General features: G+C 34.4%; 108 protein-coding genes (2 of these 108 only partly in view). 67 read left to right on the top strand and 41 right to left on the bottom strand.

What is annotated here, in order from left to right; genetic code table 11:
- The 19 genes from DFQ05_RS04340 to hisIE form a co-directional block, all read left to right on the top strand.
- A protein-coding gene (locus DFQ05_RS04340) for a bifunctional UDP-3-O-[3-hydroxymyristoyl] N-acetylglucosamine deacetylase/3-hydroxyacyl-ACP dehydratase (RefSeq protein WP_132703920.1) crosses the window boundary here: on the top strand, window positions 1–377 show its final stretch. Its footprint begins 1,030 nt before the window's first position; only the last 377 of its 1,407 coding nucleotides appear in the window; the start codon falls outside the window, past its left edge; the stop codon is at window positions 375–377.
- A gap of 88 nt (window positions 378–465) precedes the next feature.
- The gene (gene lpxA / locus DFQ05_RS04335) at window positions 466–1,251 is read left to right on the top strand and encodes an acyl-ACP--UDP-N-acetylglucosamine O-acyltransferase (RefSeq protein ID WP_132703918.1); all 786 of its coding nucleotides are present in this window, start codon (window positions 466–468) and stop codon (window positions 1,249–1,251) included.
- A 60-nt stretch (window positions 1,252–1,311) separates the two neighbouring features.
- Complete coding sequence (gene efp, locus DFQ05_RS04330; RefSeq protein WP_132703916.1) at window positions 1,312–1,878, top strand: elongation factor P; 567 nt, start codon at window positions 1,312–1,314, stop codon at window positions 1,876–1,878.
- A 101-nt stretch (window positions 1,879–1,979) separates the two neighbouring features.
- Window positions 1,980–2,582, top strand: coding sequence for a hypothetical protein (locus DFQ05_RS04325; protein ID WP_132703914.1), 603 nt, complete (start codon window positions 1,980–1,982; stop codon window positions 2,580–2,582).
- Between the two features lie 3 nt (window positions 2,583–2,585).
- Window positions 2,586–3,527, top strand: coding sequence for a UDP-3-O-(3-hydroxymyristoyl)glucosamine N-acyltransferase (locus DFQ05_RS04320; RefSeq protein WP_132703912.1), 942 nt, complete (start codon window positions 2,586–2,588; stop codon window positions 3,525–3,527).
- Between the two features lie 2 nt (window positions 3,528–3,529).
- On the top strand, window positions 3,530–3,913 hold the full coding sequence (locus DFQ05_RS04315; protein ID WP_132703910.1) for a nuclear transport factor 2 family protein: 384 nt from the start codon (window positions 3,530–3,532) through the stop codon (window positions 3,911–3,913).
- An 86-nt stretch (window positions 3,914–3,999) separates the two neighbouring features.
- Window positions 4,000–4,872, top strand: a complete 873-nt coding sequence (gene sucD, locus DFQ05_RS04310) for a succinate--CoA ligase subunit alpha (RefSeq protein ID WP_132703908.1) — start codon at window positions 4,000–4,002, stop codon at window positions 4,870–4,872.
- 153 nt (window positions 4,873–5,025) lie between these two features.
- Complete coding sequence (gene fabG, locus DFQ05_RS04305) at window positions 5,026–5,772, top strand: 3-oxoacyl-[acyl-carrier-protein] reductase (RefSeq protein WP_132703906.1); 747 nt, start codon at window positions 5,026–5,028, stop codon at window positions 5,770–5,772.
- 12 nt (window positions 5,773–5,784) lie between these two features.
- Window positions 5,785–6,381, top strand: coding sequence for a hypothetical protein (locus DFQ05_RS04300; protein WP_073086708.1), 597 nt, complete (start codon window positions 5,785–5,787; stop codon window positions 6,379–6,381).
- Between the two features lie 32 nt (window positions 6,382–6,413).
- Window positions 6,414–8,414 carry a VWA domain-containing protein gene (locus DFQ05_RS04295; protein WP_241974205.1) on the top strand — a complete coding sequence of 667 codons (2,001 nt, stop codon included), beginning with the start codon at window positions 6,414–6,416 and terminating at the stop codon, window positions 8,412–8,414.
- 10 nt (window positions 8,415–8,424) lie between these two features.
- Window positions 8,425–9,240, top strand: coding sequence for a prohibitin family protein (locus DFQ05_RS04290; protein ID WP_132703902.1), 816 nt, complete (start codon window positions 8,425–8,427; stop codon window positions 9,238–9,240).
- 314 nt (window positions 9,241–9,554) lie between these two features.
- Window positions 9,555–10,412 (top strand): ATP phosphoribosyltransferase, encoded by an 858-nt coding sequence (hisG, locus tag DFQ05_RS04285; RefSeq protein WP_132703900.1) that lies wholly within the window; start codon window positions 9,555–9,557, stop codon window positions 10,410–10,412.
- Window positions 10,412–11,695 (top strand): histidinol dehydrogenase, encoded by a 1,284-nt coding sequence (hisD, locus tag DFQ05_RS04280; RefSeq protein ID WP_132703898.1) that lies wholly within the window; start codon window positions 10,412–10,414, stop codon window positions 11,693–11,695. Before hisG ends, hisD begins: the two co-directional genes overlap by 1 nt.
- Window positions 11,695–12,732: a histidinol-phosphate transaminase gene (hisC, locus tag DFQ05_RS04275; protein ID WP_132703896.1), complete on the top strand. Its 1,038-nt coding sequence runs from the start codon at window positions 11,695–11,697 to the stop codon at window positions 12,730–12,732. The genes hisD and hisC overlap by 1 nt, the downstream gene beginning before the upstream one ends.
- On the top strand, window positions 12,729–13,862 hold the full coding sequence (gene hisB / locus DFQ05_RS04270; protein ID WP_132703894.1) for a bifunctional histidinol-phosphatase/imidazoleglycerol-phosphate dehydratase HisB: 1,134 nt from the start codon (window positions 12,729–12,731) through the stop codon (window positions 13,860–13,862). Before hisC ends, hisB begins: the two co-directional genes overlap by 4 nt.
- A complete protein-coding gene (gene hisH, locus DFQ05_RS04265; RefSeq protein ID WP_132703892.1) occupies window positions 13,862–14,443 on the top strand; it encodes an imidazole glycerol phosphate synthase subunit HisH in 582 nt (193 codons plus the stop codon). Before hisB ends, hisH begins: the two co-directional genes overlap by 1 nt.
- Window positions 14,444–14,551: 108 nt before the next feature.
- Window positions 14,552–15,286 (top strand): 1-(5-phosphoribosyl)-5-[(5-phosphoribosylamino)methylideneamino]imidazole-4-carboxamide isomerase, encoded by a 735-nt coding sequence (gene hisA / locus DFQ05_RS04260; protein WP_132703890.1) that lies wholly within the window; start codon window positions 14,552–14,554, stop codon window positions 15,284–15,286.
- 1 nt (window position 15,287) lies between these two features.
- On the top strand, window positions 15,288–16,043 hold the full coding sequence (hisF, locus tag DFQ05_RS04255) for an imidazole glycerol phosphate synthase subunit HisF (RefSeq protein ID WP_132703888.1): 756 nt from the start codon (window positions 15,288–15,290) through the stop codon (window positions 16,041–16,043).
- Window positions 16,040–16,639, top strand: coding sequence for a bifunctional phosphoribosyl-AMP cyclohydrolase/phosphoribosyl-ATP diphosphatase HisIE (hisIE, locus tag DFQ05_RS04250; RefSeq protein ID WP_132703886.1), 600 nt, complete (start codon window positions 16,040–16,042; stop codon window positions 16,637–16,639). Before hisF ends, hisIE begins: the two co-directional genes overlap by 4 nt.
- Here the strand turns inward: hisIE and DFQ05_RS04245 are convergent, their stop codons facing one another.
- From DFQ05_RS04245 to DFQ05_RS04230, 4 genes are all read right to left on the bottom strand, one after another.
- Entirely contained in the window at window positions 16,640–17,074 is a 435-nt protein-coding gene (locus DFQ05_RS04245; protein WP_132703884.1) for a toxin-antitoxin system YwqK family antitoxin, read from the bottom strand.
- Window positions 17,075–17,207: 133 nt separating this feature from the next.
- Window positions 17,208–18,410, bottom strand: coding sequence for a S41 family peptidase (locus DFQ05_RS04240; RefSeq protein WP_132703882.1), 1,203 nt, complete (start codon window positions 18,408–18,410; stop codon window positions 17,208–17,210).
- A 111-nt stretch (window positions 18,411–18,521) separates the two neighbouring features.
- Window positions 18,522–19,301: a LytTR family DNA-binding domain-containing protein gene (locus tag DFQ05_RS04235; RefSeq protein ID WP_132703880.1), complete on the bottom strand. Its 780-nt coding sequence runs from the start codon at window positions 19,299–19,301 to the stop codon at window positions 18,522–18,524.
- A 75-nt stretch (window positions 19,302–19,376) separates the two neighbouring features.
- Window positions 19,377–19,796, bottom strand: coding sequence for a hypothetical protein (locus tag DFQ05_RS04230; RefSeq protein WP_132703878.1), 420 nt, complete (start codon window positions 19,794–19,796; stop codon window positions 19,377–19,379).
- Window positions 19,797–19,883: 87 nt separating this feature from the next.
- On the opposite strand from DFQ05_RS04230, the gene DFQ05_RS04225 reads away from it, so the two are divergent.
- Window positions 19,884–20,669, top strand: coding sequence for a tRNA pseudouridine synthase A (locus DFQ05_RS04225; protein ID WP_132704164.1), 786 nt, complete (start codon window positions 19,884–19,886; stop codon window positions 20,667–20,669).
- 26 nt (window positions 20,670–20,695) lie between these two features.
- On the opposite strand, the gene DFQ05_RS04220 is transcribed toward DFQ05_RS04225, so the two are convergent.
- Together DFQ05_RS04220 and DFQ05_RS04215 are read right to left on the bottom strand one after the other, a co-directional pair.
- Window positions 20,696–21,133, bottom strand: coding sequence for a hypothetical protein (locus DFQ05_RS04220; protein ID WP_132703876.1), 438 nt, complete (start codon window positions 21,131–21,133; stop codon window positions 20,696–20,698).
- 111 nt (window positions 21,134–21,244) lie between these two features.
- The gene (locus DFQ05_RS04215) at window positions 21,245–21,466 is read right to left on the bottom strand and encodes a hypothetical protein (RefSeq protein WP_132703874.1); all 222 of its coding nucleotides are present in this window, start codon (window positions 21,464–21,466) and stop codon (window positions 21,245–21,247) included.
- 245 nt (window positions 21,467–21,711) lie between these two features.
- Here DFQ05_RS04215 and DFQ05_RS04210 point away from each other — a divergent pair, with 245 nt between their 5' ends.
- From DFQ05_RS04210 to DFQ05_RS04190, 6 genes are all read left to right on the top strand, one after another.
- Window positions 21,712–22,209 carry a Dps family protein gene (locus DFQ05_RS04210; RefSeq protein ID WP_132703872.1) on the top strand — a complete coding sequence of 166 codons (498 nt, stop codon included), beginning with the start codon at window positions 21,712–21,714 and terminating at the stop codon, window positions 22,207–22,209.
- Window positions 22,210–22,262: 53 nt separating this feature from the next.
- On the top strand, window positions 22,263–23,165 hold the full coding sequence (locus DFQ05_RS04205) for a mechanosensitive ion channel family protein (RefSeq protein ID WP_132703870.1): 903 nt from the start codon (window positions 22,263–22,265) through the stop codon (window positions 23,163–23,165).
- Window positions 23,166–23,226: 61 nt separating this feature from the next.
- Entirely contained in the window at window positions 23,227–23,388 is a 162-nt protein-coding gene (locus tag DFQ05_RS04200) for a DUF1328 domain-containing protein (RefSeq protein ID WP_132703868.1), read from the top strand.
- A 23-nt stretch (window positions 23,389–23,411) separates the two neighbouring features.
- Window positions 23,412–23,579, top strand: coding sequence for a hypothetical protein (locus DFQ05_RS13655; RefSeq protein ID WP_199221956.1), 168 nt, complete (start codon window positions 23,412–23,414; stop codon window positions 23,577–23,579).
- Between the two features lie 38 nt (window positions 23,580–23,617).
- A complete protein-coding gene (locus tag DFQ05_RS04195; RefSeq protein WP_132703866.1) occupies window positions 23,618–24,157 on the top strand; it encodes a hypothetical protein in 540 nt (179 codons plus the stop codon).
- A gap of 71 nt (window positions 24,158–24,228) precedes the next feature.
- Entirely contained in the window at window positions 24,229–24,906 is a 678-nt protein-coding gene (locus tag DFQ05_RS04190) for a DUF2461 domain-containing protein (RefSeq protein ID WP_132703864.1), read from the top strand.
- On the opposite strand, the gene DFQ05_RS04185 is transcribed toward DFQ05_RS04190, so the two are convergent.
- Window positions 24,903–25,319, bottom strand: coding sequence for a glyoxalase (locus DFQ05_RS04185; RefSeq protein WP_132703862.1), 417 nt, complete (start codon window positions 25,317–25,319; stop codon window positions 24,903–24,905). The two genes, DFQ05_RS04190 and DFQ05_RS04185, sit on opposite strands and share 4 nt — an antisense overlap.
- A gap of 152 nt (window positions 25,320–25,471) precedes the next feature.
- Between DFQ05_RS04185 and DFQ05_RS04180 the strand changes: the two genes are divergently transcribed.
- Window positions 25,472–26,368, top strand: coding sequence for a DUF72 domain-containing protein (locus tag DFQ05_RS04180; RefSeq protein WP_132703860.1), 897 nt, complete (start codon window positions 25,472–25,474; stop codon window positions 26,366–26,368).
- Between the two features lie 34 nt (window positions 26,369–26,402).
- Window positions 26,403–26,795, top strand: coding sequence for an acyl-CoA thioesterase (locus tag DFQ05_RS04175; protein ID WP_132703858.1), 393 nt, complete (start codon window positions 26,403–26,405; stop codon window positions 26,793–26,795).
- Here DFQ05_RS04175 and DFQ05_RS04170 read toward each other — a convergent pair whose 3' ends face one another.
- Window positions 26,796–28,028, bottom strand: a complete 1,233-nt coding sequence (locus DFQ05_RS04170) for a mechanosensitive ion channel family protein (protein ID WP_132703856.1) — start codon at window positions 28,026–28,028, stop codon at window positions 26,796–26,798.
- 3 nt (window positions 28,029–28,031) lie between these two features.
- The gene (locus DFQ05_RS04165) at window positions 28,032–28,316 is read right to left on the bottom strand and encodes a DUF3817 domain-containing protein (RefSeq protein ID WP_132703854.1); all 285 of its coding nucleotides are present in this window, start codon (window positions 28,314–28,316) and stop codon (window positions 28,032–28,034) included.
- A 144-nt stretch (window positions 28,317–28,460) separates the two neighbouring features.
- On the opposite strand from DFQ05_RS04165, the gene DFQ05_RS04160 reads away from it, so the two are divergent.
- The 4 genes from DFQ05_RS04160 to DFQ05_RS13740 all read left to right on the top strand — a co-directional run bounded on the left by DFQ05_RS04160 (window position 28,461) and on the right by DFQ05_RS13740 (window position 33,256).
- Complete coding sequence (locus DFQ05_RS04160) at window positions 28,461–30,947, top strand: zinc-dependent metalloprotease (protein WP_132703852.1); 2,487 nt, start codon at window positions 28,461–28,463, stop codon at window positions 30,945–30,947.
- Window positions 30,948–30,955: 8 nt separating this feature from the next.
- A complete protein-coding gene (locus DFQ05_RS04155; protein WP_132703850.1) occupies window positions 30,956–32,236 on the top strand; it encodes an FAD-dependent oxidoreductase in 1,281 nt (426 codons plus the stop codon).
- A gap of 15 nt (window positions 32,237–32,251) precedes the next feature.
- Complete coding sequence (locus DFQ05_RS04150) at window positions 32,252–32,686, top strand: DUF2452 domain-containing protein (RefSeq protein WP_132703848.1); 435 nt, start codon at window positions 32,252–32,254, stop codon at window positions 32,684–32,686.
- Between the two features lie 87 nt (window positions 32,687–32,773).
- On the top strand, window positions 32,774–33,256 hold the full coding sequence (locus DFQ05_RS13740) for a cold-shock protein (RefSeq protein ID WP_132703846.1): 483 nt from the start codon (window positions 32,774–32,776) through the stop codon (window positions 33,254–33,256).
- Window positions 33,257–33,303: 47 nt separating this feature from the next.
- Here DFQ05_RS13740 and DFQ05_RS04140 read toward each other — a convergent pair whose 3' ends face one another.
- On the bottom strand, window positions 33,304–35,607 hold the full coding sequence (locus tag DFQ05_RS04140) for a DNA topoisomerase 3 (RefSeq protein ID WP_132703844.1): 2,304 nt from the start codon (window positions 35,605–35,607) through the stop codon (window positions 33,304–33,306).
- Window positions 35,608–35,922: 315 nt separating this feature from the next.
- Here DFQ05_RS04140 and DFQ05_RS04135 point away from each other — a divergent pair, with 315 nt between their 5' ends.
- The 7 genes from DFQ05_RS04135 (at window position 35,923) to DFQ05_RS04105 (ending at window position 41,605) form a co-directional block, all read left to right on the top strand.
- Complete coding sequence (locus DFQ05_RS04135) at window positions 35,923–36,423, top strand: hypothetical protein (protein WP_132703842.1); 501 nt, start codon at window positions 35,923–35,925, stop codon at window positions 36,421–36,423.
- Between the two features lie 92 nt (window positions 36,424–36,515).
- Window positions 36,516–36,950, top strand: coding sequence for a hypothetical protein (locus DFQ05_RS04130; RefSeq protein ID WP_132703840.1), 435 nt, complete (start codon window positions 36,516–36,518; stop codon window positions 36,948–36,950).
- Between the two features lie 6 nt (window positions 36,951–36,956).
- Entirely contained in the window at window positions 36,957–38,765 is a 1,809-nt protein-coding gene (locus DFQ05_RS04125; protein WP_132703838.1) for an adenylate/guanylate cyclase domain-containing protein, read from the top strand.
- 11 nt (window positions 38,766–38,776) lie between these two features.
- On the top strand, window positions 38,777–39,286 hold the full coding sequence (locus tag DFQ05_RS04120; protein WP_132703836.1) for a Pycsar system effector family protein: 510 nt from the start codon (window positions 38,777–38,779) through the stop codon (window positions 39,284–39,286).
- 159 nt (window positions 39,287–39,445) lie between these two features.
- The gene (locus tag DFQ05_RS04115; RefSeq protein WP_132703834.1) at window positions 39,446–40,042 is read left to right on the top strand and encodes a fasciclin domain-containing protein; all 597 of its coding nucleotides are present in this window, start codon (window positions 39,446–39,448) and stop codon (window positions 40,040–40,042) included.
- A 50-nt stretch (window positions 40,043–40,092) separates the two neighbouring features.
- The gene (locus tag DFQ05_RS04110; protein ID WP_132703832.1) at window positions 40,093–40,467 is read left to right on the top strand and encodes a hypothetical protein; all 375 of its coding nucleotides are present in this window, start codon (window positions 40,093–40,095) and stop codon (window positions 40,465–40,467) included.
- 67 nt (window positions 40,468–40,534) lie between these two features.
- A complete protein-coding gene (locus DFQ05_RS04105) occupies window positions 40,535–41,605 on the top strand; it encodes an alkene reductase (protein WP_132703830.1) in 1,071 nt (356 codons plus the stop codon).
- An 82-nt stretch (window positions 41,606–41,687) separates the two neighbouring features.
- On the opposite strand, the gene DFQ05_RS04100 is transcribed toward DFQ05_RS04105, so the two are convergent.
- The 6 genes from DFQ05_RS04100 to DFQ05_RS04070 all read right to left on the bottom strand — a co-directional run bounded on the left by DFQ05_RS04100 (window position 41,688) and on the right by DFQ05_RS04070 (window position 47,313).
- The gene (locus tag DFQ05_RS04100; protein ID WP_132703828.1) at window positions 41,688–41,957 is read right to left on the bottom strand and encodes a hypothetical protein; all 270 of its coding nucleotides are present in this window, start codon (window positions 41,955–41,957) and stop codon (window positions 41,688–41,690) included.
- A gap of 597 nt (window positions 41,958–42,554) precedes the next feature.
- Window positions 42,555–43,859 (bottom strand): PA3715 family protein, encoded by a 1,305-nt coding sequence (locus DFQ05_RS04090; protein ID WP_132703826.1) that lies wholly within the window; start codon window positions 43,857–43,859, stop codon window positions 42,555–42,557.
- A 468-nt stretch (window positions 43,860–44,327) separates the two neighbouring features.
- Window positions 44,328–44,714 (bottom strand): hypothetical protein, encoded by a 387-nt coding sequence (locus DFQ05_RS04085; protein ID WP_132703824.1) that lies wholly within the window; start codon window positions 44,712–44,714, stop codon window positions 44,328–44,330.
- Between the two features lie 21 nt (window positions 44,715–44,735).
- A complete protein-coding gene (locus DFQ05_RS04080) occupies window positions 44,736–44,954 on the bottom strand; it encodes a hypothetical protein (protein ID WP_073086783.1) in 219 nt (72 codons plus the stop codon).
- Window positions 44,955–44,993: 39 nt separating this feature from the next.
- Window positions 44,994–45,773, bottom strand: coding sequence for a T9SS type A sorting domain-containing protein (locus tag DFQ05_RS04075; protein ID WP_158281891.1), 780 nt, complete (start codon window positions 45,771–45,773; stop codon window positions 44,994–44,996).
- Window positions 45,774–45,891: 118 nt separating this feature from the next.
- Window positions 45,892–47,313: a cadherin repeat domain-containing protein gene (locus DFQ05_RS04070; protein WP_132703820.1), complete on the bottom strand. Its 1,422-nt coding sequence runs from the start codon at window positions 47,311–47,313 to the stop codon at window positions 45,892–45,894.
- Between the two features lie 270 nt (window positions 47,314–47,583).
- Between DFQ05_RS04070 and DFQ05_RS04065 the strand changes: the two genes are divergently transcribed.
- On the top strand, window positions 47,584–50,136 hold the full coding sequence (locus tag DFQ05_RS04065) for a LytTR family transcriptional regulator DNA-binding domain-containing protein (protein ID WP_132703818.1): 2,553 nt from the start codon (window positions 47,584–47,586) through the stop codon (window positions 50,134–50,136).
- Window positions 50,137–50,205: 69 nt separating this feature from the next.
- On the top strand, window positions 50,206–50,565 hold the full coding sequence (locus DFQ05_RS04060) for a DoxX family protein (protein ID WP_132703816.1): 360 nt from the start codon (window positions 50,206–50,208) through the stop codon (window positions 50,563–50,565).
- Here DFQ05_RS04060 and DFQ05_RS04055 read toward each other — a convergent pair.
- Both DFQ05_RS04055 and DFQ05_RS04050 read right to left on the bottom strand, forming a co-directional pair.
- Window positions 50,557–50,919 (bottom strand): DoxX family protein, encoded by a 363-nt coding sequence (locus tag DFQ05_RS04055; RefSeq protein WP_132703814.1) that lies wholly within the window; start codon window positions 50,917–50,919, stop codon window positions 50,557–50,559. The two genes, DFQ05_RS04060 and DFQ05_RS04055, sit on opposite strands and share 9 nt — an antisense overlap.
- Window positions 50,920–50,929: 10 nt before the next feature.
- Window positions 50,930–51,595 carry a ferredoxin reductase domain-containing protein gene (locus DFQ05_RS04050; protein WP_132703812.1) on the bottom strand — a complete coding sequence of 222 codons (666 nt, stop codon included), beginning with the start codon at window positions 51,593–51,595 and terminating at the stop codon, window positions 50,930–50,932.
- 153 nt (window positions 51,596–51,748) lie between these two features.
- Between DFQ05_RS04050 and hpf the strand changes: the two genes are divergently transcribed.
- Both hpf and DFQ05_RS04040 read left to right on the top strand, forming a co-directional pair.
- On the top strand, window positions 51,749–52,054 hold the full coding sequence (gene hpf / locus DFQ05_RS04045) for a ribosome hibernation-promoting factor, HPF/YfiA family (RefSeq protein WP_132703810.1): 306 nt from the start codon (window positions 51,749–51,751) through the stop codon (window positions 52,052–52,054).
- Window positions 52,055–52,067: 13 nt separating this feature from the next.
- A complete protein-coding gene (locus tag DFQ05_RS04040; protein WP_132703808.1) occupies window positions 52,068–52,511 on the top strand; it encodes an amidohydrolase family protein in 444 nt (147 codons plus the stop codon).
- Between the two features lie 45 nt (window positions 52,512–52,556).
- On the opposite strand, the gene DFQ05_RS04035 is transcribed toward DFQ05_RS04040, so the two are convergent.
- Window positions 52,557–53,102, bottom strand: a complete 546-nt coding sequence (locus DFQ05_RS04035) for a peptidase associated/transthyretin-like domain-containing protein (protein WP_132703806.1) — start codon at window positions 53,100–53,102, stop codon at window positions 52,557–52,559.
- Between the two features lie 359 nt (window positions 53,103–53,461).
- Here DFQ05_RS04035 and DFQ05_RS04030 point away from each other — a divergent pair, with 359 nt between their 5' ends.
- From DFQ05_RS04030 to DFQ05_RS04005, 6 genes are all read left to right on the top strand, one after another.
- Window positions 53,462–53,914, top strand: coding sequence for a hypothetical protein (locus DFQ05_RS04030; protein WP_132703804.1), 453 nt, complete (start codon window positions 53,462–53,464; stop codon window positions 53,912–53,914).
- A gap of 247 nt (window positions 53,915–54,161) precedes the next feature.
- Window positions 54,162–55,478 (top strand): hypothetical protein, encoded by a 1,317-nt coding sequence (locus DFQ05_RS04025; protein ID WP_132703802.1) that lies wholly within the window; start codon window positions 54,162–54,164, stop codon window positions 55,476–55,478.
- 98 nt (window positions 55,479–55,576) lie between these two features.
- Window positions 55,577–57,037, top strand: coding sequence for a T9SS type B sorting domain-containing protein (locus DFQ05_RS04020; protein ID WP_132703800.1), 1,461 nt, complete (start codon window positions 55,577–55,579; stop codon window positions 57,035–57,037).
- A gap of 3 nt (window positions 57,038–57,040) precedes the next feature.
- The gene (locus DFQ05_RS04015; RefSeq protein WP_132703798.1) at window positions 57,041–59,401 is read left to right on the top strand and encodes a PorP/SprF family type IX secretion system membrane protein; all 2,361 of its coding nucleotides are present in this window, start codon (window positions 57,041–57,043) and stop codon (window positions 59,399–59,401) included.
- A 67-nt stretch (window positions 59,402–59,468) separates the two neighbouring features.
- Window positions 59,469–67,682 (top strand): T9SS type B sorting domain-containing protein, encoded by an 8,214-nt coding sequence (locus DFQ05_RS04010; protein ID WP_132703796.1) that lies wholly within the window; start codon window positions 59,469–59,471, stop codon window positions 67,680–67,682.
- 26 nt (window positions 67,683–67,708) lie between these two features.
- Window positions 67,709–68,698, top strand: coding sequence for a PorP/SprF family type IX secretion system membrane protein (locus DFQ05_RS04005; RefSeq protein WP_132703794.1), 990 nt, complete (start codon window positions 67,709–67,711; stop codon window positions 68,696–68,698).
- 65 nt (window positions 68,699–68,763) lie between these two features.
- Here DFQ05_RS04005 and DFQ05_RS04000 read toward each other — a convergent pair whose 3' ends face one another.
- From DFQ05_RS04000 to DFQ05_RS13735, 3 genes are all read right to left on the bottom strand, one after another.
- The gene (locus tag DFQ05_RS04000) at window positions 68,764–69,144 is read right to left on the bottom strand and encodes a hypothetical protein (protein WP_073086823.1); all 381 of its coding nucleotides are present in this window, start codon (window positions 69,142–69,144) and stop codon (window positions 68,764–68,766) included.
- Window positions 69,145–69,156: 12 nt separating this feature from the next.
- A complete protein-coding gene (locus DFQ05_RS03995; protein ID WP_132703792.1) occupies window positions 69,157–71,277 on the bottom strand; it encodes an elongation factor G in 2,121 nt (706 codons plus the stop codon).
- A 154-nt stretch (window positions 71,278–71,431) separates the two neighbouring features.
- Window positions 71,432–76,204, bottom strand: coding sequence for a T9SS type B sorting domain-containing protein (locus tag DFQ05_RS13735; RefSeq protein WP_132703790.1), 4,773 nt, complete (start codon window positions 76,202–76,204; stop codon window positions 71,432–71,434).
- A gap of 179 nt (window positions 76,205–76,383) precedes the next feature.
- Between DFQ05_RS13735 and DFQ05_RS03985 the strand changes: the two genes are divergently transcribed.
- Both DFQ05_RS03985 and DFQ05_RS03980 read left to right on the top strand, forming a co-directional pair.
- On the top strand, window positions 76,384–77,310 hold the full coding sequence (locus tag DFQ05_RS03985) for a peptidoglycan DD-metalloendopeptidase family protein (RefSeq protein ID WP_132703788.1): 927 nt from the start codon (window positions 76,384–76,386) through the stop codon (window positions 77,308–77,310).
- Between the two features lie 79 nt (window positions 77,311–77,389).
- Window positions 77,390–79,576 carry an acylase gene (locus DFQ05_RS03980; RefSeq protein WP_132703786.1) on the top strand — a complete coding sequence of 729 codons (2,187 nt, stop codon included), beginning with the start codon at window positions 77,390–77,392 and terminating at the stop codon, window positions 79,574–79,576.
- Here DFQ05_RS03980 and DFQ05_RS03975 read toward each other — a convergent pair.
- Window positions 79,573–80,151, bottom strand: a complete 579-nt coding sequence (locus tag DFQ05_RS03975; RefSeq protein WP_132703784.1) for a DUF4251 domain-containing protein — start codon at window positions 80,149–80,151, stop codon at window positions 79,573–79,575. The genes DFQ05_RS03980 and DFQ05_RS03975 overlap by 4 nt on opposite strands.
- A gap of 55 nt (window positions 80,152–80,206) precedes the next feature.
- Window positions 80,207–80,878 (bottom strand): DUF6090 family protein, encoded by a 672-nt coding sequence (locus DFQ05_RS03970; RefSeq protein ID WP_199221955.1) that lies wholly within the window; start codon window positions 80,876–80,878, stop codon window positions 80,207–80,209.
- Window positions 80,879–80,963: 85 nt separating this feature from the next.
- On the opposite strand from DFQ05_RS03970, the gene DFQ05_RS03965 reads away from it, so the two are divergent.
- Together DFQ05_RS03965 and DFQ05_RS03960 are read left to right on the top strand one after the other, a co-directional pair.
- Complete coding sequence (locus tag DFQ05_RS03965; protein ID WP_132703780.1) at window positions 80,964–81,767, top strand: DUF1853 family protein; 804 nt, start codon at window positions 80,964–80,966, stop codon at window positions 81,765–81,767.
- Complete coding sequence (locus DFQ05_RS03960) at window positions 81,746–82,333, top strand: pseudouridine synthase (RefSeq protein ID WP_132703778.1); 588 nt, start codon at window positions 81,746–81,748, stop codon at window positions 82,331–82,333. Before DFQ05_RS03965 ends, DFQ05_RS03960 begins: the two co-directional genes overlap by 22 nt.
- Here the strand turns inward: DFQ05_RS03960 and DFQ05_RS03955 are convergent.
- Together DFQ05_RS03955 and DFQ05_RS03950 are read right to left on the bottom strand one after the other, a co-directional pair.
- A complete protein-coding gene (locus DFQ05_RS03955) occupies window positions 82,314–83,024 on the bottom strand; it encodes a hypothetical protein (protein ID WP_132703776.1) in 711 nt (236 codons plus the stop codon). The two genes, DFQ05_RS03960 and DFQ05_RS03955, sit on opposite strands and share 20 nt — an antisense overlap.
- A 90-nt stretch (window positions 83,025–83,114) precedes the next feature.
- Complete coding sequence (locus tag DFQ05_RS03950) at window positions 83,115–84,629, bottom strand: DEAD/DEAH box helicase (protein WP_132703774.1); 1,515 nt, start codon at window positions 84,627–84,629, stop codon at window positions 83,115–83,117.
- Window positions 84,630–84,783: 154 nt separating this feature from the next.
- On the opposite strand from DFQ05_RS03950, the gene DFQ05_RS03945 reads away from it, so the two are divergent.
- Window positions 84,784–85,350: an ExbD/TolR family protein gene (locus tag DFQ05_RS03945; RefSeq protein ID WP_132703772.1), complete on the top strand. Its 567-nt coding sequence runs from the start codon at window positions 84,784–84,786 to the stop codon at window positions 85,348–85,350.
- 388 nt (window positions 85,351–85,738) lie between these two features.
- On the top strand, window positions 85,739–87,034 hold the full coding sequence (locus DFQ05_RS03940; RefSeq protein WP_132703770.1) for a dipeptidase: 1,296 nt from the start codon (window positions 85,739–85,741) through the stop codon (window positions 87,032–87,034).
- Between the two features lie 131 nt (window positions 87,035–87,165).
- On the opposite strand, the gene DFQ05_RS03935 is transcribed toward DFQ05_RS03940, so the two are convergent.
- The 3 genes from DFQ05_RS03935 to DFQ05_RS03925 form a co-directional block, all read right to left on the bottom strand.
- A complete protein-coding gene (locus tag DFQ05_RS03935) occupies window positions 87,166–87,645 on the bottom strand; it encodes an Hsp20/alpha crystallin family protein (RefSeq protein ID WP_132703768.1) in 480 nt (159 codons plus the stop codon).
- A 180-nt stretch (window positions 87,646–87,825) separates the two neighbouring features.
- Window positions 87,826–88,938 (bottom strand): hypothetical protein, encoded by a 1,113-nt coding sequence (locus DFQ05_RS03930; protein WP_132703766.1) that lies wholly within the window; start codon window positions 88,936–88,938, stop codon window positions 87,826–87,828.
- Window positions 88,939–88,942: 4 nt separating this feature from the next.
- The gene (locus DFQ05_RS03925; RefSeq protein WP_132703764.1) at window positions 88,943–90,943 is read right to left on the bottom strand and encodes an alpha-ketoacid dehydrogenase subunit alpha/beta; all 2,001 of its coding nucleotides are present in this window, start codon (window positions 90,941–90,943) and stop codon (window positions 88,943–88,945) included.
- 147 nt (window positions 90,944–91,090) lie between these two features.
- Here DFQ05_RS03925 and DFQ05_RS03920 point away from each other — a divergent pair, with 147 nt between their 5' ends.
- From DFQ05_RS03920 to DFQ05_RS03890, 7 genes are all read left to right on the top strand, one after another.
- Window positions 91,091–92,038 carry an isopenicillin N synthase family dioxygenase gene (locus DFQ05_RS03920; protein ID WP_132703762.1) on the top strand — a complete coding sequence of 316 codons (948 nt, stop codon included), beginning with the start codon at window positions 91,091–91,093 and terminating at the stop codon, window positions 92,036–92,038.
- 106 nt (window positions 92,039–92,144) lie between these two features.
- The gene (locus DFQ05_RS03915; RefSeq protein WP_132703760.1) at window positions 92,145–92,474 is read left to right on the top strand and encodes a translation initiation factor; all 330 of its coding nucleotides are present in this window, start codon (window positions 92,145–92,147) and stop codon (window positions 92,472–92,474) included.
- Window positions 92,475–92,476: 2 nt separating this feature from the next.
- Window positions 92,477–93,418 carry a DUF1835 domain-containing protein gene (locus DFQ05_RS03910; RefSeq protein ID WP_132703758.1) on the top strand — a complete coding sequence of 314 codons (942 nt, stop codon included), beginning with the start codon at window positions 92,477–92,479 and terminating at the stop codon, window positions 93,416–93,418.
- The gene (locus DFQ05_RS03905) at window positions 93,408–94,280 is read left to right on the top strand and encodes a nucleoside phosphorylase (RefSeq protein WP_132703756.1); all 873 of its coding nucleotides are present in this window, start codon (window positions 93,408–93,410) and stop codon (window positions 94,278–94,280) included. Before DFQ05_RS03910 ends, DFQ05_RS03905 begins: the two co-directional genes overlap by 11 nt.
- Before the next feature lies 1 nt (window position 94,281).
- A complete protein-coding gene (locus DFQ05_RS03900; RefSeq protein WP_132703754.1) occupies window positions 94,282–94,476 on the top strand; it encodes a hypothetical protein in 195 nt (64 codons plus the stop codon).
- A gap of 11 nt (window positions 94,477–94,487) precedes the next feature.
- On the top strand, window positions 94,488–95,342 hold the full coding sequence (locus tag DFQ05_RS03895; RefSeq protein WP_132703752.1) for a substrate-binding domain-containing protein: 855 nt from the start codon (window positions 94,488–94,490) through the stop codon (window positions 95,340–95,342).
- A gap of 52 nt (window positions 95,343–95,394) precedes the next feature.
- Window positions 95,395–95,994 (top strand): hypothetical protein, encoded by a 600-nt coding sequence (locus DFQ05_RS03890; protein ID WP_132703750.1) that lies wholly within the window; start codon window positions 95,395–95,397, stop codon window positions 95,992–95,994.
- On the opposite strand, the gene DFQ05_RS03885 is transcribed toward DFQ05_RS03890, so the two are convergent.
- Window positions 95,987–96,661: a uracil-DNA glycosylase gene (locus DFQ05_RS03885; protein WP_132703748.1), complete on the bottom strand. Its 675-nt coding sequence runs from the start codon at window positions 96,659–96,661 to the stop codon at window positions 95,987–95,989. The genes DFQ05_RS03890 and DFQ05_RS03885 overlap by 8 nt on opposite strands.
- Before the next feature lie 115 nt (window positions 96,662–96,776).
- Here DFQ05_RS03885 and DFQ05_RS03880 point away from each other — a divergent pair, with 115 nt between their 5' ends.
- From DFQ05_RS03880 to DFQ05_RS03870, 3 genes are read left to right on the top strand one after another with little or no spacing between them, the layout of a single operon-like run.
- A complete protein-coding gene (locus tag DFQ05_RS03880) occupies window positions 96,777–98,945 on the top strand; it encodes an endonuclease MutS2 (RefSeq protein ID WP_132704162.1) in 2,169 nt (722 codons plus the stop codon).
- 59 nt (window positions 98,946–99,004) lie between these two features.
- Window positions 99,005–100,897, top strand: coding sequence for a tetratricopeptide repeat protein (locus tag DFQ05_RS03875; protein ID WP_132703746.1), 1,893 nt, complete (start codon window positions 99,005–99,007; stop codon window positions 100,895–100,897).
- 22 nt (window positions 100,898–100,919) lie between these two features.
- Window positions 100,920–101,342: a thiol-disulfide oxidoreductase DCC family protein gene (locus DFQ05_RS03870; RefSeq protein WP_132703744.1), complete on the top strand. Its 423-nt coding sequence runs from the start codon at window positions 100,920–100,922 to the stop codon at window positions 101,340–101,342.
- Between the two features lie 286 nt (window positions 101,343–101,628).
- Here the strand turns inward: DFQ05_RS03870 and DFQ05_RS03865 are convergent, their stop codons facing one another.
- The 8 genes from DFQ05_RS03865 to aroC all read right to left on the bottom strand — a co-directional run bounded on the left by DFQ05_RS03865 (window position 101,629) and on the right by aroC (window position 109,152).
- Window positions 101,629–102,786, bottom strand: coding sequence for a peptidase MATCAP family protein (locus DFQ05_RS03865; protein ID WP_132703742.1), 1,158 nt, complete (start codon window positions 102,784–102,786; stop codon window positions 101,629–101,631).
- Window positions 102,787–103,617, bottom strand: a complete 831-nt coding sequence (locus DFQ05_RS03860; RefSeq protein WP_132703740.1) for an N-formylglutamate amidohydrolase — start codon at window positions 103,615–103,617, stop codon at window positions 102,787–102,789.
- Window positions 103,618–103,947: a hypothetical protein gene (locus DFQ05_RS03855; protein WP_132703738.1), complete on the bottom strand. Its 330-nt coding sequence runs from the start codon at window positions 103,945–103,947 to the stop codon at window positions 103,618–103,620.
- Entirely contained in the window at window positions 103,947–104,777 is an 831-nt protein-coding gene (locus DFQ05_RS03850; RefSeq protein ID WP_132703736.1) for a sulfurtransferase, read from the bottom strand. The genes DFQ05_RS03855 and DFQ05_RS03850 overlap by 1 nt, the downstream gene beginning before the upstream one ends.
- Window positions 104,778–104,900: 123 nt before the next feature.
- Window positions 104,901–105,938 carry a glutathione synthase gene (gene gshB, locus DFQ05_RS03845; protein ID WP_132703734.1) on the bottom strand — a complete coding sequence of 346 codons (1,038 nt, stop codon included), beginning with the start codon at window positions 105,936–105,938 and terminating at the stop codon, window positions 104,901–104,903.
- Between the two features lie 187 nt (window positions 105,939–106,125).
- Window positions 106,126–107,451 carry a dicarboxylate/amino acid:cation symporter gene (locus tag DFQ05_RS03840; protein WP_132703732.1) on the bottom strand — a complete coding sequence of 442 codons (1,326 nt, stop codon included), beginning with the start codon at window positions 107,449–107,451 and terminating at the stop codon, window positions 106,126–106,128.
- A gap of 34 nt (window positions 107,452–107,485) precedes the next feature.
- Window positions 107,486–108,010 (bottom strand): hypothetical protein, encoded by a 525-nt coding sequence (locus tag DFQ05_RS03835; RefSeq protein ID WP_132703730.1) that lies wholly within the window; start codon window positions 108,008–108,010, stop codon window positions 107,486–107,488.
- 71 nt (window positions 108,011–108,081) lie between these two features.
- Window positions 108,082–109,152: a chorismate synthase gene (gene aroC, locus DFQ05_RS03830; protein WP_132703728.1), complete on the bottom strand. Its 1,071-nt coding sequence runs from the start codon at window positions 109,150–109,152 to the stop codon at window positions 108,082–108,084.
- 188 nt (window positions 109,153–109,340) lie between these two features.
- Between aroC and DFQ05_RS03825 the strand changes: the two genes are divergently transcribed.
- Window positions 109,341–110,180, top strand: coding sequence for a UDP-2,3-diacylglucosamine diphosphatase (locus DFQ05_RS03825; protein WP_132703726.1), 840 nt, complete (start codon window positions 109,341–109,343; stop codon window positions 110,178–110,180).
- On the opposite strand, the gene DFQ05_RS03820 is transcribed toward DFQ05_RS03825, so the two are convergent.
- Window positions 110,181–113,075, bottom strand: a complete 2,895-nt coding sequence (locus tag DFQ05_RS03820) for an FAD-binding and (Fe-S)-binding domain-containing protein (RefSeq protein ID WP_132703724.1) — start codon at window positions 113,073–113,075, stop codon at window positions 110,181–110,183. It lies immediately after the preceding gene.
- Window positions 113,076–113,186: 111 nt separating this feature from the next.
- On the opposite strand from DFQ05_RS03820, the gene DFQ05_RS03815 reads away from it, so the two are divergent.
- The gene (locus DFQ05_RS03815) at window positions 113,187–113,663 is read left to right on the top strand and encodes a hypothetical protein (protein ID WP_132703722.1); all 477 of its coding nucleotides are present in this window, start codon (window positions 113,187–113,189) and stop codon (window positions 113,661–113,663) included.
- A 44-nt stretch (window positions 113,664–113,707) separates the two neighbouring features.
- Here the strand turns inward: DFQ05_RS03815 and bshA are convergent, their stop codons facing one another.
- Both bshA and DFQ05_RS03805 read right to left on the bottom strand, forming a co-directional pair.
- A complete protein-coding gene (gene bshA / locus DFQ05_RS03810; protein ID WP_132703720.1) occupies window positions 113,708–114,844 on the bottom strand; it encodes an N-acetyl-alpha-D-glucosaminyl L-malate synthase BshA in 1,137 nt (378 codons plus the stop codon).
- An 85-nt stretch (window positions 114,845–114,929) separates the two neighbouring features.
- Window positions 114,930–115,343 carry the final stretch of a serine hydrolase domain-containing protein gene (locus DFQ05_RS03805; protein ID WP_132703718.1) on the bottom strand. 2,544 nt of this gene lie beyond the right edge of the window, so 414 of the gene's 2,958 nt are visible here — the last part of the coding sequence; its start codon lies beyond the right edge, outside the window; the stop codon is at window positions 114,930–114,932.

Genomic DNA, 115,343 nt, shown 5'->3' with positions numbered 1-115,343 from the left:
TCGATAAGATTTTCGAACTGACAGAAAGTAGCGTTATTGGTATGAAAAATGTCACAATGAACGAGGAGTTCTTTAAAGGACATTTTCCTGGTGCGCCAGTAATGCCAGGTGTGCTAATAGTAGAAGCGATGGCTCAGACAGGAGGAATCTTGGTTTTGAGTACAGTACCTGACCCAGAGAACTATTTAACATTTTTCATGAAAATTGACAAAGTAAAGTTTAAGCAAAAAGTTATACCTGGCGATACTTTAATCTTTAAGTGTGATTTAATAACACCAATTAGACGAGGTATTTGCCACATGCAAGGCTATGCCTATGCCAATGGTAAATTATGTGCCGAAGCCGAGTTAATGGCGCAAATATCTAAAGTAAAATAAATGTACCTCACGAGTTTTAATGATAAACAACGTTGGTCAATAGGTGGATGCGTTTTCTCCTATTAATAAAAAATAAAATTTCAAGAAAATGAATCAACCTTTAGCTTACGTCCATCCTGGAGCAAAAATTGCTAAAAATGTAGTTATAGAGCCTTTTACAACCATACACAATAATGTGGTTATTGGCGAAGGTACATGGATAGGTAGCAACGTTACCATTATGGAAGGCGCTCGAATAGGTAAAAATTGTAACATTTTTCCAGGAGCAGTTATTTCTGCGGTACCTCAAGATTTAAAGTATAACGATGAAGAGACAACTGTAGAAATTGGTGATAATGTAACTATTAGAGAATGTGTAACTATAAATAGAGGTACGGCAGACCGCATGAAAACGGTTATTGGCAATAACTGTCTTATTATGGCATATTGCCACGTTGCTCACGATTGTATTGTTGGTAATAACTGTATTTTCTCTAATAATAGCACATTAGCAGGACATATTACAGTAGGCGATTATGTTATTCTAGCGGGTATGACAGCTGTGCATCAATTTTGTTCAATTGGTAATCATGCTTTTGTTACTGGCGGTTCTTTAGTAAGAAAAGATGTGCCTCCGTATGTAAAAGCTGCTAGAGAACCATTATCTTATGTTGGTATTAATTCTGTGGGGTTAAGACGTCGCGGATTTACAACAGAAAAAATTAGAGAAATACAGGACATATACAGAATCCTTTATCAAAAAAACTACAACAATTCTCAAGCATCCGACTTAATTGAGGCTGAGATGGAAGCTACTCCAGAACGTGACGAAATACTTCAGTTTATAAAGAATTCGCACAGAGGAATTATGAAAGGGTATTTTAAATCAAACTAAAAATAAAATCTCATTTAGGAGAAATAATAAATAAAATAGAAAAACGACTATACTATAATTATGGCAAGTACATCAGATATTAGAAACGGTTTATGCATTAAATATAATAACGACATTTATAAAATCATCGAGTTTTTACATGTAAAGCCAGGAAAAGGACCGGCTTTTGTTAGGACTAAATTAAAAAGTGTAACCACAGGAAAAGTTATTGATAACACATTTTCTGCGGGACATAAAATTGAAGATGTTAGAGTAGAAACTCACAAGTTTCAATATTTATACAATGATGGTGAATTTTATCATTTTATGAATGAGGCAGACTATACACAAATCCGATTATTAGAAAGTGCGTTAGATAGACCTGATTTAATGAAAGAAGGTGAAATTGTAACCATTCAGATTAACACAGAAGATAACATGCCGCTTTCGGTAGACATGCCTGCTACAGTAATTTTAGAAGTTACGCACACAGAGCCAGGCGTAAAAGGTAATACTGCAACTAACGCTACCAAACCTGCAACTGTAGAAACAGGAGCCACCGTAAACGTACCGCTTTTTATAAACGAAGGCGATAAAATTAAAATCGAAACTGAAAAGGGGACGTACAAAGAACGTATTAAAGACTAAGGAAGCCTACGCGATTAAATTATTCTTAAAGCATTCATAAGAGTGAGTGTTTTAATCGTTTAAGTTTCCATGTTAACGTTTCAGAATAACAAAGTAAACACATGAAACAAATTTTAAAAGCTAGCTTTATTCTAGCATTATTTTTAACAGTATCTAGCTGCATTCAAATGCTTAGCGAAGCGGCAGATAATGTTACTTCTGGTGGTTCGGAGTCTTTATCCGAGAGTGCCTATCAAACTATTACCATCGATAGCTTATATCAATTAGATGTTCCAAAATATATGAAAAACATGCCATCTCTACATCCAGAGGCATCTTTGGAGTATGCTAATATTTATAAAGAGGCATATTCTGTAGTTATTCATGAGAATAAACAAGAATTTATCGATATTTTCAAAGAAATTGAAGAATACGATAATCAGTTATCTCCAATCGAAAACTATGTGATAGTTCAAAAGAAAATGTTCGAAGAATCAATCGATAACATTAAAATTCAAGATTATGGTTTAACTATGATTAACGGCTTACCTGCAAGACAAATAAAAGCTACAGGTAGAGTAGATAGTATTGATGCTTTCTATGTCGTTGGTTTTGTTGAAGGTGAAGAAAATATCTACATGCTTATGAATTGGACACTCGATGATAAGAAAGATAAATTTGAAAATACGTTTGAATATATAAATGGGACATTTAAAGTGTTATAAGTCATGAAATTCCCAAGAATTTACAAACTCAAAGAAATTGCAGAAATCATCAACTCTAAATATGTGGGAGCTGATGATTTTTCTGTTTTAGGAATGAACGAGATTCACGTCGTAGAAGTAGGTGATATCGTTTTTGTTGATCACCCTAAATACTACGATAAAGCTTTAAATTCAGCAGCAACAATCATTCTTATCAATAAAGAAGTTGATTGCCCAGATGGCAAGGCATTACTTATTTCGGACGACCCTTTTAGAGACTTTAATATTCTAACAGATAAGTTTAAGCCGTTCATTACCGCGACAGCTTCTATTTCATCTTCTGCATTGATAGGCAAAAACACAGTCATTCAGCCCAATGTATTTATTGGTCATAACGTAACCATTGGCAATAATTGTATTATACATGCAAATGTTAGTATTTATGATGATACAGTAATTGGTGATAATGTTACAATTCATTCGGGCACCGTTTTAGGAGCTAATGCGTTTTATTACAAGAGACGTCCGGATGGCTATGATAGACTAAAGTCAAGTGGTAAAGTAGTTATTGAAGATAATGTAGATATAGGTGCGTCATGTACCATAGACAGAGGTGTTACGGGCGACACAACTATTGGTAGAGGCTCTAAGCTAGACAATCAAATTCAAGTTGGGCATGACACTATAATTGGTAAAGATTGCCTTATTGCATCGCATTCTGGAATTGCAGGTTGTGTTGTTATCCAAGATAGTGTAACAATTTGGGGACAAGTCGGTATAACAAGCGGCATTACTATTGGTGAAAAAGCTGTGATTTTAGCCCAATCGGGTATAAGCAAGTCATTAGATGGTCATAAAACTTATTTTGGGTCTCCAGCGGAAGATATAAGAACCAAATACAAAGAATTGGCTTCAATAAAACAGATTCCAGAATTGATTAATAAAGTAAAACATTTAAAAGGTTAACAATGTCTTCAAAAGAACTTTTACAACAATTTTATAACTCAGATATGGCCAATAATAATGATTTGGTTAAAACATTTTTTCATAAAGATTGCGAGTTACATTGGAATAGTAGTAGTGGTTTTTCTTTACTTAGATACAATGATGTTGTTGTTTTTTTCGAAGGCATACGCTCGTCTTACGAAAGCCTGAGATTCGAGCATACACATCTATTTGAGAGTGGAAACCATGTAATTAGCCGTCATCACGCTTACGCTAGAACAATAGAAGACTCTAGCGAAGAAGTTCTTTTAGCCCATTTTATTGCCATATGGGAAGTTAAAGACAACAAGCTTTTTCGTTGTTATGAGATTAGCCAACTAGCTGACGAGAAGACCATAGGTTCTTAACAAATAATTACTATAAACATTTCGTAAATAAGTTGTAAAAGACTTATTTTTGCATCGTTTTAACCGAATTAAAATTCAAAATATTCATGAGCGTTTTAGTCAATAAAAATTCAAAAATAATAGTACAAGGATTTACAGGTAGTGAAGGAACGTTTCACGCCAGTCAAATGATAGAATACGGAACGAACGTTGTAGGTGGTGTTACACCAGGTAAAGGTGGTCAAACACACTTAGACAGACCAGTTTTTAATACAGTTTCAGAAGCTGTAGAAAAAGTTGGTGCGGATACTACAATTATTTTTGTGCCACCAGCATTTGCTGCCGATGCTATTATGGAAGCTGCAGATGCAGGAATTAAAGTAATTATTACAATTACGGAAGGTATTCCTGTAGCAGACATGATTAAAGCTGCAGATTACATTAAAGATAGAGATTGTCGCCTAGTTGGCCCTAATTGTCCAGGCGTAATTACGCCAGGAGAAGCAAAGGTGGGTATTATGCCAGGTTTCGTTTTTAAATCAGGAAAAGTGGGTATCGTTTCAAAATCTGGAACTTTAACTTACGAAGCGGCTGACCAAGTTGTAAAACAGGGCTTAGGAATTACTACTGCGATTGGTATTGGTGGTGACCCAATAATTGGTACAACTACTAAAGAAGCAGTAGAGCTATTAATTAATGACCCAGAAACAGAAGCTGTAGTTATGATTGGCGAAATAGGCGGTCAGCTAGAAGCAGATGCTGCAAATTGGTATAAAGAAAGCGGAAGCAAGAAGCCAATTGTTGGATTTATTGCTGGCGAAACTGCTCCTGCTGGACGTACGATGGGTCATGCTGGAGCTATAGTTGGTGGTAGTGATGATACTGCACAAGCCAAAAAGAAAATCATGAGAGAATGTGGTATTCACGTAGTAGACTCTCCAGCAGAAATAGGAAAGAAAGTCGCTGAAGTTATCGGCTAATTCTAAAATATATTTGTCATTCTGTCCCGAAACTTCGGGAGATTCAGAATCTCATAAACTGTTAAAAACCTTACAAAATCTTGTAAGGTTTTTTTATTCGATGCAATTTGTAATTTATATCTTTGAAAGTATCTAACAAATCAACGTTTACATATGAAATTATTAGAAGGAAAGACAGCTATCATTACAGGTGCCTCTAGAGGAATAGGAAAAGGAATTGCAGAAGTTTTTGCAGACCACGGCGCAAATGTAGCATTTACATACAGCTCATCGGTTGAAGCCGCTAATGCTTTAGAAGCAGATTTAAATTCAAAAGGAATAAAAGCAAAAGGATACCAGAGTAATGCTGCTAGTTTTGATGATGCACAAAAATTAGCTGAAGATGTTTTAGCAGAATTCGGAAGCATTGACATACTAGTTAATAATGCTGGGATTACAAAGGATAATCTTTTAATGCGTATGGGCGAGGAAGATTTTGATAAAGTGATAGAAGTTAACCTGAAATCAGTTTTTAACATGACAAAAGCTGTGCAGCGTACAATGCTAAAACAACGAAAAGGCTCAATTATTAATATGAGTTCTGTTGTAGGTGTTAAAGGAAACGCGGGGCAAACAAACTATGCAGCATCAAAAGCTGGGATTATCGGATTTTCAAAATCTGTGGCATTAGAATTAGGTTCCAGAAACATTAGGAGTAATGTCATAGCGCCAGGTTTTATAGAAACTGAAATGACCGCCAAACTTGATGAAGAAACTGTAAAAGGTTGGCGTGCTGCTATTCCTTTAAAACGCGGTGGAACACCAGAAGATATTGCCAATGCCTGTGTATTCTTAGCAAGTGATTTAAGCGCATATGTCACAGGCCAGACCTTAAATGTAGATGGCGGAATGTTAACTTAAACAATACTAAAAATGAAGAAAATCCTTCTAATAGCCCTAATATTTAGCGCATCAATAAACGGCTTTAGTCAAGATGCCGGACAGCATGGAGAAGAATCAAATTCATCTGCTGTTGTTACAAATGTACCCAACGGTTGGGTAAAGTATAAATCAGAAGAATTAGCAGTAACCGCAATATTTCCTGCTACTCCAAAAGAATCTGTTCAGAAGGTACAAACGGCAGTTGGGAGTCTAGACATGCACATGGTAATGTATGCACCATTGATGAGCGGTGATGACAATGCTGTTTATTCGCTCATACGGTCAGATTACCCCGAAGAGCAATTTAAAGATGCTGACCAAGAAAAACAGTCTAGTATTTTAGATGGCGCCGTGGAAGGGGCTGTGACTAATGTAAATGGCACAAAACTTTCCGATAAAAAAATAAAGCTTAATGGCTATCCAGGACGGTCTATAAAAATTCAAACAGAAAGTGGTTACATTTATATCAATGCCTATTTAGTAGAAAATGTAATGTTTATTACCCAGGTTATTACTATGCCAAGTAACGATGGCAATAAAAGTATTAGGCGTTTTATGGACTCTTTCGACATTTTAAAAGTGAAATAATATTGAGCAATCAAACCATAGCATATATTATTATGTCTGGAATCATAGCGCTTTTATTAGCGCTATTTCAGTATGTGTATAAATCTAAAAAGGTTGCATCAAGAAAAGTTTTAATACCGCTTCGCTTCATTTCGATTTTCGCAACGCTTTTATTACTTGTTAATCCAAAGTTTGAGTCTGTTTCATATTACGAAGAGAAGCCAAATCTGGTTATAGCTATAGATAATTCAGAATCGATTTCATACTTAAAGCAAGATGCTAAAGCCAGAAAGTTAGTAGAAGAATTGGTTAAGAACAACCAGCTAGCCTCCAAATTTAATATTGAAGCTTACGCTTTTGGTAATGACGTCTCTTCGTTAGATTCGTTAAGCTTTAGTGATAAAATTTCTAACATTACTAAATTTTTTAAAAGTTACAATGAGCTTTATAAATCCAATACAGCTCCCGTAGTTCTAATTACAGATGGTAATCAAACATTAGGTAGCGATTACCAGTATAATGCAACAACTAATAAGCAGCCTATTTTTCCTGTTATATTGGGAGATACTGTAAAATTTTCAGATCTAAGGATTACACAGGTTAATGCAAATAGATATGCCTATTTAAAAAATAAGTTTCCTATAGAGATTATTACCAATTACAATGGTAATTCCGATATTAATACTAGCTTAAAAATATACTTAGGAAACAGTGTAGTATTTTCTAAATCGTTAACTTTTGGGCCTGAGAAGACTTCAGAAATTGTTACTGCAAACCTGAATGCCAACAGCGTTGGTGTTAAAACCTATAGAGTAGAGTTAACACCTTTAGCTAACGAAAAAAATACAATTAATAATCAGAAAAATTTTGCGATTGAAGTTATTGATCAAAAAACAAATATCGCTTTGGTTTCGGAGTTAATGCATCCAGATTTAGGTGCTTTAAAAAAATCCATTGAGTCCAATGAGCAAAGAAGTGTTTCTATAATTTCTCCAAAAGACTATATTTCACAACAAAATGATTTTCAATTGGTTATTTTGTATCAACCAAACAATCTGTTTAATGAGGTCTATGAAAAAATAAATAGACTTAAACTAAATACATTTACAATAACAGGCACCAATACAGATTGGCGTTTCTTAAATTCAATTCAATCTAATTTTGTTCAAGACATTACCAATCAGTCAGAAGAATATCAACCCATACTAAATCAAAATTACGGCATATTTATAGTGGATAATATCACTTTCGAAAATTATCCACCACTGACATCAGAGTTTGGGGCAGTAACATTTACGGCTCCAGAGCAAACAATCTTATACAAAAGTATCAATGGCATTAATACAGACGAGTCGCTTCTAAGTACATTTGAGGTAGATAGACAAAAGCATGCGCTTTTAAATGGCGAAGGCCTTTGGAGTTGGCGTTCTCAGACATTTTTAGATACGGATGGTTTTGAAAGTTTCGATAATTTTATGGGGAAATTGGTACAATATTTAAGCTCAAATAAAAAGCGAAGACGACTTAATATCGATTATAAGTCCTTTTACAATCAGACAGAAAGTATAAAGATTAGCGCACAATTTTTTAATAAAAACTATGAGTTTGACACAAATGCTAATCTTCAAATTACTTATACGAATAAAGCCTCTAACGTTTCGAGAACCTTACCTTTATTACTTAAAAATGCGTCTTATAGCATTGATTTAAGCAGTATTCCGCCAGGAGATTATCAATTTACAATAAAACATACTGAAGAGCCAATAACAGCCACAGGTAGTTTTAAAGTGTTGGCTTATAATGTAGAACAACAATTTTTGAATGCCGACGTAACCAAACTACAATTCATTGCAAACAATTCTAGTGGAAAAACATATTTTATAGACAAAGCCGATAATCTAATTAGCGATTTATTCAAAGACGAACGTTTTGCAACGATTCAAAAAAGTAAACACAGTGTAATTCCGTTAATAGATTACAAATATCTATTAGGATTAATCGCTTTAGCCTTATCTTTGGAATGGTTTATAAGAAAGTATAAAGGATTAATTTAAAAAAAGAAAAATGGAAAGATTACCAAAAATTGGATTACCTATTTTAATTACGGTTGTTGTACTTATCATAATACTAGCAAAATCTGCTGTGACTATAGATTCTGGTCATGCGGGTGTTCTGTATGAGACACTTGGTGACGGCGTTGATTCGGATGCTGCACCGTTAGGTCCAGGATTTCACATTATAGCGCCTTGGAACCGTGTAATAGATTATGAAACACGTCAGCAAGAAATTCCAGAAAAAATGTCTGTTTTATCGTCTAATGGTTTGGATATTAAATTAGACGCTTCAGTATTATACGAACCAGATTATAAAAATCTAGGGCGTTTGCATAACGAAAAAGGCCAGAATTACTTAAATAGAGTGCTACAGCCAGCGATAAGGTCTGCTGCCCGTAGCGTTGTAGGTCGTTACACACCAGAGCAGTTGTATTCTAGCAAAAGAGATGCTATCCAAGAAGAAATTTTTGAAGAAACTAAAAAAATCGTTGAGCCGCAATACATACAGCTTAATGATGTGTTAATTAGAGATGTGACGTTGCCACCAACAATAAAGGAAGCTATTGAGCGTAAATTAAAACAAGAACAAGAGTCGTTGGAGTACGAATTTAGATTAGTGACCGCGCAGAAAGAGGCAGAAAAACAGCGTATTGAAGCACAAGGTAAGGCTGATGCAAACCGAATATTAAGCGCGTCTCTAACGGAAAAGATTTTACAAGACAAAGGTATAGAAGCCACAATAAAATTATCGGAATCACCTAATAGTAAAGTAGTTATTATTGGTTCTGGCGAAAGTGGAATGCCTATTATTTTAGGAAATCAGTAACCGCAGTTTTCTCCTATGATGTACCTTAAGGCATTGACCTTTTTAGGGTGTAGATTTAGGAAAAGTGTTAAATCGCGATTATCGCGTAAAAAGTTTGTTAAAGACTTGGAATTGTAATTATTTTTTCTGAAAATTTGTTCCAAGAAATAAGAAATGAGAACTATTCAATTACATCACCATCATTTTAGTACTTGCCCTCAAGCGAGCTAATGATGTATTGAATAAAATCAAAACATATATAAACCCGTTTGAGAATATCAAGCGGGTTTTATTTTTTAAAACTCATGATATTTTTAAACTAACCAAAACTAAAAATGAGTAAACTAAAAATTGCAGTACAAAAATCAGGACGTCTTAACGAAGACTCCATGAAAATTCTTAAAGCTATAGGTATTTCTATAGATAACGGAAAAGACCAACTAAAAGCATCGGCAAGAAATTTCCCTTTAGAAGTGTTTTATTTACGCAATGGAGATATACCTCAATACCTTAGAGATGGCGTTGTAGATGCAGCGATTATTGGAGAAAATGTGCTAATAGAAAAAGGGAATGATTTAAACATTGTAGAGCGCTTAGGATTCTCTAAATGCCGTGTATCTATCGCTGTACCAAAATCATCTGATGCTAAGTCAATTAAAGATTTAGAAGGCAAACGAATTGCAACATCCTATCCAAATACCGTAAATCAGTTTTTAGAAAAAGCAGGTATTAAAGCTAACCTTCATATCATTAATGGTTCGGTTGAAATTGCACCAAATATAGGTTTGGCAGATGCTGTTTGTGATATTGTTTCTAGTGGAAGCACGCTATTTAAAAATGGTTTAAAGGAGATAGACAAACTATTAAATTCAGAAGCAGTTTTGGCAACATCGCCAAGAATATCAGATGACAATCAAGCTCTTATTGATAAAATTCAATTTCGTTTAAAATCGGTATTAAGAGGAAGAGAAAACAAATATGTATTGTTAAATGTGCCAAATAGTAAGCTAGACACCATAATAAAGATTTTACCAGGCATGAACAGTCCAACAATTCTGCCTCTGGCAAAAGAGGGTTGGAGCTCCTTACACTCAGTAATTAATAAAAATGATTTTTGGAATGTTATAGATGAGTTAAAGGCTAATGGTGCCGAAGGTATTTTAGTTTGTCCAATCGAAAACATGGTGTTGTAATGAGAATTATTGATAACCCAAAAAGAGAGGATTGGAAAACCATTCTTAAGCGACCAACAAAAACAGTAGATGATATTGAAGCCACTGTAATTCAGGTCTTTAACGATGTTAAAGAAGAAGGCGACACCTCAATTAAGAGATATACATCTGAGTTCGACAAAGTCAATTTAAAAAACTTGATTGTTTCTCAAGAGGAAATAAAAGAAGCGGCTATTTTAGTGGCGAAGCCTTTGAAGGAAGCTATTCAACTTGCAAAATCTAATATCGAAAAATTTCATAGAGCGCAGAAAACTAATCGCATATCCATTACAACTATGGAAGGTGTGGATTGTTGGCAAGAAAAACGTCCTATTCAAAAAGTAGGTTTATACATTCCAGGCGGTACAGCACCTTTATTTTCTACAGTTTTAATGTTGGCAGTACCTGCAACTATTGCTGGTTGTAAAGAGATTGTATTATGCTCTCCACCCAATAAAGAAGGAAAGATTGCTAATGAAATTTTATATGCAGCTCAACTTTGTGGTGTCACTAAAATTATAAAAGTAGGTGGCATTCAGGCCATTGCAGGTTTAGCCTTTGGAACAGAATCAATTCCGCAAGTGTATAAAATTTTTGGACCGGGAAACCAGTATGTAACCGTAGCTAAACAAATAGCAACAAAATACGGCGTTGCTATCGATATGCCAGCAGGACCAAGTGAATTATTGGTCATGGCAGATGAGTCGGCTAATGCTGCTTATGTAGCTTCGGATTTATTAAGTCAGGCAGAGCACGGTTCGGATAGCCAAGTAATATTAGTTTCTACGTCTAAACAATTTGCAGAACAAGTCACCACCGAAGTAAACAAACAGCTAGACGATTTACCTAGAAAAGACATGGCAGCGAATGCGATTAACAACTCAAAAACAATTATAGTAAATGACTTTGAAACGGCGCTAGCTTTAATCGATGAATATGGACCTGAACATTTTATTGTGGCCACAAATAATGACGATTATTTTGTAGATAATATAGGTAATGCGGGTTCAGTATTTATTGGTAATTATACACCTGAAAGTGCCGGGGACTATGCCTCAGGGACTAACCACACATTACCTACAAACGGTTTTTCCAAGGCGTATTCTGGTGTAAATCTTGATAGTTTTCAAAAGAGTATGACATTTCAAAAAATATCTAAAAACGGTATAAAAAATATAGGTCCGGCAATTGAGTTAGTGGCAGAAGCAGAAGGCTTACAAGCACACAAAAATGCGGTAACTCTTAGATTAAAAGATTTGGAATAATGAACATAGAAAACCTTCTAAGAGCAAACATCAGGACAATTAAAGCCTATTCATCTGCGAGAGATGAGTACAAGGATGCTTCTGCGGATATGGTATTTATCGATGCCAATGAAAACCCTTTCGAAACTAATATAAACCGATATCCAGATCCTAAACAGACCAAGGTAAAGGACAAAATAGCCGAAATTAAAAATATCAAAGCGTCTCAAATTTTGTTGGGTAATGGCAGTGACGAAGTTTTAGATTTAATTTTTAGAGCTTTCTGCGAACCTAATAAAGACAATATCGTTACGTTGCCACCAACATATGGCATGTATTCTGTTCTGGCAAATTTAAATGCAGTTGCTATAAAGCAGGTTGTGTTAGATGAGAATTTTGAACCTAAAGTAGCCGATATTTTAGCAGCTCAAAATCAGAATTCAAAAATTTTATTTTTATGCTCACCAAACAATCCAACAGCCAATAGTTTTAAAACGTCAAAAATTGAAGAATTAATCAATAAATTCAACGGTATTGTTGTAATCGACGAAGCGTATATCGATTTTTCAAATCAAGAAAGTTGGGTCTCACGTTTAGATGATTTTCCAAATTTAATCGTCACACAAACATTATCTAAAGCTTATGGTATGGCGGGAATTCGGTTAGGAATCTGCTTTGCTTCAGAATATATTATAGCTGTTCTAAACAAAATAAAACCGCCTTATAATATTAATCAACTCACACAAGATAAGGCACTAGAACGCTTGAAAGATTTAGAGACTGTTGAAAAAGAAGTTCAATCAATAATTTTTGAACGTGATAAGTTAATCGAGCAACTAAAATCAGTGTCTATAGTGAAAACTATTTATCCATCGGATGCCAACTTTGTTTTGGTTCAGGTAGATGATGCCAATAAACGCTATACACAATTAATCGAAAAAGGTGTGGTTGTAAGGAATAGAACAACTCAGCCACTTTGTGAAAACTGTTTACGATTTACTGTAGGAACACCAAATGAAAATAAGACATTAATTACGATATTAAATCAGCTATCATGAAGCCTGTATTATTCATAGACAGAGACGGAACTTTAATCAAAGAACCAGCAGACGAGCAAATTGACGCATTCGAAAAGTTAGAGTTTTATCCAAAAGTGTTTCAATACTTAAGTAAAATTGCTAAAGAATTGAATTTTGAAATAGTAATGATTACCAATCAAGATGGTTTGGGTACTGAGGTGTATCCCGAGGAAACCTTTTGGCCTGTTCATAATTTTGTTTTAAAAACTTTTGAGAGTGAAGGTGTTGTTTTCAAAGAACAATTTATAGATAGAACCTTTGCCAAAGACAATGCGCCAACGCGCAAGCCAAATACGGGCTTATTAACCAAATACTTTTCTGATGACTATGATTTAACGAATTCTTTTGTGATTGGTGATCGCTTAACCGATGTAGAATTAGCTAAAAACCTAGGAGCAAAAGGTATTTTTATCAATGACAATACTAATCTAGGAACAGATGAAGTTACAGTTAGCAATAATGAATTACAGCAATACATTGCTTTAGAAACCAACGACTGGGAAACTATTTATAAATTTCTAAAAACCACAGAACGTATTGGTTCTATTGAGCGTAATACTAATGAGACTAAAATAAAAATTAACCTTAATCTTGATGGTACAGGTAAAAGTAAAATAGATACTGGTATCGCTTTTTTCGACCATATGCTAGACCAAATTGCAAGACACGGTCAGTTGGATTTGGATATTAAAGTTATTGGCGATTTAGAGGTTGATGAGCACCACACCATTGAAGACACAGCAATTGCCTTAGGTGAAGTTTTTGCCAAGACTTTAGGCAATAAGTTAGGTATTGAGCGTTATGGCTTTTGCTTACCAATGGACGACTGTTTAGCGCAGGTAGCGATAGATTTTGGCGGACGAAATTGGTTGGTATGGGATGCCGATTTTAAGCGAGAAATGATAGGCAAAATGCCAACAGAGATGTTTTACCATTTCTTTAAATCATTTACAGATGGGGCAAAGTGCAATCTAAATATCAAAGTAGAAGGCATAAACGAACACCATAAAATTGAAGCCATTTTTAAAGCCTTTGCAAAGGCCATAAAAATGGCAATTAAACAAGATGTAGAAAAGATGATTTTACCTTCAACAAAAGGCGTATTGTAATGAAATTAGCAATTGTAAATTACGGCGCAGGAAATATAAAGAGCATACAATTTGCTTTTAAACGATTAGGTTATGAGGCCATGTTAACAAATGATCCTAAGGTCATCGAAGCTGCTGATAAAGTAATTTTTCCTGGAGTTGGTGAAGCAAGCTCGGCAATGCGTATGTTAAAACAGAGTAAGTTAGATACGCTTATTCCAAAATTAAAACAGCCTGTTTTGGGCATTTGTTTAGGTATGCAATTAATGTGTAATCATACAGAAGAAGGTGATACCGATGGCTTAGGAATTTTTAAAGTTGATGTAAAACGCTTTTCAAATGCTGTAAAAGTGCCTCAGATGGGATGGAATACTATTAAGAATTTAAAATCTGATTTATTTAAAGACATAAGAGAAGAAGAATACATGTACCTTGTACACAGCTACTATGCTGAAAATTGTGAAGAGGCTATTGCAACATCAGATTATGACATAGAATATGCTTCAGCATTAGAAAATGATAATTTTTTCGGTGTACAATTTCACCCAGAAAAATCATCGACAGCAGGAGAGAAGCTGTTAAAAAATTTTCTAGAATTATAAAATGATAGCTATTGTCACACTGAGCTTGTCGAAGTGAAACTTTAGGAGTGTTTCAAAAGCGTTAAAGAAATAATAATTAAAAGATTCCCACTTTCGTGGGAAATAAATATGAGAATAATACCAGCAATAGATATCATAGAAGGAAAATGTGTAAGACTCACTAAAGGCGACTATGATACTAAAAAAATATATAATGAAAATCCACTCGAAGTGGCAAAAGAATTCGAAGCCTCTGGCATTGAGTATTTACACTTAGTCGATTTAGATGGTGCTAAAGCCAAACACATTGTTAATTATAAAGTGCTAGAACAAATTGCCTCAAAAACAAACCTAAAAATAGATTTTGGAGGCGGTTTGAAGTCTAATGAAGATTTAAATATTGCCTTTAACTGTGGCGCAAGACAGATTACTGGCGGTAGTATTGCTGTAAGTGATAGAGAAACTTTTGAAGGCTGGCTATCAAAATACGGACCACAAAAAATTATTTTAGGAGCCGATAGCAATGAAGGAAAAATTGCTATTAACGGATGGCAAGATAATAGTAAAGAAGAGGTTGTTACGTTTATTAAGGATTACCAGAGAAAGCATATTCAATATGTCATTTGTACAGATATTTCCAAGGATGGTATGCTAGAAGGGCCTTCATTAGATTTATATAAAACAATTATTACATCGTGTTCCAGTAAAAGCGGAGCGCAATCCATAAAACTCATTGCATCTGGTGGTGTTTCTGGAATTAAAGATTTAGAATCTTTAGCAGCTATTGGTTGCGAAGGTGTTATCATTGGTAAAGCCATTTACGAGAATAGAATTAGTTTAAAAGAACTAGAACAATTTATATAACATGCTAACAAAACGAATTGTTCCTTGCTTAGATATAAAAAACGGACGTACCGTAAAAGGTGTTAATTTTGTTGATTTGCGCGATGCTGGTAATCCTGTAGAACTAGCAAAACAATATGCAGCTTTAGGCGCAGATGAGCTGGTCTTTTTAGATATCTCGGCAACCCAAGAAAAGCGTAAAACCATGCACGATATGGTGTTGAAAGTCGCTGAGCAAGTTAATATTCCTTTTACAGTTGGTGGCGGTATTTCATCAATTGAAGACGTCGATGATTTATTACATTGTGGTGCAGATAAAGTATCCATTAATTCTTCTGCAGTAAAGCGACCAGAGCTTATTAATGAGTTGTCTGAGAAATTTGGAAGTCAGTGTATTGTTGTTGCCATAGATGCTAAAAAAATAGGCGAGGAGTGGTTTGTACATTTGGCTGGCGGTACCATTCCAACAGATATTAAACTTTTCGATTGGGCTAAAGAAGTAGAAGAACGTGGCGCAGGTGAAATTTTATTTACGTCAATGAATCATGACGGAACTAAAGCGGGTTTTGCAAATGAAGCTTTGGCAAAATTATCAGAATTGGTAAATATACCCATTATTGCTTCTGGTGGCGCAGGAACGATTCAGCATTTTGCTGATACATTTAAACTTGGAAAAGCAGATGCCGCTTTGGCTGCCAGCGTTTTTCATTTTGGTGAAATTCCTATTATCGAATTAAAAAAAGAATTACGAAAACAGAATATCGAAGTAAGATTATGAACGTAGATTTTAATAAAAGTCCAGACGGATTAATACCGGCAATTATTCAGGATGCGTTAACAGAAAAGGTGTTAATGCTTGGTTATATGAATGAAGAAGCACTCCAAAAAACCATAGATTCGAAGTTAGTTACATTCTACAGTCGCAGGAAACAACGACTATGGACAAAAGGTGAAGAAAGTGGTAATGTTTTAAATCTCGTAGATTTAAAACCCGACTGTGATAATGATGCCTTACTAATTAAAGTGAATCCAAATGGTCCAACATGTCACAAAGGCACAGATACCTGCTGGAAAGAGACAAATAATCAAAGCTTTGGGTTTATTTCAAAGTTAGAAGAAACCATTAGCTCTCGTATTGACAATGCTGACACTAACAAATCTTATGTTGCTTCCTTGTTTGCAAAAGGTATCAATAAGGTTGCTCAGAAGGTAGGTGAAGAGGCCGTAGAGGTAGTCATAGAGGCAAAGGACAATAATGATGAGCTTTTCTTAGAAGAAAGTGCAGACTTATTATTCCACTATCTAATGCTGTTACAGGCAAAGGGTTTTAAACTAAATGATGTGGTTGACGTGTTAAAAAGTCGGGAGAAATAGTTATCTGGTATAAATCATTGTAGAAACAACATTACCTTCCTTGTCATAATACGTCCATTTTCCGATAGGTCTTTTCCAGTGTAGGTATTGCCCTTTAGATTTTATACTTCCATCTTCGTAGAAAAAGGTAACTGGGCCTTCTACACGATTGTCTTTGTAGGTACCCTCACATACTTTACGTCCATAAGGGTCAAAATCTATCCATTTTCCATTTCCGATACCATTTACATATTCTTGCATCGTCATGTAATTTCCATTGTCGTATTTACCGTAGAGAATACCAGTGAATGGCTTATCTGAACCTGTCTCATAATACAAAGCGCCTAATTTATAGGCTTTCTGATAGGTGTCTGACATGGCAACTAATTTTTTACTCTGACTAAATGCGCTACTCATAAATACAATAGCTAAAGCAAACGATAATAAAGTTTTCATAGAATTCTTTTATTGTATATACACAAAGAAATCAATTTTGGATGAGTAAACTAAAACTGCCACTAAATAATATAATGGCAGTTAATCTAATGTTGTTTAGAAAGTTTAATCACGCATTAGAACCATGATAAGCCTAGTTGCTATCTTTTTCTACAATCTCTAAAGTTTGCTCTACCCAATCTTTTTTGAAGTCTAGTGCAATACTAGGCGTAATTCCCTTACTTTCATAGTCTATATATTTATGAAAGTTCATATCTGTAGGTGTAATATTAAAGTAGCCTGATGGTGTTGTGTAGTTGTATCCATAATTCTTGCCGTATGCAATAATGCCTCTTGTTGTTTGGCCAAGATGCTTTGCATTTTTATTCTTTAGTAGTTTTAGAGTAAATTGCTCACCATTACTGCCTGTAAAGCAATTAGTAATTACATATACATTCTTATTTCTTAACAATTTTATATACGAGTCTGAGTATTTGCTATTTCCACCGCTATTACTACGTAAATCGACAATAATATTCGGCGCGGTTAATTTATCTTTTATTTCATTATAGAATTTAAGTAACTCTTTTTTCTTACTATTGCTAAAGGTTTTAAAATATAAATACTGTGTATCGTCACTAATTTGTTTAAAGTCTGCAACTTCAATTTTTTCAGACAACAGTTCAAAATTATCTGTATTTCCAACCTTTTTGTAAGACCAAATGCGACCGTTTTCAAAAGACAAACTTCTTACGAAGCCAGGTGTTTTCTTTTTCGTTTTATAATAGTACATGTTGTATTTATTGCTACCTATAGGATAGAGATAAAACCGAATTTCGCCTTCAATCCAATTTTCTAAGTTCGTTTCTATAACAAACCCAATATGCTGTTTACTTTTCTCATTATATACAATACCTATTTTTTCTTCTCCATAATTATAAATACCCTCTTTATCTGAGATATCTTTCTTTTCTAATTCCTTTGTTATGCTTTTTAACGATTGTACTTTGTTGGAGTTATTACCATAAAGTTTTTTTGGACTAAAAACAATGTTATTATCTTGATTATTGATTTGCAAAGAAGCATGAACATCATTTACCATGTTCATTTGTTTAAGAAGTAACCTATAACATTCTTCGACATTTATAGGTTCTATCATTTTTTGCAGTAAAGACTCGTATATGTTCTCGAATTTAATTGCCTCTTTACCCTTAATCTGTTTTTTATAAGAAGGCATTTTCTTAATTTTTTCAACAATAAAATCTAAATCTGTTTTACAATCACAGGTTTGTATTTGGGCTGTTAAAACTTGAAAACCAGATATAAATACGAAAAGGAAAAGAGTGATTTTTTTCATGGTTAAAGGATTTATATGATTAAACTTTCTGAAACAAATATATTTCAGATAAAGTCATATAATTCAATAATAGAAAGGCTTTGGGGCGAAATTCAGTTAATTTGTGGCGAGTTAAAGTGAAGATTTTATTGAGGCCAAATAAGTTTTAGAAACAGGGACTTCAATATTATAATTAAGTTGCATGATGTGCTTGCTATTTTCAACTTTCCATTGCTGAAAATGATACAGATTTACCAAATACGAGCGATGCGCACGATGTAGATTTTCGAATTCATAATCTATTGCGGACAATTTATTTCGTATTAAAGTTTTCTTTAAACTATTTGTATTGATGTAAAAAACTTCTACGTAATTATCCGAGGACTTAATAGCAATAATATCGTTAAAGTCTAATCGTAAACCTTCGTAATTGCCTTCGCCTTTAATTTCAATTTTTTGGTTTTCTAGTTTTTTTTCGTGATAACGTCCAAAGGCATAGCGACCAATAATAATTATGGGTAGAATGGTAATTATGGCCGGTAAAAAAATAGCTTTGAGCATATAACTTAAACTGTAAGGATTGGGTTCATTAGCAACTACGACATATAAATAATAGAGCCTTGCGATGGTAATTCCTAAAACAGAAAATGATGCTAGAAACAGAATTTCAGTTATTATTGTCCATTGTTTTTTGGTTTTACGGTAAAGCATATTTTGAACAGGTAAATAAAAAATATAGCATAAACCAGCAATAAGTCCGTAACCAGGCAGATATATCAATTTCTCATTAAACCCTAATTCGCTAACGTCTAATGGCTCCGTGAAAAATAAAAACACAAATACCCAAAGGGCGGTTATTAAACCAATAAAAACATGGTGTTTTAATAAAGGATCAAATGGATAGTTTTTCAAATCTAAATTTTGATTATAAAAATAGAAAAAGCACCAGTAAAACTGATGCTTTGATTTAGAATTAATTTTCAGGTATTATTTAATCCATTGTTTTGAAATTGCATTTTTCGAAAAATAAATTAAGAATAAGCAAACCACAATGACCATTACTGGCATTATCATTTGCGCGCCTGTCATTTCAACATTCATAAATAAATAGGCATGCTGAATAATGGCTCCCAATGCCGAAAGTACAAATAGAAAATAAGCCCATTTTTTTCGTATTAGTAAACATATTGCTCCTAAAGCACCAGCGAAAACAGCTGTAGCAAATGCAGCTGTATACCATGCAGGATGTTCCATAAGATATTGTGCTTGTTGGTCTGCAGGTAGTTGCGCAATCATGTCTTCTGTGATAAAGGCTTGCCCAATGTAAGCGAGTACGCCCATACCGTTCCAAAGGAGTGCTAAAACACTCACAATCCAGAACCAAATAGGAGGTTTTGATGATGTCATAATAAATTGATTTTAGTTAGTTAATTACTTCAAGTTAAAAAAAATTTGAAGAACTTAGGTTAAAAAAGTAATTTCGGCAACCTTATGATGTTCGAAAAACGATACTATTATCTTATAAAATTCCAATATTTAGGATACCGATTTCACGGTTGGCAAAAGCAACCTAATGTAAAGACCATCCATTTAATGATAGACCGTACGCTTAAATATATTTTAGGTGAGCAAAGGTTTAAGACGCTTGGAGCAGGTCGCACAGATGCAATGGTATCGGCAAATGAAGCAGCTTTAGAACTATTTCTATATGACGAGCCAATAGAAGATTTTGTGGCATTTCTCAACCTTTTCAATCAAAATTTACCACAAGACATACGAGCGTTATCTATTAAAGAAGTTGATAAATCATTTAATGTTATTCAAGATTCAAAAATCAAAGAATACCATTATCTGTTTTCAGAAGGTCAAAAAAATCATCCATTTTGTGCCCCAATTTTAACGACTATTTTAGAGCCTTTAAACGTTGATATTATGAAAAAAGGCGCAAAGTTATTCGAGGGTACACATAATTTTAAGTCTTATTGCTACAAAGCTACTGCCACGGGCGAATTTGAAAGGACTATTGAAAGCTGTGAAATAGTAACTAATACCGACTACGTGGCTAATTTTTTTCCAGAGACATCTTATGTTCTAAAAGTCAGAGGAAAAGGTTTTATGCGCAACCAAATTCGACTAATGTTCGGTGCATTAATAAAACTTGGTCGTGGTGAGTTTACCTTAGATGATATCAAAAAAACATTATCGACAGATACTACGACGCCTATGGATTATATAGCTCCAGCATCTGGCCTAATTCTGCATGCTATAGACTTTGATTAAAGTTATAGATATTTCTATCCAAATGACTATTGCTTAAACCAAGAGCGTTGACTTACATTTGAAGCAATGTAGTACAATAAAAATGCAATAACTGGTATAATAAAGTACCTTACATTTTCTGCTAAAGAAAATAGCTCATACATTTTACCAATAAACACATTGTAGATGTATTGAACGACAATAGCAAAAAACGAAACTAGAAATAGTTTCTTAGTCCATTCTTTTCTTAAAATTAAACCAAAAACTCCAAAAACTCCAGAAATCACAGCTACACCAAAAGCAACAATAGCCCAAGTAGGCATTTTATCTACAACCATTAACTGTTCTGGTGAGTACATTGCTCTATAACTAGAGGTGTTAAAAGTTTGTGCAAAAAAATAGTACACGCCAAGCGCATACCAAATAAAAGCCAATATTGACACTATCCAATACCATACTGGCGCTTTAGTTTTAGAAAATACCATAATAATTGATTGTTAGAGAAGCAGAAAATATCTACTATTAATTACAATCAGCAAGTTATAAAGGATGCCAACTAAAAAGTATGATAAATGTCAGCCGAAAGCTAAAAAGTGTTATTTCACGACGTGTAATATAGGTTCTTTCTCTACAAACTTACCGTTTACAGATTCTCCTAATATTAAAACTTCTTTAGAACGCTCGTACATTTTTATGGCACGTTGCATTTGCATTTCGGTACTATTGTAAAGTTTTACTCCAGACCTAGAGCCTTTGTTTCTTATTTCAATGTAAAAACCATCTTTAAGTTTGGTTGGCTTTGTTGCGGGTCTACCCATAATTGGAAAATAGAATTTAAAAATTTCTGCATTATACTGAAAATTCTTTCATTTCACAAATTAATTTTGAATTATTCTAAATTATTTGATGATTTGGCTCATAATATTTCAAAAAATGGCTGTTTTAAAGTGTTAAATATGCTTAAAATCTAATTTAAACCTGTTAAACCCCGTTAAATGACTTGACTTTAGGCCTGTTTAGGTTATATTAAAAAGAGTTAAACAAATAAATTAAAACAATAGTTATGAACTACTTAAACATTGAAGACGAAAAGTTACATGCAACTGTTGTAGAATTAAACATTTTACTAGCAGACTACCACATTTATTATCAAAATCTAAGAAATTTCCATTGGAATATCTTAGGCGAAAACTTCTTTGAATTACACAATAAATTTGAAGAACTATATTCAGATGCACGTTTAAAGATTGACGAAATTGCAGAACGTATCTTAACCTTAAGGTATCATCCAATAAGTAACTTAAAAGATTATTTAAGAATAGCTACCATCAAAGAAGCCGTGTCAGATATTACGGATAAGGAAATGGTATCAACTATTTTAGATAATCATGCGATTTTACTTACACAAATGAGTAAAGTAGTAAAAGAGGCAGAAAAAATTAATGACGAGGGAACAATAGATTTAATAGGTGCCTACATTAGAGAGCTAGAAAAGAATAGTTGGATGCTAGATGCATTTAATCAAAATACAAATGCACAATTAAAGAAAAGTGAATTCTAAAGGTAAGTTCTAGAATCAAAAAACCTTTAATAATTCAAACACTTTTCTAAACCATGAAAGAACAATTTAACTCAGCATTCTCCAACTTAGTAGATAAATTACTAAGTTGGTTTAATACCTTAATTCAATATTTACCAAATTTTATTTTAGCGATAATAGTTTTAACTGTATCGTATTTCACCGCTAGATACATTAGTTCTCTTGTAGAGAAATTAGTGTCTAAACGTGTAAAGCAAAAAAGTATCAGCAAAACCATTTCACGAATTTCTGCCGTAGTGGTTGTTGTAGCGGGATTATTTATTTCATTAGGAATTCTTAATCTCAGCCAGACTTTAGAATCTCTATTAGCTGGTGCTGGAGTTGCTGGTTTGGCTATTGGTTTAGCTTTGCAAGGTACTCTAGCCAATACTATTGCAGGAATTGTTCTTTCATTTAGAAAAAAAATTCAGATAGGGAACTGGGTTGAAACAACTGGATATGCTGGTGAAGTGATTGATATTAATCTAAAGGATTTCACTTTAAAAGAAGCAGATAATAACATTGTTGTTATACCTAACAAAACCATTTTAGAGAATCCATTAAAGAATTACTCTTTAACAACTAAAATGCGAGTCTCTCTCGAATGTGGTGTAGGCTATAGTTCCGATTTAGAAGAAGTAAAACGTCTGACTAAAGAAGTGATTAAAAATTCTTTTAGTCATATAGAATCAACAGATGATGTGGAGTTTTACTTTACAGAATTTGGTTCATCTTCTATCAACTATTTATGCAGATTCTGGGTAGATTCAGAAAGTGCTTTAGAGAAACTTAGAGCAAAAACTACTGCAATTATAGAAATAAAAAAGGCTTATGACAAAGCAGGGATAAATATTCCTTTCCCAATTCGTACACTTCAATTCGATAACAAATTGAATGTTAAATCGACACAATTAGAGAACTCTTTTTCTAATAATTAAACCTACGCACAATCATTCCTAAACGTTAGGAATGTAATTAACTAACTTAAAACACTTTATTATGTTACGATGGATGATAATATTTATAATTATAGCATTAATTGCTGGAGTATTAGGCTTTGGCGGAATTGCAGGAGCTTCTGCAGGCCTAGCAAAAATATGCTTTTACGTTTTTTTAATCTTATTTCTAATTTCTCTAATTAGACGATTGGCAAAAAAATAAAACACTACGAAAAAAATTTTATCATGAAAAAATTAACATACCTATTTATAGCATTAGTCTCCATGAGCTTACTTACATCCAGTTGCCGAGAACAAAAAACAACTGAAGAAAAGGTTGAAGACGCTGTAGATGAAGCAGGAGATGCTATAGAAGACACAGCGGAAGATATAGAAGATGCTGTGGACGGATAATATTAAATAAATACTAACCTTAAATATTTGTAAAATTTATGAAACTTAAAATAATAATTTTAGCACTTTTAACCTTTATCGGTGTAAGTGCACAAGATAATCCAAAAGATAAATTAGTTGAAACGGAAACAAGAATCATCAATGTCATGAAAGATGGTGAAATGGTTGAAAAAAAAATCATGGTAAAAACCGTCGAGACACAAGATGTTAAGACAGACCCAGCTTACAAAGGAACAATTGATGCGCCGAGGGTATTTCCTAAGGCCGAAGTTGAAAAAATAATTTATATCGATAGCGATAATGACCCATTTTACGATAGCAAATCCAAAATTGCATATTATAAGAAAGACAATAAGTATTATAACTTTAAAATAAATACCTATGGTTTTGATATTTTAAATTCTGAAACTGATGCTATCGAAGGAAAAGCTAGATTTACCAACAATTCAGATGTTTATCTGATGAGTATGAATGGTTATAATGGCATAGGGTATTTTGAAGATGATAGCTTTGTTATCGAATTTTATGATGACAACGGCGTATTAATTATCGAAAATTTTGAAAGTAGAAAGAACTAATTCTAAATATATTCAAGCATTAAAGTCAATCATTCTGATTGACTTTTTTTATTTTTAATCAAAATTGAAAAATGGACACATCAATACCTAAAGACTTATTTACGTTCTTTAAAAAATTACAAAAGAATAATAACAGAGAATGGTTTAATGAGAATAAATCAGAGTTTAAAACTCTGGAGTCAAAAGTCAAAAAAATATACAATCATTTAGGTGAATTAATGAACGTCCACGACCAAATCGATAAGGTAAAAGTCTTTAGAATATATAGAGATGTACGTTTTTCTAAAAACAAACTGCCTTATAAAACGCATTTTGGTGGTTCTTTCCATCGTAAAAAACCAGAGCTTAGAGGCGGCTATTATTTACACATTCAACCAAATAACGAGTCTTTTATTGCTATCGGGTTTTGGGAGCCAAATAAAGACGATTTAATGCGAATACGTAAAGAATTTGAACTAGACGACAATGAAATTAGAGACATTCTTTCTGATAAAAAGTTTAAATCAGTTTGGGGAGATTTTGTAGGAGAGGAGCTTAAAACCGCACCAAGAGGTTTCGATAAAAATCACAAAGCCATTGATTTAATCCGGAAAAAGCAATACATATTTATCAAGAAGTATAGAGACTCAGAGGTTTTCGCGGATAATTTTATCGAAGACGTGAACACTTCTTTTAAATCAGCAAGACCTTATTTAGATTATATGAGCGATGTATTAACTACTAATCTTAATGGTGAGTCGTTACTTTAAACCGCTTTTAAATAATCAGGCTTTTCAAAAACTTGGACACTATCCAACAAACGTTCTTTTACAATATTCATCATACGTTTATTAAGTGCTGAAGAATTCTGAATGTAAATCGCATATTCTTCGACCGTAAATTGGCCAATAATCATTCCTTTTAAAGAATTTCGAAATTTCATGTCTTTATGAATAGCATTTTCAATATAGGCCAACTGCTTCGTTAAACTCAAATCGTAAAATACATTCTTTCGTTTTGTAATGTAGTTTCTAAAAACTTCTATAAGTAAATCGTGTTGAAACTTAATAATTGGTCGCAAAGTGCTATTCTGAAAAGCTTCATCACTAGACATATTATCAAAAATTTTAGCAGAAGAAATTGTCGGACGACCATTAAGTAGGTGTTTAGAGCGGGTTTCCATAAGAATTGGATTGAATTAATATGGAATTAAATTTAAATATTAAGCAGTCTAAAAATAGGGCTATGATAATATCTTGTCAACGGTCTTATTAACAAAAGCTAATTTTAGGACTTAAGCGTATTAGTAGTTATCTTTATATAAATTTTCTAAATATGAAATTTGGAGGCGTCGATAATCCAGAATTAATTGATTTTACATTACAAAAAGACCACCCGGATACAGTAAGAGTATTGAAAGAAAATGCCTCTGAAGAATTTAATGTCTTTGTAGGTTGTGCTAAATGGAATAGGGCAGATTTAAAAGGGTTTTATCCTCGAGGCACAAAAGACGAGCTTGAATATTATTCCAAACAATTTAATTCTATTGAATTAAATGCCACATTCTATCGCATATTTCCACCAGAACAATTTGAAAAATGGTACGAAAAAACACCTGATAATTTTAAGTTTTTCCCGAAACTAAATCAAGAAATTAGTCATTGGAAAAGATTAAATGAAGATGTGGGTCCAGTAGTTGAAAATTATCTTTATAGCGCCGTTAACTTAAAAGAAAAGCTAGGATGTGTATTTCTTCAAATGCATAACAACTTTGCGCCTAAAGATTTTAATCGTGTTGTTGACTTCGTAGAATCTTGGCCAAAAGAAATTCCTTTAGCCGTAGAATTCAGGCATACGGATTGGTATAACGACACATCTGTTTCCAAAGCGTTATATCAGCTTTTAGAGGCTAATAATATTTCAAATATTATCGTAGATTCGGCTGGGCGTAGAGATATTATGCATATGCGTTTAACTAATTCTAGAGCGTTTATTCGATATGTCGGCGCTAACCATCAAAGCGATTATGATAGACTAGACGATTGGATTAAACGCTTGCAGACTTGGAAGGAAGCTGGAATCGATGAGATTAACTTTTTTGTTCATCAGAATATCGAGAAAGAGTCTCCTTTACTTTCAGCTTATTTTATAGAACAACTAAACAAAAATCTTGGTACTAATTTGCATATTCCTAAGATGAAAGATGACTTAAGTACAGATACATTGTTTTAATTAGTAACCACTCGACTTATCACTAAACACATTTATGAAATTTAATACAAGAAAATGGGTAAAACCCGAAGATTTAAACCCTAATGGCACCTTATTTGGCGGGCAATTGTTAGCATGGATTGACGAGGAAGCCGCACTTTACACAATTATTCAACTTGAAAATCCTAAAATAGTTACCAAATATATGTCCGAAATTAATTTCATGGCCTCAGCTAAAAAAGGAGATATCGTAGAAATAGGAATGGAAGTTATAAAATTTGGACGCACGTCCATAACAATGAAATGCGAAGCCAGAAATAAAATGACACGCGAAACTATTTTGACTGTTGATAATATGATTATGGTTAATCTAGGACCTGATGGCAAGCCAAAGCCACACGGAAAAACAGAAATAGAGTATGTGAAAGATAGACTTAAAAACGATTAATTAGTCGTTGCGTATAGGTAAACCTAATTCGTAAACCTCCAAGTCAAAGAATTTAACAGCCGCTAATACGTGGTCAAAAATATCACCCATAATGTATTCGTAGTTTTGCCAACGTTGGTCACTACTAAACGCGTAAATTTCTAGGGGAATACCTTGAGTTGTTTGCTCTAATTGTCTCACCATGAGCGTCATATCTTTATTAATTGCCGAATGGTTTTCAATATACGTTTGAAGGTATTTTCTAAAAATTCCAAAATTTGTCAAATTACGACCGTTAATTAATACTGATTTATCTGCGCCTATGGCTTCATTATGCTTTAAAATCTCTTTGGAGCGCGTATTTAAGTAATCCGAGATTAATTCAATTTTCTTAAAGCGTTCAATCTCGTTGTCTGTTAAAAATTTTATTGTAGAAGCTTTAATAATTACGGAGCGTTTTATTCGTCGTCCACCAGAGTTAGACATGCCTCGCCAATTCTTAAAAGAGTCAGATATTAGCCCGTAAGTTGGTATGGTCGTAATGGTCTTATCCCAGTTCTGGACTTTTACTGTTGCTAAGGTTATTTCTATAACATCACCGTCGGCGCCGTATTTATCAAATGTAATCCAATCGCCTATACGCACCATATCGTTTACCGTAACCTGTATGCTTGCAACAAAACCTAAAATGGTATCTCTAAATACCAAAATAATTATTGCTGAAGCCGTACCGATACCAGCAAAAAATTCCCAAAACGAAATTCCTGTGATTATTGCAAAAATTGCAAATATGGCAAGTACCCACATAAAAATCATAAAGACCTGTATGTAGCTATAAATCGGCTTGTCTTTGTATTGCGGTAATGTTTTTAAATAATCTCTAATCGAATGTAATAAGCTTCTTAGAATTCTTAATGTAAGAAGTATGGCAACAACTTTCAATGTCTTCTCGATAATCACTTCAACCAAATCAAAATCCGAAAAGACTTGCGGTACAAAGTCAATTAAAATAATAAGCGGAATAATATGAGCGACATTTCGGGGTAGTTTGTTGGCAATAAGTATGTCGTCGAAATTGGTTTTCGTCCTTTTGGCAATTCCTGAAGAAATTCGCCATAATACGCGTTTAGTTATAAAATCTATAACAAATGCTAAGATTAGCAAAGCCAAAAGTAGCGCCAACATATTCAAATATTTGGCAACATTTTCAGAAATGCCATTTTCTAATAATAGGTCATAGATATAGTGTCGCATAATTTAAGCTTGATAAGACTTTAAATAATTTCTTTCAACATAAAATGTTCCAAATGGAATTACAGATGCAAGTAAAACAAAGAAAAATGTTTTCTTGTCCCATTTAAAATCTGGTTTCAACCATACGGCCAAAACAATATATGCCACAAATAATAAGCCATGTGGCATCCCCAATAACTTTACATATTGCGGGTCATTATTTAAGTACTTTACAGGTACTGCTATAAATAAAAGTAGCAGGTAGGATAAGCCTTCTAAAAAAGCTGTAAGTCTAAAAATGGTTAGCATAAAAATAGCTTCAAAATTTGTTGCAAAAATACGCTCTTACAAAAGAATATACTTGGATTTTAACAGCTTTTAAGAATTCAATTAAAACTAAAAACGGATTATTTATCTTTACATTTTTTAAAACTTAACTATAACTAATTTCTAATGATTTTCTTAAAAAAACCACTAGTTCTAATCGCCGTTATTTTAGCTTCTTTAACAACGTTTAATTCCGAAGCGCAATCCAAACGTAAACGTAAAAAAGACGAAAAAACAGAACAATCAGCGCCAAAACCTGCATCAAAAAAGAAGGGCAAAATAAAAGAATACAGTAAAGTTATTACAAAAGACGCTGTAACTGACGACGGTTTGTTTAAGGTACATTCTATCGATGATAAATATTATTTCGAAATACCTAATAATTTCCTTGAGACTGATATGCTGTTGGTTAGCCGATTTGCAAAACTACCATCCGGTTTAGGTGGTGGCTACGTTAACGCAGGAACTAAAACCAATACACGCTTAATACAATGGAAGCGCTTTAAAGATAAAATTCTAATAAAAGAAAAGTCATACAGTGCCGTTGCCGAAGATAGCCTTCCTATAAATATTTCGGTTCAAAATAATAATTACGAGCCTACGATATATGCCTTTGATATTGAAGCAATATCTCCAGACTCCAGTGCAGTGGTCGTTGATGTAACTTCCTTTTATGGAAGTGACGTTAAAGCACTAAGCGGACTTTCGGCAGGTTTTAGAAAGCAATACAAAGTCAGAAACCTTGACAAAAGCAGAAGCTTCGTTAACTCGGTTAAAAGTTTTCCTAAAAATATAGAAGTTATTCAGGATTTTACATATAACGCCGCAGAGCCACCGTCTGGTTATGGTACAGAGACTATTAGTATTCAGATGAATCAGTCGATGATTTTGCTACCAGAAGATAAAATGCAGCCACGTTATTTTGATGAGCGTGTGGGTTGGTTTACTTTAAGTCAATACGATTACGGTAGCGAAAAACTAAAAGCAGACCGAAAAACTTACATTCGTCGTTGGCGTTTAGTTCCAAAAGATATCGAGGCTTATAAAAGGGGAGAACTTGTGGAGCCAGTAAAGCCTATTGTGTACTACTTAGACCCAGCTACACCAGAAAAATTTCGCTCTTATATGAAAGAAGGTGTAGAGCTGTGGCAAAAGGCATTTGAAGCAGCAGGTTTTAAAAATGCCATTATTGCAAAAGATCCGCCAACTAAAGAAGAAGACCCTGATTTTAGTCCAGAAGATATTCGCTATTCGGTAATTAGATATGTAGCAAGTACTACACGAAATGCTACTGGTCCAAGTGTATCTGACCCGAGAACTGGTGAAATTATTGAAAGCGATATTATTTGGTATCACAATCATCTGCGTTCTTACAGAAATCGTTATTTATTAGAAACTGGAGCAGCAAATCCTTCTGCAAGAACACTAGATACACCAGATGAAGAAATAGGCGAAATGATGAAAATGGTGATTGCTCACGAAGTTGGACATACGCTTGGTTTGCCTCATAACATGGCGGCAAGTTATGCCTATGACGTAGAAAACTATCGTGATGGCGCTTTTACACAAAAAAATGGTATAGCAGCAACCATAATGGACTATGCGCGCTATAACTACATAGCACAACCTGGTGACCAAAATATTAGATTTATTAGACAGCTTGGACCCTATGACGACTATGCCATTAATTTTGGATACCGCTATTATCCTAATGCTAAATCAGCAGACGATGAGAAAAAGGCTTTAGACCAACTTGTGTCTTCTAAAGCTGGTGATCCAAAATATATGTTTGGTAGTCAAGGTAGCCGTTTCGACCCAAGGTCACAGACAGAAGATATTGGAAACAACAGCATGAAAGCAAGTACTTACGGCCTAAAAAATCTTAAAATCGTAGCGGCTAATTTGCCGGCATGGACAAGCAACCAAACCAATGATTACGATGACTTAGCTGAGCTCTATGGCGAAATGCTAGGTGTTTGGAATCGTTATGTTGGCCATGTTACAACGCATATTGGTGGCGTTTACGAGGATACTAAAAATCCATCGCAAAATGGAGATGTTTATAGTATGGTGCCAAAGCTACAACAGAAGGACGCTATGCAATGGCTTCATAAGAATGCTTTTGCAAGTCCTACCTGGTTAGTAGATAAAAATATTCTTAATAAAATAGATTACGCGGGCTATACTGAACGTTTAAGAGGATTGCAAGTAAGACAGCTTAATCGCATATTAAATTTTGAAACGATTGGTCGTCTTATTGACTTTAGTGCATTAGACTCTAGCAATTATTCTGCTTTAGAGATGCTTAGAGATTTGCGTAAAGGACTGTGGTCAGAAATTAATTCAGGTCAAAACGTTTCTGTTTACAGAAGAAATTTACAACGTGCGTACATTGACCAAATGAATTATTTAATGACAGAAGACATGAACAGAGCACGTTCTAGGAAATATTACAATGTCAATCAATCCGATGTAAGAGCATTGGTTAGAGGTGAGCTCAACGTATTAAAACAACGCTTAAGAACGGCTTCAAATAGTGCTGTAAATCCTGAAACTAAATATCACTACAGAGATGCTCTAGAACGCGTAAATGCTATTTTAGACCCAAAATAAGCTAGCTAATGAATAGGGAAGACTATAAAATACATATTGTTGGTGCTGGTATTAGTGGTTTAATAGCTGCTAAAACATTGGAGAAAAATGGTTATCATCCTACTGTAATCGAAGCTACTAACAATGTTGGTGGACGCGTAAAAACAGATATCGTAGAAGATTATCAATTAGATCATGGTTTTCAAGTATTGCTTAATGCGTATCCTAAAGCCAAGGAGCATTTAGATTTTGAAACCTTAGAATTGCAAGAGTTTTTACCAGGAAGCATTATTTTTTCTAATGGCAAAACACAAACCATCGGTGACCCACTAAGAAATTTAAGTTTTTTATTTCCAACAGTCTTTTCTTCAATTGGTAGTTTCAACGATAAGATTAAAACATTAAGGCTTAATCAAAAGTTGAAGAAAAAGTCAATTCAAGAGATTTTCAGTAGTCCAGAAACATCGAGCTTAGACTATTTAAAAGAGAAAGGATTTTCTGGTAAGGTCATCGATGCCTTTTTTAAGCCATTTTTTTCAGGAATATTTTTAGAATCTGACTTGAAGACGTCTAGCCGAATGTTGGAGTTTGTTTACAAGATGTTTGGTGACGGCCTTGCGGTCTTACCAAAAGGCGGCATTGGTAAAATTGCAGAACAGTTAAAATCACAACTAGAGAAAACGGATTTTATTTTTAATAAAGAGGTGGTAGAAGTAGGTGATAGGTCGATTACGTTATCAGATGGTACACTTATCGATACACACTTTACTATAATAACCTCTGGTGCTAATCAATTAATTGGCAATCTTAATAATCAAGATATAGCCTGGAAATCGTGTTATAATTTATATTTCGAGGTTGATAAAAGGACTATAGATAAACCCATTATTGGTTTAGTTGCTGATAAAGACGCGCTTATAAATAATCTATTTTTTCATAATAGCCTTGCAACAGCAACCAAAGGAGATAAAGAACTGTTATCTGTAACAGTAGTAAAAGACACTACGTTAAATAAAAAGCAATTAATTCAGCGCGTAACAGAAGAATTGCTTACAAAATGTGGTATTGTAATCGATAGACATTTAAAAACCTACCATATTACCAAAGCATTACCAGATATTAATGGGCTTCAAAATGATATTTCTCCAACAGAAACCCAGCTTAAACCAACAATATTTTTAGCGGGTGATTATTTGTTAAATGGTTCGTTAAACGCAGCAATGATTTCTGGAGAACGTGCAGCACAAGGCGTAATTATGAGCTTAGAAGACGGAATTGTTGTAGACCATATTGCTTCCGAATACGTGTAGAATAAAAAAGAAAAGATGATGAAAGACAAAAAACCAGATATGGTTGTTTATGACGAGGAAAAAGAGCAATACAACGCTGCTTTTTTGCCATATGCTACAAGTTTTAGTGCACCGCAAATAAAAGCACCTAATAATGGAAGTTGGAAAAACTCCCAAATCTATAAAGCTAATAAACATTTAAAAGCCAAATACGAAGCATTAAAAGCCGAATACGAGGAGTTGATGAAGGTTTTAGAGTATAACGAGCTTATTACAAGCTCAAAGTTTTCTTTTGAGCCATTAATTGGTGAAATTTACCATCTCTACAATAATAAAAATAGTGAACCCTTTTTATCTATCATTAATCCAGACACTTGTAGTTTCGAATACTTAGGAAGCTTCAGATTAACATCCGATTATTTGTGGGAAAAGATAGAGAATAAGTCAGATTCTCTTTCCTTAAACGATTAATTTTTAAAGATATTTCTGTTTTTAAGCCTTTTACTGCTTTTATAGGCCTATCTTTAGGCGAATTCAAAAAAACAGTAAAAATAGTACATGGGTAGATCGCAACAAACCTTTAGTAAAAGTGAAAAAGAAAAAAAACGTTTAAAAAAGCGCGAAGACAAGCGTAAAAAAATGGAAGCACGTAAAGCAGAGAAGGAGGCCAATGGAGGAGCAGATGGCATTCCAATCGCTTATGTGGATTATAATGGTAATTTAACAGACACGCCTCCAGACCCTGATAAAAAAATAGAAATAGAAGCCGAGAATATCGAGGTGAGTATTCCAAAAACACTACCGGGAGAAAAGGAAGAGTTTGACCCTATCAGGAAAGGAAAAGTCAATTATTTTGACTCATCTAAAGGTTTTGGTTTTATTATCGATGAAGAAAATAACGAGAAGTACTTTGTACACGTAAGTGGTTTAATAGATGAAATCGCGGAGAACGACAAAGTAGAGTTCGAACTCGAAAAAGGTCAACGCGGCATGAATGCCGTTAGAGTAAAACGTGTTCAGTCCTCTAAAATAAACTCATAAAAAAAAGCCATTATCGACGATAGTGGCTTTTTTGTTTACGAACAAACTTATTCTTTCAGTATTTTATATACCAATTCTTTTGTAAGGGTTTTACCATTAGCTTTTTGGCGTAACAAATCATAAGAAAATCTAAAACCACATCCTAATTTATAGTCAGAACAGCCATAAGCTGTTTTTCCCTTAATAATAGTACCCTTTTTACATTTAGGACATGCATTTTCTGGCATTTCAGTTTTAAGATTTGTACCTTTTTTTGGTTCTAATTTCAACTTAAAAGCATCATCAAATCGCAATAAGCCTTCTGTAGTTATATTGTTGATTTTAAAACCTTTAAGATTAACTGTCGAACCTTTACTTAAAAGTCTAATTAGTTGGTTTTCTGATATCTTTTTATTCTCAAATTTGAATGGTAAAGTGAAATCACAAGACGTTCCGTAGTGACTACAACCAAAAGCTGTTTTTCCTTTTATTAATTGTCCAGATTTACATTTCGGGCAAGCTTTCCCAACAACACCTTTAGACTGTTTAGCTTTTGTTTTCGACGTTTTTGAAGGCTTATTATTTACTGAAGAAATGCGCGTCGTTACTTTCTCTGTCCTTACTTCGTAAACTAAGGCATCTACCATACGCTTCATACTCTTTATAAATGCTGATGCGGAATATTCACCTTTTTCAATGTCTTTAAGCTGTTTTTCCCATGTTCCTGTTAACTCGGCGGACTTTAATAATTCATTCTGAATGGTATCAATGAGTTGAATTCCTGTAACCGTTGGTAGAATCTGTTTCTTATTACGCTTAATATATTTACGCTTAAAAAGGGTTTCAATAATATTGGCGCGGGTTGATGGTCGACCAATACCGTTTTCTTTCATAATATCGCGTAACTCTTCGTCATCTACGTGTTTCCCAGCAGTTTCCATAGCGCGTAGGAGAGAGGCTTCAGTATATTGATTTGGTGGTTTGGTCTGCTTTTCTATAAACGAGGGCTCATGCGGTCCTTTTTCGCCTTTTATAAATGTTGGCAATAATTTATCTTTTGAAGTCACACTGAGCGCAGTCGAAGTGTCTTTCGACTCAAACACCACACGCCAACCTTTAGACAATATTTCCTTTCCTGTAGTTCTAAATTTCACATCTGCTGCCTGTCCTATGACCACAGTATTTGACACTTTACAATCCTCGTAAAACACAGCGATAAAGCGTTTTACAATAGCGTTATAAACTTTAAAATCGGGATGATGCGTGGTGATTTCTATCCCGGTAGGAATAATTGCATGGTGGTCTGTGACCTTTTTATCATTAAAGACTTTTGCAGACTTCTCTATCTTTTTATCGAGTAGAGGTAAGGTTAGCTCTGAATAGTTGGTGAGTTTACTTAAAATACCTTTTACCTTAGGATACACATCGTTTGGTAAAAATGTGGTGTCTACTCTTGGGTAAGAGATGGCTTTTTGTTCGTATAAACGCTGGGCAGCTTTTAACGTTTCATCTGCAGACATTCCAAATTTGGTATTACAATAAACCTGTAAACCCGTTAAGTCAAATAGTTTTGGCGCATATTCTGTGCCTTTCTTTTTGGTAATGGATACAATTTCAAATTGGTCGTCTTTAACTTTATTGGCCAAAACCTCACCATCTTCCATCTTCAAAAAGCGGCCTTCTTCATAATTAAAAAGGGTATCTCTGTAGGTCGTTTGCAATTCCCAGTAGGGCTGAGGGTTAAAGTTTTCAATCTCTTTGTATCTATTAACTAGCATTGCGAGCGTGGGTGTTTGCACGCGCCCAACAGAAAGTACTTGCTTGTAACCACCGTGTTTTACGGTATATAATCTTGTAGCATTAATACCTAACAACCAATCACCAATAGAGCGCGAAAAACCAGCATAATAAAGATTATCGTAATCTTCTGAAGGTTTAAGATTTTCAAAACCTTCCTTTATAGCTTCTGTGGTTAAAGATGAAATCCAAAGACGCTTAACTTCGCCTTTATAATTAGCTTGATTAAGTACCCAGCGTTGTATCAATTCGCCTTCCTGACCAGCATCACCACAATTTATGACGACTTCAGCTTTATCAAATAAACGTTTTACAATATTGAATTGCTTTTTTATACCATCATTATCAGCAACTTTGACTTCAAACCGTTCTGGAAGCATCGGTAGATTATTTAAATCCCAACTTTTCCAATACGGTTTATAATCCGCCGGTTCTTTAAGCGTACATAAGTGTCCAAACGTGTAAGTTACGGCGTAACCATTACCTTCAAAATAACCATCATGTTTGGTGGTAGCACCAAGAACAGCGGCAATTTCGCGAGCAACACTGGGTTTTTCGGCAATACAGACTTTCACTTAACAAGTAATTATTAGGCAAGCAAAGTAAAGAAATTTATCATGTTAGAGTAATATAAATTTTTCTTGGTGGCTTGAAAGAAATTGTAGTTTTCAGGCGCTTTTTTTTACTATGCCACACATATTCAGTGTAATAGATGTTTTTTATTTTAGGATATCAAAAGAATTTTACCTAATTTTAACAATGCCATCTCTATCTTCAACTATCTAGATTTTTGTTATCCCTAATTTACTACCTAACAGAATAACTTAATTGTTCGCTTTTTTATGTAATGTTAATTATATGTGTCTAATGATTTTGATATGCTAAGTTAGATGAAATTAAGTTTATCTAGAGTCCAAGATGAGATTACTGAAAAAGACCTTTCCTATGTTCTAAAAAATCCATGGAAATTTTCGACTTATGAGTGGAAGCTCTATAACATTCACAATGAGAAAACTGCATTTGAGACGTTAATAGAGCAGTTTGAATTATGTCGTAAAGATGGCTTTAGCAAAGTATTTAGAACTCCTGATAATTTCCCCTTACTCATCCTAATGGCTGTTAAAATAAGCGAGACGAAATTACATTGCTATTTGGTGGCAAGTAAGCATATGGAAGAGAATAACCAAGCCTTGAAAGTAACTTTTGAAATGCGTAAGATTTTAGAGGAGCAATCTCGTAATTATAAAGGCTGTACGCTAGTGGTATATTCTCAGTCTAGAGAGACTGAAAAGCAAATGTCTTGGCTACGTTTTATTGGGTTAAAGTATAAGCCCGAAGGCAATGTGGGAGATTCTAAATATTTTGAATATGAAGCACGAGGAAATGTCTGAATAGACAGACTTTAGTATCACCATCAATAAAGAGTAATTTTTAATACATAATCAAATTAATCAATATATTTTTAACTTAAAACACACTAATTATGGGAGGAGGAAAACCAGGTAACACAGTCATTACATTAACGGTTGATACAGACAACATTCAACCAAACGAGCAAAGTATTAAAGACAATGTTGTTTTTACTGACAATCAAAGTGACCCAGCAGAAAATCCAGGACATCCTGAAATATATGTGTCTACAGTAATTAAGGGGTCAACTTGTACATGGCAAGGCGCTTCAAAAAATGGAAGAGATACCATAAACATTACCGTGGTGGCAAAAAAATCTTTAGATGGAGGCGCTGATATTTTGGAGGAAATCACATTGGGAGACCCAATTAATGAACCAAAGGTTATCGCCAAGGTAAAGAACAAAGATATAAAAGGGCCAGAGTCTTATTTCGTCACATTTATAATAAATAAAAATGCGAGTCAGCCTTATACAGTAGATCCGAAATTACAAATGAAGGGTAATTGATACTAAATGAATGTCAGATTTTTTAATAAACTAAAAATTGGCTATATATATTTATTATGTACAGTCAATTTGTTTTCTCAGAATCAAAAAAGAGCAGATAGCCTTAAATTTGTCTATGGTTCAGGAGAATATAATTTGACAGAATTTCGGATATTAAGCAGAATTTCTGAAAGCGAAACTATTCCAGATTCTTCTCTGTATTACGCAAATAGGATTTTAAGTATTGCACCTAATACTTATCCTAAAGATTCTTCTTTACTTGCATTCCACTTGGGATATTTATCAAAAGGTAATGCTTTTCAACGTAAGGGCAAAAACCTTGAGGCTATCGAATCTTTCTTAAATAGCTTGGAATATGCTGAAAAAATGGGACATGAAAGTTCAATGGCCTATTTACAGATTTCAATTGCTGATACTTATGCTATGATGGAGAATAACTCCAACGCTGAACTCTATTATTCTAAAGGAATTGAATTAATGAGGAAGGGAGACACTCATAAAGAAAAAAGAGACTTGGCTTCAGCACTATTAAACAAAGGCGATTGGTTATTTAGTCTGGGTAGGTATGATGAATCGTTAAGCTATTTTAAAGAATCGGACAGTATTTGCGACCAAATCGATTTTCAATTGGGAAAAGCCTATAATCTAGGTAATATTGGATTAGTATATGCTGAACAAAACAAACACGATTTAGCGGAAAAGAATATAAACAAAGCTATTGTCATTTTAGAAGATTTAGAGGACTACTACCCTGTTTCTGTATATCTAACTTATCTCGCTGATATTTATGTTTCAAAGGCAAATATTGATGAAGCCTTTAAATATGCAGAGAAAAGTTTAAACTTAGCTAAAGGGTATGGACTAAAAGAACAGATTAGAGATGCTAATTTAAAATTATCAGAATTACACGAAAATGCTGCAAATCACGAACAGTCACTCGACTATTATAAAAATTTTGTAGTTTATCGTGATAGTATTAGAAATATCGAAGCTGTACAAGGTATAGCCAATGAAATTACTGAACGACAGCAGGCAGAAAATGAGTTGCTTTTGCAAAAACGAAAAACCCAGCGCATCATCCTATTTGCCACATTAGGTGTGTTGATTTTAATTGGTCTCTTAGCTTACGGCCTATTTAGGCGTAATAAATTTGTACAAGCAACCAACAAAATCATAGCGGCAGAGAAGGAGCGCTCAGATCATTTATTACTTAATATTTTGCCAGAAGATACGGCTGAAGAATTAAAAGAAAAGGGTAGAGTTGCAGCCAAAAAATATGATGACGTTACAGTGTTATTTTCAGATTTTAAAGGTTTTACCAGTTATGCCGAAAATTTATCTCCTGAAGAATTAGTGCAAACTGTAGATTACTATTTTACTCATTTCGATAGTATTATTGACAAATACGGTTTAGAGAAAATTAAAACTATTGGAGATGCCTATATGGCCGCAGGTGGTTTAAGTTTTGATAATGTTGACAAAGCCAAGGAGATGGTTTTGGCGGCCAAAGAAATGAAGGATTTTGTAACCCAAGCAAAAACTGATACCCATACATCTGCAACTTTTGATATCCGAATAGGAATTAATACAGGTCCTGTAGTAGCTGGAGTTGTTGGCACCAAAAAATTTGCATACGATATTTGGGGCGATACGGTAAATATTGCGGCTCGGATGGAGAGTAACTCAGAATCTGGGCGCATTAATGTTTCGGAAGACACCTATAACATTATTAAATCGGATTTTGATTGTGAATATCGTGGTGAGCTCGAAGTGAAAAATAGAGGCATAATGAAAATGTATTTTGTAAATTGTTGAAAAATTAACCAATGGCACAACAAGATCCAAACAATTATTGGGAGCAATTAGAGCGTCTGGAAAAACTAATTAGAGCATCAGAGCTTAAAGCTGGTGTGTTATTTTCTTTTCATAGTTTAATATTAGGTCTTTTTGCCGATAGGTTGGATGTTTTTAAAGACGTTTTCATTAATCATCCTTATATGATAATCATTCTTGTTTGTTGGTTATTGTTAGTTGGCATATCTATATTTTATTGTTTTAGATGTTTTAGGCCATCTATGGATTTATCCTACGATAAAAATGTATTCTTCTTTAGAGATGCTGCCAACAAGTTTTCTAGTACTGACGAGTATACAGAGGAACTCATTAAAATTTGTGGTTCAGAGAAACAACTTTATCAAAAACTTGCTGAACAGATTCACGCAGAAAGTAAAATTATAGATAGAAAATTTCTTAATGTAAGACGTTCTATTTTTGCTTTTGCGCTAAGTTTTTTATTTCTAGTGATTATGGGTGTGCTTTGGGGCTTAGCATCGTAAAATCAATTCTTACAATCGTTCTCTAATTTTGGAGTTAGTCCCTTCTAATATGTAAACAACTGTTAAATACGGACATATACCGTTAAGCTTTCTTAAAATATTTGGGTTTTTCCTTTTCATCTGTATATTAAATAGTGAACCATAAAAACACTAACAACTATGAAAAAGATTATTCTTACCCTTTCAGCAGTTCTCGTGCTGATTTCATTTAATTCATGCAAAGACACCAACAAAACACAAGAGCAGACGCCAGTAGCTGTAAAGCCGTTGGATGAACTACAACCCGATACGACGTTTGATGATGTTGTAACTACTTTTGAAGCTTTGGAGCAAGACCCAAATTACAACAGCTTATTAAAACTAGTTAATCAAGCGCGGATGATTGATGCCGTAAAAGGATTGAGCGATGTTACGTTTTTTGCACCAACAAACGCAGCAATTAATCGTTTACCAGAAGGCACTTACGATAATTTAAGACTACCACAAAATCTAGGAAAACTTCAAAATATTCTTAAATATCATATTGTGCAAGGCGAAACGGATGCCGCAACACTAGTCGCTACTTTAAAAGATATGGATACGCCTTACAGATTAAAAACATTAACTGGCGGCTATATATCGTTACGCTTAGTTGAAGGCGTCATCATAATCACAGACGAGCATGGTACTGAGAGTAAAGTGAGTGAGCCAGACATCGAAACCTCTAACGGCGTTATCCATGGTATCGAAAATGTTCTTATTCCAATTACCAAATAGAATATCGTCGACTCATTTAAGACATTAATTATTAATTGAAAAACAGAATTATGAAGAAGATAATATACACCTTAATCTTGTCGCTTTTCGTAGCGCAAGGTTTTGCCCAAGACCCATTATTACAACGAAATAACGAAACATTAGACGAAATAGCCACTAAAATTACAAGAACCTATGACGATAAATTGTCCTTAGAAGGTGAGCAGTTTATGTTATTTCAGAAGAAAGTCGAAGAATTTTTGATTCGAGAAGAGAAAATTCACAATAACTATAGTGGAAAGCAAAAGCTTGATTTAATCAACGAGCTACGTAAGGCTGAAACCATGGAAATGCGAAATGTATTAACGCAAATTCAGTTTGATTTATACAAACGTATTAAACCAGAAATACAGCCGCTTGCTGTAGTGAAAACTGAGAATAACTAATTAGCTTTTCAATTAAAATTATAAACCTAATAACCATAAAAACAACATAAAACAACGAATATAAACTATGAACATATTTGAATCTTACCAATTAGGAGATATCACACTAAATAACCGAATCGTCATGGCACCAATGACCAGATGCCGTGCCATTGATAACATACCAAACGATTTAATGGCAACCTATTACGGACAACGCGCCACAGCAGGACTGATAATTTCAGAAGGGACATCACCATCTGTAAACGGTATAGGCTATGCCAGAATACCTGGTGCATACAGTCCGGCACAAATTGAAGGTTGGAAAACCATTGCCAAAAGCGTGCATGATAATAACGGAATACTGTTTGTACAATTAATGCATTGTGGTCGTGTCAGTGCTTCAGAAAATTTACCTGAAGGTGGAACTGTTGTAGCGCCAAGTGCTGTAAAAGCAGCAGGAGAGATGTACACCGATTCTAAAGGTATGGTGGAGCATGCGATGCCAAAAGCAATATTAACCGAGCAAATAGAAACCACCCAACAAGAATTTGTGGATAGCGCACAAAAGCTAGTTAGAGCAGGCGTGGATGGTGTGGAATTACATGCTGCTAACGGGTATTTATTAGACCAGTTTTTAAACCCAAAATCGAATATGAGAACCGACGATTACGGTGGCAATTTTAAAAACAGAGCACGTTTTGTAATAGAAACAGCCGAAAAAGTAGCATCAGCTATTGGCGCTGGGAAAGTTGGTATTCGTATTTCGCCATACGGCGCGATGAACGATGTAGACCATGATTACGATGATTTAATTGATTTGTACGCGTATTTGGCACAAGAATTACGAAAAATAGGAATTGCATACATCCATATTGCGGACCACAGCGGAACTATGGGCGCACCAGACTTTAAAACCGATATTAAATCGACTATAAAACTGAATTTTAACGGCACAATAATTACTGGAGGCGATGTAAATTCTAAAGACGATGCCCAAAACGTAATTGATGATGGTTACGATTTAGCGTATGTAGGACGTCCATTTATCTCTAATCCAGATTTGGTAGCGAAGTTTAAAAACGATAAAGATTTAAAAGAACCAAATGCCGATTTATTTTATACGCCAGGCGCAGAAGGCTACACCGATTATGAGTAGTTAGTTGTTTAACTATGGTTCGCAAAAGGTCATATTTATTGAAAATATGGCCTTTTGTTGGTTTAAAAGCGAAATTAAAAGCTTACGAGGCGTGTTTATGGCTCTTTACAGAGCGCTTAATTTGTAGTAAATGCGAAACGATAGAAGAGAGCTCAATTCTAAGGAAACGCTGGTCTTTTTTGCTAAAATCCTCAATGTGGTGCTTATAGATAGATTCTAAACCGTCTTTTATGGAAATAAAGAAACTATCGTCTGTAGCATCTAAGGATACAGAACTTTTAAAATTGCTTTCTTGAAGTAACCAATACGATAAACTATTGATTTGCGTGAATAAGGCTAAATTTTTGTCCATAATACATAAGTTTTAAGTCGAGGGCTTATGCAATTTAAAAACAGCCAGATATAACTTTTAAATTTCTAAGTTAAGTGACACAATTTTTCGCTAAGCGTTTGTAATTGGATAAAAGTATCGGTGAATAACATAAATAGCGAAAGAGAAGTATATTGGTATTCTGTGATACTTTATATTTTACATAATATAAATTATAGGACAATTGTATAAATTTGTATATATATAATATCTTTACGATATGGAATGGCTAAACAACTTAAGTAGTGATGATTACATGATAATACTAATGGCGTTTATATTTATAATCATTTATATTTTAAGTTCATGGTATAGAAAATACACCTGGGAAAAACATAGGAAAGCTCGACGTGATTATTATAGGAACGTATATTTAAAATCTGATGCTTGGCAGCGTAAACGCTATGTTGTTTTAAGACGGGATAATTGGAAATGTGTGTATTGTGGCAAACGAGCAACACAAGTACATCATACGCGTTATGCAAAATATAATATTGGTAAAGAACCTATAGAATGGTTAGAATCTGTATGTAAATCATGTCATGATGATTTACACTAAATATTATTTGTTACAAGCAATTATTCACCCTTTTCACTAATCGTACCATCAGCGTTAACAACATAATACGAGGTTTCTTCAACTTTCTCGTCATACCAGGTAGTTCTAGTGATGGTAAGTAAATGGGCTTCGATAAGTGATTCGATTTTAGACCAGCCTTCGGCAATTTCGTCGTAAGACACGACCTTATAATCTATTAAACTGCCATCTAAACGGTAATTAATAAGTAAGGTCTCCATTTCGCTATCACCTTTTTTTACCGTTATTAAAAGCGTGTAGAATGTTTCAGAGATATTTAGTCTGTAGGCAGCAATGGCGTTGTGGCCATAATCACCTTCGGTATAATCTGGATATATCTGGTCGATTTTAAAGGTTTTAGCATCTACCCTTTTGTAATCGTCTGGATCGATAAAACTATCAAAATTTGTGGCTTCTTTTAGTGGCAAACTCTTAAACTCTAAATCCCTAATTTTCATCTGAAAATTAATGCTATCGTTCTCAATAGTTGTTGCTTTTTGGTACGTTTCAGTATACAATTTGCCATCATACTTCAGATAATAATCTTCAACAGAAATGAGTGCTTCTACTGGATTACAGTCGCCATTTTCATCCTCTTGATAAGTGGTTCTAGAATTGGTCTGCTTTACGATAATATCATTAAAACCATTGGTTTTATCATCACTAACCATCAGCTGTTTGTCCATAGTAATATATTCGGCAAAACAGGCATTCACGTTAACTTCGCCACCTCGTTCATATATAGGATAATAATCTAAAATCTTTTGCAGCGTTCTGTCTTTTTTTAAGTATAGGGATAGATGCTTTTCGCTGTAAGGATTTGGTCGTGAGTTGTTTCTATGAGAAATCGTAAGCCCAAAAGCGGTTTCTGTAGCATTAAGTGTGTAAATGGCTTTGTTTAAGGTTATGTCTGTTAACATCACAGCATCAGACACCCAACCGTTAGCAGATGATGGCTGTGTAAAGTAGTTAAATACGCTTTTTGTACTGGTATCGGCAATAATAATATGACTTGTAAAGGCCATATCGTCGTACTCAGAGTTTTCGTTTTCAATTTCCGCTAAAATAATGAGTGTTTCATCTGCATTTAATGGACTCTGTTCCTTGATAATATATTCGTATACCGATTTGTCTGGATTTAGATTCAGCTGAGAAATAATCGCATCGACCATATCAATTTCTGGTCGTTCCTCAGCTGCAGCTTCTACAGCATCATCTTTGGCAACAACAGGAGTTTTAGGACTTGTTTTTTTTTCTTCTTTACAGGTGAAAAAAATCAGCGCAATAATAAGGTAGATGTACTTCAAGATAAATTGTTTTAAACAATATCGGCGACTTTTTCTAAAATATAGTGCACGACCATAACTAGAATACAAATAGATACTATGCTAAAAAGACGCACTCCTACTCGACTTTGCTTGTTTTTAAGTCTTGGTCTAATATAAAGAAAATCAAAACCTAAAAATAACACTGAAATGATAGTGCCAGTTATGGGGAATACATGCATTATCACAATCTTGTTCACAACCGAAATACTTAATGAATTAGAATTGTCATATAAAAGTAAATACATAGATACAAACGCAAGCGTAAAAGCCAGAAGTATCCAAAAACAATACGCAATAAATTGTCTAAATATATCCAACTAACGCTTTTATATTTGTTTATTAATAGCTCTTAATTTCTATGAAAAAGAATCGCATCTAAGTTCCCCCAATTATAAATGCTAGATACGATTCCGTTTTCATATCAAACAATGAGCCTAAACCATTTGGTTATGCCGTAGCCCTTTTTATGGTAGTTTGTAACTCGTCAAAAGCTTTTTTTTGTGAGCCAGCCAAAACCGCTTCTTTAATAACGCCAGTGGCAATTTCTAGAATGTTTCGTCTTGCTTTTACACTTTTACCAAAATAAGCATGCAACACCTTATTTGGGATTATGTAATTAATTTTAATGGTATTGTCGTTAATAAAATAGGCTTTAACGGCATGCATTCCACTTTTTTTAAGCACTAGACATTGTGCCATTTGGCCATTAGCATCGGTTCTTACTTCCCAAGAATCGTAGGTTTTAGAACAGTCATAATTGGCTTCCTTTTTAAGGCGATTATGTAGTTTATCTAATGTGTTATAGTCGTTTTTGACTTCGATTAAGTTTTCCATAGTTGTTGTAATTTAAATATACTATTCGTCCTCTTCTTCTTCCCTACCGAAAAGAAAGAAAAGTGCGCCACCGCCAACGATTAGAAGAATGCGAATTATCCAGCCAGTGGTGTTTCCCCACATGTCAATCCAGGCTAATAAGCGTAGATTATAATTAAAAATCGAAAGAAGAATTGAAATAATTCCCATAGCAGCGAGTAAAAGTCCGCCTTTTCCTAGTTTTGAAGTGATTTGTTCCATTTTTAAAGTTTGATTTTGGTTAGTGTTTAATTGTTATGCTTATCGAATTATGACTTTTTTGGTTACGGTTTCCTTATCAAAATTTAGCTGAATAACATAAATACCGTTTGCTAGAGCTTCGGTAGACATTTTAGCCGAATTACCCGAAGCCACTTTATTCCCAGACATACTGAATATGCTATAATTCTCTAGAATGATTTGATTGGGATATCTTACGAGAAGTTGTTTTGTGCTTGCATCAATTTCTAATCTTACTTCTTCATTAAAGCTGAATACTTGATTATGTAATGAAGACAAAGCCCAACTAATATCATCGATACCCAAATTACCTAAGTCAGAAGACGTAATTACAATTTTGTCAATATCATCAAAACTGGCATTGGATGAAAAAATACTATTTAGCCCATTAGTTGTGAATGTTTGACTGCCAGTCGATACATTGTTTTTAAAACCTTCGATAGATAAATTGTATTCAAAACTAAAACAGCCAAAAACATTGTCGAAGCGTATAGTTCCTAAATCTATTTCGTTTCCTGATACGGTCTCTATGGTCCATGTGGTTGCAGGAAAAGTGCCAGCAGTTACGTGACCTAAACCTGTACTAGTACAGCTATTTTCCTGTGTCACATATCTATGCTGTGTTGTTGAATTTGTGCTTCCAGAAATTGTAAACCGAAATGTCTCGCTATTATTTGTTATGGAATACGGATTTCCTAAATTTTGAGAATTCGTATAACCTTGGTCATCAAAATTGATAATTTGGGCAGTGCTTTCAACAGCACAAAGCGTTACTATTAAAAATGTAATTATTGTTCTCATAGGTTTAGTTGGCTTGTTATAATTATAATTGGAAATAATGATTCCAAATGATAGAAAATAAATAAAACAAAAGAGCCGCTTATGATGTATCTTCATTAGCAGCTCTTTGTCTTGATATTTAAAAATCGGTCCAAGCTCTTATTACACGTAAATTATATGACATTGTTTTTTGTCGTGTTAAAGTAGAACCGCTAGCATTAATTCCTCCAACAGAGTACAATACCGCAGTTGTACTACTTAATTCAGTAGAAGACCAACTTAAACCAAAGAATGAATCTCCATTATTAGCTTGAATTACAGGAAATATTATTGGTAATGTAGCATCTATTTCTACCCACTCATCAACACTTGGAATAAACCAATCGTCAAATCCATTTAAAATCGTATTGTTTGCCTCATCGAATAAACTTCCTGTTGCTGCACAACCAGCCGATGTTACAGCGGTAAAATTGGTTGCACCTGTTCCGATTGCCGTCCCTGTTGCTCCTGTGCTTATTCCTGAACAACCCCATGCAAAGTCTGCCGTTGTTGTATTCGTCATAGCAACTACCAAGCCTTCAGAATTATTACTTGTAGGATCTATCCAAAAAATTACACCGCCATATGCAACGTCTCCTATTTCGTTAACATTATCAATTTGTATTTCAAAATCAGAAGAGTCGTCAGCGTCATCTGCAGATATAACAGCATCTACACCTTGATTTATTTCATAATCAAATAAAGATGCATCAGCAACAGTAACTACGCCAGTATTAGGGTCTATGGCAATAGCACCAGCTGGAGTTTGCGATACAATACTATAATTGGGATTTCCAGTGGCGTTACTTTGCACTGTACCAATAACTTGACCATTTGTAGGATTCTCGTCTATGCTTTCATCAAAAGTTTGGAATACGACTTCATTAATATTTGTCAGATTTATTGTTACAGTTGCAGGATTTGCAGATTCACTATCAGAGATTGATGCTGTGATTACTGGATTAGTTTCAAAATCAAATAAAGCAGCATCAGCTACCATTAACTCGCCGGTCATCATATCTATGTTTAGAGCGCCAACAGGCGTTTGAGATACAATGCTAAAATTGGAGTCAACTCCTCCACTAGATTGCACGGAACCTAGTACTTGCCCATTTGTTGGGTTTTCGTCTATTGAAACGGTTAAATCCTGGACAGTCACTTCTACGTTGTTAAGATTAACAGTTACTGCGGCAGTATTTGCAGTCCCAATAGCTGAAACTGTCGCTGTGATTACAGGATTGGTTTCAAAATCGAATAATGTAGCGTCTGCAACACTTAGTTCACCAGAACTATTATCAATAGCTAAGGCTCCGTTTGGTGTTTGGCTAGTAATGCTAAAATCTGGACTTGATGTTCCCATAACTTCAATAGTGCCGATTATTTGACCATTAACTGGATTTTCGTCGATAGTTACGGTTAAATCTTCAAGTGTAATTTCTACACTGTCGTCATCGCTACAGCTAAAACTGATAAGTAATAGCGCTAACATGAATAGGTTTGTAAATTTGAGTGATTTTTTCATTTTATAATATATTATTAAGATTATACTGACACCAAAGTATTATGAGAAAACTGTACTTTAAGCAAGAAAAAACAATTTGTGACGAAACCCATATTAAAAAGTGATGAAGTTCTTTTGACCCATAACCTAGGTTACAGACCATCTTAAACGGGCTTGAAACCCAGTAATAGTAATGAATTGTGATAAAACACTTTAAAATAGTGACGAACATAAAAAACCAAATATTCGTCCTATTCTAAATAATATTACATTTGTTTAAACTCATTTCTATTGAAGTCTACTTTACATTTAATCGCATTTGTTTTTACCCTTTTTGTAGGAAATTCACAGTCCTATATTTATGACCATTTTGATGTAGATGATGGTTTACCAAGCTCAGAAGTATTTGATGTCTATCAAGACAAACTAGGATACATTTGGTTTGCTACGGATAGGGGTTTATCACGATATAATGGGTATGAGTTTAAGAATTTTACATCCGAAGATGGATTACCAGGAAATACCATTTTGGACTTTTTCCCACAAGAAGATGGCCGAATATTTTGTTTTGAACTTCACAGTAAGACACTTTTCTATTTTAATGAGGTTTTTGATGGATTTAAATTATATCAATTTAATGATGAATTAAAACAAAGCTTAACTTCTAGAACAATCATTAAGTCAATACATGTTGATAGCAAAGGAAACCTAACAATTGGTGGTTATAGTATTTTTGGTTTTATTGAGATTACAAATAAAGGTGAAGTTATAAATCATTATAATAAATACTATAGGGCAGATTTGTCTTATTCAGAGCGAAAATCTCATATAATGGTTGGAGTATATAAGAAAAGTAAACTGTTTGGTTCACTTTATTATAAATACGACTCGGATAATCAAATCTTAGCGATACCTACTGAAAATCCGAATTCGTCTCGTCTGAGTGTAGAGTTTCTTAATGATACGTTAATTGCATTTATTAATATTAAATTGGTAACATTTAGTACTTCAAAAGGTGTAAGCTATTACGAAACCGCTCAAAACCCAATAGGAATTAAGCGAATAAACGATACAATATTTTGGGTTGGATATTATAGTCAAGGTGCTGAATTTAGAGATATTTATGGGAATGTATTAGGTACTTTTTTACCAAACAAATCCGTTAGTAATTTTTTAATTGATGCTCAAGGCAGTTACTGGTTTACAACACTCGACGACGGTATTTTTAGAGTTAAAAATTCAGATATAAAAGTTTTTACTAATGAGAATGTAAATTCCTTAGTAAAGGACGATAAAAATCAACTATACGCTGGATATTATAATGGTGACGTGGCTAAAATTAAAAATCTTAAAATCAAATTATTATATAAGGGCAAAAATGATCGCCCCGCACAAGTGGAGTTTAATTCGGAAGCATCTGAAGTTTATGCTTCTAGTGATTTTGTCATAAGAAATCTTGCGCAAAAGCAAAGTGCTATTTCAATAGAAGGAGGCAGAAAACTACCTGAGAATGTTTTAAGCCCTTTAGTAACGACGGCTTCAACAACCTATAGAATTGTTCAAAACGATACTATTGCACTTTATGATGTAGGAATTAGAACCGAAGATGTTTGTATATATAATGGCAATATTTTAATAGCGTCACCTTCTGGATTATACGCAAAAAAAGACAATAAAACTGAACCTTATCAACCATCTCCTCTGCTAAAATCAAGACTGTACGATATTGATATAAACTCTACTAAAAATACAGTATACATAGCATCTCAAGACCATGGTCTTATTGTTTTTGGCGACAGTATTTACAATATTAATAAAACTAATGGTTTAACGCATAACTCTATAAATGAAGTTCATGTAGAAAATGATTCTACCATTTGGGCATGTACCAATACTGGTTTGAATAGAATTAAGTTTAAGTCCGATAACTCTTATACTGTAGATACGATAACCAAAACTGATGGTTTATTAAGTAACGATATAAATGATGTTGAAATTATAAATGATACGGTTTGGGTTGCTACAAAGCGTGGACTCTGCTTCTTTGAAAAAGATTTAATTGATAGAAAGGACACACTAAACGTGCTATCACTGAGTCTAAAAGAGGTTAGAGTTAATAAAGCCATAATAAAAGAGAGCAACATTAAATTAAGCCATAACCAAAATTCTATTGATTTTGAAGTAGAAGCTATTTCACTGAAGAATACCGACAAAATAGAATATCTCTATCGTCTAAAAGAAATTGATTCGTCATGGTCTAGAACATCCAATCGCATCATTAGTTTTCCGTCACTCTCGCCTGGAGCGTACACGTTTGAGGCTAAAGCCCAAGTAAATGACATAGAAAACGAACTTTTAAGCTCATATAGTTTTAGAATTCTTCCGCCTTTTTGGAAAAGTTGGTGGTTTTATTCGTTAACTGCGATTATTTTCTGTGGACTGATTTATTTGTTCTTTAAGTTTAGAGTGCTTTCTTATAATAAAGATATCATAAGAGAGCTTATGCGATTAGCTGTTAAACGTCTAAAACGCAAAGAGCAGTTTTATAAGTTCAGAGCAAATGGAGAAGATTTTAAGATTCCGACTCACGAGATTTTATTCGTTCATTCTCAAGGTAATTATTTAGATATTGTCACTTTAAAGAAGACATATACTATAAGGTGTAAAATAGGTGATTTTATTAGTAGCACCCCAGATAGTTTAGAATACCTTAGAGTTCATCGCTCCTATATTATACGAATAGACCAAGTCTCTAGCAAAGGACGTAATTGGGTTGTTATTAAAGATAATAAAATCCCAGTTGGAGAAACCTATCTAAAAGAACTAGAAAATATTAAATTTTAATAAGTCAACTTTCTTTTTATTAAAATTTTAAATTCAGAAGTAACTAGAAAAAACACATACCTTTACTGAATGACTACATTATCATTGATCATATACTTTGTAGCACTCTCTTTTATTATTTTCGGTAAGAGTTGCCTTCATAAAAAATATATGAAACTCGAATTTGAGCGTTACGGTTTATCCAAGTTTCGAGTCATTGTAGGTATTCTTCAGTTAATTGGTGGTTTAGGCCTATTATTAGGATTACATTATAATCTTCTACTCTTAAAAGTTTCAGCGTTTGGTCTATTTATATTAATGGTTTTAGGGTTTTTGACCAGGCTTAAAATAAAAGATGGCGCTCTAAAATCGGCGCCAGCTCTTATTTATGCTCTACTGAGCTTATATATATTTTACAAAAGTTTTTCGTTATCCCTTTTATTAACTTAATGCTATAATAAGACATAGTGTTAAAAATAATGCCGCAGGAAAAGATTTAAATAATGGGTCTTTAATTTTAAGATGCATTGCAATAGAACCAGTTAATAAAATAGCCAATCCAATAGCACATATTGAGGCAATGCTTGTATAATAGATTGATAGCAAGAGGCCAATTGCAAGGATAATTTTAAGTCCACCAACTATTTTAAACATATATGGCGATAGCCCATAAACCTTAAACTCTTCACTTAAAGTAGTTGCATTTCCACCACGCCATTTTGTGTTTTTATCACGTTGTAAAAGCCATACATTCAATAGGCTAAGACCTACAATAAGTTTTAATGCTGTAATTAAATATTCCATAATATGTGTTTTATGCTTCCGTAATTAGTAAATTCTCTGATAATCCCATGGCATATAAATCTGTTTTAACAGCAGATTCCATAGCTGGTGGTCCACATAAATATACGGGTTTAGAAATATCTAAGTTCTGTGCTTTAAGAAATTGTTTGTTTATGTGCCCATTGTAATAATCTGAATGGTTTTCTTCTGACAAGACAAAAGTTGCATTATTACCAAGCCATGCTTCAAAATTATTTTTTAGGATAATATCTTTTTCTGTTTTATTACTAAATAATAATTTCTGATTTTTTAATTCGCCTTTGCGCTGCAAATCCTTTAGAATAGCAATAAACGGCGTTATACCAGCACCACCAGCAATAAAAGTTCCTTCACCTTTATAAGAAATCGCACCCCAAGCATCACCTATTATTAGCTTGTCATCAACTTTTAAAGACTCTAGCTCGTCTGTGACACCGTTATGGGAATTATATACTTTAATGGTAAATTCTAATTTATCGTCCTCTGGTAAACTTGTAAACGTAAATGGCCTTTTCTTTTCTCTATAACCATCTTTATCTATAGCCATCTCGGTTGCCTGACCAGGTGAAAAAGAATATCCACCTGGTTTACTTGTAATTATTCTTAATACGTTATGATTAATGTGTTCAATTTGTTCAATAGTAATTTTATGTTCCATTAGTTATTTTCTTTTTAAAATATAGAATAGAATTTAAAAGTTCCTTAAATAAAAATTAAAATTTAAAGATTAGATATAAGTCTTAAAATACTATTAAAGTCTTTGTTTTTGTTTAATTTTTATGTATCATATGTTAAACAAAACGAACAAATAATGAAAGACATAATATTTGAATACCACGATGTAACAGCTAGTGAAAGTCTAGAAACTTACACAAGAGAAAAACTAGAAAAGATTTTCAATCATAACGAATTTGTAGTTCGTGCAGATGTTTTCTTTAAAACTGAAAACACATCCAACAATAAAACAGGAATGATAGCAGGTATTAGACTTAGCGCTCCAGGACCAAGATTGTTTGCAGAATCAAGTCAAGATAATTTTAGAGGTGCCATAAACGAATGCATCAATGATTTGACAAGACAATTGAAAAAGAAAAAAGAAACCATGAAATCTTATTAATAACCAACTTACAATGACAATTAATACCGAAAAACAACAAATTACTTGTATTTATGCATCTGGAACTAAATTTGGTAAACAACTAAAGGCACTTGCAGAAGCAACAAAAAAAGCAGTTTTCTTTAATGACATTAAAGAATCTATGCCGTCTGATACGCAATGGCACGATATTGTGAATCGTTTAAAACTTAGTTTAAACGACTTAATAGATAAAAGTAAAATTGAAGATTTAGATGAAAACACCAATTTTAAAGAGGAAGATTTAGTAAAAATACTGGCAAAATACCCTGATGCTTTAGTCGGAGCTATTCTTCTAGAGGATAATCACATAGAACATATCACTCAATACACATCTTTATTAAAATTTTTTAATGTAGATTCAGCAGGCTTAGAAAAAACACTACATTTTGAAGACCCTGTAACAGAAAGCCAAACAAAAAATGAGACGTTTCTGTAAAATCAAAAAACTAAAAAGTCGATAGAATTTATACTATCGGCTTTTTTATAGCCTTTCTAAATCTAACTGTAAAACCATATCCCGATTTACAACCATTTTATCATTAATTTTCTCGAGTTTTAAAATTCGAGACGAATCACTTCGTTTAGCAATTTGCTTTCTACAACGTTTCGTAAGTTTTGGGTCTGCATCGAATAAAAGCGTAGGCATGGCATAGCTCTCTCCAGTAGGTGTTTCAACCTTCATAAAGATTTCTTGTAGCTTATTATGTAAGCGGTCTGTACCTGGAATAAAGGTTTTAAATTCATACCGCCCGCTATTATCTGTTTTAATAACAGCGCTGGTAATTAAATTATCGTTTTCGTCTGAATTAAAGTCCCCATTAGAATCAGCTTGATTAATCGTGATAATGTAATCCTTAGCTGGCGTAATACCATCACTTAAATACAATATACCTGCTAGCGTAAATTTGTCTTGTGCTTCTTCGTAAGTTCCAACAGTTGCAGAAAAGCTTAGGTCTTTAGTTTGTGAAAATGATGTTAGACTAACTAAAATAAAAAATAGAAACAAAAATTTTGGAGCGGTATTCATTACAGGCTACTATTTAATTATGAGACTAAAATCATAAAAAATGTTCGTAAACCATTAAAAATCATGTAAATGAATAATAATACCGATGAATGAAATTTATATGTAATTATTATAGATGAAAAGCACAGTATTCTAGGATAATTCTAGCTTCAACTAGATTACAATTAATGCACGTTTACACTATAAAAAGCACCTGTGTCATTCATCTAAAAAAAGTGTATTTTATCTATATTTTAAACACTTTATCAGATAAAATTGACATTTCATGGATAAAAAAATTGAAAAAAAACATCAAAATTTCTTGGTTTTCTTAAATTATTCAATAGTTTTGTTTCACCCAAGTCTATAAAACCTATAAAATGAAAACAAAATTACTCCTACTTATGCTTGCACTATTTTGTGTAACATCAGTTTCGTTCGCCCAAAAGAAAAGTAAGCAGCTTAGTTTTATAAGCGGTAAGGTAAATATCTCAAAGTACCACGAGCGTGAAGAGTTAGACCGTATGCCTAAAGGAAAACTACTTCAACTCTATATCGAGCGTATCGAAGTTATTGTTAATATTCTTCCAAATATCGCCTTTGCTACAAGCAAAAACGTAACGATGAACGATTTAGGAATTCCTATCACAAAAGAAAACGTTAAAGCCTTAGAGGATAATATAGAAGCATCAACGGTCTATTTTGATAGTACGATTGAATTTCAGAAAAAAATATTGCCGTATTCGGACACCAGAGATTTAATAACTGCGATTCTGTTTTACGAATCGACGCTGAAATCGCTTTATACTTACAACGATTTTAAATCTAATTAGTTGCTAGTATAGTTAATTTAAGATTTAAAAAAGCTCCATTTTAATGGGGCTTTTTTTGTTTTGTTAAGAACTGAGAAACAAGAATATAACATAGAATCTAATCTTAACCTCGACAAATTGTATATAATTGTAAGTAATTTCTTTTTTTTCTAAATAATTTATGCTATTCATCGATATTATTTGTATTTAATAGGTGATAATGTTATGTTTGAATTGCCCTTAAATTATAACTTAAACTTAACCTCTTATGAAAAAGATAGTACTCAGCATTGCCACGATATGTTTTATAACTCTTGGTCTATATGCGCAACAAGAAAAAGGAATTTACGGCTACGACAACTGGTTGAGTTCTTGGACAGACTTCTATCCAGCAAAAACCACATACGGAGAGCCAACCCAAATTCTTACCGGTTCTATCGATTCCGATATTACTTTAAAGAAAAGAGACATTTACTTACTCTTAGGAGATGTTTTTGTTACTGATAGCACAACGCTAACCATCGAACCTGGAACCGTTGTTCTTGGTGATTACAAAACTAATGGTAGCCTTATAATTAGCAAGGGTTCTAAAATTGTTGCCAAAGGTGAACAAACAGATCCAATCGTATTTACATCTAATCGTCCGCTTAAAAAACCAGGTGATTGGGGCGGAATATTTATTCTTGGCGATGCACCTACAAACAAGTTTGGAAACGAAGCATCTATAAACTATGGTCTAAAACCAGATTCTTACGAAAATCTTAAATATGGTGGAGAGAACACAAAGAGCGACTCTGGCATAATGCGTTATGTTAGAATTGAGTTTGCGGGTAAACGAACCAAAGAATACGGCTATTTTAATGCATTTACACTTGCTGGTGTGGGCGAAGAAACCGTTATAGACAATGTTATGGTAAGTTACTGCAAAGGAAACGCTTTTAACGTATTAGGAGGTAATGTTATATTGGATAAATTAGTGTCTTACAGAGCAAATAAAAATGATTACAGTTTTAACTATGGTACACAGACGTCTATTAGTAATTCTTTAGCTGTTAGGTCGCCATACGTTTCTAGTCCAGATGGATTTAAATCTATGCACATTCTTTCTTTTGATAATAAGGACGATGCGGATTTAGCCAGATTACAAACTAACGTGTTTGCATCTAATATGTCTCTAATTAATGTAAGTAAAGAACTCGAAAGAGACATAAATATGGGATTAGTTAAAGAAGCTATTTTTATAGGAGAAGCTACAAGTTTTAAGTTAGATAAAAGTGTAATCTCAGGGTTTAAGCCTGCCGTTTTTTTAGATGAAAATATTGTAATTAATAATGATAATCTTCAACGTATTCAGTTTGAGCGTACCTATTTTAATAATTGTAAAGGCAATATTTTTAGCAAGTTTAAATCTAACAACGATGACTTAGAAAGTTGGTACGGAAGCCGCGCTTTTGATAACGTTTATTCTAAAGGTCCGGACTCTGAAACATTTATTGATTTAAATAATTCAAGAACTCCAGATTTTAGACTTCGTATTAATAAAATTATAGCAACAACAGATGCAGATAATCCAGATGACGATTAGTTATTAAACTCTAGTAACTAATAATTATCCTGATGCATCTGCAGGAATAATTAAAACCTAAAAAAAAAATTTATAGAACACAACTACACCACCTTCCAATGACTATTTTAACTATTAAAAAGCAAATCGCTTTAGGGTTGTGCTTTACAGTCGCTATAATATTTAGTGCTGTAAAGGCACAAATAGTTATTGGTGCACCATCTTTGGGATTCTCTCAGGCTTGTGCAAGTGAAGAATTTAACTCCTACAGCACATCCTTTGTCTTTTCTCCTGAAGCATCGTTAGAAGCTTCCAATCAATTTATAATCGAGTTATCTGATGCAGACGGTGATTTTGCAAATGCCGAAGTTATTTATACAACTACGTCAGGTGAAATTACATCGTCTCCTGCGTCTATAAGTTTTTCAATACCAGAGTCTACTGCTGGAGAAAATTATAAAATTAGAATCAAAAGCACTGCTCCGGCAGCAACAAGTTCTTCATCTAATGCTTTTGCCGCATATTATAAATTACAAGATTCACCTTTCTCAATCAATAATCTGGTGTCAACTGGTGCGTTTTGCTCTGGAAGTAGTTATTTACTAACTATAGATAATCCTGGAATTAATGCTAACGATTCACCTCTAAATTATCCGTCATTAACATTTAATTGGTATAGAGAAACAAGTGCGACTACTTCAGTTTTTGTTGCCGAAGGCGAAACTCTTGAAGTCAATACAGAAGGCACTTATTTTGTTGAAACTAATTATGGTAGTTGTACCTCCAATTCAGTTTCTAATAAGGTAACTATTACCGAGGCTTCTAATGGACAAGCGGATGCTACAATAGCATCAAGCTTAGGTAATCCCTATTGTCCGGCACAAGGTTTAACAACATTAACTACTATTGGTGGATTAAGCTATCAATGGTTTAGAGATGGCGAAGTCATCGATGGTGCCACAAACCAAATGTACCAAACCAACGAATCTCGTAATTTCTCTGTGCAAGTCGATTTGGGGGAATGCATGGCTTCTGGTTCTATAAATCTAATTAGCGAATTATTTAATAGTGACATTAATGTGGACAGTGTTAACTACTTAGAAGAAGGTGAAACACTGACTATTACCATAACAGATGACGCCAATAACCCTACTTACGAATGGTTTTTAAATAACACATTGTTATCAGAGACATCAGCCACATTAGAAGCATCAGAATTTGGTAATTATACAGTTATAATTTCAGAAAATAATGGATGCACAGGCGCTGTAGAATATCAATTTAGCATTCAAGAAGCAATAGAACAGTTTCCAGATGTTGCCAATATTCCAAATGTTATTAGTCCTAATGGAGATACTATCAATGACACGTGGATAATCCCTCAAGAATATACTAGTGGCTCTAACACATTAATTAGGATTTTTAGTAGTCAAGGTAAACTGGTGTTTGAGACTAATGATTATCTAAACGATTGGCCTCAAGGCAATTTAGAATTAACCAATATAAACCAAGTCTTTTATTACATCATCGACACTGTAGATGGCAAAACCGAAAAAGGGTCTATTACAGTAATTAAATAATTAATGAAAGCACTATTTCTAACCATATTGTTAAGCACTTCTATGCAACTGCTGCTTTCGCAAGAGCAAGCAGATGGCGTAGTATCGTTTACTTTGCCGGTAAGAAATTCGTTAATGTTTAATCGCTATGCTTTAAATCCAACCTTTAGTTTTGTGCGCGAACAATATAAATACGCAAGTGTATATAATAAACGAGAACTTGTACAATTTAATGATGCACCACTCACCTATTTAGCCAGTTATTCTGGTCGATTTGCTGAAAATATAGGAGCTGGAATTGGTTTATTTCAACAAAACTATGGCGTATTAACTACTTTCGGTGGACTTCTCAATTTTGCGTATAATGCTAGGCTTAATAGAGACAACAACTTAACATTTGGGCTAAATTTAGGAGCTTACAGCAGTGGCATAAATACAGGAAACACAACTACAAATTTTACCGACCCATCATTACAAAACGTACCATCAAATTTTCTAATTACAGTAAGTCCGGGAATAAATTACGGCACAACATTTTTTGACTTTGGGGTATCTCTAAACAATCTATTTGTCTATAATTTAGAGTCATCATCGATGCTTGAAGAAGACCCGAATCAAGGTATCCAAGGTCATGTGATGTACACAGGCTATATATCAAGTCGCGGATTTTTTGATGATGCTCGCTTCTCTGGTTTGTTTCAAAGTGAATTTACAAAAGATGAAACCATTCTTTCTGCAAATGCATTAATCTATGTACCAAAAGGGCTTTGGTTTCAAGCTGGCTATAATACGCGATTTGGTGTTTCTGCTGGTGCGGGAATTAACATCACAAAAGAAATTGCTATCGAATATAGTTTCGAGAAGACATTAGGTGATTTAATAGATTTTGGACCATCGCACGAGATTACCTTAGCCTATCGCTTTCAAAGTAGACGCTATTTTGATTACAGTCGTCAAGATGAAGTTTCAGGTCTTATATCAACAAAGAAAAAGCCAAAGCGCTATGTTGCTAAAACTAGTAAACCAAAACGAACTGTTATTACGCCAACTGTAGAAGAAACACCTGCAAAAGCAACACCAGAAGACGTAGCTAAACAAAAAGCCGAAGCTGACCGTGTTTCTAAACTAGCTGAAGAAAAGAAAAAGCAGGAAGAGGCTGAAAAGCTAGCTTTACTTGAAAAACAAAAAGCAGAGAAAGCAGAACAAGAACGTATAGAAGAGCAAAAGCGCATTGCCCGCGAAAAAATAAATGCTCAAAAACGAGAACAAGAGCTCGCTGAAAAACGTGAGCAAGAAAGACTTGCAAAATTAGAAGCTGAGAAACAAGCTCAAGAATTGGCTGCCGAAAGAGAGCGCGAAAGACTTAAAAAAATTGAAGATGAGCGTTTAGCCAAATTAAAAGAAGAACAAGAGCGAGAGCGCGCAGAAGCGGAAAAACTAGTAGAACAAGAACAAGTAGCAAAAGAAAAACTTGAAGCTGAAAAACAAAACCAAGAATTAATTACAAACCCTAAAGATACCTTCGGTAAAGAATTACTTAAGCTTGCTAAAGTTGTAGAAGAAAATAAAGAAAAGCAAGATGACTTATTAGAAAAGTTTAACGAAGCTGTAGAAGGTAAAAACGACAATCTTAGGAATCTGAAGGAAGAGAACGATTTAAGTGAACAAGGAATCGTTGTAAGACCTAAAGAATTTAAGAGCGTAACTAAAGAAAACGAACGACTAAAATCTATAAAATCTGATTTAGATAAAATATTAGAAGAACGAACAGAACGCATCAAAGAATTAGAAGAGCGCTATGAAGATATGACTGAAGCAGATACTATAGTTAACGAAACTGTAATGCTTTATTACAGAAAAGAGCTTGAGAAACTAAAAACTGAACAAAGTGATGCGAATGATATTAGATTAAAGCTCGAAAATAAATTAGAAGCTATTGAAATCGGAATTGAATTCGAAAAGCGTAGACGAATTAAACGTGCCGAATACGATAACGAGGAAGAGCGCTACACACAAGACAGAGCAAGATTACAAACTATTAAAAACACTACCGAAATCGGTAATAAAGAATTAAACCCAGAGGATTTTGATTTTGGGTTAGAACAGAGTACTAATATTAAAATACTTAAAAATGTAAATTATACCGATAGTGGTTATTATATGGTGTTGGCTGTGCATACCGATACCGATAAACGAGACGAGTTTATAACTAAAGCAATGGCTTCTGGAGCCACTAATATAGATTTCTTTTACGATGTAAACACTAGCCAATACTACATCTATCAGAACAAACTAGAAAGTATTGGCGAAGCAAATTCAACATTAAAACAAAGAGGAACTAAAGCTTATAATTCAAAAATGACAATAATTAAAATAGAGAACTAATTACATATAAAACGTTTTTAACCTAAGCCCCAAACAATTGGTTAAGAATTCATAAACAAGAATTATCATGAAAAAACCTACTTTTTCTAAGATAGCCACTATAATAATTTCGGTTTTTATAGGACTGCAAGCGTATGCACAAAATTACGTACCCTTTACCCCACGATTTAATCAAGATTTAAAAGGTGATATTATCCTAATTGGAAATAATATTCTTGGTCCAGATAACAATGCCTTTAATGATAATTCAGTTTACAATCACAACGTCGATATGCAATATATCGATATTGATGGCGACCCAAGCACGTTTAGTTCTTCTAGTGCAGATTTAGATATACCTAATCCTAATTGTTACGAAATTATATATGCAGGACTTTATTGGGGCGCTGTTAGTCCAGGAGATGAACCCATCACCAATGTTAGGTTTAGTGGGCCTACAGGTGGTTATAACGATATTACAGGAACCATAATTTATGATGCAGGTAACACCTCTGTAGATGGCGGTGATAGTTTTTCCTATGCCTGTTTTGCCGATGTTACAGATATTGTAACCAATCTTGGTAACGATTTAGGAACTTACACCGTTGCTAATGTATCGGCAGCTACTGGAGAAACTTCGACTTTCGACCCGTATAATGGCACTGGACAATCTGCTGGTTGGTCTCTATTTGTAGTTTACGAAGATCCAACATTACCAGGGAAGTCCATTACAAGTTTCGATGGATTTAGCGCCATAAGTGTTCCAGGTGGGAATCCTAATTTAGATATAAATGTATCTGGATTTAGAACTGTCCCTGCTCCTGCTCCAGTTAGAGCAAATTTTGCTTTTGCTACACTCGAAGGTGATAGTCCAATTTTAGGAGATAGATTACTCCTTAATGGAGTTCCACTATCTACAGTAGATAGACCTGTTGGCAACTTTTTTAATAGCTCCGTGACGCAACTTGATGCCACACCTGTTAACGATAGAGTGCCAAACAGTACAAACACATTAGGTTTCGACACTGGTGTCATGGCTGTGCCAAATCCAGGAAATTCAGTGATAGCGAATGATGCTACAAGTGCAACAGTACGTTTAGAAACGAGCGGCGATACGTATTTCAATTATTTCTTCGCTTTTGCTGTAGATATAATAGAACCTAATATAGTTTTGACTAAAATTGTTGAAGACGATTCTGGTAACGACATTGGTGGCCAAGGTGTAGGGCTGTCTACACCACTTAATTATGTTATTGGAATTCAGAATACCGGAAATGATAACGCGACCAATCTTCAAATAAGGGATATTCTTCCTATAAACATCATCTATAATCATCCAACAGATTTAGTATTACCCGCAGGTGTAACCGTATCTAGTTACAATCCTGTTACACGCGAATTAATCTTTGATGTAGCAGATTATTTGGTTGAAGAAAACGACCCTAGAATCGAAATTAGAATAGAAGTTCAGACCGTAGATTCGTGTAACCAATTGGCAGATGCATGTTCAAATATTATTAATAATCAAGCATATGCGACCTACAACGGATTTTTTAATCCCACTTTTGAGATAACCGATGACCCTAGTGTCAATAGCAATACAGGTTGCTTATTAAGTCCGCAAGCAACTAACTTTTTAATTAACTTAGATTGTACTTTTGAGTATGACCAAGTTCTATGTGGCTCGACATTAGATTTAACAGCAGCCAATGGATATACCTCCTATTCTTGGTCTACAAGTCCTTCTGGTACGCCTGTTATAGGAACAACACAAACAATAACTGTTTCTAATACAGGAACATATTATGCTTTTAATACTGCAGATGCACCTTGCCAGTCTATAGTACAGCAATTTAATGTAGAGCTTTTTGGAAGTACCACTACCAATCCTGTTATTCCATATGCAGATGAAGTGGTTATTTGTCCTAATGACGGGAAAGAGTTGCCAAATATTTATTTATGTGGTGCTGAGGACTTTGTGGATATAGATACTGATATATCGGGTGCTTCGTCTATAGTATGGGAGCAACTCGACGAAAATAGTTGTCCTGCTGTTAGCGATACAGATTGTGCAAACGAGGACACTAGCTGTACATGGAATGAAGTGGCCACAGGTCAAGATTTTGTAGCAGACACTGCAGGTCAATATAGATTAACAATTAATTATCAAGGTGGTTGTTTTGTTCAGTTCTATTTTAACGTGTATGAAAATTTATTGAATCCATCTGTACTTGCCGAAGATATCATTTGTACATCGCCTGGAAGTATAATTGTTAATGATGTGCCTTCGGGATACGAATACAGTCTAGATGGTGTTAATTATCAACCTAGTAACGTGTTTACCGTAAACACTCCAGGACTATACACCGTTTATATTAGACAAATTGGAATAGCTACAAACCCATGTGTTTTTACAGTTCCAGATGTGCTAATAAGAGTAAGAGATTTTAATGTGTCATCTGTAGTGACGCAACCATTGTGTCATGGTGAGTTTGGTAGTATACAAGTCTCGGCAAATGATGTAGAACCACAATATACGTTTACAATTTCACAAGGTGGAAGCATTGTAAATACTGTCGGGCCAATTATCGAGAACACCTATAATTTTAATAATCTAAATCCAGGAACATACACATTAACCGTAGAAACAGAAGATGGTTGTATATATTCTGAAGATTTAGATATTACTGAGCCTCCGCTGTTAACTGTAACTGCTGCTTTAACTACGCCACTTACGTGCGTTGATGGAGAAATAACAATATATCCAGAAGGTGGTACTGGTCCTTATTTCTATTTTATAAATAGTACTACAGATTTTCAGACTGTACCAGAATATACTGTTACAAGTGCAGGAACTTATAATATCACTGTCATTGATGCTAATAATTGTTCTGCCACGACTACAATTGAGGTCGAAGCTGCTTTATCTCCAGACTTTACAGTAGCTGTGACTGATATTTTATGTCCTGGAGATAATAGTGGTAGTATTACCATCGATGTAATTAACGCCAATGGAAATAGTATTGCTTATAGTATTGATAACGGTATAAGTTTTACAAATTCGAATGTATTTGCTGGTTTAACAGCAGGAACTTATAATATAGTTTTAGAATATACATTTGGCGGTAGTACTTGTACAACTGCGCCCCAAATTGTAACAATTAATGAAAATCCGCCAATAACAGGCACTGCAGAATTAAGTGCACCTTTTACTTGTACAGACAATGGTATTATAACAGTTACAGGTGTCGCTGGTGGTGATGCACCTTATCAGTATAGTTTAGATGGGATTAATTTTCAACCTAGTAATACATTTACTGGCTTGACTCAAGGGACATATATCGTTACTATAACAGACGACAGTGGTTGTGCTGTTATAACTAATTCAATTACAATAGCGCCTTTAAATCCACCTACGGATTTAGAATTTAGTCACCTTCCTATTGACTGTTCGACTAATACAACTACTGTATCTATCACCAATATAGTGGGTGGCACAGGCAATTTGGAGTTTCAAATTACTGCACCTGCATCGTATGCTACACCTTATCAATCGTCGACATCATTCTCTGGTTTAGAGCCTGGGACGTATACTTTTCAAGTAAGAGATGAAAATAATTGTGAGTATAGTGAAACTTACACAATAGACCCGTTACCAACGACTACCGTAAATGTGGTGTTAACTGAGGCTCTAGACTGTACTACTTCACCTGATGCAGTAATTACAGGAACAATTAATGGAATTGCACCGTTTAATTATGGTGTATCCATAAACGGTTCAGCGTTTACAAATTTAGGTACTACAGGCAACACATTTACATATTCTACGAGTACTGCAAGTGATTATCAATTTGAAATTACTGACGGGAATGGATGCACATCTTTGTCTTCAATTATAACCATAAACCCAATTACGCCACCATCAATTTTAGCATTAGTGCAAAGTCAGGATATAAACTGTAATGGTGAATTATCAGGGGCAATCGATATTACTATTGATAATACACAAGGTACGCCACCATTTGTGATTACTGTTATTAATGACAGCACTGGGACAGATTATGGAAATCAAACCACTAGCTTACCAGCTGGAGACTACACCATAACCATCACAGATGCTAACTTTTGTACAGATACACAAAGCATAACCATAGCTCAACCCGACCCTATTATTGTTAATTACAGTACGGTAGATATTACATGTACCGCTTCTGGCGTTTCTCAAGGTTCTGTCATTGTCGATTCCGTAACTGGTGGTACTGCGCCATATAACTACTTTGTGACAGGAACTAATGGCTATTCCAATTTAGAGCTTAATGCTACTGGGTCAACATCTGTAAGTTTCGATGTTGTAGATTTTGGCTTGTACGAAATTAATGTGGTAGATGCCAATGGCTGTTTTGTTTTGGTACAGGATGTTTTAGTGGCTTCACCTCCATCAGATTTAGATATTACTATTACACCTACTGTGAACTGTTCTACAGGTGGTGAAGCTACTATAGCTGTAAGTTCTGCGCTTAGTAGCTCTGGCCCTTTCTTCTTTTCGATTTATCAAGAGCCATTTGTACCTTATACTGTTGGTGACCCAAATTGGTTGGCAGAGAATCCAGCAGGAAGTGCTTCGACAATCTTTACAGGATTAATTCCTGGTGTACAATATACCTTTGTGGTATACGACAGCGCTACTAATTGTACGTATTACGAAACATCTACAGCATCTATACCAACAAACTCAACATTAACGCTAAGTGCATTTGGCAGTAACAATATTACGTGTACAGGTAATGCAGATGGTAATGTATCATTTACAGTAGAAAGTGTCTATACATCTAATGTAGATATTAGCTATCAGGTTTTAGAGACTCAGTCTTTAACACCTGTTGGGACAATAGGTACAGGAACGGTTCCTGCCAATGGAAATTTAGTAGTAACAGACTTCGAAAATTTACCATTTGGGAATTATTTTGTGTCTATAGTCGAGACTTCTGGTCCCAACGCTGGTTGCGGAATTATAACTGCACCTTTTAATATAACAGAATCACAATTTCCTTTGGATTTATCAGTTGTAGTAAATCAAAATGCCAATTGTAATCCAAACTCAGGAGTTATTTCTGCAGTTGCCGAAAATGGTACTGCACCTTATTTATTTCAGATAACCACAACACCTACAGCACCACTGGCTTTAGATTCTGGTTGGAACTCGGCTAGTACATTCAATTTAGACGCAAATACATATTATGTACATGTATTAGATGCTTACGGTTGTATCGTATCAAGCCCAGCTACGATTCTTCCTATGGATGATTCGCCAGTGATTACAGCTGTTGTAAATGATGACTGTTTGGATGTTGATGGAACGTTTCAAATAGATGTAGATTTAGTTTCATCTGGAATTGCACCTTATAGCATAAGTATTGATGGAGGTGCTTTTCAAACACAGAGTTTTCCATTCACAATTTCAAATTTAGCATCAGGAACTCATACTGTAGAGATTAACGATGCTAATGGTTGTGGGAATCTTGTTTCTGTTGATATTCTACCTGTTTTAGAGCTTACTCCTTCTATAAATACGCCACCAACTTGTAATAATGATGATGGCGAAATCACGTTAACTACCCTAGGAGGTTCTGGTAATTATACGTATGCCGTAGTACCTACTGCTCCAACAATTGTTATTAGTGGTGATACCATAAGTGGTATTCCTTCTGGAGATTATACCATTACGGTTACGGATACGACGACAAGTTGTACCGAAGACGTTTCTGTTTCTTTACCTGAAGCCATCGCTCCGACATTTACAATGACAGGAAATTCAGTGACGTGTTTTGGAGATAATAGTGGTGCTTTTGATTTAGAAATTTTAAATTATTCAGGAGCATACACTTACGAAGTCATTGATGCTTCAAGTGCATCTGTTTTTGGAGTTGTAGCAGCGAATACCTCAACAAATCCCATAACAGTTAGTGGATTAACATCGGGTACATACACCGTTAATATTATACAAACTGATGTGCCATTTTGTTCATCTACTGCCGAAGTAATTATAGGTTCTCCTCAAGAAGAATTATTACTAGATGTAACAGAAACTTCTAACGTTACTTGTAATAATAATCAAGGAACTATCACTGCAATAGCTACAGGTGGTTGGGGTGATTATCAATACGAACTTACAGGAGATGCTACAGTGGCCTATTCTCCAAGTGGAACATTCCCAGATTTATCAGCTGGTAACTATACCGTAAATGTTAGAGATGCTCAGGGTTGTATAGTTTCAGAAAATATTGTTTTAGTAGAACCTACACCAATTGATGCTACGTTTACACCAAGTACAATCATGCTAGATTGTTTTGGTGATGCAAATGCAAGTATAACTATAAGTGCTGTTTCTGGAGGTCAGGGTGATAACTATACATACACACTCAATATGATTTCGCCAGTGGTCACAACTTCTGGACCACAAACATCTAATGTGTTTAACGATTTATCAGCTGGAACATACTCAGTAACTATTACTGATGGCTATGATTGTACAATGACATCTCTAGAAATGACTATTGACGAGCCTTCACCTTTAGAAACAAATCTGGTTTTAGATTCTAGTCAAACATGTGCTACAGAGGCTACTCTAACATTGAGCGCTTCTGGTGGTACAGCACCATATAGCTACAGCACTACTAGTAATTTCGCAACGGTATTAGGTACATTTAACGTATCTACCACTTTTAATGTTCCTGTTGGCACACATTCGTATTATGTTAGAGATGCTAATAACTGTATCACTCCTATTTCTAACGAAATAACTATTGATTCATTACCAGATTTGTCCGTAGAACTTCAATCTGAAAATCCTACGATTAATTGTGCTGGTGATAACTCGGGAAGTATTACCGCCACGGCTACAGGAGGATTAGGCAATTATATCTATACATTACAAGACTTAAGTGGAAATACCATAAACGCCACACAAAATAGCCCAGGTTATTTTACAGAATTAATAGCAGGTGATTATATAGTTTATGTAGAAAGTGGCGACTGTGATTTTACCACAAATACAATATCCATTACAGAGCCAGGCACAATACTTGATGCAAATCTATCTGTTACAAATGTGCAATGTACTGGTACCAACAATGGGTCTATTACTGTAAATGCATCTGGCGGTACAGGAATAATTAAATATGCTATATCACCACAATTAAATCAGTTTTTCGATACAAATGTATTTAATAACCTCGCTCCTGGCACTTACGATATTATCGTACAAGACGAATTAGGTTGTTATCTAACATTTACAGAAACTGTCACAGAACCCGTTCAGGTATTATTGGGGTTAGTGCCTAACTCGATTTTACCTGAGGTTTGTGACGGTGATGCTGATGGCGAATTTAGTGTTGATATTTCTGGAGGTACATTACCATACAGTGTTAGTCTAGATAATTATGATGGCCCGTACACTACTGGAGAAATTGGTCAGACACAATTCGATTTTACAAATTTATCTGGCGGCGACCATATTGTTTATGTTAGAGATGCTGAAGGTTGTGAGTCTGAGTGGAATATTACTTTCCCAGATTCTGCAAGAATAAATCCTGTTGTAGATATTTTTTATAACTGCGAACAAAACGCTCAGATAAATACAGTAACTGTTATTGTAGACGCGTCTATTACAGACATGTCTGAGCTTGATTTTTCGCTCAATGGTGGTCCATATCAAGAGAGTAATATTTTTACAAATATCGCTCCAAACCCAGATAACTATATTGATGTTAGACATAGTAATGGCTGCATCCAAAGAACAGAGCTGTTCGATATGTCAACCTACCAACCTGTAGAACTTGTATTAACTGACGGCGAGGAACTTAATCAAATTGTCGCAGAAGCCTCAGGTGGTACAGGTGATTATACATTTACATTTAATGAAGAAGATTACGGCGCTGAGAACACCTACACTATCAGCCAATCCGGAATATATACAGTCACCGTTACAGATACTAACGGCTGTACAGCAATAGCTCAAGTAGAACGTGAATTTATAGAAATATGTATTCCTAATTACTTTACGCCTAACGGCGATGGTGTCGTGGACACTTGGGCGCCTGGATGCATCCAAAACTATCCTAATCTAGAATTTGACATTTTCGATAGATATGGTCGTAAAGTCGCTACCTATCGTGCTGGAGAATATTGGGATGGACGTTACAATGGAACCGAACTACCTACAGGAGATTACTGGTATGTCGTTAGGCCTAACAACGACACCGTTAGAGAATCGTTTGTCGGGCATTTTACACTTTATCGTTAATCCTAAATCTACAAAAACAACCCCAAATGAAAAATTACCTACTATATATACTAATGTTCTTATCAAGCTGTATAACGGCTCAAGAACTTAATTTACCTGTTTTTACACAGTATTTAGCAGATAACGAGTTTGTAATATCTCCAACATTTGCTGGTATTGGAGATAACATGAGAATTAGAGCTAATGGTCTAACCCAATGGGTTGGTATTAAAGGAGCGCCAGATAATCAAGCCTTATATGCAGATTTCAGAATATCTAACCGTTCTGGTATAGGTGTAAGTGCTTATAATGACAAAAATGGAAATACACGACAAAAAGGAATTAAGTTCTCTTTTGCCCATCATTTAACTTTGGATTATAAGTCCAAACAATATCTGTCTTTAGGACTTTCTTACAATGTTAATAGTTTTAGAATTGATATCGAGAATTTTGTGGCTACTCCAGATATTCCAATCGTAGACCCTAGTGTTATAGATGATCGCTCGCAAACCAATAATAATTTCGATGTTGGTTTTTTATACAGATACAAAAATTTCTTTTTTAGCTTTAATGCCAATAACCTATTAGAAAAAGATGTAAACCCTTTTATAGGTGTTGAGCCAAATAGCCTTTTGAATTTTCAGGCATATACGGGTCTTGTTATGCGAAGTGAAAGTAATAGAAGAGTTGAATACGAACCTTCTGTTTTTTATCAACGTTTTAATAGTGATGGGCGCTCTAGTACAGATATTAATTTTAAGTATAGAAAGTTTACCAATCGCGAAGGCGATTACTATTGGATAGGTGCTTCTTATCGATTTTTAAATGATCAAATTCTGAAGCCTTTAAACATTGGTCCAATGGCAGGAATAATGATGAATAAATTTTATTTCGCGTATTCCTATCAAATTACCATAAACGATTTAGCAGCATATAACTCTGGTACCCATATGATTACCATTGGTATTGATTTTCTTCAAAATGCTAGTAATTGTGCTTGTACTACTGGTGCAAGACGCTATTGGAAATATCAATAATTAAACAATAAAAAAAGCCATAAATTTTTATATCTATGGCTTTTGATAATTGATTTAGTTAGGTTTTAAAGCACTTCTAAGAAATAGTCCATCATTTCTTCCTTAAGCTCGTAATGCAGTTTTATATATGTTCGCATATCTTCTTTTAAGGTATTTTGTTCATTTTGTAATCGACCATCTATATTCTCATTAATATCAGCATTAATGATATTAGCCATTTTATTTCTACATCTATGTAAAAGCTTAGAAATAGCATCTTTTTCTATCATTATTCTATTCTGAAAAACCTCTAGTTTTACTAACACCATAGGGTCTTGTTCGCGTTTTACAATCTCTTCAAGTTTTTCTTGAAATGTATCCATCTCGTTAAAATGAAAACGTAGTTCACGTTTCCAAGTATCTATATTAAACTTTAAATCGCTTAAATACATTAATTTAGTTTGCATATCTCTTTGGTTTTATACGGTTAATAATTCTCGTTTTTGTATAATTTCTTTCTGAATATGATTCGGTACAACAGCGTAACCGTCAAATTTTGAAGTATATGTGGCACGTCCTTGTGTAATTGAACGTAACTGACTTGAAAAATCTGAAAGCTCTGCACTCGGAATTGTACATTTTAGTATCTGATAATGCGTTTCTGTATCAATACCTTGGATAATGGCTCGACGGCTTTGCAATTCGGTCATTACATTTCCTATCATTGATTCCGGAAGACGTAATTCCATTTTCTCAGTAGGTTCTAAAAGTTTTGGATTTGCATTTAAAAAAGCATCTTTAAATGCGTGCGCTCCAGCAATCTTAAAAGAAATATCATTAGAATCTACAGGGTGCATTTTTCCGTCATAGACAATAGCTCTTACATCTCTTATAAAAGAATCTGTTAAGGGTCCAGATTCCATAACCTCTAAAATACCTTTCATTATAGAAGGTAAATAGCGCTGATCTATTACACCACCGACGATGCAATTATAAAACACTAATTTTCCGTCCCATGGCAAATCAACCACTTCTTTACCACGCAAAGAGAAACCTTCTGGTTCTGGCATACCCTCAAAATAAGGTTCTATTTTAAGATGTACTTGGCCAAATTGCCCAGAGCCGCCGCTCTGTTTTTTGTGTCTATAATTGGCTGTTGCGCTTCTCTGAATAGTTTCGCGATAAGAAATTTTTGGCGTTTCAAATCGAGGTGTTACGTCATAAATATTCTCTAAAAGCCAAGTAAGTGTCGCTAAATGTAATTCGCCTTGAGTGCCTACCAAAGTTTGTTTGGTTTCGCTATTGTAGCTTACATCTATTGTTAAATCTTGACTGTGAATACGTCTCAATGCCTCACTGAGTTTTTCTTCTTCAGATTTATCTGCTGCAAAGGCCGCTTTAACCAATCTTGGTTGTGGATATTTTATTGGTTTAATAGTTCCTGCTTCGGCTTTTGTAGCTAAGGTATCATTAGTTTCGGTAAACTTTAATTTGGTGGTTGCCCCTATATCTCCAACCGTAAGTTTTTCTACCGAATGCTTCTGTTTACCATCCATTATGTATAATTGATTGATGGTTTCAGATTCTCCAGTACGCGTATTAAAAAGCTTATCGTTACAGCTAACCTCACCAGACATAACTTTGAAGAATGTGATTTGTCCTAAGTTAGGTTGATAAATTGTTTTAAAAACAAACAAAGAGGTATCTGCACTTACATCAGGAGTAATTAGTTGCCCTTCAATCGTTTGTTCTGGTTTTAAATCAGCGGCTGCAGGTGCAACATTATCTATAAAGCCCATTAAACGACCTGTTCCCATGTCTTTTAATGCCGAAACGCAGAATACAGGAAACATATCGTGATTAAGCATACCTAGCTTAATTCCCTTACGTAACTCGTCTTCGTTAAGTGTGCCCTTGTCGAAATACAATTCCATGAGCTCTTCATCATTTTCGGCAGCCTTTTCTACCAAAATATTATGCAGTTCATTGGCATAGTCTAATTGTGCCTCTGGGATAGGAAGCTTTTCTGGTTTTCCGCCTTCGGGCCCAAATTTATAACAGCGCATTTTTAGTACATCGATTATACATTGCGCACCGTCAATAACTACCGGATATTGAATTAGTACCGCATTATTTCCTACCAATTCTTTAAGGCTATTAAAGCTCATCTCAAAATTGGCTTTTTCACTATCTATTTTGTTAATAACAAATAATGTAGGTTTATGAAAACGGTCTGCGTAATTCCAAATGATTTCTGTACCAATATCTGCACCATGTTTGGCATTAATCACCGTAACAATAGTGTCTGATACACGAATAGCAGATATAATATCACCTATAAAATCATCTAACCCAGGAGTATCAATAATGTTTATTTTATAGTTGCGCCATTCGGTATGTAAAGGTGTAGAAAAAACGGAAGCACCGCGTTGGTGCTCAAACTCATGATAATCGGATACAGTATTTTTTTGCTCTACAGTGCCACGTCTGTTAATTAAACCTGCCTCATAGAGCATGGTTTCAGATAGTGTGGTTTTGCCAGAGCGATGAGCACCAACAAAAGCCACATTTTTAATGTGTTTATTGTCAAATACTTTCATATAATTTGATTTATCAGTTAACGATTCCTTGAAAAAAATAATCTCTTAAAGATAACTCTGATAAATCGTAAAAAATATGACGCCTGTTAGGTTTCGATAATAAAATATTAGAACATTCTAATAATTAAAAATGAATATATTCAACAAAGATTTACTAACGTTTTAACGTAAAATGACCTGTTAAATTAGAACCTTCAAAACGTTCTATTTGGTACCAATAATCACTGTTAGGCAATGGTGTGCCATTAAATTGCCCATCCCAACCCACAGATGTAGACGATAATGTTTTTAGGAGCTTGCCAAATCTATCGAATATATAAATACGTTTTATTTCGTTTTGAGGGTCTTCTACTCGCCAATAATCGTGATTAGAATCATTATTTGGTGTAAAGAATTTTGGGATAATTATCTGTCTATTTTCAGTTGTAAACTGAAACGTAAAACAATCTAAGGCATTACCGGCTTCGTTATATGGCGTAATATTTACAAATATTAACGTATTGTCTGGTAATTCTGTACTTGGATTGAATGTGGTAGTATTACCAACATCGACGCCATCAACAATGGTATCTAAGTCTTCTGTTTCTATAGATAATATATACCCGTCTGCATTATTAATCATGTCCCAAGAAATCGAAGTAGTCACCAAAACATCTTCCGCATTATCGGCAGGCGAAATCATTTCGGTACATTTTGGGATAATAACTTCAGTTTCAAAAACTATCTCGTTACAGCCAATAGCTTCGCCTTCAGAATTATAAGGAATAATTGTAAGATATAATGTGGTTTCACTTGGCAAATCTTCGGATAACGTTATTGAAGTGCCATTTCCTACATCTAGATTATCCACAACATCAGTTGCTCCAGTTGATGTGCCAATATTTAGTATGTAGCCATCAGCATAAAGAACACTATTCCAACTAATTTCAGTATTAACAGCAACATTTATTGCTCCGTTCATCGGCGCTGAAATTATAGCACATTCTGGTATTAAAAGTTCTGTAGTGAAACTTGGTCCTACACAAAACATATTTACACCAGCTGAATTATATGGGTGAATTGAAACAAAAATTTCTGTGTTTTGTGGTAAATCTGCAGGGAAATTATAAGTGGTTACATTACCAACATCTACCGCATTAACGATATCTGTGCCATCTGGTTGTGTACCAACATTAACAATATAACCTGTTGCATTAGAAACCGAACCCCATTCTAAGCCAGTAGTAATAGAAACATCTGTAGAACCATCAATAGGAACTACAAGATTGGTACATTCTGGGATAACTTCTGTTGTAGTAAATCTATCATCGCCACAGGCAAGGCTATCTCCAAAGTCGTTATAAGAAATAATGGTTACGTAAATCGTCGTATTACTTGGCAAAGGTGATGCTGGTGTAAATGTGGTGACATTACCAACATCTGTTAATGCTACAATGTCATCCAATCCTGTTGCTGTTCCAAGAGAAATTTGGTAGCCTGTTGTATTTGCACTTGGCGGCCAAGAAATAGATGTATCTAGAGGAACATTGACTGCATCGTAAACGGGAAACGACATATTTGTACATCCAATAGGAAGTATTTCTGTTGTAAAACTATACGCTGAACAATTCACGGCATTACCTATTGCATTATATGGCGTAATGGATACATATATCGTTTCGCCTTGCGGTAAATCTGAAACAAACGTATAGTTGTTGGTATTGCCAACATCTTCTGCATCCACAATATTGTTACCACCAGGAGTTGTTCCAACTGTTAAAATATAACCGTCTGTATAAGCTGTTGTATCCCATTGTAAATTAGTTGTGATAGGGACATCCGTTAATGCTGCTGGTGATAATAGAGTTGTTGTGCAATCTGGTATTAGTAACTCTGTTGTAAATGAAATCTCATTACATCCCGAAGCATTTCCTGAAGTATTGTAAGGTATGACAGTTACAAATATCTCGGTATTTTGCGGTAATTCATTTGACAAAGTATATGTCGTAACATTACCTACATCGCCATTAAATAGTTCTGCTCCACCTGTCGTTGTTCCCACATTAAGAGTATATCCAGATGCATTAGCAACGGCATCCCATACAAATGAGGCATTTATATCAATATTTGTAGCACCATTTGCTGGTGATGTAATTGTGGTACATGAAGGCGGCAGAAGTACTGTGGTAAAAGATTCTTCAGCGCAGTTTATAGCAGTTTCGGTTGCATTGTAAGGAACAACTGTAACAAATATTTCTGTATTCTGCGGAAAGCTACTCGGCAAATCATAGGTTAAAACATTACCAACATCTCCTGAAAAAATATCTGTACCACCAGAACTTGTTCCGACATTTAAGGTATAGCCTGTTGCGCCGGTGACCGAATTCCAATTTAAAATAGCATCTACTGCTACATCCATATCGCCGCTACTTGGCGATGTTAGGTTTGTACAGGCTAATCCCATAGACTCCGTCATAAAGGACTCATTAACACAACCTGTAGCATTGCCAAGACCATTATACGGCGTTATTGTAATGTAATATGTCTCGCCTGGCATAAAGTCCGATGGTGGATTGAATACTGTTGTATTACCAACATCTAACATATCGTAAACATCATTGCCACCCGGTGTAGTTCCAATAGTCACGAAATAACCAGTAGCAAAATCTGCAGGAGACCATTCTAAATTTGTATAAGTTGGTAACGTGGCACTAGCATAAGCAGGCAATAAAGCGGTACAAATTGTCGGAGATTCTATAGCACTAGTGGTAAAAGTATCTGTAGTATTATCACAAGTCAACACATTTCCAGAGGCAAAATATGGCGTGATTGTTACGTAAACTAGAGTATTAGGTGGTAGATTGGTTCCAATATTATAAGACGTTACATCTTCTACATCACCAGTAAAAATATCAGTTCCGCCAGAAGTTGTTCCTATGCTTAATATATAACCGCAAGCACCAGCATTAGAGGTCCATTCTATAGTTTGATTCAAAGGGATATTTGTACTTCCAGCGATTGGAGTCACTAAACTACTGCACGTTTCGGCAGGTGAAATGATGTTGAGCGTTATATCGTTTCGTCTTAACAATAAATTTTTTCCACCTGTACCTGGCGGATTTGCGTTTTCAAAAGGCACTAAATCGCTCCGTATTTCAGAATGATACACGGCTTGATCACAACTATTTACATTAGTAATTGTATATTCTGGAGCATCTGGAGCATCTGGTATTACCACGCCATCTTTAAACCATACATAATGATTTTGCTCGCCTCTAACTGTTGTAGTTAAGGTAATGTCATCACCAGCATTGACGGTAAAGTTTTCAATATTATTTACGCGAGCTTGTGGTGCGTACCAATATTCGCGCATCACAACGTCTGGCGAAGGACCAATGGAAATCGTAGTTAAAAGACTAACTAAACCAAGATGTTGTGCTTCAAAATCTCCAAAATGGAATCGATTTTCATTTATAAATAGTTCAAAACGTCTGGTCTGAATGGTTGGGTCGTATAAACCATAAAAGTCTGGAATAGGACCTTCTAAAAAATTATTGTTAGCTATTAATCTACCACTAAGTCTACCTTGGTTGGCTACTATATTTGCAAACTGATTTAAAATATCATTTCCAGGAAATAAATTATGAGACAAATTAAACGAATTCAAATCTACATTTTGCGTTATATCTAAAGACTCGATTTGGTTATAAGAAACATCTAAACTAATGAGCTCGATATTCTGAGTTAAATCGAAACCTGTTGTAGTTAAAAGATTATTGTTTATACTCATGGTTAATAATTCCACATTTTGCGTAACGTCTATATTTGGAATCAAATTGCTGTTTAAATTTAAATACCTAAGAACTGTGTTTTGAGATAAATCTACTCCTGGTAGCTGATTGGTATAAGCCTCAAATCTGTTTAATAACACATTTTGAGTGACATCTAAATTGGTGAAATTATTGACATTTAACCTTAGGGTTTCTAAAAGCGAATTTTGGGTTAAATCAATTGAATTCATGTCGTTTCGGGATAAATCTAAATCCTCCAAAACTGGATTTTGCGTTAAGTCTACTACTAACGGTGTATCTCGATTAGACGTAATGTCAATATCAGTAAGATTAGGAGCTACAGAAAAATCCAAAGGATTTTGGATATCGTGTAAAATGATAAAAATATCCGTAAATGCATTAGAGTTTGGTAAAATTAAATTCTGCACATAAGTGCCCCATAAATACAAATTCTCTAGATTGGTAAATACAGATAAATCTATTGTTGGTATCTCTATGCTCGTAATACGTAAGTCTCTTAGTGTATTTGTTGCTGGTAAAACAATATCAACATTACTACGCCAGCCACCAATTCTAAAACTTTCCAGATTTGTCATCCCAGAAACATCTATGGTTGTGTCTGCTAGATAACGTAAGAAAATATCTATGAGCGTTGGTGTAACAGGAAAAATAAAGTCAGTAACATTATCTAAAAAATCTCCATTAATTGATACTAAATTTATATTTTGAGATAAATCTATCTGAGTAATTGGTGGTGGTGTCCCTGGAAAATCGCCATGCGCAAAGAATGTTTCTAGAAGTATATTTTGCGTTAAGTCTATATTCGCTAAGGCCGAATTATCGTTTGTCCTAAAATTTACCAATCCCGTCAAAGCTGTAGGCGCAATATTAGCAATAAGATTATTTCCCAAATCTAAATCGGTAACATTTACAAAAGCATTAATTCCTGTTATATCTGTAATGTTAGTTGTACCACTTAAGTTAAGCACGGTGACAGATTGGGCATCGACATCTAAAATATCGCCAGTAACACCATTAGTGTCTATTCCTAAATTAATAAGTTCTTGTTCAAAAACTGGGTCAACTACAGTGGTCTGACTGTAACTAAAAACATTAAATAAAAAAGCAATTTGGAAAAGTAGGTAAAAGCGTTTCATGTAGGTATGATTGGTAATTCTTACAAATAACTGAATTTTTACTGTTAAAACAAACACCGTACTATGTTAATTATCAATATGTTTTCTACAAAAAAGTTGGCTGTGTTAAATTTTATTTAAGCCAATACTACTAATCTAAATACATCGTTTACATTTGCAACGTCCTCTAAGTTTGTCTGATGAAATATTTGTCTTTTCTACTTTTTGCCTTACTGATTGGTTTTAATACATCTAGTCAGACTGTTACGAAAGACACGCTGAAGATTGTAATTAAACCAAAAATCGCAAAAGGATTATCCAAACAAGAAATTGTTATACCCTTAGTTAATACAGACACATCCTTACTTAAAGACGTTGATATTAAATCTGAATTTTGGGATACCGTAAACTTTAATCCTTATCGTAATTCAATCGTCAAATTTCCTTTAAATATTACCTTCTCCGATACCACTTATGCAGCTCCAATAAAAAAGAAAAAGGTAATAACGTCTCGCTACGGATGGCGTCGTGGAAGACCACATAGAGGTATAGATATCGATTTAGTTACAGGCGATACTGTTGTAAGTATGCTCGACGGCATTGTTAGGTTTGCTAGGTACAGCCAAGGTCATGGGAAGGTCGTTGTGGTAAGGCATTATAACGGCTTAGAGACTGCTTATGCTCATTTATCCTCTATAAATGTTAAACCAAATGATACTGTTTCAAAAGGACAATTTTTGGGAAAAGGTGGTAATACCGGACGTTCTACGGGCAGTCATTTGCATTTAGTAACGAGTTACAGAGGACAATACATTCATCCAGAATATTTGTTCGATTTTTCTTCAGAAAATAGAATTAGAGCTAAAGAATTATGGGTGACTAAAGAATGGACACGCGCATCATTTTACAATGCTAGAAAAAAGCCTAAATTAAAATTATACACCACAGAAAAAGACGCTTTGGCTAGCCATGTTAAAACACGTAAGGTTTACGTTGTTAAGTCTGGAGATACGCTTTCGAGAATTTCTAAGCGAAACAATGTGTCCATCGCAGCGATTTGTAAAACAAATAGCATTCGTAAAACATCTACACTAAGAGTTGGACAGAAATTAATTTTAGAACTCTAAGACAACTTTCTTTTATTAATTGATGCTATTTTGATTTCTTAACGAAGTCAACTAACTTCACGTTCAAATTTTTTAAACGATGAGATACCTTTCCTTTTTTTTCATTATTCTATTATTTACCGCCTGCAAAACAGAAGAAGCCCAGCTAACCGATGCCGAAAGATGGCAGAATATTGCAGAGAATATCACTATAATTAGAGATAATTTTGGTGTACCTCATATCTACGGAAAATCTGATGCCGACGCAGTTTTTGGACTTTTGTATGCGCAATGCGAAGATGATTTTAATCGCGTAGAACAAAATTACATCTGGGCGACAGGACGTTTAGCTGAAGTCGAAGGTGAATCTACCATTTACAGTGATTTACGCGCAAAATTATTTATGACAGAAGATGAAGCTAAAGAAAACTATAATAAAAGTCCAGATTGGCTAAAAGAACTATGCAACGCCTTTGCCGATGGCATCAATTACTATCTATACACACACCCAGAAGTAAAACCAAAACTAATTACAAAATTCGAACCTTGGATGCCGATGTATTTTTCTGAGGGCTCTATTGGCGGCGATATAGAACGTGTCTCTACTAGACAACTTAAAGCGTTTTACGAAGGTGAAGACTCAAAACAATTTTCTAGTTCCGAAGTAAAAAAAGAAGAACTTGAAGCGGAACCTTCTGGGTCTAATGGAATTGCCATTTCAGGAAAATTAACCAAATCCGGAAATCCTATTTTATTAATTAATCCGCATACATCGTTCTTTTTTCGGGGTGAAGTCCATGTCGTTAGCGAAGAAGGTCTTAATGCTTACGGCGCTGTAACTTGGGGGCAGTTTTTTGTTTATCAAGGCTTCAACGAAAATACAGGTTGGATGCACACCTCTACATATACCGACGTGATTGATGAATTTGAAGAGGATTTAGTAAAGATAGACGATAAATTAATGTACCGTTATGGCGAAGAATTAAGAGAAGTGCAAACGTTTGAAACTACCTTAAAATACAAAGATGGTGATACACTAAAATCTAAAACGTTCCCTTTCTACAGAACGCATCATGGACCAATTACGCAAAGTAAAGATGGTAAATGGATAGCTACAGCCATGATGTGGGAACCCGTAAAAGCCTTGGAGCAATCCTATATACGTACAAAACAAAATGGTTACAAAGGCTTTAGAAACATGATGGATATAAAAACCAATTCGTCTAACAACACCGTCTATGCCGACTCCGAAGGTAATATTGCCTATTTTCATGGCAATTTTATACCAAAACGCGATACTAATTTTGATTACAGACAACCTGTTGATGGTAGCAACCCTAAGACAGATTGGCAAGGTTTGCATGAGGTGGATGAGCATATTACACTTTTAAATCCAAAAAATGGGTGGCTACAAAACTGTAATTCTACTCCTTTTACAGCGGCTGCCGAGTACAGTCCAAAAGCGGAAGATTACCCAAACTACATGTCTTTAAATCGTGAAAATTTTAGAGGTGTCCATGCTATCGATTTATTGTCTAAACACAAAGATTACACATTAGATTCAGTTATAGAACTAGCGCACGACCCATACTTACCAGCTTTCGAAGCTTTGATTCCTGGACTAGTCGAAGCCTACGACCAATATGACGATAAAAATCCTAAATTAAGGGAAGCTGTCAATGTGCTAAGTGTTTGGGATTTTAAAACCTCAAAAGCGTCAGTAGCAATGACCTTAGCTCATTTTTATGGTATGAATGTTCTACGGAATGGTAAACGTCCAGAACCCATGTCGTCGATGGAATTTATGATGTATTTCGGACAACAATCACCTAAGGAAGAACGATTAAAATTGTTTGAAGATGTTATCGATTATTTAACAGAGACCTTTGGTACTTGGAATTTACCATGGGGCGAGGTAAACCGCTATCAAAGACTTAATGGCGATATTAGACAAAAATTTGATGATAACCAACCTAGCATTCCCTTTGGTTTTGCTTCTGGTCGCTGGGGCGCATTAGCTGCTTACGGAGTGAGCTATTCTAACCCAGAAGCGAAGAAAATATACGGAACACGTGGTAACAGTTTCGTCGCTGTAGTAGAGTTTGGAGATAAAGTAAAGGCAAAAAGTATGTTGGCAGGTGGCCAAAGTGGAGACCCAAATTCACCTCATTTTAATGACCAAGCGCAACGCTATGCAGATATGAAATTTAAGGATGTGCCTTACTATAAAGAAGACGTTTTAAAAGTAGCAGAAGAAACTTATCAACCAGGAAAAAGAGCAAACTAATCTGCATTATCTTCTTCGATGGCTTCTATCTGGCCATCGTAAGAAATAATTTGTCGATTTGTACTATTAACTGTTAATCTGGCGTTTCCACCAGCGGTAATTCTAAAATGAAATTTTATAAAGTCGTCTGAGGTTTTTGCTTCGAACTTAATATTTATAATTTTCTTTTTATCGTTAATATCTAAGTCGTAATTGTCTATTTCGCCTTTATACTCAATACCACCTTGATTGTTTATTCTATTTGGAAAGAAAACACGACCAAAGAAAGGCAAAAACAAATCGGTTTTAGAATCTGTAAGTTTTAAAAAATTAGGATTTGTAGAAACATCTACCCGATTACCTTGAAAAATCGCCGCGCCACCTGGCAATGAAAGACCAATATTTGTAGCGTCGTTTCCTAGCGGATTTGCCCATTGGGCTTCGAACTGAAAATTTTGGGATTCTACTAACGTTTTTGTTTGTAAAAACGCTGCTTCTAACTGCGCTTTTTTTTCAGCTTTACGCTCTTGTCGCGACTGAGAAAAGACGCTAAGATTAAAAGCTATTATGGTAACTAATAGGACTAACTTTTTCATTTTTATGCTTTTACATAAAGTTACAACAAAAATTAATCCAAAGAATAATAAATTATCATAATTGTTTTACAAAACCTTCAGCACTAGATTTGTACTCTTCAAAAAGTGGGATAAGTGCATCAGATAAAACTACATTAGCTAGGGCAATTCTGTTGATGTATTCTTGCGTTGAAAAGTAATCAGCACAATCTTGATTGCATTTCCCATTAATAAAATAGTCCTTAAACCATGGTTTATTATCTCTTAGATATTTATTAAATGTAATGACTTCATCTTTCATAAACTGATTATTTATATCTATAGTTTCAATATAATTATCATAAAAAATATTAATACTATCCACAAGAACCCTTATGTCTTCTGGTATTTTATTATAAGATTTTAGAAGATTTCTGCCTTTAGTGTTTATTAATGCCGTACTGTATTCACTAAGAATATACCGACAATTAGAACATTTGCTTAAAAAGTCCTTAGATTGGTTTTCTGCTTGAAGCATTTTAGACATTAAATTTTCAGTAAACCTAAAATCAACTAATACTTCATCAATTGTACTAATATCATTTTTTAAATCATTCTTTACGATTTCTAAAATTCTATTAAGCTCTTCTCTATCTTCTTTTTCTTGTTGTGAATTATTGATAGCTACAGCGATTAATATCCCAATTACAACTAGTACGATTTCGCCTAGGGCATACCCTAAATATTTGACAATTTTGTTAGATTTCAATGCGCTTTTTCTTGAATTATTAAATATCTTCATCTTTTATAAAAAGAACTAAAGTTAAGTATATATTTATTAAAACTTCGATTTTATTAATTCAATTGAACGACAATATAAGGGCTATATAGACACACCAGAATTATGGTCTACGTCAATCTTAGATTTACAGCAATATATATTACCAAAAACTCCATATTCTATTTATGCTCCAGAGCAGTTTAGTAATATTCGATTAGGTAAACGTGTTGAACAATTTTTTGATTTTCAAATTAAAAATAATCCTGACACTCATCTTCTTTCTAGTAATATTGTTGTTAAAAATGAAAAAAATACCATTGGCGAATTGGATGCCTTAATTAAAGAAAGTGGCACTATTTTTCATGTAGAACTGGTCTATAAATTCTATCTATTCGATTCAAAAATAAATACAGCTAATGCACTAGATAACTGGATTGGACCAAACCGTAACGACAGACTTAATTATAAATTTAACAAACTAAAAGAAAAGCAATTACCACTACTCTATTCTAGGTTTACCAAACCTATTTTAGATAATTTAAAATTAAATGTCGAAGAAATACAACAGAAGGTTTGCTTTAAAGCACAGCTTTTTCTTCCTTATGAATACAAGGATTTACCATTTTCTGGATTACGAAAAGAAAGCATCTGCGGCTTTTATCTATCCTTTGACCGATTAGATGTTTTAAAACATTATAGGTTTTACATTCCAAAAAAACTAGATTGGTTGGTTGAGCCGCATATCGATGTAGATTGGCTTTTATTTTCTGAAGCTAAGCCAATTATCAGTCGTTTTATAACCGAAAAACGTTCGCCAATGGTGTGGATTGTTGATAGCGAGAATAACCTTCAAAAATGCTTTATAACGTTTTGGTAAATCATAAACATTATAAAATTTATAAGCCTTACGGATATTTGAGTCAGTTTGTAAACCATCAAAACAAGCGACGCAATAAAAAACTGTTGAGTGATTTATTCGATTTATCTAAAGATACAATGGCCATTGGACGTTTAGACGAAAAATCCGAAGGGTTACTCTTGTTAACCACAGATGGGAAGTTTAGCCAATATATAAGAAGTAATGCGGTTGAGAAAGAATACCATGTTATGGTGGATGGCTTAATCACCGAAGAACATCTTGAAACCCTAAGAAATGGTGTGGAAATCTCCGTGAATTCTAAGCCTTATATTACAAAATCTTGTAAGGTAGATGTGTTAGACGACACGTCCCATATTGTTGAACGTTTTGTGCGTGATGAACGTCATGGTGCAACGTCATGGCTAAGTATTACTATTACTGAAGGAAAATTTAGACAAGTACGTAAAATGACGGCTAGTATTGGCTTACCAACATTACGATTGGTAAGAGTAAGAATTGGTGACTATAAATTAGAGATGATGCAACCTGGTGAGATAGTAGAATTTAATTCCCCTCGTTTTTAGCCGTAGTAATTTTAGGCTTCTCGTTAATAAAAGTAATAATTGCTTTAACACCAGTGAGTAGGTTCCACTCTTTAGAAGACACAACAGTACCTTTATCGTCGTAAACAACAAATTCTGCCGTGTTAGGGCCAGAATCGCCCTGATTTAATGCTTTAATATTTATAACATTTATGCCTTCTGTAAGATTAATTTTTAATCGTCTATACTGAGAGGTTAATAAGACATTAGGATACACAATTTCATCATTAACAGAAACGCTTACACGGTCGCCATCTGGGTATTGGTGGTCTCGACATACAATATTTACAAATTCTGTATCGATATTATACTGACCCAAAAACTGGTCGCTCATATACTTTACAACGCCCGAACGTTGTAAATCTTTCCGCCAACGCTCCTCGAAAAGTTCTCCTGGATTTCTTAGTCCATCACCCGCAATCATAGAAAAAGGGCGCTCTAATTCTTCGACTTTAGTGCGCGATATTGACGCATCTTTATCTTTAGATTTATCTGCCTCTGCTTTTGGGTCTTTTTTGGGCGCTACTTTTATTTTTTGTGGTGTGGAGTCTTTTTCCTTTTTAGATTCTACAGCAGGAATACGTATCGATTTTTTCTCTTTATCGGTAACCTGCGCATTAAGCGAGAAGCTAAACGCTAAACAGCAGAAAAAGATGAGTAAACCGTGACGCATTTTGAAATTTTTAGTTGAATTAATTTTATTACAAAAACTATACCTATTTCAAATTAAACGTATAAAAACTAAAAACCTTTCAAAAAAAAGTTAAAACTTTCCGTTAAAACTAAGGCGTAAACGTCTGTTGTATTCTTCGAAAAGCCAGTCTTTATAATTCTGAGTACTGTTCATTATGCAATAACAATACTGTTTAATACGATAAGCAATTTCATCTTGAAGTTCCTTGATGCGCTCTCTTGCTTCAAAAACATCTTCGCAATTTTCTATACAAATTTGGGAGTGCTGTTCTATAGAACGTTCTATAACCGTAAACGACTTTTTTCCAGAGTTTAATACCTTTTTGTATTCTGCCTTAACATCAAAATCAAGAGATTCGGACTTTTTAAACTTTTTACGAAGCGCATCAGGCATTTCGTATACAAAATCTCTTTCGAGTGTATCATCGTCAACAATATTTTCTAAATAAAAATCAGGATATTTAAAAATATGCTGCCAATCAACCGGCTGGTCCCAAGGACCAAAACGGGCAATATTATTACCCAAATCTACAACTTGAAAAGTGTCTCTGTTTTTATAAATACGAGAACCACGACCAATCATCTGAAAATAAAGTGTTAGCGAACGTGTAGCTCTGTTAAGAATAATGGATTCCACAGATGGCTCGTCGAAACCAGTAGTTAGGATACTAACTGAGGTTAATACGGCGTCTGGCGTCTTTTTAAACCAAGCTAATGTTTCCTTTCGTTCTTCTTTATTTGCCGTATTATCTAGGTGTTTTACATTATAACCTGCTCGCTTAAAAGTGTAATACACTTCTTTAGACGTGTGGATACCGTTATTAAATATTAATGTCTTCTTCCCTTTTGATGTCTCCTCGTAAGCCGATAACAGCTTTGTTTGCATAAAACTGTTAGTATATAATGCTTCAGAAGATTTTACTGTGTAATCTCCGTTAATACCTATTTTAAGACTTGTTAAACCCACATCGAAACTTACCATCTCAGCCTTAGCCAAAAACCCATTTTTTATAAGTGTAGAAATATCATCACCAACAATAAGTTTGTTGTAGTTGTCCTTCATAGGTAGTTTTATATTACTACTTAAAGGCGTAGCCGTTACTCCTAAGATAAAACAGTTGTCAAAAAACTTAAATAGCTTTCTAAAGGAGTTGTAATGCGCCTCGTCTATGATAACTAAACCTATATTTTTGAGTTCGAAATCATTTTCAGATAAACGATTGTTTAAGGTTTCTACCATAGCCACAAAACACTGATAATCGTCTTGATCAGGTAAAGCTTTAACCTTGCTATTTATAATCTTGTTCTTAACGTTAAAACCAGATAATACTTTAGAGGTTTGCTTACATAACTCTATGCGATGCGTTAGAATAACTACTTTTTGGTTTTTCTCTTTTATATAGCGTCTAACAATCTCAGAAAAAATAACGGTTTTTCCACCACCTGTGGGTAATTGGTATAGTAGATTATAATCGGCAGGCGACTCGTCCATGACATCAAAAATGCGTCTTAAATCAGCAATTTGGTAATCGTAGAGTCGTTTTCTACTTTCTTGTTCTACTTGTGATTGAGTCTCTACAGACATATATATTGATTGTATAGTATTAATAGCAAGGCCAATGACCAATTTTGCAAAAATAGTATATAATACTGTTTTACAGAGCTGATGTTAACAACATTTTAAAAGTGGTATTGTTTTTGTGATTTTCTTAACATTAATCCTAAAAACGTAAAGAATTATGAGACATCTTAGACGAAATGCCCCAACAGTTAATGCAGGTTCCATGGCAGATATTGCATTTTTATTACTTATTTTCTTTCTGGTTACAACAACGATTTCTGCAGATAAAGGTATTTTAAGAAAATTGCCAGCAGATTGTGCCGAGCCTCCTTGTAATGTTACCATTAACGACAGAAATATCTTTAAAATCTTTGTTAATAGAAATAATGAAATAATGATTGAGGATAAGGATATCATAGAGTTATCTGAATTAAAAGAAACTTTGATACGTTTTATAGATAATAACGGCGATAATTCTTGTAATTACTGTAACGGAGAACGTTTAGCTACATCATCCAATAAACCATCAGAAGCGGTTATTTCGTTAAAACACGATGCTTTAACGAATTACAATGCCTACATAAAAGTTCAAGACGAAATTAGTAAAGCCTATTTAGAGCTTAGAACTACTTATGCAAAAAACACATTTAATAAAACGCCTGAGACATTAACTAAAGACGAATTAAAGCAAGTTAAGGAAGCGTATCCGTTTATACTCTCTGAGGTCGAGGTGGAACGTAACTAAATCTTAAAAAAGACAACAAGAACGTTAACGTGTGTTAAACCAATTCATTAGGTGTAACATGATTCTTTTTTAATCGTCTATAAAGTATAATCAATTAAAAATCGAACAATCATGAGAACACTAGACAGTAATCAGTTAACGACGCGAAATTCTGAAGCAAAAAGTTTTACATGGAACAGCAAGAGACGATTTAGATAACCTTTTAAAAGTGATACATTATGAAAGCATTATCAAAAATTGTCAATACATCTAATAGCTTAGATGATGACCTAGAAAACATTAGAGGATGAAATTTAAAGAGGTTCTTCCGTAAACCAGTGTCTGTTTTGATGCTGGTTTTGTTTTTAATAGACGTTCGTTTATTTTTATGGAAAATTGAAACCAAACCATGAAACTAAAAGTCTTATTACCTCTATTTGCCATTGCGCTATTAGCTGCTAGCTGTAAATCTGAGCCTAAAACCGAAGAAGAATTGATAGCCTATGCCAAAGACATTCACGACCGTGTAATTACTTTAGATACGCACTGCGATATTAATGTTGCAAATTTTACCGATTCGATTAATTATACCCAACGCCTTAAAAATCAAGTAAACTTGCCAAAAATGATAGAAGGCGGATTAGATGTGCCGTGGTTTATCGTTTACACAGGCCAAGATTCCTTGTCCCGTGAAGGTTTCGAGAAAGCTTACGACAATGCCATGTCAAAGTTTAATGCCATCCATCGATTGGTTAAAGACTATGCACCAGACCAGATTGAATTGGCTACAACTTCAGACGATGTTAGACGCATTATTAAATCGGGGAAAAAAGCGGCTATGATAGGTATAGAAAACGGCTATCCTATAGGTTTAAATATAGAAAATGTGCAGAAGTTTTACGATTTGGGTGCGCGTTATATGTCATTGTCACATAACGGCCATAGTCAATTATGCGATAGCAATACAGGCGAAGCCGATGGAAAATGGCTGCACAATGGATTAAGTGATTTTGGCAAGTTAGTTATAGAAGAAATGAATCGTGTTGGCATGATGATAGATGTTTCGCATCCATCAAAAGAGGCCATGCGCCAGATGATAGAATTAACAAAAGCACCAATAATTGCATCACATTCTTCTGCCAGAGCGCTTTGCGACCATAGTAGAAATTTAGACGACGAACAATTACAGTGGCTAAAAGAAAATGGTGGCGTCGTCCAAACGGTGGCTTTTAAAACCTATTTAAGCAAAGAAAAATCAGAGGCTCGTAATGCTAAAACCCAAGAAATCCGTAACCAAATAGCGGACTCTATGGGCGTTAAGTATTACGGTCGTCGAGAATTTAGAGCTTTAGATAAAGCCCTTCAAGATTCAATTAGAGAAAGTGGTTATTTATCGAAAATTAATGAATTGGCAAAGGTGAAAATTGAGAGCATGAGCGATTTTCCTCCTGAAGTTAATGTTTCGGATTTTGTGGACCATATCGATTATTTAGTTGAAAAAATAGGATTAGGCCATGTGGGTATTAGCAGCGATTTTGATGGCGGTGGTGGTGTTGAAGGTTGGAGCGACGCCTCAGAAACCTTCAATGTTACCCTAGAATTGGTACGTCGTGGTTATACCGAAAAAGAAATAGAACAATTATGGTCTGGCAATTTATTACGAGTTTTAGATGAGTGTCAATCTGTGGCTGAGAGTTTGAAGTAAAATTTTGTCACGCTGAACTGTCACTTCCGAAGCCTCGTAAGAGTGTAGTCTAAGTGTTGCTTCAATATCTCATAAAACTATAATAAAAAAGCCAGCAAATGCTGGCTTTTCACATTATGTTCAACTTCAATTTAGGATACCTTAATTTGTTTTACAGGCTTCTTTTTTGCCTCGTCGCGTTTTGGTAATACCACTCGTAAAATACCATCATCGTATTTAGCATTAATCTTCTCTACTTCTACCGTTTCTGGTAAAGAAAATGTGCGTTTGAATGACGAGTAACCAAACTCTCTGCGTGTATAATTCTCGTTAGTATCCTCGTTAGAGGTATTTATTTCAGCAGAAATCGACAATAATTGATTATCTAAATTGATATCAAAATCGGACTTTTTTAGACCAGGCACTGCCATTTCTACGATGTATTCTTCAGCATTGTCCAAAACGTTGACCGCTGGTAATGTAATGCCTGTATTAAAATTAGACATCAAATCATTATTAAATGTTCTGTTGAAAATATCATCCATCCAAGATGATAAACTCGGTAGTGTTCTTAAACCTAAATTAGAATTTGAGTCACTACCATTCTTTAATGTTGGAATTAAATTACTCATAATAAAATAGATTTATAATTAAACATTCAGTTCATTTATATATAAGCAAAAAAAATACCAACTACCTAAATATGAAATAATTGCAGGTATTCTGACATTTTTTCAGATTAAAATAATGTTCCTTGATTTGTAAAGAACTTTAGGTGAGTGTCAAGCTGTGGCTCAGAGTTTGAAGTAATTTTAGTTATCTTTTTTTCTTATGTCAGAATTTCTAAATCTTTTTTTACGTTTTTGATATAACTTTATTTCTGCCCATCTTTCAGGATAAAATGTGGACCAAAAACTTTCATAAAATTCTCTTTTATTTGGATTATTGTTTTTAATTAATTCGGACATATAAGCAATGAGTTGCTTTTTATATTTTGATTTTGACTCTAATAAATCATTTAATGAACTATCAAAAGCTAAAAAACTAGTATACGTTTTATCTGCACTCTCTAATCCATCTGTAGCAATTGTAAATAATTCATTAATATCATCAAATAATCTTTTTTTAGTCCAAATAAGTATAGGCTTATTACTATTCTTATAAACTACTTTATCCCATTTACCAAATTTGTCAAACATTACTTTTGAAGTGTAGAAAGCAGTATGCACACATTCAAAATTAATTTGATTAGACATTACAGTATCCTCTTCAACTACTGAAATAAACTTTTCTTCAGTAATAAATTGAAAATCATTTTTCTTATTTGGTTTAATACACTTTTTAGAGGTTTTATTCATTTTATAAATAGAATCTTTGTATCTCTCTTTTGATTTTTCATATACAATTCTTTCCCAATTTTCAGGATTCATAGATAACCAATAGGTCTTATAAAAATCATTTTTTCTTGAATCATCTTTGATTATAGATTTTGAAAAAAACTCTATTAACTTGCTTTTATATGGTGAATCATCAGAAAGCAAATCATTGTTATTATTATCGTAAGCCATAAAAGAAGTATAATTCATATTTACTTTTTCTTCTCCAAATGCAACGATAGATATTTTTGTAGTATCATCGCTAAATAATTGAATATTATTCCATACTAACTTTTCATTATTAGTAGTTTTATCAACCACTTTGTCCCATTTACCATAATTATCAAACATAATTTTCTGAATATACAATGATGTATATACACATTTATATTTGACTTGATTCTTAATTAATTTACCACTTTCAGTCTTGAATTTATATTTCCTATGAACTATTGAACCATGTTCATTCTTTTTAATATCAGCACAATCAAATGCTTTCATCACTAAAGGAGACGTAAAAAATAAAATAACAATCATGATTTTCTTCATAATTTTAATAATCTAAAAGGTTTATCAATTCCTCCTCAAACCGCCCTTTTGCCAAATATTGCTGCTCTAATTGACTATCAAAGGGAATAGGTGTTTCTAAACTCGCTACACGTTTTACAGGTGCGTCTAGATACTCAAAGCACTCTTCCATCAACATAGCAGATAAATCGCTGGCAATCCCGCCAAATAGAGAATCTTCTTGCAAAATAATAGCTTTATTAGTTTTCTTAACGGAAGAAATAATAGTGTCTTTATCTAAAGGTTGTAAGGTTCTTAAATCGATAACATCTGCGGAAATTTCTGGATGATTGTCTAAAGTCTCTAAAGCCCAATGTACGCCTGCACCGTAAGTAATTATAGTAATATCAGTGCCATCGCGCAATAGCGATGCTTTTCCGAAAGGTAACGTGTAATAATCTGTTGGTACATCTTCTCTAATACTTCTATAGAGCGCTTTATGCTCGAAGAATAACACTGGATTGGGGTCATTAATTGCAGTTGCCAATAAACCCTTAGCATCCGCAGGAAACGCCGGATACACCACCTTTAGACCTGGTGTTTTGGTAAACCATGCTTCATTAGTTTGCGAGTGGAAAGGTCCTGCAGCAACTCCTGCACCACATGGCATTCGTATCACCACATCTGCCTGCTGATTCCAACGGTAGTGAGATTTCGCTAAATAATTAACAATAGGATTAAAACCAGAAGTAACAAAATCAGAGAACTGCATTTCTACAACAGCCTTCATTCCTGCGATAGACAATCCCATAGCCGCTTCGACGATGGCAGATTCGCAAATGGGTGTATTTCGTACACGCTCTCTTCCGAACTGCTGTACAAAACCATCTGTAATTTTAAATACACCACCGTATTCGGCAATGTCTTGCCCCATAATTACAAGGTCGTCATGGCGCTCCATGGACTGTCTCAAGCTTTCAGAAATAGCATCAATCAATCTAAGTTCTTGAGTTTCGGTATTAGGTTTAACCTCTTGATATACAAATTCTTTATAAACATCATTTAATTCAACACTTAAATTAGGTTTAATATGGTCTTCGGCATAAGCCTTGTCTAAATTTTCATTAATATCATGAAGTATTGCTTCCTTAAATTCCACTTCTTTTTCTTCAGATAAAATACTTTTAGACTTTAAATAGCTTTGATAATTCTCGATAGGGTCTTTTGCTGCCCAAGTATCCATTAGCTCTTGTGGGACATATTTAGTGCCGCTAGCTTCCTCGTGTCCACGCATTCTAAAGGTTTTAAACTCTAGCAAGACTGGTCTGGGGTTTTTGCGAATGTCTTCTACCAGACTAGAAACTTTAGTATAAACTTCTAGAATATTATTGCCATCAATAATATGAGATTCCATACCATAGCCTTTACCTCTATCGGCTAAATGCTCACAGTTATACTGCTCAGACGTTGGTGTAGATAAACCATAACCATTATTTTCTATACAAAACAAAACAGGCAACTGCCAAACCGATGCCACGTTTAACGCTTCATGAAAATCGCCTTCGCTAGTTCCGCCTTCACCAGTAAAAACAGCTGTTACCTTATTATTTTTCTTCAATAGGTTTGCTAGAGCAATGCCATCTGCAACACCTAACTGTGGACCTAAATGCGATATCATCCCAACAATATTGTAGTCTTGCGTACCAAAATGAAACGAGCGGTCACGACCTTTTGTAAAACCACTAGCCTTACCTTGCCATTGGCAAAACAGACGAAACAAAGGAATTTCTCTTGTTGTAAAAACGCCCAAATTTCTATGCATTGGCAGTATATATTCGTCCTTATCTAAAGACATCGTCACACCTACCGAAATAGCTTCTTGGCCAATACCAGAAAACCACTTAGAAATCTTTCCTTGACGTAATAAAATAAGCATCTTCTCCTCTATTAACCTAGGACGAAGCATATTATAATATAGCTGAAGAAGTTTTTCGTTGCTTAGCGAAGCGCTATCAAACTGTAAGGGTTTCAAGGTTGGATTAGACATGAAAGCATCATTTATAGAATAAATCAAATGTAATTAAAATAGCGAGAAATCATAATCTCTATATCATCAATTTTGTTTCTTTAAATCTGTTGAAATTATTGTGTTTTCATTAGATTTGTAGTTAGAGTATAGAAATAATTTAGTATCATGGATAGAATACCTAGTGTAGACCTGAAAGATTTTTTATCAGGAGACCCAAATAGAAAACAAAAGTTTATAGATGAAATAGGAAAAGCCTACGAAGAGATAGGTTTTGTGGCTTTAAAAGGTCATTTTCTAGATGACGAACTTGTTGATAGCTTGTATAAAGAGGTTAAAAACTTTTTTGACCTTCCTGTTGAAAAGAAACGTGAATATGAAATTGAAGGTATTGGCGGACAACGCGGCTATATTTCGTTCGGAAAAGAGAGTGCAAAAGGAAAAAAAGAAGGCGATTTAAAAGAGTTTTGGCATTTTGGTCAATACGTTGAAGACGATGACGAACGCCGAAAAGAATATCCTGAAAATGTCGAAGTAAAAGAGTTGCCAAGGTTTAATGAAGTAGGTAAAAAAGCCTATAAAAAATTAGAAGAAACCGCAAAATATGTGCTTAGAGCTCTTGCGCTGCACGTAGGTCTAGAAGAAACCTATTTTGATGGTTACATCCACAATGGGAATTCAATTTTAAGACCCATACACTATCCGCCTATTTTAGAAGAGCCTAAAAATGCGGTAAGAGCTGCAGCCCACGGCGATATTAACCTTATTACCTTATTAATGGGTGCTCAAGGTCGTGGTTTACAAGTGCAAAATCATAAGGGCGAATGGATAGATGCTATTGCAGAACCAGATGAACTTATGATAAATGTTGGCGACATGTTATCTAGACATACCAATAATAAATTAAAATCGACCATTCATCGTGTGGTAAATCCGCCACGTGAACTTTGGGGCACTTCTCGCTATTCTATCCCGTTTTTTATGCATCCAATCAGCGAAATGAAATTGGATGTTCTAGAAAGTTGTATTGACGAAAATAACCCTAAGTTATATGAAGATATCACTGCGGGCGAATTTTTAAATGAGCGATTAATTGAACTTGGTTTGAAAAAATAATGCCCATCTTCCGTCTTCCCGAAGGGAAGAAACTATCTCTCTTATGAATATAACTAGTAAAACATACGTAACAGTTTTTCCCCTTTGGGGAAATTAAAAGGGGACTATGGACTTAAGCGATCAACTTAAAAATCTTTTTCCAGACCACGTACCAGAAGCGTCTGACGACTCAGCAGAGGAAACTTCTGATATTTGGCTCCAAGACGAACCGATTATTTGTAAATACGAGAAGCGTAAGGGCAAGCCCATAACTATTTTAGAAGGCTATAACGGTGCCATAGAAGATTTTAAGAAATTGGCTAAAGAGCTTAAACAAAGCTTAAGTGTTGGTGGTAGTTTTAAAGATGAGAAAATAATAATTCAAGGAGATTATCGAGATAAAATTATGGCTATCCTTAAAGAAAAAGGCTTTAATGTAAAACGTGTTGGCGGTTAACTATGTCTGTAAAACGTTTACATATAACCAATGGCGACAGCCTTACCGATTATCTTAGAGAATTAGATTATAAAGACGATATCCTCACTTGGCGCGAGATGCTGTGCGAAGGACCAACTGTGCCTCTAATAGATTCGGAGGAGTTTTATAATACAAGAAAATCGTTTTTAAACACCTATTATAATATTCCTGAATCCGATTATAATCTCAAAGCAGAACTTTCTATACTGGATGATGCAACTACATATGATGAAATTAATCTATGGTTCGAGTACGACTTATTTTGTCATATCAATCTAATCGCAGTCATTAGTTTGTTACATCAAAAGGAAATTAACAAGCCTTTATATTTAATTTGTAGTGGACGTATCGAAGGTGAAAAAGAGTTAAAAGGTCTGTCGGAATTAACTCCAGCGCAATTAAAGCATCATTATAAAACAAAAATTAAACTTAAGGCTTCTGATATAGATTTGGCGGTCGCACTTTGGCGTACCTATTGCGGCAAAGACCACAATATATTTAAGCCCTATATTTTAGAAAATTCAAGTTTTAAGTATCTAACTAACTGCCTAAAAGCACATATAGAGCGTTTTCCCAAACAAAAAACTGGACTTTGTAGTATAGAGGAAAACATTTTAAAACTCATTAAAAATAAGGATATTAAGTCCAAGCATCATTTATTGGGCAATTGTCTTAATCATCAAGGGTACTATGGTTTTGGTGATATCCAGTATAGCAGGATGATAGATAAACTTTCAGACTTTTACGAGGTCAGTGAAGATGGTTTAAAACTTAACAGAAAAGGTTACGATGCGTTATTAGGTGAACATAATTTTGCCTCTGAAGTTATGAATGCTTTAGATTTTGGAGGTGTTTCTAGACTAGATTATCAGTTTAGCACTTCCGAAAACAAACTTATAAAAACAGTAAATCATGTCAATTAAAGACTCTGAACTCATACTAAACCCAGATGGTAGTGTCTATCATTTAAATCTTAAGCCAGAGGACATTTCGGATACCATAATTTTCGTAGGTGACCAAGACCGCGTTGAAAAAATAACCAAACACTTTGATAGTGTTGATTTTTCAACACAAAAGCGTGAATTTAAAACGCAAACAGGCTATTACAAAGACCGAAGAATTAGTGTCATTTCTACTGGAATCGGTCCAGATAACATAGATATTGTTCTTAATGAACTAGATGCTTTAGTAAATATCGATTTAAAAACAAGACGACCAAAACAAGACCTTACAAGTTTAAATATTATTCGTATTGGTACATCGGGTTCGCTTCAAGCAGATATCCCTGTAGATTCCTTTGTCATGAGCTCTCATGGCTTGGATATTAACGGAATGCTCCACTTCTATCAAATAGATGGCATCTCTAATCCCGAAATTGAAGATGCTTTTATAAAACACACAAATTGGGACAAGAATAAGGCAAGACCAATAATTATCAATGGAAGTAAATATCTTCAAAAGTATTTTGAAAGTGATAGTATCCATACTGGTATGACGGGTACTGCCGGTGGTTTTTATGGTCCACAAGGTCGCGTATTACGGTTACCGCTTCAAGATGCCAGTTTAAATTCTAAATTAGACAATTTCAACTATCGCGATTTTAGAATTACAAATTTTGAAATGGAAACCTCTGTAATTTACGGACTATCAAAGCTGCTCGGACATGAAGCATTATCCTTAAATGCTATTATTGCCAATAGAGCCGATGGCACATTTAGTAAAAATCCAAAACAAACTGTTGAGAAACTAATTAAGTTTGCTTTAGAACGCATTGTAAACGTATAACATGAATAAACTCTTAAATTTTCTGAGTATATCAGCCGTTGTAATTCTTATAGCTACGATATTTCGCACAATTATATATTACATCATCGGACTACCAAATGACCGTGTCTTTAGGACTGATTTATTATGGTTATGGGTTATTGCTGTAATTGTAATCCTGATTAAAATTATTTACGATAAAAACGCAAAAAAGTAAAACACCACATTTTGAAATTAATTAATATTGGCGGCGTGCCAGAACATTTTAATCTCGCCTGGTATTTAACCCTAAGAGATGGTGAGTATAAAGCTGAAGGTATAAATCTCCGTTGGCACGATTATCATGGAGGTACAGGACAAATGTGCAAAGGTCTCAGAGAAGGCAGTATTGATATGGCGGTAATCCTTACCGAGGGCATTGTAAAAGATATTATTGCTGGTAATCCGTCTAAAATTGTACAAACCTATACACAATCACCTTTAATATGGGGAATCCATGTGGCGGCAGATTCAGAGTTTAAAACTATAGATGATATTAAAGGAACTAGGGCAGCCATCAGTCGTTATGGTTCGGGCTCTCATCTCATGGCGTATGTTAATGCAAAAAACAACGATTGGAATCTAGAAAAAGATTTAGAATTCTCGGTTATTAAAAATTTAGATGGCGCCATTGAAGGTCTTACCAATGGTGATGCCGATTATTTTATGTGGGAAAAATTTACTACTAAACCTTTGGTAGACGACGGAATATTTAGACGCATAGGAAATTGTCCATCGCCTTGGCCTTGCTTTGTTATCGCCGTTCGGAATGATTTCTTAGAACATCATGAAGAAGATGTTAGAACTATTCTAGAAATTATAAACAATACAACTTCAGAATTTAAAAATATACCAAGTATCGACCGAACAATTGCCAACCGTTACGAGCAAGAGCTCGAGGATGTGCGAGAATGGTTATCGCTTACCGAATGGTCTCAAGAATTAATTGATAAGAAAACACTTAATCACGTGCAAGATGAGTTACTTCATTTAAATATCATTCCAGAAAAATGGGATTACAAGGATTTGGTATATAAATTATAAGTCTTACACGCAACCTTTTTAAACTTTATACATCTAGTAAAAAATTAAATGTATGAAGGCACTCTCTTTTTCAGTAATGGTTGGTATTTCATTATGTGCATCGCTTTGTTGTCCAGAAGAAGACGACTATTTAGACCAAACCCTTTTTGTCCAAAATGATACAATTATTTCTGTAGAGAATAATCAAACCACCTACGACGTTGGCGATACTATTGTTATAGAAACTGTTATTGAAAATGACCAGTTAACCATAGATGATATTAATATTACGTTAAGCGATTTTACCTATGCCGAAATTGGAGCGTCAAAAGCTTTTCATCAGTTAGCGCTGTATAAAGAAACTGCATTTGAATCTGTGGTACAAATACCCTTAAACGAAAGCAGTATAGAAGTTAGCTCTGGTGACGTTAGACTAAACAATCAATTAATAGAGGTTATAAGTTTATATGATGGTAATACATTCCGCAGTAAATTTAGTATTCGACTACTAGAACCTGGAACTTTCTATCTCGCAGGTCCACGATTGCTCTTTAATAATTCTGGCGGCGAAACAACTATAAATATTGGTGTTTACGAAAAAGGGTATGTGGATATTACATCTAAAATTATTAATTCTGACGAAGACGGTAAATTTGTATTTACAGTCAATTAATTTGCCAATCTATTGGTGTCTTACCTATCGATTTTAAAATAGCATTAGTCTTACTAAAGTGTTTGTTTCCAAACCAATAACCTCGGTTAGCGCTTAGTGGCGATGGATGACCAGAGCTTAAAATGTGATGCTTACTGGCGTCAATAAGTTTTGCCTTCTTTTTAGCAAATCCACCCCATAACAAAAATACAATATCGTTTTGCTGCTCACTAATGGTTGTTATAACGGCATCTGTAAATAGCTCCCATCCTTTATTTTGATGGCTACCAGCTTCGTGCGCTCTAACTGTTAAAGTAGCGTTTAACAATAACACACCTTGATCAGCCCAAGGCATTAAATTACCACTTGTTGGATAGGGCATCTCTAAATCTGTTTCTAGTTCTTTAAAGATGTTGATTAATGATGGTGGATGTGCTACACCATCATTGACTGAAAAGCACAAACCGTTCGCCTGGTTTGGCCCATGGTAAGGGTCTTGTCCGATAATCACTACCTTTAAATCTTCAAATTTACAGTGATTAAAAGCATTAAAAATATCTCTTCCTTTAGGGTAACAGGTATGGTTGTTATATTCAGATTTTACAAAGTTTACAAGGTCCGAGAAATAGGGTTTTTCGAACTCCAGATTAAGATAGGGTTTCCAGCTATTATCTATAGATACATTCATCCTACAAATATAAAATTAAAGACTTATAAAAGCCTCTTAATGCATTAGGTGTGCATTGGTAATTCACTTAAATTTGCATTCGGAATTAGGAAAAGCTATTTTGAAAAAAGAACGAATCATAAATATTCATCAAAAAACACTAGACGATTTAGAGTTTGGTACGGTTCAGTCTCAACTAAGCGAACATTGTGTCACTAACTTAGGCAAAGAAGCTGCGCTTCAAATTCAGCCATTTTCTGATGCTAAACTATTAAAACAAGAATTAGCTTACACCAATGAATATCTATCGTCTTTTGATAATGACAACCGTATTCCCAATCATGGTTTTGAATCTTTAACTAAAGAGATTAAGCTTTTAAATATTGAAAATACATATTTAGAAGTCCCGAGTTTGCAAAAGTTGGTGAGTACATCGCTGACAGTAAATAGTATTCTTAAGTTTTTAGAGAAATTTAAAGAATATTATGAAAAATTGCATCAGCTTTCTCAACCGATTGAGCATACTACAGCCATAATAGAACAAGTAGACGCTGTTGTTGACCGTTTTGGCGACATTAAAGACAATGCATCTCCTGCGCTTTCTGTGCTTCGAAAATCTATTGCTAGTTTACGCACAAAAATCAATACGAGTTTTGCTTCGGCATTAAGCAAATATCATAGTTTAGACTATTTAGATGATATCCGCGAATCTGTAGTAGAAAACAAACGCGTTCTGGCCGTAAAATCCATGTATAGACGCAAAGTTAAAGGTGCTATAATGGGTGGAAGCAAAACGGGTAGCATTGTTTATATCGAGCCAGAAACTACGCTTCAGTATTCTAGAGAATTAAATAACCTTTTGTATGAAGAAAAAGAAGAGGTTATTAAAATACTGAAAGAATTAACCGATTACATTCGATTATTTTTACCGCTTCTTAACCAATATCAAGACTTTTTAATTAAGATAGATGTGATCTCTGCTAAGGCAAAATATGCCAGAAGTATGAATGCTATTCTTCCTGAAATTTCAGAAGAACGCAACATGTATCTTAGAGATGCGTACCATCCATTACTCTATTTAACCAATACAGAGAAAGGTGAAAAGACATTCCCGCAGACGATAAGCCTAGAAGACGATGCCAGAATTATTGTTATCTCTGGTCCAAACGCTGGAGGAAAGAGTATTACGTTGAAAACTGTTGGTTTGCTTCAAGTTATGTTACAAAGCGGACTACTTGTTCCCGTACATGAACGCAGTAAAATGTGTTTATTCGACAGAATCTTGAGCGACATTGGCGATAATCAATCTATAGAAAATCAACTAAGTACGTATAGCTACAGGTTAAAACAGATGAATTATTTCTTAAAGAAATGCAATAAAAACACTCTATTTTTAATTGATGAGTTTGGTACAGGTTCTGACCCAGAATTAGGTGGTTCTCTTGCTGAGACATTTCTAGAAGTCTTCTATGACCGAAAAGCGTTTGGGATTATAACCACTCACTACTCTAACCTAAAGCTACTTGCTAACGAATTGCCATATATGCGCAATGCCAATATGTTATTTAATGAGCGTACGTTAGAGCCAATTTACAAATTAGTAATCGGACAAGCCGGAAGCTCATTTACTTTTGAAGTCGCTCAAAAAAACGGTATTCCGTATAGCTTAATCAATAAAGCAAAAAAGAAGATTGAACGTGGCAAAGTACGCTTTGATGCGACTATCGCAAAGCTTCAAAAGCAACGTAGCCGTTTAGAAAAAACCGAACAATCTTTAAAAGCTAACGAAAAAAAGACACAAACTGAAGCAGAAAAACTCGAGGAGATAAATCAAAAAATTCAGAAAAAACTAGAAAGTTACCAAGAGCTATATGACAGCAATCAACGCCTAATATATCTCGGGCAAAAGGTCAATGACTTGGCAGAAAAATTTCAGAATAACAACCGAAAACGAGAGTTAATGGGCGAATTATTTAAACTCGTTCAGATAGAAAATTCTAAGCGTAAAAAAGTGTCTGCAAAACAGAATCGTGCTGAAAAAGCAAAAGAAGCTCAGATAAAAAAAGAAGCTGAGAAAAAGGTTGAAGTCATCAGAAAAAAGAAAAAAGAGGCTAAACAAAAAGAGAAAGAAAAGCCAACTCCGCCTAAACCTGTCTTAAAGGTTGGTGACCGCGTAAGAATGCATGATGGACGTGCTGTAGGTAGCATAGATACTATAGAGAAAAATAAAGCTACAGTAAACTACGGCTTATTTACAACCAATGTTAGTATGGACTTATTAGAACTGGTAGAAGCATCAAAGTAATTAGTATTATACTTTGTGGAATCCACATAATAATCTAATTTTAAGCAAACTAACCAATCATGAGGACTTTAATTATAAGTATAGCGTTATTGCTAGTAGCAGAAGTTTCTTCTTCACAACAATCTCAACTTATAGATAGTCTAAAATTAGAATTAAAAAACAGAAAAGAAGACGACTCGATTAAAGTTCTAATACTTACTAAACTTCACGAAAAACTTATGTTTTCCAAACCAGAGGAAGCAAAACAATATGCGCTGCAGACTTTGGCTATTTCAAAAAAAAATAATTACAAAAGAGGATTAGGAATTGGCAATATGCATTTAGGGAATTACCACTCTAATCGTGGTGAAAATGATTCCGCCTTATACTACTTTACCGAGGCCAAATCTATTTTTAAAGAGACGAAAAGTACTCGCGGTATAATTTTTATTAATCACTCCATTTCTAGTATTAAACAAACTAATGGCGAATTTGATGAAGCAATTGCAATCACAAAAGAAACTCTTAAAGCCATTGAAAAATTTGAAAAAGACGGTGACCTAAAAACCAAATTCATAGGGGCACAACACAATTCTCTAGCTGGTATTTACATAGAAAAAGGTAATTACAATCTAGCCTTATCGGAAGCCTTAAAGGCTATAAAATACTTTGAGGAAATTAATCATAAAAGCAGAAAAGCCGATGTTCTGAAACAGATTGGCGATATAGAAACTGCTTTAGGAAATTATGAGTCTTCTATATCATATTTTCAAGAAGCAATTGATTTATACAAAGAGTTGGATGATAAAATGTATCTCGCTTATGCACATAACTCTTTAGGCATATCTTATCAAGAACTAAAACGATATGATGATGCGAAGACACAATATAATTTAGGTCTTGAAAATTCTAGAGCAGTCGAAAACAAACTTTCTACATCTAATGCCTTACACAATCTTGGAGAGTTAGAGTTATTGAAGAAAAATTATAAAAAGGCCAAAGATTTGTTTTTTGAAGCAAAAGACATATCCGAGAGTGAAAACTTAAAACTTAGTCTTGTAAACGCTTACCAAGGCTTATCTCAGGTAGATTACCATCTTAATAAATTTAGCAGTGCATTAGATTACAATCAAAAAGCGTTAGATATGTCTAAATCGATTAATGCGTTGCCACATTTAAAAGACACCTATCAACTTCACTCCGACATCTTGTTAAAATCTGGTAATTCTAATGAAGCTATAAAATATCTAAAAGAAGCTCAAAAAATTAATGACAGCTTATATACTCTAAAAAAGTCGAGGCAGATTGAAGAGCTTAAGGCTATTTATGAAACAGAAAAAAAAGAAGCAGAGTTGGTAATAAAAAATAGGGAAATAGAAAGTCTAACGGTAAAAGCAAAAAACGATAAGCTTACAAAATCACTTTATGGTATAGGTATGTTTTCTTTTCTAACGATAGCAGGACTTCTCTACTTTGGGTTTAAACAACGAATAAAAAAGAATAGAATTGCTAGAGAGAAACAAGAGGCCATTTACAAACAAGAAATTGAATTTAAAAAGAAAGAATTGGCTTCACAAACATTACATCTGGTTCAGAAAAATTCATTTATTCAAGAGCTAAAGGAAAACTTAGAAAAAATAAAAAAATCACCAGAACTTTTTAAAGTAGAATTTAGACGACTAGTTATGTTACTGAAAAAAGAAAGCGCAGAAGACAAAGATTGGGAAGTTTTTAAATCTTATTTCTCTGAAGTTCACAATAACTTTGATATAAAAATTAAAGAAATTTCTAACGATATCTCTGAAAAAGAAATACGTCTCGCTTCGTTTTTACGAATGAATTTAACAACTAAAGAAATCGCATCAATGCTTAATGTTCAGCCAGATAGCGTAAAAAAATCTAAATATAGACTGAAGACTAAGTTATCTTTAGGAAAGGATGATGATTTAACGCAATTTTTAAACTCAATATAACACTGTATTCTATCTTTGTATTGTGATAGAACGTGTACCAAAAGACAAACAATTAATACTGTTTGATGGGATTTGCAATCTCTGTAATAGCAGCGTATTATACGTAATTAAAAGAGATAAGAATAATAAGTTTCTTTTCGCGCCTTTACAAAGTGCTATAGGAGAAGCCATCATTAATGAATTTAATATAGACACCAATCAGACAGATTCTATATTACTTTACAATCCTTCAGAGCAAAAAATTTTCAGCAAATCTACCGCTGCGCTAAAAATTGCTAAAGACTTAACGTTTCCTATAAAACTTCTTTCTGTATTTTTAGTATTTCCATCAGTACTTAGAAACTGGTTCTATAATTATATTGCGAAAAATCGCTATAAATGGTATGGCAAACGAGAGTCTTGTATGATTCCAACTCCAGAATTAAAAGCAAAATTCTTAGATTAGCATTTACTCATTAAAAAGACCCATTTACTCCTAAATCTACCTGGTTAACTCAGTTTTAGTTTCATAGCCCTATTATTAATCCTACTTTTAGGTAGAGTTTAAGGTTGATGGTTGATGATTGGTTACTTTTTGTAGCCAAGTAACAAACCTCAAAGCTAGATAATGTTAGCTTGAGCCTATCTTCAGTTAGATAGGAACGAATCAAGCTCTTTCAATATGGCAAGTCTACCCTATCGTAAGTATCATTGAAAAATGGTAGACAATACTATCTGGCTTTGAGGTTTTCTTATTTTAAGCCGCTAAGGATAAAATCTAAATTAGTATTAGTATTGTTATTTATTTTATAAGCATCTGTAAGATGTATCGGTGGTATTGCTAAACCTAAATCTAGAAGTTTTTCTATTGTCGGCAGGTAAGACATACTTACTTTTCCCATTAATAGCTTACCTAAGTCGTGGTGTTCGTTAGCATATTTAAAGACGTTTCGCAGTCCTGTTAAGTACAAAAAATCTTTAGTAAAACCACCTCCACGATGAATGCGTTGTGTAATACTAAAGGCTTTATTACGTTCTAACTTATGATGCCTATGTAACAAATCGAACGTATCGGCAAAGCTATAACCTTTACTTAAACTATCCGCTGCTATCACTCTAAATGCCAATTCTCTTAGGCGAAACATGGTTAAAGAACCACTCATATACTCTGCATAAACAGCCAAGCCTTCTTGAGTTTCTACATTATTAGGAAAACCATTCGAAAATACTTTTAGTGGCTGAGATAAACCATTAAATGTTGTTACCATGTGCACACCTATTTCATGATTTGCTAAAACCTTAAGCTGATTATTACTAAACTTATGATTTTTCCGTAATACTAAAGTCTGCGTATTATTCAGAACCATTGCAGCTGCAGAAATGTTATTACTTATCTTTAAATTATAATTAAAATCATAACGCTTAGCGTAGTCCTCGAAATAGGACTTGGCGTAATCTACATCGTGAACAGGCTCTAAATCGGCGTCCTCTACATCATCAAAACGTAGAATAAATTTGGCGTTTTCGATGTCATTCTCTGTTGGCGTTCCAAAACTTTTTAGACTGTTGTAATAGAATTTTCGGCCTTGACCTATAGTTTCTATGCATTCTATCAATCCTGAATATTCGTAAATAATGTCTTCGTACAGCTGCCGGATATCATCATCTTCTATGCGCTCTAAACGCTGTGAAAAGAATAAACGATGAAGTTTATACCCATTAAATTTAATCTTAGGATACTTAAATTCTGGCTCGTAAGTATATTTAGACGAGAAAAACTTCTTTTTTTCCGCAGTTATATTTAAGGGATTTATATAATTAAGTAATTCGATATTCTTTACCAATCTATCTAGATTGGCATCGATATCAAATAGCTCTTGAAACTCTGATGTGGTTTTTATTTGTGCCATTTAGCTAGAAAACGCATTGTAAAAATCCGAAGCGTGCTTAGGTAAAATAACTTTTAGTTGTTTTTCTACAGCAGACACAACTTCTGGATATATGATTTGGTTATATTCATCGCAATACACTTTTGCGATTTCGGTTGCCAAAACTAGTGTATTTTTAAAGTTCTGCGTAATAAATTTTAAGAAATACCCATTTCCATAAAACGTATTATTTATAGCGGATGTTTGCTTAATACCATGTGGCAAATGTATTGTTGCTAGCGCTTTCCTCCAATCTTCGATGCAAGTACCAAAGCGCTCGTTATCGACATTAGAGGTGCCCAAATTCCAAGTAGGTACTTCTCTATCCCAACGCTGCCAATTGTAGCTGTGCATATCGTAAACAATACAAATACCAAACTTTTCTTCGAGTTTAGATATTAAAGCAGCAACGACCTTGTAAAAATTGGCGTGCTTTTGCTGACTTACTTTTTTTTGAGTATCAGGAAGTGGCGTTTTCCAGAGCTGTTTGCCCCAAGCCGTTTCAAAAACGGCCTCTTCTGGTGTACGATTCAAATCATACTCAAAACGAGAGTCACATCCTGCAATTACAATAGGATGTGAAGCAATCATGGCCTTAGTTTCTGGGTCTTCTTCGTACCAACGCTCATATTCTGTATGCAAGCAATTGTCCCATAATTCCTTTCGGAATTGATGTCCGTCATGTACCGCGCCACAGGCATAATGTACATACTTATCAATTTTTAAGGTAAACGAATAATCATCCGCTACTGCATGAAAACACACCTCATTATTAATGTTTTCGATGATTTTTGAAACTGAAAGTCTTTCCATTTATTTTAAAATACGTTTTAGAAATAATAGCATTGAATGTTCTCTGATATCAAAATCACCATCAGCAAAAAATAAACCTTTGATGTCAGCCAACATTTGTTCAAGAGCATCCTTGGAGTAGTTATGCTTCTCGACAGAAGCTAATATCTTTTGAATACTCTGAAAGTCATTATCCTTCGAAAACTCATCATGAATTTTTTGAAAGGTTTGCATATCTACTTTAGAAATAATAACATTTCGCTCCTTATTATCTTCTTTAAAATCGGAGTGCGCTGCATATAGTAAAGTATATGCAATAAGTTCTTCTTTTGTCCAATTAGGTGCTTCCATTATTGTTCTGTTAGTGTTCCGTATTCCGTCCATGAACCGTCGTAAACAACGATATCGTTATAATCAGCGATTGTAGCGCCTAAGGCTAAATTACAAGCTGTAATACCAGAGCCGCAGCTAAAGACTAGCGTTTTATTTTTGTCTGAAATTGAATTGAACAGTCCTTTCAATTCTTTTTTCGATTTAAGCTTGTGACCATCTAGCAATTCGGTGTAAGGTAAATTTACGGAATTAGGAATTGTTCCGCTTCTTAATCCTGCTCTAGGTTCTGGAATTTCACCAGAAAATCGTTTTTTTGGGCGCGCATCTATAATCTGGACATCGGCACATTTTGAAAAATTTGATACGCCATTAAAATCTGTAAACAATGAAGCGTTTAATTTTGGGTTAAAATCGCCTTTGTCTGTAGCATCCGAATAATGCTTAACCGTTAAAAATCCCATCTTATGCCATTCTGGTAAACCACCATTTAAAACAGCCACGTTTTTATGACCAAAATATCTAAAAAGCCACCAAGCGCGAGCGCTAGAATATATACCGTGTTGGTCGTAAATAACAATACAAGAACTAGAATTAACTCCTAAATTTCTAGCTTCAGTTTGAAATTGATTTTTACTTGGAATCGTATTCGGAAACTGGGCATCAACTGCACTGAATTTATTTTTAATATCAAAAAACCGAGATTTTGGAATGTAACCAATCGTGTTTTCTACACCAGAACCAGACACTTTAGGAATTGTAGCATCAAGAACAACGAGATTTTCCGCTTCAATGTTAGCATTAAGCCATTCAACTGAAACTAAAGAAGAATTAAGATTAATGCCTTTCATATGGAAACAGATAAAAAAATTAAAACTTTGAGCTTCAGTTGCATCTTGACGGCAAGTCGATTTTACAAATTACTAATAACCACGGTATTTTTCTGAATACTGCTACTGAATACTGCTTACTCTCTAAGCATCTTCTACAGTCTTCCGTAATCGGGTACGTCTATTAAATGCTTCAAGATTATCTAAGACTTTACTTTCAAGAAAATCGATAACCTTCTCCTCTACTTTTCGTTTGTTTTTATAAACTTTATTGATGTAAGTAATACCGCCAGGAGACATTACATTTACTTCTACCAACTTTCCACCAATAACATCTATTCCAACAAAATACAAGCCATCTTTTACAAGCTTAGGTCCTATTTGTCTGCACAAGGCCTTTTCTTCTTTTGTTAAAGTATGTCGCTGCACAGAACCGCCAGCAGAAACATTTGAGCGGTGGTCATCATTACCAGGAACACGTTTCATTGCACCAACGGCTTCACCATTAAGCATTAAAATTCTAACATCGCCCTTATCGGCACCTTCGATATAATCTTGAAGAATAACATAATTAGATTCACCTTCGCCAGCACTGATGTAAAAATCCAATAGCGAATTAATATTGTTCATCGCTGATTTTTCTATTAGAATTACGCCTGAACCACCAAATCCGTTTAATGGCTTTAGAATCATTTTATCTGACTTTGATTCTTTAATCTGCTTTATTAAATACTCCTTATTCTTTGATACGTGGGTATTTGGAATAATATTGCTATGCGCATCACCAAAAGCTGCCGTATATAATTTATTGTTGGCTTCCCGCATACCCTGCAATGAATTAACGATAAAAACATCATCTTTTACAGAATCTAAAAAGTTAAGCATTAACGGGTCTAGCGGTGGATTTGCTCTAAAAAATATGGCATCAAAACCAGCCAAAGGCAACATTTCTTCACGTAATTTTGCTTTATTATAAAATGCTTTAAGTGAAGTAGGAACCTTATCCATACGACCAACAACAGTACAAAAAGCATTAGTCACGCTATCACGTATCGTTAAATTGGCAGGTGTACAAGTAGCGACGCCATGGCCTCGTTTTACACATTCTTTTATAAGCGCTAAGCTGGTATCGTTTTCAGGGTCTATTTTTTCCCAAGGATACATTATAAAGCAAATATTCATAGTATTTGGTTGGTTTTTAAAAAATGAAAGGAAAAGATACTAACTTTTATTTAGTTGGTAAAACTGAATGTGAAAATCCCTAGCGTTTTTCACTTAAAAATTCAAACTGGTGTTTTTTAGAACGCTTCGACGTCACCTAGCGTAAAGCGATTCAATATATTTTCTTAGGAAAAAATGTGTTCTCTGCTTATTTTACAGCCTCATAATTATCATCCCATTCCTTGGGTTTTGGATTATCATGGAGTTTTCCTAAAGATTTTGCAACGAGCAGCGACACTGTAGCGTCTCCTGTAACATTAACTACGGTTCTACACATATCTAAAGGCCTGTCTACAGCAAAAATCAATGCTAAACCTATCGGTAACAATTCTGACGGGAAATTTATAGATTCTAAGACTATAACTAACATTACCATACCAGCACTTGGTACAGCCGCAGAACCGATAGACGCTAATAATGCGGTAAAAACAATAACCAACTGATTGGTAAATGATAGTCCTTCTGGCCAAATAACCTGCATAATAAATACAGCTGCAATGCCTTGATACAAACTTGTGCCATCCATATTAACGGTAGCGCCTACTGGAAGTACAAAGCCCGAAACCTCTTTGTCTACGCCAACATGCTCCTCCACACGTTCCATAGTTACGGGTAAGGTTGCCGCACTACTACTTGTAGAAAAAGCCAATAGCTGTGCTGGACTAATTTTACTTAAAAACCACATCGGGGATTTTTTGCCATAAACTTTAACCAAAAGCATATAAAAGCCAATCATAAGTACTAATCCGCCAACAACACAGAACGCATATTGTAGCAGTTTAACTAAGATGGTGGTATCATCAAAAGCGATAATAACATTAGCCATAAGCGCAAATACAGCATAAGGTGCAAAAAGCATGATTAAGTCGACCATTTTCATGACGACCTCGTTTAAGGAATCAAAAATATCAATCATGGGTTTCGCTTTCTTTTCGCCTATGAGTAAAAGACAAATTCCAACAAATAAGGCAAAGAAAATGACTTGTAACATGCTTGCATCTGCCATAGATTGAAAAATATTACTTGGAAAAATATCTACCAAAGCCTGCAACGGACCTGCATCTTTTTGTGCACTCGCCTTTACTAATTTATCTGTAACTCCGGCATCGTTCTCATATTTTAATTTAATGTTCTCGATGGTGTCTTGAGGCATCCCAGTTCCTGGTTTTACAATATTTACGATTGATAGACCAATAACAATAGCTACCAAAGTTGTCCCTACATAAATTAGGATGGTACGTAAGCCCATAGCCTTAATCTTAGAAATGTCTTTTAAATCTGAAATCCCTTTTATTAAAGACGCTAATATTAAAGGTACTGCAATTAACTTGAGAAGATTAATAAATATCGTACCAAACGGCGCAATCCAATCGGTTACAAATTGCTGTCCGTTGACGCTATTCATAATAAAACCAAAAATGATTCCGAGAACCATTCCTATAATAATCCTCCAGTGTAATGCTAGTTTTTTCATATTTTCCTTCTAATGCTTAACTTTTTTAAATAAATTATAACTTATAAGTGTCAAAGATGCTTTGATAATCTATATTTTCTTTATTATTTACTATTACTCCAAAAGACCTTAAGTTGTGACTTACTACATAATGAGTGAAATAATGACTAAATTCGTTGAAGTCTTTTTTAAACTTAACTTTAATAATTTCAGCTAATCCGTAATCTAAAAAGGTACTCTCAATTTTTTCATATTTTATACCATAGGTTTCATAATCTACATCAAATGCATCTTCCAACATACTTGTATAAATATGTTGCATTTCTTTAGACATTTTAAAATAATTATTGGGATGAAAAGTAATACTGTTTTCGTGATTTAAAGTATCAGCAAATATTTCGACAAGTCCTCCAATACGATTTAAACCTTTGAATCTTTGAATTTCTCTTTCTGTATAGGCATCTCTTCCCAAGGAATCTTTTATCTTTTTTATATAATCATCAACTGAAATTCTCTTATAGCTTTTTGGAATTGGGAAATTTCTATTCAAAAATTTAATCTTTTGAAGATTAATATTCATATCTGCTTTTTCCGACTCACAAGATGTTAGAAAAAAAATAAAAGAAAATATTAAAAAAAAACGCATAAACACTACCAATCCTTAGTTTCTTGTCGTCTGAGTAACATATAATCTGCAATAACCAATGCCGCCATAGCTTCGACAATAGGTACTGCACGAGGTACGACACATGGGTCGTGACGTCCTTTACCTTGCATCTCTACAGTTTCGCCTGAGCTATTTATAGTTTCTTGCTTTTGCAAGGTTGTGGCAACTGGCTTAAATGCCACTCTAAAATAGATATCCATGCCATTACTTATGCCACCTTGCACACCGCCAGATAAGTTGGTTTGCGTGCTTCCATCTTCGTTAAACTTGTCGTTATGCTCGCTACCTTTCATTTTAGCACCACAAAAACCACTGCCATATTCAAAACCTTTTACAGCATTTATAGATAACATTGCCTTGCCTAATTCGGCATGGAGTTTATCAAAAACTGGTTCGCCTATTCCTGCCGGAACATTCTGAATGACACACATAATAGTACCACCAATCGTATCCCCTTGTTTTTTTACTTCGGAAACTTTTGCAATCATTTTCTCAGCAGTAGCTGCATCAGGACAACGAATGTCATTAGATTCAATTTTAGAAAAATCTAAGTCTTGATACGGCTTATCAATAAAAATATCACCCACCGAAGATGTGAATGCGTTTATCTTAACGTGCTTTAAAAACTGTTTTGCAATGGCACCAGCCACTACTCTACAGGCAGTTTCTCGTGCGGAACTACGTCCGCCACCGCGATAATCGCGCACACCATATTTTTTATCGTAGGTGTAGTCGGCATGGCTTGGGCGATACACATCTTTTATATGCGAATAGTCTTTTGACTTTTGGTTTGTATTATGTATCAAAAACCCTATAGGCGTTCCTGTTGTTTTGCCTTCAAAAATACCCGAATAAAACTCAACTTCGTCCGCTTCCTTTCGTTGTGTTACAATTTTAGATTGTCCTGGTTTTCGACGGTTCATTTCGTGCTGAATAGCTTCGAAATCGAGCGTTATTCCAGCGGGACAACCGTCTATAACACCACCAATTGCTTTACCATGCGATTCACCAAACGTGGTGAGTTTAAATAACTTTCCGAAGGAATTTCCTGCCATTAAAAATTTATTTTACGCTAATGTAATTCTTTATGAATACAATTTAAAATGCATAGATCAATTTTACAAATCGGTTTAAGTTTTAACTGGTAACTTTTTAATAACAATTCCCTTAACCAGAGTTAATTATGGATTAACGGTTAAGATACATTGGTGTATGTTATTTGCATCTATAAAAATCGATTGATTTGAATCTAAAACGAAAACTAGATGTTGTTGTTATTTCGGATGTTCATTTGGGAACTTTCGGATGTAATGCCAAAAAACTACTGAATTATCTAAATAGCATTGAACCCAAGCATATTGTTTTAAATGGTGATATTATTGATATATGGCAATTTAAAAAACGCTATTTCCCTAAGTCGCACCTTAAAGTTATTAAGAAAATAATGAGTTTTTCTGCCAACGGTACTAAAGTAAGTTACGTGACAGGAAACCATGACGAAATGCTAAGGAAATTTACAAATACCCAGATAGGTAATATTTCTATTGTTAACAAATTGTTACTTGATTTAGACGGAAAAAAGACTTGGATTTTTCATGGCGATGTATTCGATATTTCTATTCAGAGAGCAAAGTGGTTAGCCAAACTTGGTGGTTGGGGTTATGATTTTTTAATTGTCTTAAACCGCCTTGTAAATTGGTATTTGCAAAAACGTGGAAAAGAGCGTTATTCTTTTTCAAAAAAAATTAAGAGTAATATAAAAGGCGCTGTTAAATACATCTCGGATTTTGAAAAAACAGCATCCGATTTAGCTATAGAGAATAATTACAATTATGTGATTTGTGGACATATCCATCAGCCTTCTATTGAAGTTAAATCGAACAAAAAAGGCAGTGTTACTTATTTGAATTCTGGAGATTGGGTAGAAAATTTTACCGCACTAGAATATAGATTGAAACGATGGAAATTATATTATTATTCTAAAGATAAACTATTGCCTTTTGCTCCAGACGAGGAGCTTAAAGAAATGAGCGTTAAAGATTTAATAGCAGCAATTACCATCGTGAAAAACGAGGAAGAGTAACTATAGTAATGCTTCTTTAAGAATTGTAATTGGATGCTTTGCAATAACTCCAGTACCATCTTTTATTTGGTGACGACAACTTGTGCCATTTGCCGCGATTAAGGTCTCTCCTGAAGCTTTTCGCACTGCTGGGAACAAAGTTTGTTCGCCTATTTGCATGCTAATGTCGTATTTATCCTTTTCGTAACCAAAGCTGCCGGCCATACCGCAACATCCACTTGGTATAATTGTAACGTTGTAGTTTTCGGGTAGATTAAGAACATCGAAACTAGACTTTTGATTAGCTAATGCTTTCTGGTGGCAATGTCCGTGAAATTTAATTGTTCTGGCTTCTTTTGTAAATTGTTCGGAATTGATACGTCCAAGTTCGATTTCTTGCTGAATAAATTCTTCAATCAAAAAGGTGTTTTTTGCAATGGATTTAGCCGCCTCTTTATCATCAGCAAGTTTTATATACTCGTCACGAAAGGTTAATATAGCTGAAGGTTCTATACCAACTAAGGGTGTCTCTGTTGAAACTAAATCTTTGAAAACCGATACATTCTTATTAGCTAATTCTTTGGCTTCTTCTAAAAAACCTTTGGATAAATGGCTTCGCCCACTTTCTAAATGATTAACAAACTGCACATTATAATTCAGTTTTTTAAGTAGAATTATTGCATCATTAGCAATATGAGATTCTAGATGATTAATAAACTCATCAATAAAGACATACACCGTTTTTATACCCAAAGCCAGTGACTTATAACTGGTTTGATTGAAAGGTCTTGTAAACTTGGGTAGACTTCGCTTAGTATGTACACCAAGAAATCTTTTTATTATACTAGAGGCAAAATTGCTTTGAAAAACGGCATTAGCTAGACTAGGCATTTTAGAGCCCAATTTGTTATACTTCGTGGCACTGGCAAAGAACTTATCTTTAACAGAAAACCCATTAGCTTTTTGGTATTGGTATTGAAACTCTGCTTTTAAACTTGCAACATCTACACTACTCGGACACTCGCTAGCACAAGCTTTGCAGCTTAGACATAAGTCAAAAACCTCTTTTAATTCTTTATGATTGAATTTATTCTCTTTTTCTGATGTGGTAAGAAACTCTCTTAATGCATTTGCGCGAGCTCTTGTGGTGTCTTTTTCATTTTGTGTTGCTCTATAACTTGGACACATTGTTCCTCCAAACTCAGGAAGTTTTCTACAATCTCCAGAGCCATTACATTTTTCAGCTTCACGAAGAATCCCTTGTGATGCTGAAAAATCTAGCATTGTACCTATTACTGGCTCCTTTCTATCAACTTCATATCTCAAATTTTTATCCATTGGTAAAGCATTAACTATTTTACCTGGATTAAAAATAGTGTTAGGGTCGAAAGCAGTTTTAATTCGTTTTAAAATCTGATAGTTTTGTTCGCCAATCATTAAAGGAATAAATTCCGCACGCACAATGCCATCGCCATGCTCTCCAGACATGGAACCCTTATATTTTTTAACTAAGTGCGCTACATCCGTCGTTATTTTTCGGAATAAAGAAACATCCTCTGAAGTTTTTAAATTTAAGATAGGACGTAAATGAATTTCGCCGGCACCTGCATGCGCGTAGTACACAGCATTTTGCTTATAGGATTTCATAATGGCAGTAAACTCCGATATAAAATCGCTTAAATCATCTAATGTAACAGCAGTATCTTCTATACAAGCCACTGCTTTTTTATCACCTATCATGTTACCTAAAAGGCCTAATCCAGCTTTACGAAGTTCCATAGCCTTGGTTATGTCCGCGCCTTTGAGGATTGGATAAGCATAAGCCAAATTTTGCGATTTTACGGTATCTAAAAATTCATTTATAAGATGCTCTAAACCTTCGTTTGCCTTTAATTCACACATTAAAATGGCAACAGGTTCACCTTCAATAAAGATTCTATTTTTCTGTTGTGTTTTATTGTGTTTGGTAAGATTTAATATGGTGTTATCCATCATCTCACAGGTGTGCAAATTGTGCTTCATTAAAGCCTTAACCGAAGACATGCAGTCCTCTATACTTTTATAATGAAGTGCAATCATAACATTATCCGTCGGTGGCAAATCGTCTAATTGCAGTGTGATTTCGGTTGTAAATGCTAGCGTTCCTTCACTTCCTGCCAATAGCTTACACATGTTAAAATCTGCAGAATCGTTTTCGGTAAAGACATCTGTATTTATTAATTCGTCAATGGCATAACCTGTGTTTCTACGATGTATTTCTGGCTTTGGGAATTCTTTTCTAATAGTATCGTGAACGTCTGCCAGCGACAATTCTTCATAAATGGTCTTATATATAGAACCTTCTAGATTGTTTTGTTGGGTTTTCTTAAAAAACTCGTCTTTTGTTATTGGCGAAAATTCGGCATCAGAACCATCACTCAGAATGGTCTTTAGCTTAAAAACTTTATCTCGTGTAACTCCATATTTTATAGATGTTGTGCCAGAAGAATTATTACCGACCATCCCGCCAATCATGCAGCGATTGGATGTAGAAGTGTTAGGCCCAAAAAACAAACCGTATGGCTTTAAATAATTATTTAGCTCGTCTCTTACAACACCTGGCTGTACAGTAACTGTTTTTTTTGCCACATCTAGATTAATAATTTTATTGAAATATTTCGAAACATCGACAATAATACCATCTCCTACACATTGCCCAGCGAGAGAAGTTCCTGCTGTTCTGGGTATTAAAGAGGTGTTATTAGTGGCAGCAAAATGAATAAGGCGTTTTATGTCTTCAGTATCTTTTGGTAAAGCTACGGCAAGTGGTATTATTTTATAGACGGATGCATCCGTAGCGTAAATGCGACGTATTAAGTCGTCCGTAAAAAGTTCGCCTTTAAAGTTTGATTTTAAGTCTTTTAAACCTTCTATCATTATAACTTATGTCAGAAATTCTGTTTATAAAAAATTCTTAATAGCTAATATAAATTAAGTTTTGGCGTTATTTTTGAATAAAGAACTAAAATCATTAAAAAACGATACATTATGAAAAAATTATTTTTAACAGTTTTTGCAGCTATAGGCTGTTTATTTTTTACCAATGCACAAGAAATAGCAGATAACGCCATAGGTTTAAGATTAGGCGATAGTGATGGTCTCGGAGCGGAGGTTTCTTATCAAAGATATCTTGGGGATAACAACCGATTGGAAGTAGATTTAGGTTGGCGAACTGGAAATAGCTTTGACGGTTTTAAGCTCGCTGGTTTGTACCAATGGGTATGGAATTTAGATGGTAACTTTAACTGGTACGCTGGTGCAGGTGGTGGTGTTGGGTCCTATGATTTTGATGCTCCTATTAATGATAGTGAAACCTTTTTCTTTGCTGCTGGTGATATTGGGATAGAATATAATTTTGATATCCCGCTGTTATTATCATTAGACTTTAGACCAGAAATTGGTTTTGGTGATTTTAATGACGATTTGGATTTTGATATTGCGCTAGGCATACGTTATCAATTCTAAATATCAATCGATAAATAAAAAAGTCATCCACTTGGATGACTTTTTTATTTTACAAAACAATCAGCCAATGTTTCTTTGTATATGGCTTCATATTTTGGAACAATTTTATGTAAATCGAAATTTAAAGACTGTTTCTGTGCGTTAATTTTGAATTGTGCTAAAACGTCATCATCTTTTAAAATTTCTAAAGCATTTTTTGTCATCTCTTTTATATTACCCACAGGACTTAGATACCCCGAAAAACCATTTTTATTAACCTCTGGTAAACCGCCTCTATCAGAGGATATTACAGGAACACTTGAAGCCATAGCTTCTAACGCTGCTAAACCAAAACTCTCGGTTTCCGATGGTAATAAGAATAAATCGCTAAAGCAAAGTATCCTATCAATTTCGTTACTATTGCCTAAGAAAACAACCTTATCACTTATTCCTAATTCTTCAACTAGAATTTCTGCCGGCTCTTTCTCAGGACCTTCCCCAACCATCATTAACTTGGCAGGAATCTCTCTCTGAATATTGTAAAAAACCTTTATGACATCTGGGATGTTCTTTACTTCTCTAAAATTACTTATGTGTGTAACTATACGCTCTTCCTCTAAAGCCATCATACTGCGCTGACAATCCGTAAAGTTTGGTTGATGCTTTTCTAAATCTATGAAATTAGGAACGACTTCAATTTCCTTTTTAATATTAAAAAGACGAAGAGTATCTTGCTTTAAACTTTCTGAAACTGATGTCACTGCATTGGATTTATTTATACTAAACGTCACAGCAGGCTTGTAAAATGGGTGGCTTCCTACAAGGGTGATATCGGTACCATGCAGCGTGGTTACGATAGGCACATAAATGCCTTCGTCTTTTAACATCTGTTGTGCCATATAAGCGGCATAAGCATGAGGTATGGCATAATGAACGTGTAGCAATTCGATTCCATGGAGTTTTACCATATCAACCAATTTGCTAGACAACGCTAATTCGTAAGGCTGATAATGAAATAAAGGATATTCAGGCACATGAACTTCGTGAAAATGAACATTCTTACTTAACAACTCTAAACGTACTGGCTGTTTATATGTTATAAAATGAATATCATGGCCACGTTTAGACAGTTCTAAACCTAGTTCTGTAGCTACAACACCGCTTCCTCCAAATGTGGGATAACAAACAATTCCTATCTTCATTAATAATAATTTACGATAGCTAATTTAAAGGTTTTGACTAATTGTTATTGAATGAATACAAGTTTTAACTTATAATTAGAACTTACTAGTCGATGATGGCCTCATAAATTAAACGCTGAATTTCTGTTCTAATATTTTCGCGAAGTAATCGATTTTTACCAGCCTTAGGGTAAGTTCTATTGGCTAAAAATATATAAACAATTTCCTCTTCTGGATCTGCCCAAGCATAGGTGCCAGTAAAACCAGAATGTCCAAAACTAGTCATGGAAATACAACCACAAGTTGGTCCTTCTTCTCCTAGCTGTGGTTTATCGAAACCCACACCTCTTCTGTTGTCTTTATGGCAGAAATGGCACTTATTAAATTCTTCTAGCGTTGTAGTTTTAAAATAACGTTTACCACCATAAAAGCCTTTTTGCAAATACATCTGCATCAGTTTAGCTACATCGTTAGCATTACTAAAAACTCCAGCATGACCACCTACACCATCTTGCATAGC

The sequence above is a fragment of the Winogradskyella wandonensis genome (assembly GCF_004346845.1).
GTDB classification, from domain to species: Bacteria; Bacteroidota; Bacteroidia; order Flavobacteriales; family Flavobacteriaceae; genus Winogradskyella; species Winogradskyella wandonensis.
Note: the sequence above shows the minus strand (reverse complement) of the source record. Positions and strands in the feature narration are given on the sequence as shown.

Coding starts and splice junctions, on each gene's coding strand:
- lpxA (WP_132703918.1), top strand. CDS start 466: ATGAATCAACCTTTAGCTTACGTCCATCCTGGAGCAAAAATTGCTAAA.
- efp (WP_132703916.1), top strand. CDS start 1,312: ATGGCAAGTACATCAGATATTAGAAACGGTTTATGCATTAAATATAAT.
- DFQ05_RS04325 (WP_132703914.1), top strand. CDS start 1,980: ATGAAACAAATTTTAAAAGCTAGCTTTATTCTAGCATTATTTTTAACA.
- DFQ05_RS04320 (WP_132703912.1), top strand. CDS start 2,586: ATGAAATTCCCAAGAATTTACAAACTCAAAGAAATTGCAGAAATCATC.
- DFQ05_RS04315 (WP_132703910.1), top strand. CDS start 3,530: ATGTCTTCAAAAGAACTTTTACAACAATTTTATAACTCAGATATGGCC.
- sucD (WP_132703908.1), top strand. CDS start 4,000: ATGAGCGTTTTAGTCAATAAAAATTCAAAAATAATAGTACAAGGATTT.
- fabG (WP_132703906.1), top strand. CDS start 5,026: ATGAAATTATTAGAAGGAAAGACAGCTATCATTACAGGTGCCTCTAGA.
- DFQ05_RS04300 (WP_073086708.1), top strand. CDS start 5,785: ATGAAGAAAATCCTTCTAATAGCCCTAATATTTAGCGCATCAATAAAC.
- DFQ05_RS04295 (WP_241974205.1), top strand. CDS start 6,414: ATGTCTGGAATCATAGCGCTTTTATTAGCGCTATTTCAGTATGTGTAT.
- DFQ05_RS04290 (WP_132703902.1), top strand. CDS start 8,425: ATGGAAAGATTACCAAAAATTGGATTACCTATTTTAATTACGGTTGTT.
- hisG (WP_132703900.1), top strand. CDS start 9,555: ATGAGTAAACTAAAAATTGCAGTACAAAAATCAGGACGTCTTAACGAA.
- hisD (WP_132703898.1), top strand. CDS start 10,412: ATGAGAATTATTGATAACCCAAAAAGAGAGGATTGGAAAACCATTCTT.
- hisC (WP_132703896.1), top strand. CDS start 11,695: ATGAACATAGAAAACCTTCTAAGAGCAAACATCAGGACAATTAAAGCC.
- hisB (WP_132703894.1), top strand. CDS start 12,729: ATGAAGCCTGTATTATTCATAGACAGAGACGGAACTTTAATCAAAGAA.
- hisH (WP_132703892.1), top strand. CDS start 13,862: ATGAAATTAGCAATTGTAAATTACGGCGCAGGAAATATAAAGAGCATA.
- hisA (WP_132703890.1), top strand. CDS start 14,552: ATGAGAATAATACCAGCAATAGATATCATAGAAGGAAAATGTGTAAGA.
- hisF (WP_132703888.1), top strand. CDS start 15,288: ATGCTAACAAAACGAATTGTTCCTTGCTTAGATATAAAAAACGGACGT.
- hisIE (WP_132703886.1), top strand. CDS start 16,040: ATGAACGTAGATTTTAATAAAAGTCCAGACGGATTAATACCGGCAATT.
- DFQ05_RS04245 (WP_132703884.1), bottom strand. CDS start 17,074: ATGAAAACTTTATTATCGTTTGCTTTAGCTATTGTATTTATGAGTAGC.
- DFQ05_RS04240 (WP_132703882.1), bottom strand. CDS start 18,410: ATGAAAAAAATCACTCTTTTCCTTTTCGTATTTATATCTGGTTTTCAA.
- DFQ05_RS04230 (WP_132703878.1), bottom strand. CDS start 19,796: ATGACATCATCAAAACCTCCTATTTGGTTCTGGATTGTGAGTGTTTTA.
- DFQ05_RS04225 (WP_132704164.1), top strand. CDS start 19,884: ATGTTCGAAAAACGATACTATTATCTTATAAAATTCCAATATTTAGGA.
- DFQ05_RS04220 (WP_132703876.1), bottom strand. CDS start 21,133: ATGGTATTTTCTAAAACTAAAGCGCCAGTATGGTATTGGATAGTGTCA.
- DFQ05_RS04215 (WP_132703874.1), bottom strand. CDS start 21,466: ATGGGTAGACCCGCAACAAAGCCAACCAAACTTAAAGATGGTTTTTAC.
- DFQ05_RS04210 (WP_132703872.1), top strand. CDS start 21,712: ATGAACTACTTAAACATTGAAGACGAAAAGTTACATGCAACTGTTGTA.
- DFQ05_RS04205 (WP_132703870.1), top strand. CDS start 22,263: ATGAAAGAACAATTTAACTCAGCATTCTCCAACTTAGTAGATAAATTA.
- DFQ05_RS04200 (WP_132703868.1), top strand. CDS start 23,227: ATGTTACGATGGATGATAATATTTATAATTATAGCATTAATTGCTGGA.
- DFQ05_RS13655 (WP_199221956.1), top strand. CDS start 23,412: ATGAAAAAATTAACATACCTATTTATAGCATTAGTCTCCATGAGCTTA.
- DFQ05_RS04195 (WP_132703866.1), top strand. CDS start 23,618: ATGAAACTTAAAATAATAATTTTAGCACTTTTAACCTTTATCGGTGTA.
- DFQ05_RS04190 (WP_132703864.1), top strand. CDS start 24,229: ATGGACACATCAATACCTAAAGACTTATTTACGTTCTTTAAAAAATTA.
- DFQ05_RS04185 (WP_132703862.1), bottom strand. CDS start 25,319: ATGGAAACCCGCTCTAAACACCTACTTAATGGTCGTCCGACAATTTCT.
- DFQ05_RS04180 (WP_132703860.1), top strand. CDS start 25,472: ATGAAATTTGGAGGCGTCGATAATCCAGAATTAATTGATTTTACATTA.
- DFQ05_RS04175 (WP_132703858.1), top strand. CDS start 26,403: ATGAAATTTAATACAAGAAAATGGGTAAAACCCGAAGATTTAAACCCT.
- DFQ05_RS04170 (WP_132703856.1), bottom strand. CDS start 28,028: ATGCGACACTATATCTATGACCTATTATTAGAAAATGGCATTTCTGAA.
- DFQ05_RS04165 (WP_132703854.1), bottom strand. CDS start 28,316: ATGCTAACCATTTTTAGACTTACAGCTTTTTTAGAAGGCTTATCCTAC.
- DFQ05_RS04160 (WP_132703852.1), top strand. CDS start 28,461: ATGATTTTCTTAAAAAAACCACTAGTTCTAATCGCCGTTATTTTAGCT.
- DFQ05_RS04155 (WP_132703850.1), top strand. CDS start 30,956: ATGAATAGGGAAGACTATAAAATACATATTGTTGGTGCTGGTATTAGT.
- DFQ05_RS04150 (WP_132703848.1), top strand. CDS start 32,252: ATGATGAAAGACAAAAAACCAGATATGGTTGTTTATGACGAGGAAAAA.
- DFQ05_RS13740 (WP_132703846.1), top strand. CDS start 32,774: ATGGGTAGATCGCAACAAACCTTTAGTAAAAGTGAAAAAGAAAAAAAA.
- DFQ05_RS04135 (WP_132703842.1), top strand. CDS start 35,923: ATGAAATTAAGTTTATCTAGAGTCCAAGATGAGATTACTGAAAAAGAC.
- DFQ05_RS04130 (WP_132703840.1), top strand. CDS start 36,516: ATGGGAGGAGGAAAACCAGGTAACACAGTCATTACATTAACGGTTGAT.
- DFQ05_RS04125 (WP_132703838.1), top strand. CDS start 36,957: ATGAATGTCAGATTTTTTAATAAACTAAAAATTGGCTATATATATTTA.
- DFQ05_RS04120 (WP_132703836.1), top strand. CDS start 38,777: ATGGCACAACAAGATCCAAACAATTATTGGGAGCAATTAGAGCGTCTG.
- DFQ05_RS04115 (WP_132703834.1), top strand. CDS start 39,446: ATGAAAAAGATTATTCTTACCCTTTCAGCAGTTCTCGTGCTGATTTCA.
- DFQ05_RS04110 (WP_132703832.1), top strand. CDS start 40,093: ATGAAGAAGATAATATACACCTTAATCTTGTCGCTTTTCGTAGCGCAA.
- DFQ05_RS04105 (WP_132703830.1), top strand. CDS start 40,535: ATGAACATATTTGAATCTTACCAATTAGGAGATATCACACTAAATAAC.
- DFQ05_RS04100 (WP_132703828.1), bottom strand. CDS start 41,957: ATGGACAAAAATTTAGCCTTATTCACGCAAATCAATAGTTTATCGTAT.
- DFQ05_RS04085 (WP_132703824.1), bottom strand. CDS start 44,714: ATGGAAAACTTAATCGAAGTCAAAAACGACTATAACACATTAGATAAA.
- DFQ05_RS04080 (WP_073086783.1), bottom strand. CDS start 44,954: ATGGAACAAATCACTTCAAAACTAGGAAAAGGCGGACTTTTACTCGCT.
- DFQ05_RS04075 (WP_158281891.1), bottom strand. CDS start 45,773: ATGAGAACAATAATTACATTTTTAATAGTAACGCTTTGTGCTGTTGAA.
- DFQ05_RS04070 (WP_132703820.1), bottom strand. CDS start 47,313: ATGAAAAAATCACTCAAATTTACAAACCTATTCATGTTAGCGCTATTA.
- DFQ05_RS04060 (WP_132703816.1), top strand. CDS start 50,206: ATGACTACATTATCATTGATCATATACTTTGTAGCACTCTCTTTTATT.
- DFQ05_RS04055 (WP_132703814.1), bottom strand. CDS start 50,919: ATGGAATATTTAATTACAGCATTAAAACTTATTGTAGGTCTTAGCCTA.
- DFQ05_RS04050 (WP_132703812.1), bottom strand. CDS start 51,595: ATGGAACATAAAATTACTATTGAACAAATTGAACACATTAATCATAAC.
- hpf (WP_132703810.1), top strand. CDS start 51,749: ATGAAAGACATAATATTTGAATACCACGATGTAACAGCTAGTGAAAGT.
- DFQ05_RS04040 (WP_132703808.1), top strand. CDS start 52,068: ATGACAATTAATACCGAAAAACAACAAATTACTTGTATTTATGCATCT.
- DFQ05_RS04035 (WP_132703806.1), bottom strand. CDS start 53,102: ATGAATACCGCTCCAAAATTTTTGTTTCTATTTTTTATTTTAGTTAGT.
- DFQ05_RS04030 (WP_132703804.1), top strand. CDS start 53,462: ATGAAAACAAAATTACTCCTACTTATGCTTGCACTATTTTGTGTAACA.
- DFQ05_RS04025 (WP_132703802.1), top strand. CDS start 54,162: ATGAAAAAGATAGTACTCAGCATTGCCACGATATGTTTTATAACTCTT.
- DFQ05_RS04020 (WP_132703800.1), top strand. CDS start 55,577: ATGACTATTTTAACTATTAAAAAGCAAATCGCTTTAGGGTTGTGCTTT.
- DFQ05_RS04015 (WP_132703798.1), top strand. CDS start 57,041: ATGAAAGCACTATTTCTAACCATATTGTTAAGCACTTCTATGCAACTG.
- DFQ05_RS04010 (WP_132703796.1), top strand. CDS start 59,469: ATGAAAAAACCTACTTTTTCTAAGATAGCCACTATAATAATTTCGGTT.
- DFQ05_RS04005 (WP_132703794.1), top strand. CDS start 67,709: ATGAAAAATTACCTACTATATATACTAATGTTCTTATCAAGCTGTATA.
- DFQ05_RS04000 (WP_073086823.1), bottom strand. CDS start 69,144: ATGCAAACTAAATTAATGTATTTAAGCGATTTAAAGTTTAATATAGAT.
- DFQ05_RS03995 (WP_132703792.1), bottom strand. CDS start 71,277: ATGAAAGTATTTGACAATAAACACATTAAAAATGTGGCTTTTGTTGGT.
- DFQ05_RS13735 (WP_132703790.1), bottom strand. CDS start 76,204: ATGAAACGCTTTTACCTACTTTTCCAAATTGCTTTTTTATTTAATGTT.
- DFQ05_RS03985 (WP_132703788.1), top strand. CDS start 76,384: ATGAAATATTTGTCTTTTCTACTTTTTGCCTTACTGATTGGTTTTAAT.
- DFQ05_RS03980 (WP_132703786.1), top strand. CDS start 77,390: ATGAGATACCTTTCCTTTTTTTTCATTATTCTATTATTTACCGCCTGC.
- DFQ05_RS03975 (WP_132703784.1), bottom strand. CDS start 80,151: ATGAAAAAGTTAGTCCTATTAGTTACCATAATAGCTTTTAATCTTAGC.
- DFQ05_RS03960 (WP_132703778.1), top strand. CDS start 81,746: ATGCTTTATAACGTTTTGGTAAATCATAAACATTATAAAATTTATAAG.
- DFQ05_RS03955 (WP_132703776.1), bottom strand. CDS start 83,024: ATGCGTCACGGTTTACTCATCTTTTTCTGCTGTTTAGCGTTTAGCTTC.
- DFQ05_RS03950 (WP_132703774.1), bottom strand. CDS start 84,629: ATGTCTGTAGAGACTCAATCACAAGTAGAACAAGAAAGTAGAAAACGA.
- DFQ05_RS03945 (WP_132703772.1), top strand. CDS start 84,784: ATGAGACATCTTAGACGAAATGCCCCAACAGTTAATGCAGGTTCCATG.
- DFQ05_RS03940 (WP_132703770.1), top strand. CDS start 85,739: ATGAAACTAAAAGTCTTATTACCTCTATTTGCCATTGCGCTATTAGCT.
- DFQ05_RS03935 (WP_132703768.1), bottom strand. CDS start 87,645: ATGAGTAATTTAATTCCAACATTAAAGAATGGTAGTGACTCAAATTCT.
- DFQ05_RS03930 (WP_132703766.1), bottom strand. CDS start 88,938: ATGAAGAAAATCATGATTGTTATTTTATTTTTTACGTCTCCTTTAGTG.
- DFQ05_RS03925 (WP_132703764.1), bottom strand. CDS start 90,943: ATGTCTAATCCAACCTTGAAACCCTTACAGTTTGATAGCGCTTCGCTA.
- DFQ05_RS03920 (WP_132703762.1), top strand. CDS start 91,091: ATGGATAGAATACCTAGTGTAGACCTGAAAGATTTTTTATCAGGAGAC.
- DFQ05_RS03915 (WP_132703760.1), top strand. CDS start 92,145: ATGGACTTAAGCGATCAACTTAAAAATCTTTTTCCAGACCACGTACCA.
- DFQ05_RS03910 (WP_132703758.1), top strand. CDS start 92,477: ATGTCTGTAAAACGTTTACATATAACCAATGGCGACAGCCTTACCGAT.
- DFQ05_RS03905 (WP_132703756.1), top strand. CDS start 93,408: ATGTCAATTAAAGACTCTGAACTCATACTAAACCCAGATGGTAGTGTC.
- DFQ05_RS03900 (WP_132703754.1), top strand. CDS start 94,282: ATGAATAAACTCTTAAATTTTCTGAGTATATCAGCCGTTGTAATTCTT.
- DFQ05_RS03890 (WP_132703750.1), top strand. CDS start 95,395: ATGAAGGCACTCTCTTTTTCAGTAATGGTTGGTATTTCATTATGTGCA.
- DFQ05_RS03885 (WP_132703748.1), bottom strand. CDS start 96,661: ATGAATGTATCTATAGATAATAGCTGGAAACCCTATCTTAATCTGGAG.
- DFQ05_RS03875 (WP_132703746.1), top strand. CDS start 99,005: ATGAGGACTTTAATTATAAGTATAGCGTTATTGCTAGTAGCAGAAGTT.
- DFQ05_RS03865 (WP_132703742.1), bottom strand. CDS start 102,786: ATGGCACAAATAAAAACCACATCAGAGTTTCAAGAGCTATTTGATATC.
- DFQ05_RS03860 (WP_132703740.1), bottom strand. CDS start 103,617: ATGGAAAGACTTTCAGTTTCAAAAATCATCGAAAACATTAATAATGAG.
- DFQ05_RS03855 (WP_132703738.1), bottom strand. CDS start 103,947: ATGGAAGCACCTAATTGGACAAAAGAAGAACTTATTGCATATACTTTA.
- DFQ05_RS03850 (WP_132703736.1), bottom strand. CDS start 104,777: ATGAAAGGCATTAATCTTAATTCTTCTTTAGTTTCAGTTGAATGGCTT.
- gshB (WP_132703734.1), bottom strand. CDS start 105,938: ATGAATATTTGCTTTATAATGTATCCTTGGGAAAAAATAGACCCTGAA.
- DFQ05_RS03840 (WP_132703732.1), bottom strand. CDS start 107,451: ATGAAAAAACTAGCATTACACTGGAGGATTATTATAGGAATGGTTCTC.
- DFQ05_RS03835 (WP_132703730.1), bottom strand. CDS start 108,010: ATGAATATTAATCTTCAAAAGATTAAATTTTTGAATAGAAATTTCCCA.
- aroC (WP_132703728.1), bottom strand. CDS start 109,152: ATGGCAGGAAATTCCTTCGGAAAGTTATTTAAACTCACCACGTTTGGT.
- DFQ05_RS03820 (WP_132703724.1), bottom strand. CDS start 113,075: ATGATAGAAGGTTTAAAAGACTTAAAATCAAACTTTAAAGGCGAACTT.
- DFQ05_RS03815 (WP_132703722.1), top strand. CDS start 113,187: ATGAAAAAATTATTTTTAACAGTTTTTGCAGCTATAGGCTGTTTATTT.
- bshA (WP_132703720.1), bottom strand. CDS start 114,844: ATGAAGATAGGAATTGTTTGTTATCCCACATTTGGAGGAAGCGGTGTT.